Raw genomic sequence first — 115,343 nt, 5'->3', positions numbered from 1 at the left:
CTGCGGGGCCGGCCTCAAACCATGCTTCATTAATACTGGTAGGCAGGTATATTAAGTTATAACGCTGCGGCTCCAGCTCCACACGGCCAAAGCCCTGCACCTCTGCATAAACACTGCCTTCCAGCATATGCCGTAATGCAATGGTAGGCTCGTCTACAGCAAAGAACAGGTTCACCGGCTGGGTTATCATAAACCGGTAAATATAAATGCGGTAATGTTTGTGCAAAAAAGTTTGGGTAAGGATAGTGCCAAACTTATATTGCCGGTATTGCCTGGTGCCCCAGGGCACCAGGTAGGGGTGAAGATGATCTGGGATAACTATCTCTTGACCCGGATCTTTAATTTGATCAGGCGCAATCAAAACGTTCATTACGTGATGTGGTTGTTATAGATTAGGTTGACTAGAATAACTCACTAAGCAGGTTTATACTAACGTTAATGGGTCCGCTCATACATGGAATTAAATTTCCGATACGTTCGTTTAATGGACGCATTGTTAAAAGCAATATTAACTAAAAACTGTTGAATTAGGCCGCAGTACTATTAAATAGCTATAATGGACAAAGTAGTATATGCGTTACCGTAGTAAAACGGTTACGCCCTTCTTGAATACTTTTTCGCCGGTATCTTTGTTGGTGTAACTAAGCATCCAGACATAGGTGCCTATAGGTTGCGGCCTTCCGGATACAGTACCATCCCACTTATGACGCCAGTCGTTGGTTTCAAAAATAAGCTGGCCCAGGCGGTTGAAAATGGAGAATTTGAGGTTAATTGCTTTATAACCGTTTAGCGGATACAGGTAGTCATTTGTACCATCGCCATTCGGGGTAAAACCTGTGGGCACATCTATATAGCAGCTGGCCACGGCTTTAATGAGGTGATAAGCCGTATCAAAACAGTTCATGCTGCTTTGCGCAATAAGCATCACATTATAATCCCTGTCTTCTTTTAACTGCGGATAGCTTTGCGGTAATGGATTCGTTGCTGTGGTAACTATACCATTCCCAAACAGCCAGCGGTAGCCAATAATATTTTTGCCACTGCTTTTGTTGGTAAAAGTAGTAGCATCCTGCGGGCATAGTATGTCGGCAGATGCGGTGAAATCTGCATGCAGCTCATTGTCCAGCAGAATATTCTGTGTGCTGCTGTCGCTGCAAACATCATTAGATACGGTTAGCTGAATGGTATGCGGGCCAAAAACATCATAGGATTTAATGGGGTTTTGCGCATTGCTGAATGTATTGCCATCAGAGTTCCATACCCATTTATTTACGCCGTTGGCGCCATTGTGTGTTAATGCTAATGTATCATATTCACAATGCAGGCGCATGGTGTAGGTGAAATCCGCATTCACGGTATCGCTGGTATTAAAGGGAAGCGAGGTGCCTGCAGGTGTAGGCTTCCAGCATTCACTTAATAAGGTATTACCATCACTGCCGGTTTTTAAGGTTACCTGGTAGGCGCCGCCCCGGTAAATGGGGCTGGCCAGCTGCAGGATAACAGTATCTGTAAGCCCATTCTGGCAAATGCCTGCGGCGCTTTGTATGTTAACGGCGTTGCTGCCGCTGATAGTAAAATCACTGCCATTGGCTGCAATGGAGCTGCAGCGCACCGGATCGGATAATACCACCTTTACCTGCTGCGGTTTGCAGCTTACCGGTTCAATATGATCCAGGTAAGAGGGCATTTGTACATCTACCATAAAAGGAGTAACCGGTACGTTTGGACCGGTGGGGGCTGGATTGGAACAGTAATCCAGCAGCGAGTTACCATCTGTACCGTTCTTTAAGCTTATGCTGTAATTGCCGGGCGGTAAAGGCCCGCTAAGGGTTAATATAATGGAGTCCATATCAAACCCATTCACATCACAATTTACACCTGTAGCCCCGGTAATGGTTACCCCTGCGCCGGTTAGCGCAAAATCGCTGCCATTGGCGGCCAGGCTGTTGCATCGTACTTTTTTATTCAGCTTTACCCCAATACCCGGTACGCCGCAATGGTAACCTGCATGATCTATCTTCGTGATCCCGGGGTCTGTAATGCTGGCGGTGCCACCGTTAAAAGCAAGATCGTACCCGCTTTGTGAATCGGAAAAATGGCTGATGAGCAGCAGGTACTCATGTCCTCTTTGTATAACCGGCATGGAGCTCCATAAGGGCTGGCCAAAACCGCCACATACCTCATGTGCAGCGCCTGCGCTGGATGCGCCGGTAATGCCATACTCGCCGGACCAGCCGGAGGCTACGAACAGCTGTTTGTTGGTGAACACTTCCCGTAAATTGCGATTGGTAACATCAAACAGCTGCCAGTCATAATCTTCCTGCAAGGTATGCGGGGTAATGGTAAAACCCAGGGTGCCGGTGGTGAAACAGGTAAATTTATACCAGAAAGGATTTTTATCAGTGTATACATCCGGACAGTTAATGCCAGGAACAGTTCTGCCGCCACAGATAGGTACGGATGCCTGTGTGAAGGTTTTAGTACCGCACACCGGGAAAGCTGTTTCCGGAGTTTGCCCATTGGTTGTGCACAGTACTGTTTGCGCACATAAGGGCTTCGTAACAAACAATACCAGCAGCAGTGGCAGCAGAAAATATTTCATTTGTATGAAGGTCAGATAAGCATTATAGGTTTTAAAAATAAAAAAAAATTCCGGGAGAATCCGTGTTATTTGATAACGTTTGAGGGCGCACGTTAGTTACAAAAGAGAGGTGGAGATGTACAAATAAGTATATGTGCGGATGAAAGACATTCGTCTCAATTCATTTACACATTCACATATTTGCACATCTGCATATTTAATCGGTAATAGGTGTTAGCTCGCCGCGCAGGGATTGTTCTATCAGGCGTTTGGTGTCTTCCAGGGGCAGCTCCTGGCCCAGTACGAACATCAGTTTTGTGATGGCTGCTTCAAACGTCATATCATGGCCGCTTATAACACCTATCTCTTTGAGGTACTGGCTGGTCTCATATTTACCCAGCTCCACGGAGCCACCATCACACTGTGTGATATCTATTACAATGGCGCCTTTATCAATTACCTTTTTTAAGCTTTCAATAAACCAGGGCTGCGTGTTGGCGTTGCCGTTACCAAAGGTTTCCAGTATTACGCCTTTAAGCCCGGGCACACTAAGCGTAGCTTCCACACATTTACGGGTAATGCCGGGAAATACTTTCAGCACCGTTACATTATCATCCAGGTGCTTATGCACTTTCAGCGGCTGCTGCGGGTGGGGTAATACGGATTCCCTTTTATATTTGATATCAATGCCTGCTTCGGCCAGGGGCGGGTAGTTCATGGAATAAAAAGCCTCAAACTTTTCCGCGTTATATTTTTTGGAACGGTTGCCGCGGAACAGGGAAAAGTCGAAGTAAATACATACCTCCGGTACCATCACATGCCCGTTTTGCCGGGTAGCGGCAATTTCCATGGCAGTGATAATATTTTCCTTGGCATCCGTACGGATCTTACCAATAGGCAGCTGGGAGCCGGTGAGTATTACCGGTTTGGAAAGGTTTTCCAGCATAAAGCTGAGGGCTGATGCAGTAAAGGCCATGGTATCGGAACCATGCAGGATCACAAAACCATCATAGCGGTCATACCGGTCTTCTATAATGCTGGCCAGCTCCACCCATATTTCCGGGTGCATGTCGGATGAGTCAATGGGCGGGTTAAAGGTGTACACGTAAAAATCGATCCCCATCCGGTACAGTTCCGGTAAATTATTACGGATCTCATTAAAACCTATCGGGCGCAATGCTTTCGTCTTTTCGTCGAAGATCATGCCTACCGTGCCGCCCGTATAAATAATCAGGATTTTACTCATCTCGAAACACCTAAAATTGCCGCAAAGGTATCCACTTATATATTAAATGGATTTGAATAATTTATGGGCATTGCTGCTTGTTATAGCAGCCACTTCCTCAATTTTTAGATGTTTTACATCCGCTACCATCTGCCCAATAAGGGGAATGTAGGCGCTTTCATTCCGTTTGCCCCGGTAGGGTACCGGCGCCAGATAAGGGGCATCTGTTTCCATTACAATATGCTGCAGGTCAATTTGTTCTACTATTTTATCCAGGCCCGATTTCTTGAAGGTCACCACCCCGCCTATGCCCAGGTAAAAACCCAGGTCTATGACCTCCCGGGCCTCTTCCAGCGTGCCGGAAAAGCAGTGGAATACCCCGCTTAGGCCGCCATCCTGCAGGGCTTTTACATCATCAATACACTCGCGGGTGCTTTCCCGGCTGTGGATCACTACCGGCAGCCGGTAAGCTTTGGCCATTTCCAGCTGCTCCCGGAAGGCCTGGTGCTGCTGGGCTGTAAAGGTTTTATCCCAGTAAAAGTCCAGTCCTATCTCGCCTACGGCTATGAAAGGCCGTTTTTCCAGCCACTCCCGCACCCAGGCCATTTCGGCCTTTACATTTTCCGTTACATAACAGGGGTGCAGCCCCATCATGGCAAAACATTGCCCCGGGTACCGGGCTTCCAGGTCCAGCATGCCGGGAATGGAAGCTTCATCTATATTGGGTAACAGCATTTTATGCACACCGGCTTCCAGGGAGCGGGCTATCATGGCTTCCCGGTCCTGGGCAAATTCCTTACTGTATAAATGGGCGTGCGTATCTATCCACTGCATAACGTATAATTAACAAATGATATATTAATATTAAGTAGGAAATAATTAAATTTGTAATATTTTTAATATCTGATTAAACCTTCGGCACAAAGTTAAAGTCCTAAAAAAAACTATCCTATCATGAAAAATTTTTGTTTTAACCGCATCTTTGCCGCTGTATTGATACTGTTAGCTACTGCTACTATCTTCTTTGCGTGCAGTAAGAGCAACGAAGCAACACCTGATACCAATGCGAATGACAACAAAGCCCTGGCTGCAGCTTCTTATGAAGCCCAGGCAAGCACCCTTTACGACGACCTTTTTGATGTGACGTTATCCGTTGGTGATGACCAGGGCCTTAACACCAGTGGCCGTAAGGCAACTGGTACACCCGGCCAGTTTAAGCTGGGAGCTTGTTATAAATTTAACATAGATGACGTTACTATAGATAAATGGCCTAAAACCCTGACCCTGGACTTTGGTACCGGTTGTACAGGTACAGACGGCCGCGTACGTGCCGGTAAAGTGATCATCACTATCAGCAATTACATTATGAAGCCGGGTACCATCATTAATATTACCCTGGATGGCTATTCAGTGAACCAGGTACAGCTGAAAGGTACAAAGGTGATCACCAACCAAAGCAGCGGCACTACCTTTAAATACAGCACCAAAGTAACCGATGGCATTATTAAGCTGGATACCCTGACCTTTGGCTATAGCTGCGAAAAAGTTATTACCCAGGTAGAGGGCGGCAACACACCGTTTGTAACGGAAGACGATTCTTACAGCGGTACCGGTACTGCCAGCTTAACTTACCCTGGTGGTACTATTGTTACCTACACTACCAAAGAGCCGCTGATCAAAGCTTTGAAATGCGCCTGGATAGGAAAAGGTAAAGCAGATGTTACTTTTGACCAGGTAACTGCTACCATTGATTATGGCGCCGGCATCTGCGATGATTCCGCTACCGTAAGCATTGGCGATAAAGTGAAAGGTGTGATACTGCCGAGATAATAAATTCAATTACGAATTACGACCCCGCGATACGGGGCATGAGCACCATTGAAAATGATTATGAATGCGAATAATTACGAATGGAATGCAGCGGAGATTGGTGTAGTAATTGAATAAATTAAATAAAAAGCGGAAGGTTTGAAGTTAAAGGTGTAATACCTGCTTCAAACCTTTCGCTTTTATATTCTTAATACCACGAATTATGATTGATATATGAAGTATTTCCAATCATTCGTAATTGACAATTCGTAATTTTCTCTACTTCCCTACCGGAATCGCCTCCATTCCCCATTGCTGTTTTTTACAAAATTCCAGCACACGGGGAAGGGCATACGAAAGCCGGTCCCAGGCTTTGGTGCTGTCATGAAATACAATAATAGAACCTGGCTTTGCTTTAAACACTACATTTTGCACACAGGCCTCTCCGTCAATAGCTGTATCAAAATCCCCGCTTAACACATCCCACATGATCACCTGCGCCTGCGGGATCTTATTTTTCAATGCTTTTATCTGGAAAGGGGTAATGCGTCCATACGGCGGGCGGAACAAAGGTGAATCAATGTACTGCCGGGCTTCCAGGATGTTCTGGATGTACGTATCTGTGCCTGTTTTCCAGCCATTGAGGTGCTGGTGGGTATGGTTGCCCACGGTGTGCCCCTCCTCCAGCAGCTGCTGGTAAATTTGCGGATATTCCTTTACGTTCTTGCCTATACAAAAAAAGGTGCCTTTGGCATTGTACTTCTTCAGCTGTTCCAGCACAAAAGGAGTGGCCTGTGGGTGCGGGCCATCGTCAAAAGTAAGGTACACCGCTTGTTTGGCCGGTGAAAGGCTCCAGGTGCAGCTCCTGTACAGGGCTTTCAGGATGCCGGGTGTTTTGGTCAGGTAAAACATACAGTTGTAGTTTGCAGCCAGGGGCAAGTTAATAATTAGTTGGCAGTTGCCAGTGAGCAGTTGGCAGTCAGTATCAAGTTTGCAATTTGCGGGCGCTTAGCGGTTGGTTACTGGCGGTCGGGGTAACTTTTTAGGATGGCTACTACCGTTTTTACTATTTAATCCGTTATAACTATTGCCTATTGCAGATCTTGCCGCTCGCAACTGTCCACTGCCCGCTATTCCTCGTTTGCCCAAATTGTTATCTATTGCCGACCTTGTGCCCACAGCTGCCAGCTATTTCCATTTACAAACTTTGTCCCTTGCAGATCTTGCCGCTTACAACTGTTCACTGCCCGCTATTTCCGTTTGCCCAAATTGCTATTTATTGCCGACCTTGTGCCCACAGCCGCCAGCTATTTTCTAGTTACAAACTATTGTCTATTGCAGATTTTGCCGTTCACAACTGACCACTGTCAACTAAAGACTGCCAACTAATTATTAACTTGCGCCTATGGAACACCAAAAAGTAAGAGTACGTTTTGCCCCCAGCCCTACCGGTGGCCTGCACCTGGGTGGGGTGCGCACGGTTTTATTCAATTATTTGTTTGCCAGGAAGCATAAAGGCGACTTTGTGCTGCGTATAGAAGATACAGACCAGACCCGTTATGTAGAGGGTGCGGAAGAATATATTCTTGAATGCCTGCGCTGGTGCGGCTTAAATGCTGATGAAGGACCGCATGTGGGCGGCCCGTACGCGCCCTACCGGCAAAGCGAACGTAAAGAGCTGTACCGCCAGTATGCTGAGCAGCTGGTAAAAGATGGATATGCCTATTATGCATTTGACACACCCGAAGAGCTGGATGAAATGCGTACCCGCCTGAAAACGGAAGAGAATCCATCCCCGCAATATAATCACATTGTACGTGCACACATGCGCAATTCCCTGCGCCTGCTGCCGGAAGAAACCGCTGCTTTATTGGCAACCGGTACCCCGCATGTGATCCGCATTAAAATGCCCGCCAATGAAGAAATATCTTTTACAGATATGATCCGCGGCGATGTACAGTTTAATACCGGCACCGTAGATGATAAAGTGCTGCTGAAAGCAGACGGCATGCCTACCTATCACCTGGCGGTAGTGGTGGATGATTATTTAATGAAGATCAGCCATGCCTTCCGTGGGGAAGAATGGCTGCCCTCCGCCCCTGTGCATATTATGCTGTGGCGTTACCTGGGCTGGCAAAACCATATGCCGCAATGGGCACACCTGCCGCTGATCTTACGTCCGGATGGGAATGGTAAGCTCAGCAAACGGGATGGCGATCGTTTAGGCTTCCCCGTATATGCCATGAACTGGAAAGATCCCCGCACCGGCGATTTTACCAAGGGTTTCCGCGAAATGGGCTACCTGCCGGAAGCATTTGTAAATATGCTGGCCATGCTGGGCTGGAATGATGGCACGGAACAGGAATTGTTCACTATAGAAGAGCTGATAGAAAAGTTCTCTATGGAACGCGTACACCATGCCGGAGCCAAGTTCAATATTGAAAAGGCCAACTGGTTCAACCATCAATATATTGTAAAGGCCGATAACCAGCGCCTGGCGCAGCTGTTTATGCCTGTGCTGAAAGAGAAAGGTGTACAGGCTTCTGAAGAATATGTGGCTACCATTGTAGGAATGGTAAAAGAGCGCTGCAACCTGGTTAATGAAATATGGGATCATGGTTTCTTCTTTTTCCAGCAGCCGGAGAATTATGACCTTAGCCCCGTAAAACCGAAGTGGAATGCAGATAAACGCCAGTTCTTCCTGGACTGGGCTTCTGTGCTGGAAACGCTGTCTGATTTCTCTTTACACTCCGTAGAGGAAAGCTTTAAACAGCTGGCTACGTCTATGAATATTAAAGTAGGAGAGCTGCAGCTGCCTTTCCGCATTATGCTGTGCGGCGGTAAGTTTGGCCCGCCGGTATTTAATATTGCTGAAACATTGGGCAAGCATGAAACCATCGCAAGAATTATGAAGGCGCTGACATTACTGGATGCATAATCTTTATGTATCCCACACCTCAAAGGTGTGGCACACATATAAATAAAAACGCTCCGAAGGTATTACCTCCGGAGCGTTTCATTTATAAAACTATTCCTTAACCTTTTTTAGCTTCCTTGGCCCAGGTATCCTTTAAGGTTACCGTGCGGTTCAGCACCAGCTTTTCAGGCGTGGTATCAGGGTCTACGCAGAAGTAACCTTTGCGCAGGAACTGGAAACGGTCGCCGGGTTTGGCGCTGGCCAGCGCAGGCTCTATCAGCGCATTCTCCACGACCTGTAAAGAATCCGGGTTAATGTAAGATTTAAAATCACCTTCCTCGTTGTTCGGGTCATCTACTTTAAACAGGCGGTCGTACAGGCGCACTTCTGCTTTGGCGGCATGCGCTGCGCTTACCCAGTGAATGGTGCCTTTTACGGTAAGGCCGCTGCTATCGCCACCACTGCGGCTTTCCGGCAGGTAAGAGCAGTAGATGGTGGTAATGTTACCATCCGCATCCTTATCAAAGCTATCGCATTTGATGATGTAGGCATACTTCAGGCGTACCATATTGCCGGGGCCCAGGCGGAAAAATTTCTTGGGAGGGTTCTCCATAAAATCATCCCGCTCTATGTACAGCGTGTTGCTGAAGGGAAGGATGCGGGTGCCGGCACTTTCATCTTCCGGGTTGTTCTCTGCCTGCAGCTCTTCCACTTGTCCTTCCGGATAGTTGGTGATCACCAGCTTCACGGGATCAGTTACTACCATTACGCGGTTAGCAGTACGGTTCAGCTCTTCACGGATGAAGTATTCCAGCAGGCTTACCTCAATCAGGTTATCCCGCTTCTGTATCCCAATACGGTCACAGAAGGTGCGGATGCTGGCCGGTGTAAAGCCACGGCGGCGCAGGGCGCTGATGGTAGGCATGCGGGGATCGTCCCAGCCGCGAACAAAACCCTCTTCTACCAGCTGCTTCAGTTTTCGTTTGCTCATTACCGTGTAGTTCAGGTTCAGGCGGGCAAACTCATACTGGTGGGAAGGGAAGATCTCCAGCTTCTCAATAAACCAGTCGTACAGCGGGCGATGCGGTACAAACTCCAGCGTACATATGGAGTGGGTAATATGCTCTATGCTATCGCTTTGGCCGTGCGCAAAATCGTACATGGGATAAATGCACCATTTATCACCGGTACGGTGATGGTGTGCATGCTTAATGCGGTACATAATAGGATCGCGCATGTGCATGTTGGGCGATGCCATATCTACTTTGGCCCGCAGTACTTTGGCGCCATCCTTAAACTCACCGTTCTTCATTTTTTCAAACAGCTGTAGGTTCTCTTCCACGCCGCGGTTACGGTAAGGGCTATCTTTTCCCGGTTCAGTTGGCGTGCCTTTCAGGGCCGCTATTTCCTCCGCAGTAGAATCATCCACATAAGCCAGCCCTTTTTTAATGAGGGCTACTGCAAAATTGTATATCTGCTCAAAATAGTCGGATGCATACAGTTCGTTGGCCCACTCAAAGCCCAGCCATTTAATGTCGGCCTTAATGGAATCCACGTACTCCGTATCTTCTGTTACCGGGTTGGTATCGTCAAAACGCAGGTTGGTTTGCCCGTTGTATTTCTGGGCCAGCCCAAAGTTGAGACATATAGATTTGGCGTGCCCAATATGCAGGTAGCCATTGGGTTCCGGCGGGAAACGGGTATGCACCCGGCCGCCATTAGCGCCTTTTGCGAGATCTTCTTCTATGATCTGTTCTAAAAAGTTGAGAGATCTTTCTTCACTCATATTAAACCGGTTGTAATTTTACGGATGGCAAAGGTAAGGAAAATTGGTCCATGGTCGATGGTCCATAGTCCATGGCCTATTTCGGGAGCAAAGAAAGTACATGGTCAGGCTGATGCGTAGCGGATCCATACTGTATTTTGCTTGGAGGCCCCCCGGCTACCTGCTATACCCGCAGTACTCCTGGCGACGCAGCAGGCAATGGACTATGGACCATTGACCATGGACTCCACACAAAAATACCTACATTTACCCCTCAATATCTAACACATCAAATGGTCAACCCTTTGAAACGCCCGTTGCGGGTACTGGTAGCTAAAGTAGGCCTGGACGGCCATGACCGTGGGGCCAAGGTAATAGCCGCTGCCCTGCGCGATGCCGGTATGGAAGTTATTTACACCGGACTGCGCCAGACCCCGGAAATGGTGGTAAGCGCCGCCCTGCAGGAAGATGTGGACGCCATTGGCATCAGCATACTCTCCGGCGCTCATATGACCGTGTTTCCACGTATTATATCCCTCATGAAAGAAAAAGGTATGGATGATGTGCTGCTTACCGGCGGCGGTATTATTCCCGATACCGACATGCAGGCCCTGCAGCAGCTGGGTGTAGGCAAGCTGTTTCCCCCGGGCACGCATACACAGGAAATAGCGAACTATATTTCCGGCTGGGTAGCGGAGCACAGAAATTTTTAAAGCTTGCAACCTTTTTCACGGTCATTCGTCTTTTAAATAGCAGCTTGAAAAGTATAGGGAAACAGGCACAATAACTGCTCCTATATAACTAACCGCTTAAAAAATCCAACGAATGAAAATGAAACGTTACCTGATCCTTCTTGCAGCAGCCTGCCTGTTGCAGTGTAGTGTTTTTGCACAGGAAAAAACAGATTCCACCAAAGATTGGAAAAAGATGGCCTTCGGCGAGTATGCCGGTGGTAAAAAGAACAAGGTGTACACTTCCTGGGGTGGCGATGGGCCTTTGCTGTCTTTTGCTACCAGTGTAAAAGATAATGGCGTGCATGTGCGCAATATTCCCCGCTTTACCTTTTTTGTAAATATAGGCACCAACTTCAACTACGATTTTAATAAGAACTTCGGCATCTTCACCGGTTTGAATATCAAGAACATTGGACTGATCACCAAAGCCAACGACTCTGTAAAGCTGAAACGCCGTGTATATACGCTGGGAGTGCCTTTGGGCTTTAAGATCGGCGACCTGCGCCACGGCCGCCTCTTCTTTTTTGCCGGCGGCTCTTATGACCTGGCCTTTAATTATAAAGAGAAACAGTTTTTGAATGGTGATAAGAAACACAAATTTAATGAATGGTTCAGCGACCGTACGCCCCTGCTTATGCCTTCCGTGTTTGCCGGTTTCCGTTTCCAGCCGGGCTTTGGGCTGAAAGTGCAGTATTACCTGAATGATTTCTTTAACCACGATTTCCAGGAAACCGTGAACGGTGTGGCTACACAACCCTACAAAAACCTGGAAGCAAAAATGTTCTTTGTAACGCTGAGTTATGATTTTGGGCGCATAAACTATCACAAGGATAAGTATAAGCACAAGCACCACTATCACGCAGAAAGTAACTTTTAGTATCTGCCATACTAAACCCGATCAGAATGGTGTTACCTGGCCTGGCCGGGTAACACCATTTTATGTTGGCGCTAATTCAATAACTTAGTTGTGTAAAACCAAAACAAGTAACCATGTACGAAACCATCAGCACCACCCTGACAGATGATATTTTGATCATAGCCATTAACCGCCCGGATAAGATGAACGCCCTGAACCAGACCGTGATGAATGAGCTGGCGCTGGCTGTGGATGAGGTGTACAAGAAAAAGGAGATTAAAAGCGCCATTATTACCGGTACCGGTGAAAAGGCTTTTATTGCCGGGGCAGATATCTCAGAGTTCCTGGAACTGTCGCCGGAGCAGGGCGCTGCATTAGCTAAAAAAGGGCATACCATTTTCCAGCGTATAGAAGAATGTCCGAAGCCTATTATAGCAGCTGTGAACGGTTTTGCACTGGGCGGTGGCTGTGAGCTGGCCATGGCCTGCCATTTTCGTATAGCCAGCACCAATGCAAAATTCGGGCAGCCGGAGGTGAACCTGGGTCTGATACCCGGCTACGGAGGCACCCAGCGCCTTACGCAGCTGGTAGGCAAAGGCAGGGCCCTGGAGCTGATGATGACGGCCGATATGGTGAGCGCGGCAGATGCGCATGCCATGGGACTGGTGAACCATGTAGTGGAAAAGGAAGCGCTGCTGGACAAGGCCAAAGAAATACTGCAAAAGATACATGCCAAAGCGCCGCTAGCCATAGCCGGGGTGATCAAATGCGCCAACGCCGCCCTGGATGGGGATGTGGATGGTTTTGCCCTGGAGATTAACGAGTTTTCTTCCTGTTTCGCCACCCAGGACCTGCAGGAAGGGGCAGCAGCGTTTATACAGAAACGGAAAGCGAACTTTACCGGGGAATAGGATACAATTACGAATTATTCAATTACGAATTACGAATGGAAGCCTTTTTATTGAGGACCAGGTATTAGCCTGCCTGTAGCATATTGCAGCTTGCTGCATAGTGCGTACTATATCGATACTGTTTACCTAATTCGTAATTGACCAATTCGTAATTCGTAATTCTTTATGTAGGTTTGTGGCTCAAAATTCAAGCATATGGAATTCAGAATAGAGAAAGACACGATGGGCGAGGTACAGGTACCCGTAAATGCCTATTATGGCGCTCAAACCCAACGCTCCATTGACAATTTCAAGATAGCACAGGACATTAATAAAATGCCCAAAGAGATCATCCGCGCATTTGCCTATCTGAAAAAAGCGGCCGCGCTTACCAACCTGGATGCCGGTGTGCTGCCTAAAGAAAAGGCCGACCTCATTGGCCAGGTATGCGACGAGATCCTGGAAGGCAAGCTGGATGCTGAATTTCCCCTGGTAGTATGGCAAACCGGTTCCGGTACCCAGTCTAACATGAATGTGAATGAAGTGGTAGCTTACCGCGCCCATGTGATCAACGGTGGCCAGCTTACTGATAAGGATAAGGTGATACACCCCAATGACGATGTAAATAAATCTCAATCCTCCAACGATACGTTCCCTACCGCCATGCACATTGCTGCATACAAAATGCTGGTAGAGGTAACCATTCCCGGCATCCGGAAACTGCGGAATACCCTGGCGCAAAAGTCGCAGGACTTTATGCACGTGGTAAAAATAGGCCGTACCCACTTTATGGATGCTACGCCCCTTACCGTAGGCCAGGAGCTGAGCGGGTATGTATCCCAGCTGGATCATGGCCTGAAAGCCATTCACAATACCCTGGCGCACCTGAGCGAGCTGGCTTTGGGCGGTACTGCGGTAGGTACGGGCATTAATACCCCGAAGAACTATTCCGTAAATGTAGCCCGGCATATTGCCAACCTGACCGGCATTCCCTTTATTACTGCAGAAAATAAATTTGAGGCGCTGGCTGCGCACGACGCTATTGTGGAAGCACATGGCGCGCTGAAAACCGTAGCCGTAAGCCTCATGAAAATAGCCAATGATATCCGTATGCTGAGCTCCGGCCCACGTTCAGGTATCGGTGAGCTGTTCATCCCGGACAATGAGCCCGGTTCTTCCATTATGCCCGGTAAGGTAAACCCTACCCAGTGTGAGGCGCTTACCATGATAGCCGCACAGGTAATGGGGAACGATGTTGCCATTGGTATTGGCGGCGCCAACGGCCATTTTGAGCTGAATGTGTTTAAGCCGGTAATGATCTACAACTTCCTGCACAGCGCCCGCCTGATAGGTGATGGCTGTGTAAGCTTTAATGATAAATGTGCAGAAGGTTTAGCACCTATTGAAGCCAACATTAAAAAGCACGTTGATAATTCACTGATGCTGGTAACTTCCCTGAACACAAAGATCGGTTACTATAAGGCAGCAGAGATTGCGCAGAAAGCCCATAAAGAAGGCACTACCTTGAAAGAAATGGCGGTGAAGCTGGGATATGTTACACCGGAGCAGTTTGACGAGTGGGTAGACCCGGCCAACATGGTAGGGGAAATTAAGTAACTACACATGTGCAGATATACAAAAAGTGCAAATGGGATAACCATTTGCACTTTTTTATTTTAAGACGGTTTAGTAAATATTATTTGTAAATACTTAAGTAGATCGTGCGCAGGCTGAGGATGATCACCATAATACCCACCATGATCATGAGCGGTTTGCGTTTGATCTTACGTACCAGGATGGCTGCAAAGGGAGAAGCGATCACCCCGCCAATAATCAGCCCTACCACTACCTGCCAGCTACTGATGCCGGTGAAGATCAGGAAGGTAACAGCGCTGGAAGCAGAGATGAAAAATTCCGCAGCATTTACGGAGCCAATAGTATAATGTACAGTGCGGCCCTTGCTTAATAAGGTAGAGGTCACAATAGGTCCCCATCCGCCGCCGCCAACAGCATCCATAAAACCACCTATAAAAGCCAGTGGGCCCAGGCGTTTTACTTTGCTTTTCCGGCGCTGGCTTTGTAAACCTTTTCTGATGATGATAAAACCCAGTATCATAAGATAAGCGCTCATAAAGGGTTTGATCACATTGCCGTCAATCTTGTCAGATAACAGGTACGCACCTATGATAGCGCCTGCCATACCAGGTATAAGCAGGTATAAGAATAATTTTTTGTTTACGTTACCCAGCTTAAAGTGTGCAATGCCGGAAGCGCCGGTAGTGAACACTTCTGCTACGTGCACGCTGGCACTGGCAATGGCCGGGGGAATACCCAGGCCCAGTAACAGGGAGGAGGAAGTAGCTCCATAAGCCATGCCCAGGGCGCCATCTACCATTTGAGCGGCTAAGCCCACTCCTATATAAAATAATAGCTGTGAAGTAAAAAGGGATTGTATGAAGTGATATACCCGGGTTTGGGTAGCTGCCGGCACATTGTAATAATAGGTGACCCACAGGCCGGCTATGGTAACAATTGACAGCAGGGTAATAATTACCCACAGGCCACGCTTTTTCTTATTTTCTTCGTTTACCAGCGTTATAAGCATTTCCTGCCTTCTCAGCGTAGCCGGTTGTTGTTCCAGTTTGTCTATCACCTCGTTATGCGACATAATACTTAAACGTTATATAGTCTATATGAATTATAGACTAAAGGTAGCCGGAATAAACAGCAAATCCAAATAAAAGCAAAAAAAAGTCCCGGGTTTTTGCTCCCGGGACCTATCCTATAATGATTGGTTCTTTAATTAAGATCCTTTCTTTTTGAAAACCCCATCATACGTAATAGTTACATAATATAAGCCGCGCATGGTAGGCCCGCCCACATACTGGAAATAAGCGGTATTTAAGATATTGGAGCCGCCTACTTTAATAGTGGTGCTCAGCTTGGGCAGCTGGTAGCTAACCTGCGCATCAACCGTGTTGTAGGCCGGCACATCGCCATTGCCAAACAGGTTTTGCCAGTAAAAGGTATCCTGCCAGTGCCATACAATGTTAAATCCTACATTGGGTAACACCGCCCGGTTGCCAAAGCTTATGTTGGTGAACCACCGCGGCGTGTTGAAACCAGGGATCAGGGCGTCGTCTTTGGTTTTGTCCTGCGCCAGCTTGTTGTAGTTGACATTACCGCTGATGGTATAGGTTTTATAGAAGTTGTAAGACAGCGCTAATGCTGCTCCGTAGTTTTCCACGGTAGATTTACTGTTGGTCCATACCCGGTAGCGGTTTTGCTTGCTCTTATCCAGCATTTGCAGCAGCACATCGGAAGTAGGTGTGTTCACATCCCCGCTCTGCGGCACGGCTACTTCTACCTGGCCTATGAAATGTTTATAGGAGTTGTAATATCCATCTACATCCACAAACACTTTGTTATCAAATAAAACGCTTTTGTAACCGGCTTCAAATGCGTGGATCTGTTCCGGCACAATGGGGTCCAGGTTAGCTACTTTCAGTATAGAAGCATTCTGGGCCGCTGCATTTTCAGTGGTCATGCCCGGGTTGGCGTTAATGGTGCGGTTAGTAGCCGTACCAAAGGCTGTTACGGTAGAGGTAAGGAAGGAGTTCTTGAAATAACCCAGTCCATCCTCAATAAACGCCAGCCCGCCTACACGCCGTACCTGCCCGTTGTTTACGAAGGAATAGGCTTCAAACAGGGAGGGGAAGCGGAAACCGTTCTGCCAGGATACGCGGATATTGTGCTTCTGATCTTTGGTAGTATATACTGCGGCTATACGCGGGTTTATTTTACCGCCAAACTCCTGGTTCTTGTCGTACCGTAAGGAGCCGGTGAGTTTAATAGCCTCGTTAAAGAAGGTTTTGGAAACCTGTACAAAGCCGCCTACTTTGCCGTACCAGATATGTTTTCCGCCGGGCTGGTTGCGTTTGTCCAGCGAGCGGGTAAAGTCCACGAAGTTGTTTCCATCGGGGATGATCTCATAGGTACGGTAATCAGCGCCTATCAGTACATCGGCAAAATGAACGTACTGGCGCAGGTTCCAGGTACCTTCTGTATGGTAAAAGCGGCTCATTTGCAGTAAGGCTGCACCGCCGGATTTGTTGGTAGAGTCTTTGGATACCGGGTAAATATCCCAGTCGTTAATGCTTTTGATCTTGGCTAACTGCGCATCAAATGCAGCGGTGCCGGGTGTCCAGCGGCCATTATCTGCAGCAGCGCGTGCTGCGCGGTGGGCGCTTACCAGGTCGCCGGGAGTGGCGGTGAGGGCGTCATTAAGCGCTTTGGTATAATCCGCTTTCCACTGGTTATCTGATTTAAAGGATTTCTCCAGGTTATCGGCCAGCGGGTTCATATTGTAGGAGTCGCCGGTGTTTTCAATGGAGATGTAGGAGCGCAGGGTAAAATCATTATGCACCAGCTCCAGCTTGTGGTTCTGCACCAATACATTCTTTAAACCAATACGGTTACCACGCTGAAAGAAGCCATCCATCAGGCCTACACGGTATGCATAAGACAATTCCAGCTTAGGATTGATCTTATAATGCAGGGCTGCATCGGCTTTTACATTCTTTACACCATAATCGCCTACCAGGTCTTTTTCCCAGTAACCGGTGCGATGTACATTGTAGGCGCGGCCGTCTTTATCCTTAATAGCAATATCTGTCTGGTCTGCATATTTATTCCACGCATCATTGGCAATGTTATCTGCACCGCTTAGCTGCGGAAAGTCAGGATTGGCCTTGCTTTGCGGGTTAAAGTCATTATGGCTGTCGGCATACCAGTCGGTACCCTTCATGTAGCTGAAATTCACTTTAAATGCCCATTTATCATTGATCGCCTGCGCATAACGGATGGCAGTTTCCGTGATGGGCTTGGGTGAGCTGCCTTTACCATCAAAATGGTTAAAGGCCACCTTCTGCATTACGCTTACGCCCTGGTACTGAAAGGGATTTTTAGTGACAAGGTTAGACATGCCGTTAATGGCGTTCATGCCATACAGGGCAGAAGATGCGCCGGGCGTAACCTCCACGCTTAAGATATCAAGCTCTGTGGGCCCGATGGCGTTACCCAAAGGTACGCCCAGGGTAGCGGCCTGGTTATCCACCCCATCTACCAGCTGCATGAACCGGAAGTTATTGGGCACGTTAAAGCCGCGGGTGTTGAACACTTTAAAGGTAAGGCCGGCTGTGGTCATCTGCACGCCTTTGAGGTTGCCGATAGCGTCGTAAAAAGAGGCTGCGGGCGTGGATTTCAGCGCCCGTATGTCCAGCTTTTCAATGGCTACCGGTGATTTTAACAGCTTTTCCTGCTGGCGGCTGGCAGATACCACCACTTCATTCACCAGTAAGGATTGGGTATATAATTGTATCTGCAGGCGGCTGTTGCTGTTACGTACATCAAATTCCTGCGGTTGGTAGCCAATGAGGCGTACCACCAGCCGGTAGGGGAATTTGGTGTTGGTGGTCAGCTCAAAATGTCCGGTGCTGTCTGTTGTGGTGCCAAAAGAAGTGTTCTTTATCTGGATGGAGGCGCCGGGAAGGGCCTCTCCCTTATCATCTACGATCCGTCCGGCTATAATATAGCTGCCATTCAGCTGCGCCTGTGCCAGTACAGGTAGTAGCAGTAGTAACAGCCACAGGTAGGTAGACTTAATTCGTTGCATTGTAGTTTATTTGGTGGTAAAGTTTTTAATGTATGGTAGGTATAGATTAATAATGTATTGTGTATGCGCTGTTTACACAACATCGGTCAAAGGCATACTGTATATGAGCACTCCTAAAAATCATATAGTCTATAGAATTTGTGGACAAATGTATAAAAGGGAATTAACTTTTCAAAGCTGGGAGAAAAAAAGTCCGAAAATGAGGGGGAGAGGGGGAATGAGAAGATGTGCAAATGTGCTGATTTGCGATGTACAGATGGAGTAATGTGCTGGTATGCTAATGTGCTAATTTGTTGGTTGGGATGCTTTAAAGGGTTGATCTGATATGCTAATATGTAAGTTTGATTTGTGCCTAAATGTGTATGCTGATGACGGTTAATAGAATTATTTGAATGTGTTGATGCTTGTTGAGAGGTGTTTGGATAAAGCAAAAGACCTGTCAGATTCAAATACATCTTTCAGGTTCTTGTCCATCTGCTCATATATGGAGTGGGGATGATGTTTTGGCAAACGACAATGCATATACGTAAATGCCCCTACCCATGGAAAGCAAGGTAGCGTTCATATATAATGAATAACAGATTGTGAATGACCGGCGGAGAATGCTTTATTCTACTGCGCCATTTACCACGGCCTCATTACGCGTGCCGTTATCGCTCGTAGTTTCCACGCGTTTGCTGAAAAAGCGGCGCTGGAACACCAGGATGGTAATTACCCCGGTAGAAATGGCTGCATCTGCAATATTAAATACGGGACGGAAGAAAATAAAATAATCGCCGCCCTTGATAGGGATCCATTTAGGCAGGTAACCTTCATAAATAGGGAAGTACAGCATATCTACCACCCGGCCGTGTAAAAAGGCGCCGTAACCGCCTTCCTTTGGCATAAAACGGGCAATATCATAGCTGCTGTCACTGAAAATAAGCCCGTAGAACATACTGTCTATTAGGTTGCCCGCTGCACCGGCCAGTATCAGGGAGCCGCAAATGAGCAAGCCGGTATGGAATTTCTGGGCTACCAGCTTGCGCATGTACCAGAAACCAATTACCACGGCTACCAGGCGAAATAAGGTCAGCAATATTTTACCGAAGTCCCCTCCGAACTTTAGGCCATACGCCATTCCTTCATTTTCAATGAAATGAATGCGGAACCAGTTGGGGAGGATCACAAACTCCTGCTGCATATACAGGTGAGTTTTTATCCAAAACTTCAGCGCCTGGTCTATGATCAGGATCAATACTACGATAAATACGACGTGACGATATTTCATAATGGTTTAGTGCTGTTTATGTAAACCGCAAAACTGTACCGGTAACGGCTGTTCTGAAGGAACACAAATTTTACCAAAAATAATAGATTTATTTAAAGTGGAAAGCGGTATTACTCTTCAAAATAAATCCTTTTTACCCGCTGGGAGATCCCGGTCAGGATCTCATAGGGAATCGTGCCTGCCCAGGAGGCTATCTGCTGCACGGGCAGCTGCTGCCCGAAAACGATCACTTCATCACCTTCCGCTACTTCGGGAATATGGGTTACATCCAGCATCAGCATATCCATGGCCACTATACCAGCTACCGGGGCCAGCTGCCCGCGCACGAGCATCTTCCCTACCCCATTGCTCAGGGAGCGGGGATATCCATCGGCATAGCCTATACGAACCGTGGCAATTACAGCCGGGCCGGGGGCGGCCCATGTGGCGCCGTAGCCTACGGTTTCTCCTTCAGAGAGGTATTTAAGCTGGGCAATGGTGGTTTTAAGGGTGCTTACATTTTGCAGCTTTTCCTGCATTTCACCGTTGCCGCTGTCAATACCGTACATGCCAATGCCCAGGCGCACCATATCCAGCTGAAGGTCCGGGTGGCGCTGTATGGCGGCGCTGTTGGCTATATGACGTATGCCAATATATCCCAGCGCTTTTTGCAGCTCATGGCTCATTTCATAGAACAGGCGGCCCTGCCGGCGGGTGAATTCGTCCATGGCAGGGTCTTCGCTGGCAGCCAGGTGGCTGAAAATAGACTTCACTTTCAGCTGCCCGTTCTCCGTAAGAATGCGGGCCAGGGCAGGAATATCCTTTTTATCAAATCCCAGGCGGTGCATGCCGGTATCCAGCTTCACGTGAATGGGAAAATCTGTTTTACCGCTGGTACGCACCTCTTCCTCAAACTGCTGCAACAGCAGCAGGGAGTAAATTTCCGGCTCCAGGTTCCATTGCAGGATGGCGTCAAAAGAGCTGGGCTCCGGGTTCATGACCATAATGGGCATGGTGATACCGGCGCGGCGCAGCTCCACCCCTTCATCCGCATAGGCCACGGTCAGGTAATCAATGCCGTGGAACTGCAGCAGGTTGGCTATTTCAAAACTGCCGCTGCCATAGGAAAAAGCCTTTACCATGGCCATCACTTTAGTTTCCGGCTTCAGGAGCGCCTGGTATTGTTTTACATTATGGGCAATGGCGCTCAGGTTAATTTCCAGGATGGTCTGGTGCACTTTATGCTCCAGCAGCTTGCCAATACGCTCAAACTTGAACGCGCGGGCGCCTTTCAGCAAAATGGTCTCATGCTGAAAATCCTGCTGGCTGAACTGCTGGATAAACGCTTCCATAGTGGGAAAGAACTGGCTTTTTAAGCCCGGTATATCCTGGAAGGCGCGTGTTTCGCGGCTAATATTCTTGCCAATGCCAATCAGGCGGTGAATGCCTTTTTTCTTCAGCATGCCGGCTACTTCTTCATACAGGGAAGCATCGCTACGGCCGCTTTGCAAAATATCACTGAGTATAACCGTACGCGTAGGATGCTGTTGCTGCTGCTGTAAAAAATCCAGCGCAATGGCCAGCGATCCCAGGTCGGAGTTATAGCTGTCGTTAATGATAGAGCTGTTGTTAATGCCCTGTTTCAGCTCCAGGCGCATGGCGATATTACCCAGCAGGTCCATCCGCTGGCGGATCACCTGGTGGTCAATACCCATATACAGCATCAGCGCCCAGCAATGAATGGCGTTTTCCACGGAACCCTCATCCACAAAAGGAATGCTGATATAGATGGGTGCGTTCTGGTACAGCGCATCAATACGGGTGCAGGCGTGATCTTTATCTACACTGATAATGCGCAGGTCTGCATCTGTTTTGCGCGACCAGGCCAGCAGCTGTAAGCCCTGCTGGTTATCCCGCTTACCGATCTGCGAGTGAAATTGAAGCACACATTCATTCAGCTCCAGGTAATCTTTACTGTAAATAAGCACGTCGCTTTTGGCAAACAGCACCAGCTTTTCATTGATCTTCTGGCGCCGGTTCAGGAAGCCTTCATTATGCGCTTCGCCAATGTTGGTGAAAATACCGATGGTAGGGCGGATGATCTTTTCCAGGTGCTCCATTTCACCGGGCTGGGAAATACCGGCTTCAAAAATGGCCAACTGGTTGGCGGCTTCCATTTGCCATACGGATAAGGGCACGCCTGTTTGCGAGTTATAGCTTTTAGGGCTGCGTACAATATTGTAATCCTTTTCCAGCAGCTGGAACAGCCATTCCTTGACAATGGTTTTACCGTTACTGCCAGTAATGCCTATGACCGGAATGTGGAACTGCTGCCGGTGCCAGGCTACCAGCGTTTGCAGGGCCTGCAGGGTATCTTTTACCAGGATGATGTTAGCATCAGGGTACAGTTCCAGCGGCAGGTGCTCGCTCACCAGGAAGTTACGGACCCCTTTTTCATATAATTCGGGGATGTACTGGTGAGCATTGCGCCGTGTGCTGACGATTGGAATAAAAAGCGAGGTCTCCGGAAATATCAATTTCCTGCTGTCCAGCAAAATATGCGCTATCTCCGGTGCTCCTGCGTCCTGCAAAAGTTCTCCTTTCAGGATCTTACTGATACTTGCTGCGTTATACATAGTTTCTCTGTCTGTTGGCATCTGGCAGGCTGACTCTTTACCCGCCAATGCGCCTGAATTACTTTTCTGAAGTTACCTTTTCCGGTACTCTTTTCTTCTTATGATAGATGGAGTACAGGATAGCGCCGCCCAAACAACATACAATCACTATGAGCGACACATATACCGGCATATGAAAATGAAAAATTTCTGCCAGCATCTTTACACCTATAAATATCAGTACAATGGCAATACCCTGCTGCAGGTAATCAAACTGGTCCACCGCACCCCGTAACAGGAAGAACAGGGAGCGCAGGCCCAGCACAGCAAAGATATTGGAAGTATACACTACCAGCGGCTCTTGTGAAATGGCAAATACGGCGGGAATAGAATCCAGCGCAAACAGCACATCGGTTACCGCCAGCATCACCACTACTATACTGAGGCTGGTGAAATATACTTTATTATTTTTTTTAACAGTGAAGCGGCCGTGCGGCTCTTCATGTGTAATGCGCATGTATTTGCTCATAAACCGGTAGGCAATATTTTCCTCCGGTTTAAACTCCTCATCCTGGTCTACCACAAACATTTTAATACCGGTGTACACCAGGAAGGCGCCAAATACATACAGGATCCAGGTGAAGCGGGCTATCAGCGCTGCGCCGACCGTGATAAAAACAGCGCGTAACACAATGGCCATGAGGATACCGATGAGCAGCACACGCGCATAGCTGCTTTCTTTTATTTTAAAGAAGCCGAAGATGAGGATGAACACAAAAATATTATCAATAGAAAGCGACCACTCCATGAGGTAGGCGCTCAGATAGCTGATGGCTGTTTCATGCCCGTTCTCATACCACACAAATCCAAAGAAGACTAACGACAAACCTACCCAGAAAGAGGTTTGCAACAATGCTTTTTTAATAGAGACAGTAGTTGATTTTTTACTTAATAAACCCAGGTCAAAGATCAGCGCCAGGACGATAACGATGCCAAAAATTAGATACGTCCACTGTGTGGGTGTCATGCAGCCGTTTAATGTTTAGTGAATGGCAAAGATAATAGATTTAGTTTATGGTCTATAGTCCATAGTCGATGGTCCATTGCCTAGTTCGTATGGATGTAGTACAGGTAAAGTTGTAGTAAAACGTATTTAACGGACGCCGCAGTACCAAGTTATTGGAGTAGGCAATGGACTATGGACCATGGACCATGGACAGCGGCCCGCAGGGCCGCTACTCAAACTTACGCTGCCGTATAAACTGGAATACCATGGCAAATAAAAGTATCAGGCCTACGGGCACCAGGAAACAGATGACCTGCCATTTGGTGCGTTCCTGTTTTATTTTTTGCGCATCCAGCAGGCGCAGGGTCACTTCCTTATTGCGCGTTTCCATAATGCCGGAGGTGTTGGTGAGGTATTCCAGGCAGTTCAGGAAAAATTCTTTATTGGCAAATACAAAATCCGGGTTAAAGGAATTGATACCCATTTGAAGCGGCCCATCTTTACGGGATACAGCATTGGTAATAATATCACCGTCGCTGATCACGATCATTTTATTAATAGTATCTGCCTTGTCGCGGAAAGGCTCGCCGGAGACCACTTCCACGGCAGCCTGCTGTGCTTTATCCAGCCGGTGGCGGAACAGGGAGGTAAAACGGCCTTCCAGCAGCACGGCGGCGGGCAGGTAAGCCTGCCGGTAATCGCGCGGGTTGGGCTTGGTGCGCACACTTTCCCAGCTTATTTCTGCCGGGGTACGTATGCTGCGGCTGCTGCGGGAGGAGGTGAGCAGGATGGTTTTGGTAACATCTTCCCCTTTAATAGTATCAATGGAGCTGGTAAAATGGCTCAGCACCAGGTCCATATTTTTTACAATGGGATGGCTGCCGGTGGGCGACAGCAGCGGGAAGTACGGGAAGGGCACCGGCCGTATCTGCGGTTTGTTGCCCATATTGCCTACTACCAGCGGCACCAGGTCTGACTGCAGATCCTGGATCAGGTCCGGGTTAATGCGTACCCCGTAACGGAACAGCAGGTCTTCCAGGTTCAGGCCACGGTCAAATGCAATAAAGGAATTCTGCTGCTGCAGGCTGTCCATGCTGGCATTCAGCACATCCAGGCACCACAGCACTTTGCCGCCCTTCATCACATACTGGTCTATTTTCAGCTTATCATCATCCGTAAACTTTTGTGTAGGCCTTGCAAACAGCAACAGGTCAAAATCGCGGGGAATATGGCTGTTGCCCTGCAGGGAAAAAGTATCCAGCTGGTAATTGCTTTGCACAGTGGTAAGCGCGTCGTATACCTCTGCGCCTAAAGACTCCCCATTGCCCAGCATATAACCTACCAGTGGTTTGCGGGGTTGCTGCAGCTTGTAAATGGCATTAATGAACTGGTATTCCAGCAGCGCTTCTGAATTGCTCATAGCGGCTGTAGGATCCTGCCCACCCTGGCTTTTCAGCAGGTTTACGCCAATGCTTTTATCCTTGTAATGCACCAGGGCGCCGGGGAAAATAAGCTTTTCGGAAAAACCTTCATTGGCATCCTGCTGCACCTGAAGATTAAAAGGCATGATACCTTTGGCTACCAGCTCCTGCTGAAAGGCCGCCCGTGCGCTGTCTGCCATGCCCTGGCCGGGGCCCTGGAAAGAGAAGCGGATGTTTTTACCGCCATATTCCCGGAACTCGCTCAGCAGCTCTTCTGTGGCCTGCGCCAGCTGCTTAAAAGCTGCGGGATAATCGCCTTTCAGGAACACTTCTATGGTAACGGTGCTATCCAGCCCGCGTAATAATTGTTTGGTGGAGGGGGCCAGGGTATATCTTTTTTCGGCGGTAAGGTCGGCACGGCCATGTATATACGCTGCTGCCACATTTACGCCTATTAAAGCCACTACTATTACCAGCGCGCGCTGCAGGTACTTTTTCTGGTTGCCGGAGCTTTGCCATACCCGGCGCTGCAGGGATAGCTTGCTGAGGAACAGCATCAGCACAATTACGCTGGCAAAATAGATCACATCCCGGCTATCTATTACACCCCGGCTAATGGAGGTGTAATGGAATTTTATACCGGCCATTTGCAGGTAATAATCCGCCCCGCCGGAAAAGGCCGGGATCTTGCTCAACGCATCAAACCCATTATAAAAAAGGAAACAGGTGAAAACCGCTACCAGGAAGGCTACCACAGCATTCCCCGTAAGGGAGGATGCCCAGATGCCAATGGCGGTGAATACAATACCCAGCAACAACAGGCCCAGGTAAGAGCCGGCAATGCCGCCATTGTCCAGGTGCACAGTGGGGGCGCTAAGCTGCTGAATGGCTAAATAATATACCAGTGTGGGAATAAGCGATATCAATACAATTAATGCGCTGGCCCAGAACTTACCCTGCACTATCTGCCACCAGGTAAGGGGCTTGGTGCTGAGCAGCTCTATGGTGCCGGACCGGAACTCATCTGCAAAGCTGCGCATGGTAATGGCCGGGATCAGTAAAAGGTAAATGATGGGCGCCAGCTCAAAAAGCGGGTCCAGGTTGGCATAACCAAAGTCCAGCAGGCTGGTATCCGGGAATACAAAGAGCAGCAGCCCGTTTGCCAGTAAAAAAAGGATGATGGCCACATAGCCAGTGATACTGCTGAAGAACTGATGTATTTCCTTTCTGAAGATGGCTATCATAGCATTAATAAAAGTACAAATATATTAGAACGGTGGAAATCTGTACTTATTATTTTAAAAGGGGGGAACAAAGGTTGTAATTGTAAGTCAGTGGGTTACTATAGGAAAGTAGATGGGGGAGTGAAAGGTTTTGGCTACAGGTAGCTGGTGACTACCTGCTGCCTGCAGGGGCATGCAGTAATGGTTGGATTAGTGGAACGCGCTTTCGCTTTCTTCCTCTTCTTCTTCGTATTCTTCCTCCTCTTCTTCCAGCACCAGGGCTTCCAAGCCGTTCTTGTACCGGTAATTATTCACTGCGGCTTTGATGGCTTCTTCAGCCAGCACAGAGCAGTGCAGCTTTACGGGTGGCAGGTTCAGCTCTTCTACAATATCCATGTTATCGATCCGTAATGCCTCATGGATAGTTTTGCCTTTCAGCCATTCTGTTACCAGGGAGGATGCTGCGATAGCAGATCCGCAGCCAAAGGTCTTGAACCGGGCGTCAGTGATCACCTGCGTTACAGGATTTACTTCGATCTGTAAACGCATTATATCACTGTGTCCATGCTCCGGAGACCCTACCAGCGCGGTTCCTACCGCTTTACTGTTTTTGTCAAGCGAGCCTACGTTCTTCGGGTTGTTATAATGTTCCAGTACTTTTTCCGAGTAAGCCATACTGATATATATTTAAATAAACGATTTCAGATTATGCGGTGTTTCAGCTTAACTAATGTAAGCCGGTATTGAATGATACACAACCCCCTTTCATGCCATTTCGATCTACGATTTACGATTTTAGATTTACAATTTACCTGAAGCGATTGCTATGTTAGTTGTATTGTCCCTCTAAATCTAAGATCTAAAATCTTAATGGGCCCATTGTATAGTGTCAAGGTCTATGCCATCTTTAAACATTTCCCAGAGAGGGCTAATGGCTCGCAGCCGGTTCACCGCATCTGTAACGGCTTGTATGGTATAGTCTATCTGCTCCTCCGTAGTAAAACGGCCCAGTCCAAAACGCAGGGAGGAGTGGGCCAGATCATCGCCCAGGCCCAGTGCCTTCAGCACATAGCTGGGTTCCAGGGAGGCGCTGGTGCAGGCCGACCCGGAGGAAATGGCAATGCTTTTATTGAAGCCCATCAGCAGGCCTTCACCTTCCACATACTTAAATGAAATATTGCTTACATGGGGCAGGCGCTGGTTGGGGGCGCCATTCAGGTAAGATTCTTCCAGCTGCAGTAATGCTTTTTCAAGCTTGTCCCTTAATATTTGCAGGTGTTTGCCGTCTTCTTCCATTTCCTGCTGGCATATTTCACAGGCTTTTCCAAAACCCACTATGCCCGGTACATTCAGCGTGCCGGAGCGCATGCCTCTTTCATGCCCGCCGCCGTCCAGCTGGGCGGTTACCTTTACCCGGGGCGATTTGCGGCGTACATATAATGCGCCTACTCCTTTGGGCCCATACATTTTATGAGCGCTAAAGGCCATCAGGTCTATACCATCTTTGTTCACATCCACCGGTATCTTGCCTACGGCCTGTGTGGCATCCGTCATTAACAGCACGCCATGGCGGCGGGTAATGGCGCTAATGTCGCGCATAGGGTTTATAACACCTATCTCGTTATTGGCATATATCACGGCTACCATGATAGTGGCAGGCGTAATGGCGGCTTCCAGCTCCTTCAGGTCTATAAGACCTTCGCTGTTCACACCCAGATAGGTGACCCGCGCGCCCTGTTTTTCCAGGTGCCTGCAGGTATCCAATACGGCTTTATGTTCCGTGGCAGTGGTTATAATGTGATTGCCTTTGGCAGCATACATCTCAAACACGCCTTTAAGGGCCAGGTTATCGGATTCTGTGGCGCCGGAGGTGAAAATGATCTCCTTGGGATCGGCGCCTATCAGCCTGGCCACCTGTTCCCGGGCAAAGTCCACTGCCTCCTCTGCTGCCCAGCCAAAGGGATGGTTACGGCTGGCTGCATTGCCGAAAGTTTCGGTGAAATAAGGCAGCATAGCCTCCACCACACGGGGATCGCAGGGGGTGGTAGCGTTATTGTCCAGGTATATCGGTAGCTTTAACATGGCGGTTTGATCTTAATGTAATTCTAAACGATGTTACTCAAATTTACGACGAAACTTGCATTGATGCCCTTTTAGGCCCATCTATAAATACAATAGGCAAATAGAATGCCTCTATGGATTGGGATTTTTTTGGGAACTTGTCCCTGCTAAATAACACATGCATGTTAAAAGTAGAACATATTGGCATTGCCGTGGCTTCCCTTATGGATGCTATTCCCTTATTTGAAAAGCTGCTGAACAGCCCCTGTTATAAGCAGGAGGCGGTGGAGAGCGAGCAGGTGCAGACGGCTTTTTTCCGGCAGGGCGAGAGTAAGGTGGAGCTGCTGGAAGCCATGGGACCGGATAGCGTGATTGCCCGGTTTATTGCCAAAAAAGGCGCGGGCATCCACCATATTGCCTTTGAGGTAAGCAATATTGAGGAAGAAATGCAACGACTTGCTGCGGAAGGCTTTACCCTTTTACAAGATAAGCCCAGGCATGGGGCGGATAATAAGCTGGTGTGTTTCCTGCACCCGAAGGATACGAGCGGGGTGCTGGTAGAGCTATGCCAGGAGAAGAAATGAGGCTGTGCGGATATGCAAATGAGCGTATGCGCAGGTGAATGTTGGAGGATGGGATTGGGGATAAGTGCAGGTAAAGGGGATGGTTAAGTGAGTAATTTAACCTGTTTAACCAGGCCCTGACATGGACTTCACCAGGGATGCACCAGGGAAAAACATGGGATTTAGTAGGGAAAGACATGAGAAACTCATGAGAAAGACATGGAGTTGAAGAGGCAAGATGCAGATGTAAAAGTTGCACCCGGCCGGGAACTGGAGAAGGACACGTTTGTTGAAGAGACAAGATGCAGGATGTAAAAGTGGGATGTTTGAAATGGAAGATTTGAAAATAGTGGTAAAAATGATGTGGGGTTTTATGTAGGGGACCCTAGTTGCGCACGGGTTGCATACGGGTTACGGAGCCTTTTTAGGAGGGAAGCATACCAATATCACTGCAATAAAACCCTAAGAAAACAGCCTTTGATTATTACTATTTAAACTTTATAGGAATATTTCGTTGACCCATTTTAGCACGCCGGGCAAGTTATCGGTGCCGCCGTGCCTGTTTAGATAAGCTATTCTCCTGCCCGCAATTTCTACTAAAATTATTAGGTAAACTTTTTAACAGTGTTACATACTGATTACCAGATTTTTGTTATTGATAAAAAAAATTCCATTTTATTAAATCCAAACATGTTATTGTCAACGTAAGTAGTATAGTGCAGGGTTAATTGATGGAAAGATTTAGTTAATATAAACAAATGCGTTAATAAGGATTAAAGGCCATACGAGCTTTGTTTATACTTCAATTTGAACTTCGAGAGTGTTTTACAGATAACTAGGAAAGTGGGTATTATGCCCGCTTTTTTAAACGAACTCTAAAGTTGGCATAGGTTATGAACACCTGCGGGTTTTTTAGCTTGCAGGTCTTTTTTTTTATTATGCTGGAATCTATTGGTCTTAATTGTCGCGCTGCAGTTGATGTAGCGGTCAGGCAGGGGTTAACCTACTTAGAGGCTAAAAGCTATTGTTTTAATGTTTAAGATCGCTTTTTCATAGGGGCAAGGAATGCGAACAATTCCTCATCTTTTGTACTACCATTAGTTACCTATTGGGCTGAATGAACTATAGAGTATATTTCAACTTTTGTATCTTTAATCGGTTTAAGTGCTGGATGCATGTTCCAGATGATCTGCCGAATCCCAAATCCCAATGTTGCCTGTACCTTTATGACAAGATCCGTTTCCATATTTACCATTTTAACTTTAGCATTTTTTGCTTCATTTGGGCAAACCAAAAAAGACAGCCTGTATGTTTTTGTTGGAGAGAAAATAGAAGTATCGCAGTTTCATCCTAAGGTTGACAGTGATCATGTTTTAATGGACAGAGCCTTTAAGGCAAAATATAAAGTCATTCAAAATATTTACGGAAATTATAAAAGCGACACCATTCAATTTGACGCTTATGACCATTACGGGGAACCGGCTTTTTCAAAATACAAATATGTTTTGCTATTTGTTTCAGCCTATAGCGGCAAACTTTATCACGAGAAATATCAATTCTTTGATGTTTACAAGACAAAGAACGGACGTTGGGCAAGTAGTTACAAAGTGGGGGACTATGAACACAGCTACAATAAAAACACACCTGTTAAACCGGAATTGATAGGCTTTGAAAATGAGGTTTCATACAATATTAAAGGGCGAAGTAAGGAAGATATTGAATACCTGTTTCCTTCGCCTTATTTCAAAATCGCAGGCAACAAGGCAATAGTAGTTTTTGGTAATTATGCAGAGCAATTATTTGAGTTGAAGAAGACGGGCATATTAAAAGCAAGAGGCATTTTTGACTAGAGGCTTCAGGCCACACCGGGGGTTGTACAACCAGCACGTTGTATCATGAAACCTCTATTTCTGAATTACGCTTTGTTAACAGCGGATCTACCTGCTATAGGCTATGATATCACCTTCTCCATTCCCATGCTGCGGCTGCCTTTAACAAGAATATAAGTATCTGTGAACTGCTGCTGCTGCAGCCAGTTAGCCGCTTCTGCTGCATTCTCCAGGTACACATAGGGTTGTTTTATTTTACTGAAATCCCCTCCTACCAATACCACAGCATGCCAGTGTGTGCGCTGCAGCAGATCAGCCAGGGCCTGGTGTTCCTTTACACTATCTGGCCCCAGCTCCATCATAGCGCCTAACAGCAATACCTTTTTAGGAGCATTAATACCGGTAAAATTTTCAATAGCGGCCTTCATACTGGATGGATTAGCATTATAAGCATCCATGATAATAGTATTGGAGCCCTGCTGTATCACCTGGGAGCGGTTGTTGGAGGGCACATAACCTTCAATAGCTGCTTTGATATTAGCCGGCGGTACGTTGAAATACAGGCCCACGGCTACTGCAGCCATTACATTGGGAAAGTTATAGGCGCCGGTAAGCCTGGTTTGCAGCGTGCCTACTTCTTCATCGCTGGTTACCTGCACCCCTAAGAAGGCGCTTTCTGCCAGGGGGCGGCCGGTAAAGTCGGCATCTTTTTCACCGTAGGTGATCACTTCCATTATGCCCTTGCTCATGTCCAGCAGGTAAGGGTATTGGTTGCATAAAAACACGGTACCGTCATGCTCCCGCAAATAATCATACAGCTCGCCTTTGGCCTTGCGCACACCTTCTTCGCTGCCAAAGCCCTCCAGGTGGGCCTTGCCAATATTAGTAATAATACCGTGTGTGGGCAGGGCTATGCGGCAGTAGGCTTCAATTTCATGCTGGTGGTTAGCGCCCATTTCTATTACGGCTATTTGTGTACCGGCGGGTATGCTTAACAGCGTAAGCGGTACGCCAATATGATTATTAAGGTTACCTACGGTAGCCACTGTTTTGTAGGTGCTGGCCAGCACAGTGCTCACCAACTCTTTCGTAGTGGTTTTACCGTTAGTGCCGGTAATGGCCAGTATAGGTATGTTCAGCTGCCGGCGGTGCCACAATGCCAGCTCCTGCAGGGTGTGCAGGGCATCTTTTACCAGCATCATTTTTTCCGGCTGTGTGTAATACACTTCCTCATCTATTACCGCTAATGCAGCACCGGCCTGCAATGCCGCTTCAGCATAGGCGTTGCCGTTAAAGTTAGGTCCTTTAAGCGCAAAGAAAATATCGTTGGGTTTAAGCTTGCGTGTATCCGTCTGAACAGCAGGATGTTGCTGGTAAAAAGCATAGAGCTCGTCAATACTTGTCATATACAAATATATTTAAAATATAATTTATGTTGCCGTGCTGCGTTATTCTTCCCGATAGAGGCAACCGTTTTTAATTTGCTATCGTATTAAATACTGATTGCTTAGCCGGCGCACGGTCCATCGGCCAATGATCCAATAAAGATCGGGTTTTGTAAAAAAACATTGTTCACAATTTAAAAACAAATAATAACCAATTTTTTTTCATCAAACCATTTTGCCTAGTAATGAAGACATATCTTTTATTGATTAGCCTACTCGCTGTAGCAGTGTATAGCTGTACCAACAAAGAAGCCATAGCCCCTGATAGCGGGCCGCAAACCGGGGACTGTGATAGTAAGCAGATCCCAGCCGCGTACGTTTACGGAATTATCCAATCCAATTGTACCCGGTGTCACAGCGGAGCTACCGCACCTGCGGGAGCCGACTTTTCCACGCTGGAAAAGTTCAGGAATTTTGTAAGTGGTAATGAAGCAACCTTCCGGCTGCGCGTTATCAGCGCCCAGGCAGATATGCCGCCCCGTGGCGCATTGGGAGCGGGAATACGCGACTCCATTAACTGCTGGATATCGAAAGGAATGCCGGAATAAGAACAATGAACAATAGAACTGCCGGTCCGGTATTGCTACATTCTGTGGGGTCATTGATCCCGGATCAGGTAGTTCGCATAAGTCTTTAATTAAAAATTGTATCAAGGTGAAACGACTTCTTTTTGCTATTGTTGTTCTCTTAGGAACAGTGAATGTTTATGCGCAGGATATTTACTCCTGCCGCAATGCCAATCTATCTTTCTTTTCATCTGCTCCGATGGAAGACATTGAAGCCAAGACAGACAAAGGGGTATCTGCCATCAATGCCAAAACGGGCGCCGTGTATTTCAAGGTACCGGTAGGCTCTTTCAAGTTCAAGAAAAAACTGATGGAGGAGCACTTTAATGAGAACTACCTGGAAACAGAAAAATATCCCTATGCAGAGTACAAGGGGAAATTTTCCAGCCCGGTAGACATCACTAAGGACGGCACTTACGATGTAACGGTGGAGGGGGTTCTATCCCTGCACGGCGTGGATAAAACCTATAAGGAAAAAGCCACCATCACCGTACAGAATGGTAAGGTCACTACCCTGTCTAAATTCAATGTTCGCCTGGAAGATCATAAGATCAAGATACCTACACTGGTAATAAAGAACATTGCTGAAGTAGTAGAAGTAACGGTAAATGCAACCTATGCTGCATCCGGCAAATAGGCCCGCAACGGTTACCGGCTCAATGGCTATATGGTGCATAATTGCCGTATAGCCATCGGCCGTAAAAAAGTTTCCCTGGTATCTGAACAACCAATAATAACACCTAGTACAACCATCACAAATTATATTATGAGAATTTTACCGCTATTATTTGCCTGCTGTAGCTTAAGCATGGTATGCCGCGCACAGGACGACCTGAGCAAGATGTTCGAGGATTCTACTGGTCACCGGCCGGTGATCGGTACTTTTAAATCTACCCGTATTATTATGGGCCATTCCAATGAAACGCTGAAGAAACATGAGCTGGATTTCAGGGTGGCGCACCGTTTCGGCGATGCCGGCGGTGAATTTGGCGGCGGTAAAACTGCTTTTGGGCTGGATAACTCTACAGATATACGCATTGCGTTTGAATATGGTATTTCAGATGACCTGATGGTGGGCATCAGCCGTGCCAAAGGTTCCGGCGACCTGTCGCAGATCTTTGAAGGACTGGCTAAGTACCGTTTGCTGAAACAAACTACGGATAACCACATCCCGGTATCGGTGTCCCTGTTTGGTAATGTTACGGTAAGCACCATGACTTCCAACGATGCGCTGGCCTCTGCCAGCCATTTCGATGAATTTACCGACCGTATGACTTACGTAGGCCAGGTGATCATTGCCCGCAAATTTGCGGACCTGGTATCCCTGACCCTGTCGCCTACCTACATTCACCGCAACCGGGTGGGGTATATGGACATGAATAATATGTTTGCGCTGGGCGGCAGCGGCCGTATAAAGCTGTCTAAAAGACTGGCTTTCATTGCAGAATACTACTATCCCTTCCGCAACCAGGCCAGCAAGGATTACTACAAATCCCTGGGTGTGAAGTTCTATAACCCGCTGGGAGCGGGCCTGGAAATAGAAACCGGTGGTCACGTGTTTAGTGTTAACTTTACTAACTCAACGGCTATACTGGAAAACCAGTTCATTGGTGAAACCAAGTCGTCCTGGCTGCAGGGGCAGTTCCGTTGGGGGTTCAATATTTCACGGAGATTTTCGCTATTCGGTAAAAGGGATTGGAAAAAATAATTTGTCGTATTAAAGAACGTTCCTGGCTGGCCGGGCGTGCTGCCCGTAAAATGGACAGCGCCCGGCTGGCTATGGTACTGGGCCGTACCATTCACCTGCATGGGGTGAACCGGCAGGCTTTTCTGGCGGATGTGGCCTGGCTGCGGCATGAGGTGTGCCATGTGCGGCAATTCCGTAGTTATGGCTTCTGGCGCTTTCTGTGGCTGTACCTGCTGGAATACCGGCGCCGTGGTTATTACAATAACCGGTTCGAGGTGGAGGCCCGGCTGGCGGAAAAAGACGAGGAGATGTTAGCGGGGGTGGAGATTGAGTAGCTAGCTGTTAGCTGTTAGCCGTTAGCAGTTAGCGGTTGGTGGAGTTGCCAGTAAAGGGGCTATACGAAGTAAAACTGTGCTTTTTGCTACGGAATGTTGATGAGCTGCGGCTTGATTGTAACCAACCGGCATGAATAACAGGCGGTTACAAAAAGTAAGCTGGAAGCCACGCCGCAGGCTGCTAATCGTGCACAGCAGACTGTTAAAACGTGGTTAAAGTCTGTTTAAATAGCATATAAATTTATTTCCTGCTGGATTTATTTTCCTTATTTTTACGTTAAAGGAACGGTTCTTATGGTAAAAAAGGTAACAGAAGGTATCACGATCAGTGTGGAGACATTCTACCAACCTGATTATTCCAACCCGGTTGGAAGTGAATACATGTTTGCCTACCGGATCACCATTGAGAACAATAACACCTTCCCCATCAAGCTCCTGCGCCGTCACTGGTACATCATTGATTCCAACGGTACCCACCGCGAGGTAGAAGGAGAGGGCGTAGTAGGCGTGCAGCCTTTACTGGCCCCTTCAGAAAGCTACCAATATGTATCCGGCTCCAACCTTCGCACAGAGATCGGCAAAATGTATGGAACTTATCAAATGGAAAATCAGCTCAACAAGAAACTGTTTGAGGTAAAGATCCCTGAGTTCCAGATGGTAGTGCCGTTTAAGCTGAATTAATTTACGAACGCTTAATGCTGAGTGCCAAACGCTTAACGCTGATCGTGTTTTGCTCTAGGCATTATGTTTTATGCATTGAGCGTTCAGCGTTAGGCACTCAGCGTTAAGCATTACCTCTTCGGTCTGTACTTCGATTCACTAAACACTCCCATCAGGTCTTTATTTTCCATTAATTGCTGTAAGGTTACTTCAGGATGCCTTTCCATGTATTTACGAACGATCTGCCTTCCCACAAAATAGCCGATACGGCCAGGGGAGCCTTCCGGCATACCCTGCGTGGCGGGGCCATCGCCCATAAAGTGCATGGCTTCCTGCCAGTCGGTTTTATATAGCAGCTCGTTCTGGATAAAGTATTGCCAGATCATTTGCTCATTATCATTACACCAGTCCAGCTGTTGTTTCGTGTAGCCCATGCGTATAGTATCCGGTGTTTCGGGCAATACCTGTTCCAGGAAATACTGCTGTTTGCCGGCCGCTACCAATTGCTCTACCAGCTTGGCATTGGCGCCGGCTTGCGGGAACATGTTCTGCGCAATGGCCTGCATGCTGTTGGTGGTAATGTATTCTTTGGAAAAACGCCGCACCATGTACACCGGGTAATCAGGGAGGTTAGCATATATTGGGAAATCGCTGCCCATGTACATATCCAAACCCACGCCCAGCAAAGTGTCTACGGTTACGGCGCCATAGTTGCCAATGGCGGAAATAAAGGTAACTACCTTTGGTACCTTAAATTGCGGAAAGTAATATTTCATATACCGGAAGCCCTGGGCCAGGTCCTGCTCCAGCCAGTGCAGGTCCGGGAACTTGGTTTGCACGGCCTGCTGCAGGTAACGGAAATCTTTATTGGTGAGCAACAGGCGCATTTGCTGTGGAATATGGCGGCTGCTATCTGCAAAGGCGCCAAACTCCATAATATGCTGTACATAGGCAGGCAGGAACAGCGGGTAGCGGCTGTACAGCTGCTGCAGGCCGGGCGCCACCTGATTGGTGTCTATTTTTACCAGGTCCTCATCAAACCGGGCAATACTAACGGTTACCGGTATATGGCTTACATCCGGCGCCTTTTTGCGGGAGGAGCAGGCGGAGAACACTACCAGCAGCAACAGGGCCGGCCCGTATAAACACGAAGTTTTATTAATGTACCTTTGCATCGTTTCAATTTACGATTTACGATCTTAGATTTTAGATTTGACAGGAGCAACCCGCTAAACCTAAAATCAGTAAATATATTAAAGAAAAGAAGAAATTATATGAAGCACAGCGTTTGGATCGTGTTATTATTGGCATTAAGCCTCAACAGCCAGGCACAGCGCAGGTTTTCCATGGAAAGAGTACGGCTGGGTTTTAAGCTGGACCCGGTTATATCCGTCCTAAAACCGCAGGATGCGGGCGCCAACCGTACCAGCAGCCGCCTGGGACTGAGCTATGGCCTGATGGTGGATTTCTTACTGAATGATGAAGGAAATTATGCTTTTGCTACCGGCCTGCAGATCAGCATGGGCGGCAGCACCCTTAAATATGACGCTGGCAAGGGCCTGGAACGTTTTAGCGCCAACCCTGCGGAATACACGATGAAATTGCAGCACATTGAGATACCGGCTACCATTAAGCTGAAAACCACTGCTTACAACGGTATTGGTTTCTGGGCGCAGTTCGGTACTTACCTGGGTTTTCCCATCCGGGGCCGGGCCGATGTGATCAGCCTGGACCAGCGCTACGAAAAAGAAAATGTGCTGGGCTCCCTGACGCCCATTAATGCCGGCATGTTATTGGGAGCTGGTATTGAATACCCGCTGGGAGAGCGGCTGGCTGCCGTGGTAGGACTTACCTTCCAGAACGGGTTTGTAGATGTAACACGCAATAGCAAGTGGGATGATGGCAAAGTGAATATGAACAGCTTTGCATTGCGCTTAGGCATGTATTTTTAATTTTAGATGTTAGATTTACGATTTTAGATTTGGAAGAACAGGGTCTTATCCGCTTCAATCAAATCTAAAATCTAAAATCTAAGATCGTAAATCAAGTTTATGAAGATTGTACTGGCGCAGCAGAATTACCACATTGGTAATTTTGAGCTGAATACGGAAAAGATCATTAGCGGCATACAGGATGCCATTGCCCAGGAAGCAGACCTGGTGGTATTTTCAGAGTTATGTGTATGTGGTTATCCGCCGCGTGATTTTTTGGAGTTTGAAGATTTTATTAACAAGTGCTACGCTGCTATAGATACTATTAAAGCCTACACAGACCGTATAGCCGTTATAGTGGGCGCGCCCTGCCGTAATCCACAGCGGGATGGGAAGGACCTGTTTAATGCGGCCTGGTTCCTGCATGAACGGGAAGTAAAACAGGTGGTGCATAAAACGCTGCTGCCTACCTACGATGTGTTTGATGAATACCGCTATTTTGAGCCGGCCTATGAGTGGAATGTCATTCCCTTTAAAGGCAAAAAGCTGGCGGTTACCATTTGTGAAGATATCTGGAACCTGGGCGATAACCCGCTGTACCGCATTTGCCCCATGGACCAGCTCATACTGCAGCAGCCGGATGTAATGATCAATATTTCTGCAAGCCCTTTTGATTATGATCATGACCAGGACCGTAAAGAAATTATCCGCGCCAATGTGATGAAATATAAGCTGCCCATGCTGTATAGCTGTACTGTGGGATCGCAAACGGAGATCGTGTTTGACGGCGGCTCCCTGGTATTTGATGCGCAGGGTAATATTGTAAAAGAGCTGCCTTATTTCCAGGAAGCCAGCTACACGCTGGAGCTGGATGAGCTGCTGCAATCCGCCAAACCCGCGCCGGTGGTGGCACACACGCCTGTTAAGGAACTGGTTTTTGATTATAATATAGACCGTATTTACCAGGCGCTGGTGCTGGGCATCCGCGATTATTTTGGCAAGATGGGTTTTACCAAAGCCATCCTGGGATCATCCGGCGGTATAGACAGCGCCGTTACCCTGGCCATTGCCTGCGAAGCACTGGGCAAGGAGAATGTAAGGGCTATCCTGCTGCCATCGCCCTACTCTACAGAGCATTCGGTAGATGATGCGGTGGCGCTGTCAAAGAATTTAGATAATCCACATGATATCATCCGCATCAGTGATATTTACGAAAGCTTTTTAAGCACGCTGGAACCGCATTTTAAGGGATTGCCCTTTAGTTTGGCGGAAGAAAATCTGCAGTCGCGCATAAGGGGTAATTTGCTGATGGCCCTTTCTAACAAGTTCGGGTATATCTTATTGAACACCTCCAATAAAAGTGAGCTGAGCACCGGTTATGGTACCTTATACGGCGATATGGCCGGCGGCCTTTCTGTGCTGGGCGATGTATACAAAATGCAGGTGTATGCGTTGGCGCGGTATATAAATCGTGACACGGAAATTATACCGGCTAATATTATAGACAAAGCTCCGTCGGCAGAGCTGCGGCCCAACCAGAAGGACAGTGACAGCCTGCCGGATTACAGCATCCTGGACCGCATCCTGTACCAGTACATTGAGCGGCGGCAGGGGCCACGTGAAATTATTTCCCAGGGCTTTGATACTGCGCTGGTAGACCGTACGCTGAAGCTGGTGAACACCAATGAATACAAGCGCAACCAGTTCTGCCCTATTATCCGCGTATCGTCCAAGGCATTTGGCGTAGGCCGAAGAGTGCCGATTGTTGGGAAGTATCTTAGTTGAGTTGGCAGTTGGCAGTGGGCAGTTGGCAGTCTGTGGCCGGTACTGCAATTTGCTGCCATATGTTTTAACTATGGGTATTTTGAAAACTATTAGTAACACAGTAGTTCAATGACTGCCCACTTTAGACTGGCAACTGCCAACTGCCCACTGCAGACTGGCAACTATTTTTTTATCTTTGCGAAAATCTAAACAATGTTACAGGTTCCGTTCATTCGTCAAAACAAGGAATTAGTATTAGAGCGGCTGGCCCTCAAACAGTTTAAGGAACTGGGTTTGATAGAGGAGGTGCTGGCGCTGGATGATAAACGTAAACAGTTAACCCTGGCCTATGATGAAACACAGGCCAAGATCAAAATAGCTTCAGACGAGATCGGAAAACTGATGAAAGGCGGGCAGAAAGAAGAAGCGGAACAACGGAAAGCTACGGTGGCTGATCTGAAACAGCAGCAACAACCGCTTACAGAACAGCTGAACGAAACTGAAAAGCTGCTGCATGATACGCTGATCAAGCTGCCTAATTTACCGGCTGCCAGCGTACCTCCCGGCAGAACGCCGGAAGAAAATGTGGAAGTACGCGCGGGTGGCGCCAAACCGGCCCTGGCTGCAGAAGCTATGCCCCACTGGGACCTGGCAAAAAAATACGACCTCATAGATTTTGAGCTGGGCAACAAGATCACCGGCAGTGGTTTTCCTGTATATAAAAATAAAGGCGCCCGTTTGCAACGCGCGCTCATCCAATATTTCCTGGACTATAATATCAGCAAAGGATATATGGAATATATGCCCCCGCACCTGGTAAATGCCGATACCGCCTATGGTACCGGGCAGCTGCCGGATAAGGAAGGGCAAATGTATTTTGTAGGGGAAGACAAGTTGTACCTGATACCTACTGCTGAAGTACCGGTAACCAACATTTACCGCGATGAAATTTTAAAGGATAGCGACCTGCCTATAAAAATGACGGCCTATACTCCCTGTTTCCGCCGGGAAGCCGGTTCTTATGGTAAGGACGTACGGGGCCTGAACCGCGTGCACCAGTTTGATAAAGTGGAAGTAGTGCAGCTGGTACATCCTGAAAAGTCTTATGAGGTGCTGGAAGAAATGGTGGCGCATGTAGAGGGCCTTATACAGGCCTTGCAGCTGCCCTACCGGATCTTAAGGCTTTGTGGTGGCGATATGGGCTTTACTTCTGCCCTTACCTATGATTTTGAAGTGTACAGCGCTGCGCAGCAAAAGTGGCTGGAGGTAAGCTCTGTATCTAACTTTGAAGCTTACCAGGCTAACCGTATGAAAATACGTTTCAAAGACAGCGGCGGCAAACCGCAGCTGGTGCATACGCTCAACGGCAGCTCCCTGGCGCTTCCGCGTATACTGGCCTGTTTGCTGGAAAATAACCAGGCTGCAGACGGTATTCACATTCCGCCGGTATTACAGCAATACTTTGGCGCAGAAAAGATCAGCTAACGCATAAGGCTATACTAAGGAAGGCGGTGTGCCAAATGCTTTTTTAAAAGCAAAGGAAAAATGGGAGAGATCTTCAAACCCTACTTCCATATACACATCCGATGGTTTTTTACCTTTTTCTTTAATCAGGTAATAAGCTTCCTTTAACCGTTTCTGCTGCAGCCAGCGGTTGGGCGAGGTATGGAAGATCTTTTCAAAATCCCTTTTAAAAGTGGCCAGGCTTCTGCCCGTGAGGTAGGCAAAACGTTTCATTTCCACATTAAAGTTAAAGTGTTTGTTCATGTAAGCTTCCAGGTCTATTTTACCCGGCTCGCTGAAATCAAACAGCAGATTTTTTAACTGCGGGTTTATTCTGAGCAGGATGAGAAGGGCTTCTTTGGCTTTGAGAATGGTGAGCATTTCTGTATTAGCGGCATCCGTATTCAGGTAGGGCGCAATAGAGGCCATGTAGGTGCTGCTCAGCGCATCATGAGGCAGCTTAATAATGCCGGGGCCTTCATAGAGGCTATCGGCTGTTATGTTATATTCCACGCTGAAATTGCGTAACGTATCCTGGTCAAAGAAAATGCTGATGGACCTAAATTCCCCGCCACCGGCCGGCGGGCGTTTCATTACCTTGGTAAGCTGGTTCCTTTTAATAAGCAGGGTATCGCCTGCTTCGCATATCATGGGCGTGCCGGAGGTGCGGAAGGTCATGCTGCCGGCCAGGATATGCGTCATCACATGTTCTGCCACAAAGGATTCATTTTCGCGGGTATGATGTGCGTAACAGGAATACATGATACGGGTTGATGAGGCCATATTATTATAATTGTACCCAAAGGTAAATATTTCCTGTTTGTCGTGCTTTGTTGTACGGCTCAAATAACGTTTGTTGAAAAGCTCATTTTCTCTTCTCATCAGTACGCTTTTTTTTAATACTTTACAGGCATGCATCACTTTTTACCCAATGGGCAGGAGCTGTGGATACGGCCGGCCAAACCAGAAGATGCACCGGCGCTGCTGGACTGCTACCGTCAAACCACCAAGGAAACGGATTTCCTGTTGAACACACCTGCAGAAGCGCAGGCCATGAACCTGGCATCGGAACGGAGTTTTATTCAATCCTTCGGGGATAATAGCCGGCACCTGTTGCTGCTGGCGGAAGTGGGCGGGCAGATCGTAGGATCTGTAACCGTAAAACAATCGTCTTTCCACAAACAACGGCATTTGGGCGAATTTGGGATTGCAGTGCAGCATGCTTACTGGAACCTGGGCATAGGCCGGCGTTTAATGACTGCCATGATGCGCTGGGCCGTTCAGCATCCGGAGATCACCATTATCCATTTTAATGTACTGGCCAATAATGAAAAGGCCATACAGCTATACCGCAACTTTGATTTTACGGAATATGGGCGGCAGCCACAGGCCATCTGGCAGCCGGATGGTACGTTTGTGGATCTGATCATGATGTGTAAAACGGTGAAATAAATGCAAAGCTATACAGGGAAATATTATAATGCACAAACGGATAGCAGCGTGGATGCTGCTATTACATTAACGGCCAAACAAATTACCATTGAGATAAAAGATGCGCAGGGCGAGCTGCGGCAGATACACTGGTTCTGGGACCAGGTAAAACGCTCTGCTGCCAACACATTGGAGTACCCCGGCTATCCTTTGCAACGCATTACGGTATCGTCCCTCACCTTTGCCGATGCGGTGGCTTTTAACCTGCAAAACAAAAAAGGCCAGCGAATCTTTGCCAACCGCGGGCGTACCATTGTAGGCATTACTTTTTTAGTGGTAGTGGGATTGATAGCGCTGGTGTATTTCTGGCTCATTCCTTTTGTGGCGGTGCGTATTGCCAACAACATCCCGGTGAGCTATGAGGAAAAGCTGGGGCAAAGCAGCTATGATGCGCTGATGCAGCAATACCATGAGGATACGGCAGCTACCCGGCTGGTAAATGAGTTTTTTGATCAGCTGCATATACATTCCAATTATGCTGTGCAAATCACCGTGGTACAGCAAAAAGAAACCAATGCCTTTGCCCTGCCGGGCGGCCATATTATTGTGTATGACCAGCTGCTGAAACAAATGAAACACTATGAGGAGCTGGCAGCCCTGCTTTCACACGAATACTCGCATGTGGAGCTGAAACATACCACCAAAACCATTTTCCGCAGCATGGGCACTTATATGTTTATGTCGCTGATCTTTGGGGATATGAGCGGAGCCGGGGCTGTGGTAGTGGAAAATGCCAACAGCCTGAAAAGCCTGCAATATTCCCGCCGCCTGGAAAAAGAAGCAGACCTGCACGGGCTGGAGCTGTTACAGGCCCGGCATATTGATGCGCGCGGATTCCAGTGGCTGTTTAACACATTAAAACAGGAAAGCGGGCTGCAGCCATCGGAATGGCTAAGCAGCCACCCTGACCTTGACAACCGCGTGCGCTATATTAATGAACATGCCCTGCCGGAACATGCGGTTACGGATAGTAGTTTGTATCGTATCTTTATAACCTTAAAACAGTGAGATGCAACGATATGACCGCCAGCTAAGGCTGGAAGGCTTTGGCGCAGAGAAGCAACAGTTGTTGGGAAAGGCCAGTGTGCTGGTAGTAGGGGCCGGTGGTTTGGGCGTACCGGTACTGCAATACCTAACGGCCATGGGTATAGGAAAATTGGGTATTGTGGAGCAGGATAATGTGTCCATTACCAACCTGCAGCGGCAGGTGATATACACCACGCAGGATGAAGGTAAACCCAAGCTGGATGCCGCTGTTAAGCGTTTACAGCAGCTGAATCCTGAAGTAACATTTGTACAACATCCTTCCTTTTTAACACCGGAGAATGCGTTAGCCATCATAGCACCGTATGATGTGGTAGTGGATTGCACGGATAATTTCGGTACCCGCTACCTGGTGAATGATGCCTGTGTAATACTGCAAAAGCCGTTCATATACGGCGCCATTTACAAATATGAAGGGCAGGTGAGCGTGTTCAATTACAAAGGCAGCGCTACGTACCGCTGCCTGTTCCCCGAAGCGCCGCAGGCCGGCGAAATGCTGAACTGCAGCGAGATCGGTGTGCTGGGCGTGCTGCCCGGCATTATTGGCTGCTACCAGGCCAATGAAGCGGTGAAGGTGATCTGTGGTATTGGCGAGCCGCTTGCCAACCAGCTATTAACGATTGATACCTTGTATAATACCCATCATATTTTTGAAGTGAAACCCGTGCCGGGTAATCATAACATCAGCACCTTGCAGGATGATTATGAGCAGGGCGTATGCGCTACCGGTACGGTGCAAAGCATGCAGGTGCAGGAGCTGCAGCAGTGGCTGGATGCCGGTACTCCGCTGCAATTGCTGGATGTGCGGGAACCTGATGAATGGGAGATCTGCCATATTCCGCAGGCACAGCTTATTCCTATGCGCACCATATTAAGGGCATTACCGCAGCTGCAGCCGCAGGTGCCGGTAGCAGTGCTTTGCCATCATGGCATGCGCAGCTTAATGGTGGCCAAACAGCTGGTGGAAGCCGGTTTTCAAACGGTGTATAATGTGGAGGGCGGAATACATGCGTGGGCGCAGGAGATAGATGAGGAGATGATGGTTTATTGATGTGGGTAGAGGGAATTACGGCTGTATTGTATGCAGGGGTAAGGATGTTAATAAGGGGTTAACTCATTAATTCTTCCAGATAACATATTATAGCATTGATTTTTTAACCCTTTTAAGGGTTACCAATTTCTGGTAATTATTATTACCATTTTTTGGTAATTCTTGGTTTTTTGTTAACTTTATCTGGGTAATTACAATGGAAATTGTTTTTAAGAACCAGGAACTGGAAGATATTTTCAGGACCGGTAAAGAAACAGGCAAGCCCCGCTATGGACAAGTTATCGTAAAGGCATTTGTAAAAACGGTGATTATTTTAAAAAGAGCTCCTAACACCATGTTGCTGACAAAATTGAGAAGCCTTCATTTTGAAGCATTAAAGCATGATCTCAAAGGCTATCATTCAGTAAGGGTAAACGATCAATACCGGCTTGTTTTTAAAGTGGTGAAAAAGGGATTAAAAGTGCGCATTATGGTAGAAACGATAGAAATATATTCTTTGGAAGATTATCATTAACGACATGTATAATATGTATAATGAAAATATTGTGTTGGGGAAGAACGGACAGCCTATCCATTCCAGGATAGCTATTCATCCCGGTGAGGTATTAAGAGATGAAATTGAAGCCCGTGGCTTAATAAAGAAGGAGTTTGCTGCAAAAATCGAATTATTGCCACAGCATTTAAGCGAGCTGTTTGCCGGTAAGCGGCATTTTACAGCTGTACTGGCAATTAAACTGGAAGAGGTGCTGGATATTGATGCAGAGTTTTGGCTACAGCTACAAAATGAATATGATCTGACTATTGTACGAAATAAAAAAATAGCAAAGGGCAAACCAGCAGCCAAGCGTTCACGCTAAGAGCATTTAACCCCCAATCGTTGACATACTCGCCATCTTTTCATTGGCTTCTTCCGCTTCAAACCCATTTAAAAACCGGTGGTGAATAGCGTCCTGTATACGCTGCAGCAAAAAGTCGTCCGGTGCGCCGCCACGTATAAGATCCCGCACATTAAGATCATCTTTCCCATACAGGCAGGTTTTTAAGCCGCCGGTAGGGGTAACACGGATGCGGTTGCAGCTGCCGCAAAAAGTACGGCTGTAAGCAGGTATTACGCCAATATGGCCCTGGTGGCCGGTTATATGGTAATTAAGGGCAGTGGTATGCGGTGCATCCGGCAGTTTTTGTAAGGGATAAGCGGTACGTAAGGTATCCAGTATATGCTCAAAGTTCCATTTAATGCCGGAAAATGCTTTGCCATGGCCGTTGAAAGGCATTTCTTCAATAAAACGTACCGATACAGGATGGTCTTTGGTAAGCGCGGCAAAGTCCAGCAGCTCATCGGTATTTACCCCATCCATTACCACGGTGTTTATTTTTACGCTCATGTTGTGTGCCAGCAAGGCTTGCAGGGTATCCATCACGGCGTTGAACTCATCGCGGTAGGTAATGCGTTTAAACTTATCGCGCTGCAGGGTATCCAGGCTCAGGTTGATGTGGCGGATGCCTAAATCCAGCAGGGCGGGTATAAAAGAGCGGGTAAGCACGCCATTGGTGGTAATGGATACCCGGTCAATGCCGGGCATTTGCACCAGCTGTTCCAGCAGGTGCAGCAGGTCTTTCCGCAAAAAAGGCTCGCCGCCGGTAATGCGTACTTTGTTGATGCCCTGGGCAGACAGCAGCTGCATGAGGCGCAGGATCTCCTCATACGACAGCAGCTCCTTCCTTTGCAGGAACTGCATATGTTCCGGCATACAATAGCTGCAGCGCAGGTTGCAACGGTCGGTAACAGCCAGTCGAACGTAATTAATTACCCGGTTATGTGTATCTGTAAGCATGTTTAACAATTGTGTGCCGCCAGTGGATTATCAAAGGCCTGGCTATCATCCTCATCACGGGTGGTAAGGCATTTAAAATCCTTTTCCACCACTATTTTCAATATGGAGCCATCCGGATTGGCAATCTCCTGATCAATGCCCACCTGCTCCGTTTGGATCCATTGCTGCACCTGCGCCAATGGCAGGGAAAGGTGCACGGCCTGTGCTTCCAGCTTGATCCTGGCTTCCGGGCTGTCTTTTGCTTTTATACAAAAGTGCAGGGCCCCCGCGCCGATCCTGGTTTCCTCTTCTACCTTACCGGTTTGCTCCAGGGCGGCAATGTCCTGTTTGTCCAGCCGGTACCGGATGCTGTTGCCCCTGATCCTTATCTTCATAGCAATTCAATATTGGAACTATCCAAAATTAACACTTTATGCAGGGTATATTGTAGTTTTAAAGCAATAATTTGCAAGCAGGCCGGGATGCTGGTACTAAACAGGCGCCTGGCCATTGAAGTAAAGGCATGAAAATTTTATTATTTGGTATAGCAAAAGATATTGCAGGCGCGCCGGTTATACAAGTAGATGCGCCGGTGGCAAAGGTAGCGGCGCTTAAAGAGCACCTGTACCAGCAGTACCCGCGGCTGCGGGAGCTGAAATCCTGCATGATAGCGGTGAACAAGGTATATGCAACAGATGATGCAGCCCTGCAGCCCGATGATGAAATAGCGGTGATACCCCCTGTAAGCGGAGGATGAGGCTATTTACGATTTTAGATTTACGATTTACGATCTGATTGGAGCGGATTATATGGATGTTTGGATTGAAATAAAAGAGCATATCACAGTGCAGGAAGCCTTGGACTTTGTACAATCGCCGGATTCCGGCGGGGTGGCGGTGTTTGTGGGTAATGTACGCAATGAAACCAAAGGCAAACCGGTACGCCAGCTCTTTTTTGAATGTTATGCCCCGATGGCCCTGCTGGAGCTGGAAAAAATTGCGGAGCATACCCGTGCTGCAATGGGCATTAAAAAGATCGCCATTTTACATGTAAGCGGCAATAAGCTACCGGGCGATACCGTGGTGGTGATCGCGGCTGCGGCGCCTCATCGGGCAGCAGCTTTTGAAGCCTGCCAGTATGCTATTGATACTTTAAAGGAAACGGTGCCTATCTGGAAAAAAGAATATTTTGAAGATGGAGAGGTTTGGGTAGCGGCGCATCCTTAATGTGCTGATATGCTGGTTGGGCTAATAAAAGACGTTCCTTAACAAATGTCAGCACATTAGCACATCAACTAATCTTTTTCATCGCTTCCTCCATCTCCTCCGGGGTATTGGCATTAAACTGCTCTACAGCATAGGGATTTTCCAACACTTGTATATCTGTTTGCAACAACGCTTTGCGGGGACATTGTTTTCCATTGGCTACGCTTTGCTGTAAAACCTGCAGGCCGCGGGGCTCCCAGATGGCAATCACCGGTTCCGGTAAATGATTCACCGGGCTGTTAAAGGCCGTGGCTGCTTTTTGAGGATCGCGCATAGCGGCCAGGTGATCCAGGCTTTGCTGGCTGATAAGGGGCAGATCGCAGGCCAGCACCAGCCAGGCAGTATCCGGGAAAGCAGCATACGCGCTCAGCAAACCTGCTGCCGGGCCGCCTATGGTAACACTGTCTGTGATCAGCGGCGCAGCGCCTGCAAAGATCTCCTGCTGATCCGGGCGGCAGGAAATATATACTTCCGGCACCACCTTGCTTAATAAGCTGTGCAGGTATAGCCATTGCGGCATACCATGATAAGCGATCCGGCTTTTATCCTGCTGCATGCGGGTGCTGTACCCGCCGCATAATATCAATCCTTTTAAAGCAACTGCCATAACATTTTGTTTTACTCCACTACTACATCCTGTTTACCGCCTGTTTTACTGATCAACCTGGTTTGCCGGATAATCATCTCATGCGTAAAAGCCTTACACATATCATACACCGTGAGCGCCGCTACAGTGGCGCCGGTGAGCGCTTCCATCTCCACCCCCGTTTTGCCGGTGGTTTTAACGGTGCAGCGGATCACAGCTTCTTCGTTTACCAGCTGAATATCCACGCTGCAATTATCCAGCAGCAGGGTATGGCATAAAGGTATGAGCTCCGGCGTTTTTTTTGCACCCATGATACCCGCGATGATGGCGGTCTGGAACACAGCGCCCTTGCGGGTATTGATGTCGCCGCCATTAAATTCCTTACGGATAATTTCCGGTAAATACACCCGGCTCTCGGCAATGGCTACACGAATAGTACTGCTTTTGTCACTGATGTCTACCATGGCCGGCCTGTTTTGCTCATCCAGGTGCGAGAAGGAGGAAGTGCTTGATGTATTAGACATAAAAGAATAAATTTACAAAACGGCTAATTCTTCACCCAAAGTTACTACAATGCTGTTAGATGTATCTACTGCTTATGCAGCTGTTATGAATACAGTGCGCGATTTTGGTACAGAGCAGCTGTCTTTTACGGCAGCTACGGGCAGGGTATTGCGGGAGCCGGTGCTGGCCGACAGGCCGTTCCCACCCTTTGACCGGGCTACTATGGACGGTATTGCCATCAACTTTACAGAAAGTTATGGCAAAGGGCAAACTATTTTTGGGGTAGAGGATATTCAGCCTGCCGGTGTACCGCGTAAACAGCTGGGTAATATGGCCAACTGCCTGGAGGTAATGACCGGCGCAGTAATACCGGAGCTTACGGATACTGTAGTACCGTATGAGCACCTGCAGGCATCGGAGCATGAAGGTTTTAAACGTTTTACCATTACACAGCCGGTACAAAAGAACCAGAACATTCACTGGGAAGGCGCGGATGGCGCAGCCGGCAAAACCCTTATAACACCCGGCGCCCGCATTACACCTGCCGAAGCAGGCGTGCTGGCTACCGTAGGCAAATATGAAGTGAGTGTAGGCCGCCTGCCCCGCGTGGCAGTGATTGCTACGGGCGATGAGCTGGTGGAGGTAACGGCTACACCAGCCCCGCACCAGATCCGCATGTCTAACGTATACAGCCTGGCTGCTTCCCTGCAGGGGCTGGGCATTACAGCTACTATCCATCATGTAGTTGATCATAAACCTGCTATACAGCAATTATTTGAATCCCTGAAGAATGTGGATGTATGGATCTGCTCCGGCGCAGTATCTGCCGGTAAGTACGATCATTTGCCGGTAATACTGGAAGAAATGGGGATGCAGCGCATTTTTCATAAAGTGGAGCAGCGCCCTGGCAAACCATTCCTGTTCGGGCTTTTTAAGGATGGGCCGGTAGTGTTCGCATTACCCGGCAACCCGGTTTCAGGATTTATGTGTTTTTACAGGTACGTGCAACCCTGGCTGCTGGCTGGTATGGGGCACCAAATATCTCCTGTGCCTTATGCGGTATTGGGACAGGATGTGACGTTTAATAAACCGCTTACTTACTTTTTACCAGTACAGCTGCAACCGCAACCCACTGGCGAGTGGAAAGCCATCCCGCACAATTATAATAACTCCGGTGATCTGCCCGCTTTATTAACTGCAGATGCCTTTATGGAGCTGCCTGCTGCGCAGGATCATTTTAAGGCAGGGGAATGTTTTCCCGTTTGGCGGTTCAGGTAATTGCCTTGACTATTCATTTTCAGGATCGTATCTTGTTAAAGTATACCATTTCCATCAGCTCATACTAAAGACCTATAGCTACCGGTTTAAAGCTTAACATTAGACCCATTAAACCCTGTTTAGAATTTATTGTCTTACCTGGAAACCTATTTTGCGTATGCCCCCGGTATCCGAAAAATTACAGCTACAACACCTGGCCTGGCGCGCCGGCTTTGGAGAGCCGCTGCCCGTTATTACAAAGTGGACGGATAAACGCCGTAAGGAGATCGTGAATAAAATACTGATCGGTAAAAAAGATACGCTGGATGCCGTAGCTGTGATCAGCGGATCTGAGCTGCCGGATTACCAGAAAGTAAAGGACATGAACGAGGAGCAGCGTAAACAGATGCGGCAAATGAACCGACAGGGCGTAAAGGATCTTAACATTGCCTGGACGCATGCTATGATCAACAGCGAGCATCCCCTGCGCGAAAAAATGTCGTTGTTCTGGCATGGGCATTTTTCCTGCCGCACGCAGAACGTGCTGTATAACCAGCAGCTGTTACAGGTAATAAGAGAAAATGCACTGGGTAATTTTGGAGAGCTGTTAAGCGCAGTGTCCAAAACACCGGCCATGTTAAGCTTCCTGAATAACCAGCAGAACCGCAAACAACATCCCAACGAAAATTTTGCCCGTGAAGTAATGGAGCTTTTTACCATGGGCCGTGGTAATTATACGGAAAAAGATATTAAGGAAGCTGCCCGGGCCTTTACCGGATGGGGCTTTGATGGGAGCGGGCAGTTCGTATTCCGGGAACGTATACACGACGATGGTGAAAAAGAGGTGCTGGGCAAACGGGGCAACTTTAACGGCGATGATATGCTGAAGATACTGCTGGATAACAAACAAACCGCGCATTACATCACTGCAAAGATCTACCGCTTTTTTGTGAACGAAACAACGGTGGATGATGCCAAAGTGACTATGCTGGCCGATAAGTTCTACCATTCCGGTTACGACATTAAATCCCTGATGCGGGAAATATTTATGGCTGATTGGTTTTATAATGAGCAGCATATTGGCAACCGCATAAAATCGCCGGTGGAGCTGCTGGTAGGCTTGCGCCGCAGCATTCCCATGCAGTTTGAAAAAGAAGAGGTGATGCTGTTATTTCAGGGCATACTGGGGCAGCAATTATTTTACCCGCCTAATGTAGCAGGCTGGCCGGGAGGGCGTAGCTGGATAGACAGCTCCAGCCTGATGTTCCGGCTGCGTATGCCGCAGGTGATCCTGTACTCGCAGGAGTTAAGAACACAGCCAAAAGATATTACACCGGAAATGGGCGAAGGGCAGAACTACAAAATGACGCTGGAATTAAATGATTCTCTGCGCAAGCTGTATGCACGCCGCGTAAATGCAACTATTAACTGGGACGCCTATGTGCAGGATTATAAAGATATTCCACGGGAGCGGCTGGCGGATGAAATTGCCGGCGCCCTCCTGGTGAAGAACAGCGGCGCCAGCAAACCCTTGCTGGATAAATATGCCGATAGCAGCACACGCGAAAACTATATTAAAACCGTGACCATCGATGTGATGAGCACACCGGAATACCAGCTTTGCTGATATTAGATTTTAGATAGATAGCCCATCGGCTTCAATCAATCTAAAATCGTAAATCTAAAATCGTAAATCCTCATGTTACTATTAAACCGTCGTCGCTTTTTACAGGTAGGTTCACTGGCTTCGGCCGCTACATTGATGCCCAAATTCCTGAAAGCATTTGAAAAAGGACAGCTGGTGCCGCCTGGCAATAAGGTGCTGGTAGTGATACAGCTCTCCGGCGGTAATGATGGTTTGAATACGGTGATCCCTTACCGGAATGATATATACTATAAAATGCGGCCTGCCTTAGGTATTAAACGGGAAGCGGCATTGTCTTTAACGGACGACTGGGGCCTGCATCCTTCCTTTACCGGATTAAAATCCTTGTATGATGATGGTTCCATGGGTATCCTGAACAGCGTGGGCTATCCTAACCCGGACCGCAGCCATTTCCGCTCCATGGACATCTGGCATACCGGCAGTGAATCAAAGGATTTCTGGAATACCGGCTGGATAGGCCGCTACCTGGATGCGCAATGCAAAGGTTGTGATAAGCCCACACAGGCGCTGGAAATAGATGATACGCTTAGCCTGGCCATGAAAGGGGAAAGCGCCAAAGGCCTGGCTTTTGTGGACCCTAACCGTTTGTACAACACCAGCAACGGCAACTATTTCAAAGACCTGCTGAATGCGCATAAGGCTCATGATGAGGAGCATAACAATGTAGATTACCTGTACAAAACCATGGCGGAAACTATTTCCTCCGCCACCTACATACAACAGCAGTTTAAAACCTATAAGTCAAAGGAAACCTATCCTAACACCGCTTTGGGCCGTGATATGAAAGTGATCTCAGAGCTGATCATGTCTGATATTAATACCAAAGTATATTATGTATCGCATGGCAGCTTTGATACGCATGTAGGCCAGCAGAAGCAGCAGGAAAGATTATTCCAGCAGCTGGATGAAGCGGTATCTGTATTTGCGCAGGATCTGAAAAAGAACAACCGTTTCCAGGATGTAATGGTAATGACCTTCTCAGAATTTGGCCGCCGGGTAGGGCAAAATGCCAGTGGAGGTACGGATCATGGCACGGCTAACAATATGTTCCTGATAGGCGGCGGCCTGCAAAAGAAAGGCATGTTAAATGAAGGCGCTGACCTTACAGATCTGCAGGATGGCGACCTGAAATACAAAGTGGATTTTAAAAGCGTGTATGCTACCCTGTTAAACAAGTGGCTCTCTGCCGATGATAAGGCCATTCTGCAGCAGCAGTACGGCTACCTGGATTTTATATAAGCTGTTTATCGCGTTTATACTCACTGGGCGTTTGCCCGGTAATGGTCTTGAAGATGCGGGAAAAATAAGAAAGGGTTTCAAAACCTGTGGCAGCAGCTATTTCCGCCAATGATTGATTGGTGTTTGCCAGCAAAAAACGGGCACGCTCCACCCGCGTAAGCTGTATGTAGGTAAGCGGGCGCTCGCCGGTATTTTCATGGAACAATCTTGAAAAATAATCAGGGTTCTGATTGGCCCGCTTAGCCAAATGCGCTACTGTTAATGGTTTATGCAGGTTGGTTTGAATGTAGTTAATGGCATCGGAAATTTTTGAGTGGATGGCTTCTTCAGTAGCCTGGAAACAATCCGGCGTTAAAAAGCGCGACAGCAGCTGCAGTATAATACCCTGCGTTTCCACATACGCTGCAATAGGCACATAATTATTCAGCTCCCGGAAGCTTTGCAGCACGGGATATTTCTCATACACCTTTGGATCATTGGACCTTTTTAGCCCCCGGTCAGGATGCAGCTCCAGTATGCGTTTAAAATGCTGCAGGTCCGCAGCAGTAGCAGGCACCTTTAATATGCGCCGGTTGGAGGAGAACAGCGAAGTGCCGTCCGTAGAATCTTCCATAATAGAAAGATAGTACTGGCTTAAATACTCCGCGCAATAATAGTTGCAGGTAGTAAAGCTGGGCACCATGTATAAAAAGCCCTTTTCCAGCGGACATGTGCTGCCCGGGTTATACAGGATGCCGCTGCCGCCGTCGATCAGGTAAATACGGTAAAAAGTGCTGGTTACGTTCTTGTAATTCCAGTCTTTATTCAGTTGTACATAATCGACATTCAGCAGTGAAAAAGTTGCCTTTAGAACCGTCTTTTTCATAAGCTGGTGGTAGTTCCTGGCTGAAATTAGGCATAAAAGTCGGGTTTGTGCAAAAAGCTGTGGTATTTGTGTAAATATTTCACGGCCTGGACCGCTAACTTTAGCTTACTGAGTTAAACGTTATGACAGCACTACGGTTTCCACGTCTATTATCCATAATAATATTCATCTGTGGCTTTTACGCCTGCTCACCGGACCTGCCGGATGATGTAGCTGCGGTGTATAAAGAGCTGCCGGCAAAGCTGGATTACAACCGGGACGTAAAACCGGTGTTGTCTGATAAATGTTTTGCCTGCCACGGGCCGGACAAAGCCAAGCAGAAAGCAGGTTTGCGCCTGGATCTTGCAGAGGCGGCGTATGCCGAGCTGCCGGAGAACCCGGGCAAGGTGGCCATTGATCCGGGAAATTTAGAGAACAGCGAAATGTTCCACCGCATTATTTCCAATGATCCGGATTACATGATGCCCGAGCCTAACTCACACCTGAAGCTGAGCGCGCGGGACAAAGCCATTCTTATTAAGTGGATCAAAAATGGGGCGGTGTATAAACCGCACTGGGCTTTTGTAAAACCGGAAAAAGCGCCGGTACCTGAAATAAAGCATAAAGATTGGATAGCGCATAACCCGATTGATAATTTTATACAGGAACGGCTGCAACAGGAAAAGCTGCAGCCTTCCAGAGAAGCGGAAAAGGAAATGCTGCTGCGCCGTGTATCGCTGGACCTTACCGGCCTGCCGCCTACTTTGCAGGAGATAGATGATTTCTTAAAAGACAGCTCTCCCAACGCGTATGAAAAGCAGGTAGACCGTTTGCTGGCTTCTCCCCACTATGGTGAAAAGATGGCGGTGGACTGGCTGGATGTGGCCCGCTTTGCAGACTCGCATGGGTATACGGTGGACCGGTTAAGGGATATGTCGCCTTACCGGGACTGGGTGATCAGCGCATTTAACAAAAATCTGCACTACGATACTTTTATCCAATGGCAGCTGGCCGGCGACCTGATGCCGCATCCTACCAAAGAAATGCTGATCGCTACGGCCTTTAACCGCAACCATCCGCAGAATATGGAAGGCGGTATTATTGAGGAAGAGTTCCAGGCCGAATATGTAGTGGATCGTACCAATACCTTTGGACAGGCTTTCCTGGCGGTTTCTGTGGGTTGCGCCAAATGCCATGATCATAAATTTGACCCGGTATCACAGAAGAATTATTATGAGCTGTTCAGCTTTTTTAATAATGTGAAAGAGGCCGGGCAAATATCTTATGATGATGCATTGCCCACTCCCACACTGATGCTGCCCGGTAAAGAAAAGGAGCAGGTGTTACAATTCTTACAAAAGAACGTTGCCCAACAGGAGCAGCAATTAACACAGGAAAAAAATAATGCGCAGCCTGAATTTGAAAAATGGCTGGCAAAAGACGGCTATAAAAAGCTGGCGCATGAAAAGGTGCCACAGGCAGGCCTGCAGGCTGAATATACTTTGGATAATGCTTCCTTTAAAAACCTGGTGAATGCAAAGCAGGCCGGCGCCATGAAGCGGGAAACCGGCCAGGCGGGCGATGCGCCGGTATTTGAGCCACATGGCAATGGGAAAGCCGTTGTATTAAACGGCGATACTTACCTGGACCTGGGCCCCAATGGGGTGTTCCGCAGATCGGAGCCTTTTAGTATAGGCGTTTGGGTGAATATTCCCAAAGACCTGAAGGAAGGCGTTATTTTTCATAAGAGCATGGCGGAACGCCTGTTTAACTTTCGCGGGTATCATTTGTACCTGCGGGATAATAAGCTGGAAATAAACATGGCGCACACCGCGCCTTCCAATGCTATCACCAAGGTTTCTAAAGCCACTGTTCCAAAAGATCAATGGATCCAGCTTACGCTTACCTACGATGGATCTTCCAAGGCAAACGGTTTTAAACTATACCTGGATGGTAATGAAATGGCCATGGAAACTACCATGGATCAGCTGACCAAAGACATTTTATTTAAAGGGAATGGTAAGCAGCCGGGATTGCAGATCGGCGGCTGGTGGCGCGGTTTAGGATTTAAAAATGGTAAGGTGGATGAGGTGCTGGTGTATAACCGGGTGCTAACGCCTTATGAGATAAAAGTAGTAGCACAAAAAGCTGATTGGAAGGATGTGGCAGACAAACCTCATGCACAGCTGGCAGCCGCGCAGCTGGATGCGTTGAAGGCATATTACCTTTCCGCGGCATACCCCGCTACTATTAAAGCTACACAGGCGTTGCAGCAAATGCGTACTATGCTGGCCGATTCTACGGAAGATGTGCCGGAACTCATGGTAATGCAGGAGATGCCCAAACCTAAGCAGGCGCATATTTTATTAAGAGGCAACTACGATATGCCGGGCGATAAAGTATATCCCAACACGCCGGCCGCTATACTGCCCTTTGCAAAGCATTTGCCTAAGAACCGCTATGGGCTGGCGCAATGGCTTACTGATGCTAACAACCCGCTTACGGCAAGAGTAGCCGTGAACCGCTTATGGCAAAACTTTTTTGGCACCGGCATAGTGAAAACAACAGATGATTTTGGCAACCAGGGCGAGATGCCCAGCCACCCGGAATTGCTGGACTGGCTGGCCATTACCTTCCGTGACTCCGGTTGGGATATTAAAAAGCTGAATAAGCTCATTGTAATGTCGGCCACTTACCGGCAGGATTCCCGTGTGAGCAAAGAAGTGCGTGATAAAGATCAGGAGAACCGCTTGTTATCGCATGGCCCGGCCTGCCGTATGTCTGCAGAAATGATCCGCGACAATGCACTCTTAGCAAGTGGCTTGCTGAACACCGCCATAGGCGGCAAAAGCGTAAAACCTTACCAGCCGCCGGGTTTATGGGAAATTAATAATACTACCTATACCGCAGATACGGGAACAGCCGTATACCGCAGAAGCCTGTACGTAGTTGTAAAACGTTCCGTGCCTAATCCCACGCTGGCTACGTTTGATGCTACATCCCGCAGCTATTGCGTATCCAGGCGGCAGCCTACCAACACGCCGCTGCAGGCATTGGTAACGCTGAACGATCCTACATTTATTGAAGCCTCCACGGTATTAGGCGCGCAAATGTATACTGCCGGTAACGACCGTAAAGCAATTATTGATACCTACAGAAAGCTTACCGGACGCCAGCCGCAGCCGCAGGAGGTAGCGCTGCTAATCGCATTAAGAGCAACAGAACAGCAAAAATTCAGCACCCATCCTGAAAAGGCAAAAGGCTGGCTGCACAGCGGGCAATATGTACTAGATAAAAAGCTGGATACTGCCTGGGTGGCTGCCAATGCCGTAGTAGCCAACACTATTTTAAATTCGGATGCATCGCTTACAAAAAGATAAAATGTTATGTCACACCATCACGACGACGACATATTTAAACTGCACACACCGGACTTTGACCAGCTGAATAAAAAGCTGGACCGGCGTACTTTTTTAACCAAAACCACCCTGGGTCTGGGTGCATTGGCTATGGGATCATTACTGGGGAAAGAGCTGTTTGGCAGCACACCCAAAGCCGCTGCAGGCGCCGGCGGGCTGGAGGCCGACATACTAAAAGCCCTGCCGCATTTTGCCCCCAAAGCTAAACGCGTGGTGTACCTGTTTATGAGCGGCGGCCCTTCCCAGTTTGAAACATTTGATTACAAACCAGGCCTGGAAAAACTGATGGGGCAAAACCTGCCGGCCTCTGTTCGCCAGGGCCAGCGCCTGACGGGCATGAGCGCCAATCAGAGCGCTTTGCCGATAGCGCCTTCTATCTTTAAATTTAACCAGCACGGGGAAACCCGCACCTGGGTAAGCGAGCTGCTGCCGCATACTGCTGCCGTGGTAGATGACCTGTGTATTGTAAAATCACTTTATTCAGAAGCTATCAATCATGATCCGGCCATTACTTTTTTCCAGACCGGTAACCAGCTGCCAGGGCGGCCTTCCATTGGCTCCTGGGTAAGCTATGGATTAGGATCAGACAATAATAACCTGCCCACTTTTATTGTGCTGGTATCTAAGAACGGCCAAAAGGATCAGCCTTTGTATGCACGTTTGTGGGGCAATGGTTTTCTGCCATCCAAACACCAGGGCGTACAGTTCCGCGCCGGTAAGGACCCGGTGCTATATCTGAATGATCCTGACGGGTATGATGGTAAAGACCGTAAGGAAATGCTGGAATACCTTACTAAGCTGAACCAGCTGCAGAACAGCGCCTATGGCGATCCGGAAGTAGAGGCCCGCATATCGCAATACGAAATGGCCTACCGCATGCAAACTGCGGTGCCGGAAGTAATGGACATGAAAGATGAGCCGGATGAAATATTTGAAATGTATGGCCCTGATAGCCGCGATCCCGGTACCTATGCAGCCAACTGCATCTTAGCGCGCAAGCTGCTGGAAAAAGATGTGAAGTTTGTGCAGCTGTATCACCAGGGCTGGGACCAGCACGGCAACCTGCCGACTGCTATTACCACACAATGTAAAGCCACCGACCAGGCAACCGCCGCATTGATCAAAGACCTGAAAAGAAGGGGCCTGCTGGAAGATACGCTGGTGGTATGGGGCGGCGAGTTTGGCCGTACGGTATATTCACAGGGTAAGCTCACTGCAACAGATTATGGGCGCGATCACCACCCGCGCTGCTTTACCATGTGGATGGCCGGCGCAGGCGTGAAGGCCGGCCTGAGCTACGGAGAAACAGATGACTTCAGTTATAATATCGTTAAAGATCCGGTGCACGTACATGACTTCCAGGCAACTTTGTTGTACCTTATGGGGATTGATCATGAACGGCTGACCTACAAATTCCAGGGCAGGCGTTTCCGGCTAACGGATGTAGAGGGAAAGATAGTGAAAGGCATATTATCTTAGCAGGAAGAAAAACGTTAACAATATCGTCATCATAAAAAAAAGCTGCTAATTCCACATGACTTCAAGAAGAAATTTTATCCGCAACACAGCAATGGTATCAGCACTGGCCGCTACCAAACCGGTACATGGTTTTAACATCCTGCATAAGGACAAAGCGCCGGATGAAACTATTGTAGGCCACGGGCAATACACCTATAAGGTAGATAAGAACTGGGCCAAGATCAGCGTGAACAATACACCGCTGATGAACTGCCATGAAATGGTGCAGGACAGCAAAGGACGCCTGATTATGCTGGGCGATAGCACGCATAATAATGTGCTGATCTTCGATAAATCCGGCAAGCTGCTGGATTACTGGGGCCACGGATTTCCGGGCGGGCATGGCCTTACGCTTTCACAGGAAGGCGGCGAAGATTTTTTGCTGATCACAGATTGCGGCTGGTACCAGGACAGGGACGGCTCCAATAAAGGACAGGCCGGGCAGGTAGTAAAAACAGACCTGACCGGGCGCTTAATATTTTCCATTGGCCACCCGCGTACCATTGGTGTTTATAAGGATGATGAGATGTTTAAGCCCACTGAAACAGCAGTAGCGCCTAACGGTGATATTTATGTGGCAGATGGTTACGGCTCTGACTACATTATTCAATACAACAGCAAAGGCCAGTACATCCGGCACTTTGGTGGCCATCACAATGCCAACAAAGCGCATAACCTGGTAAATGCGCATGGCGTATCCGTGGACCTGCGTGATAAGAATAATCCAACACTTGTTTGTACCTCGCGAGAAGAGAATTGTTTTAAAATATTTACGCTGGATGGTAAGTTCATTAAACAGGTAGATATGCCGGGCATGTATGTGTGCCGTGCCGTGATGAATGAAAAGGAATTATATGCCGGCGTATGCTGGTCAAAAGATGCAAAAACAGGCGAGCGTTTTAATAACTCCGGCTTCCTGACCATACTGGATGCGGATAACAAGGTAGTATCTAACCCGGGTGGCACTGCGCCGGTATATAAGAACGGTGTGCTGCAGCAAACCTTCCAGGCGCCAACACCGGTTTTCAATCATGGCCATGATGTATGTGTGGATGATGAAAAGAACCTGTACCTGTGCCAGTGGAATGCCAACCACACGCCACCCGTTAAATTAACACGCGTTTAATGTTATTGAATATTTTCACTTTTGCGGGCAGGCTGCATCCGCTGATAGTGCACCTGCCCATTGGTTTTCTGCTGCTGGCAGTGCTGTTTGATCTATTGGGTTATACCAAAAAGTATGCGCACCTGCGCAGCGCCGTACCGCTTACGCTGCTGGCAGGTTTTGTAATGGCAGTGCTGGCCTGTGTGTTTGGTTATATGCTTTCTTTAAGCGGGGATTATGACCGCACTACTTTAAGCCATCATAAGCTGGCAGGCATTGGCCTTGCGTTGATTGCCGGCTTGCTTTTCTTACTCACTACCCGACGTTTCAAAGCTGTATATACGGTAACGCCTACACTCTTTTCAACACTGCTGGTAGGCTTGTTTGGCTTAATGGGATATGCCGGCCACCAGGGCGGTAACCTTACGCATGGCAGCGATTACCTGACCATGGCCGTATTAACCTACCGGGAAAGACCCAAACCCACCAGCGTGGAGCAGGCCATGATCTATGAAGATGTGGTACAGCCCATGCTGGTAAAGAAATGCGGACAATGCCACCAGCCCGGTAAATTAAAGGGCAACCTCTCAGTACAGAACTTAAAAAGCCTGCTGAAAGGAGGGAAGAACGGCCCTGCAGTAGTAGCGGGCAAACCGGATGAAAGTGAATTGTACAAACGTATCACCATGGACCCTGCCCATGAAAAATTTATGCCGGCAGATGGTAAGCCGCCGCTGGCAAAAAAAGAGGTGGAGATCATTCACTGGTGGATAGAAAAAGCCATGGCCGCAGAAGGTGCGCCCATAGCGGCATTAAAAGATAATGCTGCCATAAAACCGAAGGTAGCAGCCTGGTTAGGCTTAGGTGGCGCCACTGCACCGGAGGAAGAAAATGAGGCCGGTATTGAGCAGCACATTAATCCTGACATACCTGCTGCTGTAGATCCGGGACTGGTGGAAAACCTGCGCCGCAAAGGCCTGATGGTACGCATTATGTTGCAGCACCCCGCCATGCTGGATGTAACGTTGCCTGCGGGCTCCGGCAAAAGCATTGGTGATATAAAAGATGACCTGGCAAAAGTGGGAAAGAACATCATTTGGCTGAACCTGTCTGATAACAACTTTTCTGATACGGACCTGGCTTTCCTGGGCCAGCTTACGAACCTGGAAAAGTTGCGTCTGGAAAAGAACCCGATCGCAGATGGTATCAGCGATCATTTAGCTGCCTTAAAACACCTGGAAGCCGTGAACCTGAATGAAACCAGGATCAGCGCCGTGTGCGTGAACAAGCTGGAAAAAACGCAGGGCGTTAAAAGGGTGTATAGCTGGAAAACAGCAGCGCCGCAGGCTGCGGATTAAAGATACTAATAGTGCATTTTAAAGCCGGCCGGCCGTTTCAGCGCAAGTTGAGGCGGCCTTTTTCGTTTAAGTTGCGCAGCCTGCTGTCTTTCATAAATACAGATAACAGGAATTTTGTAGAAATTTGTTCAATAAAACAGATTGAATTGAATTTACCGGCACAGCAACAAAAGCTATTAGAGGATATAACCAGTGACCTGGAAAAGATCAATGGAGTGATTGCCGTTGTTTTAGGCGGGTCGTATGCGGCAGGTACTGCTTCTGACACATCCGACATAGACATTGGCATCTATTACGATGCAGCCCAGCCATTCCATATCGATGAAATAAGGGCGGTTGCGCTGAAATATGCAACAAGCGATCCTACCATCACCGGTTTCTACGAATGGGGGCCCTGGGTAAATGGTGGCGCCTGGATAACCACTCCGCATGGTAAGGTGGACTTCCTTTATCGTAACCTTGAGCAGGTAAGGAATACCATTGAAAAGGCAAAAAATGGAGAATGGGAAAACCACTTTGAACAACAACCGCCGTACGGGTTTTCGTCTGTTATTTACCTGGCTGAAACCGAGATCTGTATTCCACTGTACGATCCGCATAAAGCTATTGAAAAACTAAAACGTGAAGTGTTGGAATATCCGCCCAAGCTCCGGGAGGCTATTATAAAACAATCTTTGTGGTCAGCAGAATTTACGATCATGCACGCTGAAAGCTTTTGGGGAAAGAGGGATGTGTATAATTCAATAGGATGCTTAACAAGAGCAGTAAAAAACATAGTAGCGGCGCTGTTCGCGATCAATGAGTACTATCCTGTTGGCGATAAAAGAGCCATTGAAAGATTGGAAAAAGCAGCTAAAAAGCCGGCTAACCTAAAGGAAAAGATAGAAATAATTTTATGTGCAGATAAGGAAACCATATCAATGAACATTGAACACTTAAAAGTACTGCATCAGGAAGTAATAAAATTGGCAGACGGTATATATCAGCCATTGTATCAGCTCTAATAGTCAAGATCTCGTTGTTTCAGGCAGCCTATCCGCCGTGAGAAATATGGGAAGAAGGCCTCTTGCAAAAGGCAATAAAAAAAGCGGCTGCATCATCGCTGACACAGCCGCTTTATGTTGAATATATACGCGTGTAGGGAAAATCTATAGCTCTACTTTCTGCTGCTGTTTGGCAATGCGGTAAAGGATCCATCCCATAAAGGCAAAGAACGCAACTGCCAGCACATAGTAACCGCCCTGGCCCAAAGCATGGCTCATACCCTCTTCCAGGTTCAGGCTGGCCATTAATGGGCCGGTAGCATTCATGCCGGATAATACTGCGATCAATACACCTGCTACTGCACCACCTGCCACCAGGCCGGTAGCAAACAGGTTGCCCTTACCTAATTCCTCTTCTTCTGCAGACACCTGGATGTTCTTCTTTTTCTTCTGATGATCTACCACGCCGCGGATAGCGCTACCTAAAAAGATAGGGAGGGTAGTAGACAACGGCAGGTATGCACCAATAGCAAAAGATAAGGATTTAATACCGCACAACTCCATGGTAATAGCCAGGAATACGCCTACCACTACATATTGCCAATCCAGGCTGGAAGACTGGATCCCTTTGATCAGGGTAGCCATGAGCGTACTTTGCGGGGCCGGGAAGTAAAGGCTGCCAATAGCATGCGCATCAGGCGCCATGCCTTTAGCGATCATATCTGTTGTAGGCTTGTCCAGGAATTTTATAGTTAAACCAATAATGATAGAGGAAACAATAGCGCCAATAAACAATGCTATCTGCTGGTATTTAGGGGTAGCGCCTACAATGTAGCCGGATTTCAGATCCTGCGAAGTACCGCCGGCGTTAGCCGCCGCAATACAGATCATGCCGCCTACCACCAGCGCCATCGGCTCATACGCCTTACCGCTCCAGCCTATGGCAATAAACACCAGGCAGGTAGCCATCAGCGTAGCAATGGTCATACCGGAAATAGGATTGTTGGAAGTACCGATCAAACCCACAATACGGCTGGACACTGTTACGAAGAACGCGCCAAAGATCACCACCAGTAAGCCTATCAGTAATTTCTGACCAACGGAATCACCAGGTAGCTGCGGCAGGAAAGCCATGAGTAATACCAGCAGTATGCTGCCAATGGCTACTATTTTAATATTCAGATCTCTTTCTGTGCGCGGTACATCCCCTTTGTTTGCTTCCACTCCATCGCGGCTAAGAGAGCTGATGCTGCCTTTAAAAGAGGAAACGATGGTAGGAATGGTTTTAATAAGCGTAATGAAACCACCGGCAGCCACTGTGCCCGCAGCTATTTGCCGTACATAGGCATAATAAATAGCAGAGGAGTAGTTGGCAAAAGTATGGGTGGCAGGGTCCCAGCCTCCTTGTCCGCCCGGTGTAGTAAGGCTGGCCAGGTAGCCCAGCTTCACCAGCTGGGTAGCAATAGCATCTGCCGGTACCAGGGTAGCCAGTAACGGAATAATGGCCAGCCAGGCTAATACGCCGCCGCCTACCAGTACGCCGCCAATGCGCGGGCCAATGATATAGCCTATGCCCAGGTATTCCGGAGTTATATCTGCGCTTACGCGTGCAGAAGGCAGGAACCGGTTCACCTGTTTGGTCATGTAAAAAGGCGTTTCCGCAATAATATGCAGAATCTTTTGCAGGATGGCATATACGAAAGCAAAGCCTAACCCGTAAAAAGCCGTTTTAGCAAACTCTCCGCCTTTTTCACCGGCTATCAGCACATCGCCGCAGGCGGTACCTTCCGGGTAAGGCAGGGTGCCATGCTCTTTTACGATGAGAGAGCGCCGTAAGGGGATCATCATGAGCGTACCCAGGATACCTCCAAAAATGGCCAGGATGAAAATGGTGATGTAATCAAAGTAATTGGCGCTGCTGGGAAGCGACAGAAACAAAAATCCCGGCAGGGTAAAAGCCACGCCACCCGCAATGGTTTCACCGGCAGAACCCGTGGTTTGAATAATGTTATTTTCCAGGATGGTGGTCTTAAAAAATTTCCGGCCCAGGGTAATGGCAATTACCGCAATAGGGATGGATGCCGTAACGGTCAAACCTGCTTTGAGCGCAAGGTACACAGTAGCGGCGCCGAAAATAATACCAAAAATGCAGCCCAGTACAATGGACTTGACTGTAAGCTCCTTCATCTTTACGTCAGGAGCAACAAAGGGTTTAAAGTTAGTATCTGCCATGATTTATTGATGGTGTATGTTTAATGTGCTGATGTGCTTATCTCACCCCATTCATCCATTTCTTTAACAGGCCGGAGAGCAGGAATAGCAGAATGGCAGCTACACCGGGCAGTATGGCAAAGAGCATGAAGAACTCGTACAGGTTATGAATGGTAAAACCGGCAAATTGCGGGTAAGCTGATGGCAGCTTCAAGGTTAAAAGCTGTTCTTTTAACTGGCTGGTAACGGCAACAGTGCCGTTCAGAATGCCCTGCAGGTCAATATTGTTCTTAGCAGCTATTTCAAATTTTTCGCCGGTAGGTGGTAACAGGGTGCCCAAAGTGCCGGCCAGCGCATAACCGGAGGCATTGGATAAAAAGAATACGCCCATGAGCAGGGAGGTAAAACGGTGCGGCGCCAGCTTGGATACCAGGGAAAGCCCGATAGGTGATACACTTAGCTCACCCACGGTGTGGAAGGTATAAAGAACGATCAGCCAGATCACGCCCATTTTTTCATTACCCAGGTTTTTAACCTGCATGGCAATAACATAATATCCTACCGCCAGCAGGAAAAGGCCCATGGCCTGTTTTACGGGGGCAACGGGATCCATTTTAACCTTTTGCAGCTTCAGCCACAGCCAGCTGAAAGGCAGGGCCAGTATAATTAAGGTAAGGGATTGTGCATTTTGTATGAGGCTGGGCGGCATGTTCCAGCCAAAAAGGTGACGGTCTGTTTGCTGATCGGCCACAAAGGTGAGGGAGGAGCCGGCCTGTTCAAAACAAGCCCAGAAGAAGATCACGAAGAATGATACGATGTATATAACTATGATGCGCTGCCTCTCTACACCGTTAAGGGATTTATCGCTCAGTATTAATCCAGCCAGGGCTATACCGGTACTGTAAATAAAGGCATACAGCACGTTTACGCCCACCAGCCAGTGAAAAGCAGACACCAGTACCAGCAGCGCTATTACGGTAATAATAACGGCCTGGGTGCTGAACTGCGCCTGGGCAGCCTCGCCCTCCATTTCATGTTGCTTTTTGGGTTTGGTGCCCACAGGCTTGCCTTCGGGGCTTACTACATATTTATCTTTCAGAAAGTAGAACATAACAGTGCCCACCAGCATGGCTATGCTGGCAGCCAGGAATCCCCATTTAAAAGCAGTTACATCGCGGGTGCCGTCTGCATGTTTAATATCGCCCAGTATGGGACAAATGGTAATACCCAGCAAAGCGCCCAGGTTAATACCCATATAAAAAATGGTGAAGGCAGAGTCCAGGCGGTTATCGTTTTTAGGATACAGCTGGCCCACCATAGAGGAAATGTTGGGTTTAAAAAAACCATTACCCAGTATCAGTATTACCAGGCCGGCCCACATTATCATCCGGGCAGTAGGCAGATCGGTTGCATACAGGATCCCGCTGCCGAACATGAATAACTGTCCCAGCGACATAGTAAGGCCTCCAATAAGTATACAGGTACGGTTACCCAGGTAACGGTCCGCTATAAAACCGCCCAGGATAGCGGTTAACCAGCCCATGCCTAAAAAACCGCCATATATAATAGAGGAATCTTCTTGTGTAAAATTCAGCGCGCTTACCAGGAAAAGCGTGAGCAGGGCCCTGTTGCCATAGAAAGTAAACCTTTCCCACATTTCAGCGGAGAATAAAACTGCCAGCCCTTTCGGGTGTCCTTTTCTTGTAGTGGTAGTAGGAATAACAGGTTCTTGCATAACCGCAGGTTGACTCATAATGGTCAGGTTTTGGTTGTCTTGTTGTTTATGTAATAGAATTGTAAAGCGGCAAGATAAAGAAATTCAGGGTTCTGCATAAAAAAATGGTGTGTTTGGTTAATTTTTGACCTTTCTTTGCAAAAATTTTGGGAACTACAATTTCCCGGAAAATCTACAGGTCTGCAATCCAATATGAAGATATTACTACTAGGTAGCGGTGGCCGGGAACATGCCCTGGCCTGGAAAATAGCACAAAGCCCTTTATGCGGGCAATTGTTCATTGCACCGGGAAATGCCGGTACTGCTCAGTTTGGGCAGAATGTGAACATTGCCGTGAGCGCGCTGGATGAGCTGAAAGCCTTTTGCCTGCAGCAGCAGATAGATATGGTGATACCGGGTTCTGAAGAACCGCTGGTAAAAGGTATCTACGACCACTTTAAGGCAGATGCTGCTTTACAGCATATACCTGTAATAGGCCCTTCAAAGCTGGGCGCGCAGCTGGAAGGCAGCAAAGCTTTTGCCAAACAGTTCATGTTAAGGCATAACATACCCACCGCTGCTTACCGGGAGTTTACTGAAGATACCTATGCAGAAGGGGTCGCTTACCTGCAGCAGCATAGCCTGCCCATAGTAATAAAAGCCGATGGGCTGGCAGCCGGCAAAGGTGTGGTGATCGTAGATTCTGCAGAGGAGGCTATTGCCGAATTCACCCACATGATCAAAGCCGCCAAGTTTGGCGATGCCAGCAAACGCGTAGTGGTAGAGCAGTTCCTTACCGGTATTGAGTGTTCTGTATTTGTGATCACAGACGGGCATAGCTACCAGCTGCTGCCTACGGCCAAAGACTATAAGCGCATTGGTGAAGGCGATACCGGTTTAAACACCGGGGGCATGGGCGCTGTATCGCCCGTACCCTTTGCGGATAAGGCGTTTATGCAAAAGGTGGAAACCCTGATCATACAGCCTACAGTGGCCGGTTTGGCAGCAGAAGGTATTGTATACCATGGTTTCATTTTCTTTGGATTGATCAATGTAGGCGGCCATCCTTATGTGATAGAGTACAATTGCCGCATGGGTGATCCGGAAACGGAAGTAGTGATGCCCCGTTTGCAGAACGACCTGGTAGCGCTGTTCAAAGCCGTACCCGAAGGCACTTTGGCTGCACAGGCCATTCAGGAAGATGCCCGTGCTGCCGCTACGGTGATGTTAGTTTCAAAAGGCTACCCGGAAGATTATGAAAAAGGAAAAGTGATCACTAACTTGCCGGCGCAACAGCCCGGCCAGCTGGTATTCCACGCCGGTACCAAAGAAAGCAACGGGCAGCTATTAACGAACGGAGGACGGGTTTTAACGGTTACATCCTTAGCCAACAGCTTAGGTGAAGCACTGGCACAATCCAGGCAAACAGCCGGTACCATTCAGTTTGAAGGGAAGTATTATCGCCACGATATTGGATTTGAATTTCTGTAATAAGGCCACCAGACGTCATATGATGATTCGATAGCACGGATGTAGACAACTGATTTTTAATTACTCAGACAATTTTTAAAGGCTTACAACGTTATACCGGATCAGTCCTTGGAGCAACTGTTAGCAATGCACGCTCTACAATAAATAAGATTTTTTAATATTTAAGTGTATATTGCTCTAACATCCAATTTTTGCATCGTATATTCGTTGGAATTAATCATTTTTGCACTCTAATATTTGACCGTATCAAACAATGGGATTTTTTAACTTTTTAACGCAGGAAATAGCGATAGACCTTGGCACAGCGAACACGCTGATAATACACAATGACCAGGTAGTGGTGGATGAACCTTCCATTGTGGCAATAGAGAGAGCAAGCGGCAAAATTGTGGCTGTAGGTAAAAAGGCCATGATGATGCACGAGAAAACGCATGAGTACCTGCGTACCATACGTCCCCTTAGAGACGGTGTGATTGCGGACTTTAACGCGGCAGAAGGAATGCTCCGTGAAATGATAAAACTGGTTTATCCCAAAAAACCATTATTCTCCCCCAGCTGGCGCATGGTCATCTGTATCCCTTCCAGTATTACGGAAGTGGAAAAACGTGCTGTACGTGACTCTGCCGAACAGGCGGGCGCCAAAGAGGTATTCCTCATTCATGAACCCATGGCAGCTGCCCTGGGTATTGGCATTGATGTGGAAGAGCCGGTGGGTAACATGATCATTGACATAGGCGGTGGTACCACCGGTATATCTGTAATAGCCCTGGCCGGTATCGTTTGCGACCAGAGTATCCGTATTGCGGGTGATGAGTTCACTGCAGACATCATGGAAGCGCTACGCCGCTACCACAGTTTGCTGATCGGTGAAAGAACTGCTGAGCAGATCAAGATCCAGATAGGTTCTGCCCTGAAGGAGCTGGACAATCCGCCGGATGATGTGCCTGTGAATGGCCGTGACCTGGTAACCGGTATCCCTAAGCAGATCATGGTCTCTTACCAGGAGATTGCCGAAGCACTGGATAAATCCATTTTTAAAATTGAGGAAGCCATCCTGAAAGCGCTGGAAACAACGCCTCCGGAGCTGGCTGCAGATATTTACCGCAGAGGCTTGTACCTGACCGGTGGCGGCGCCCTGCTGCGCGGGTTAGATAAACGCCTGACCCAGAAGATCAAATTACCTGTGCATGTAGCAGACGATCCGCTGCGCGCCGTGGTAAGAGGTACCGGCATAGCGTTAAAGCATGTTGGTAAATATCCGTTCCTGATGCAATAGCTTTTTGTGAATATGGACAGGTGAAGAGTATATTTCGCACGCCCTTCACCTGCCCCGCTTCACGTTTCACATTATACCTTTCGCTCAAAAATGGACCGAATCTGGAAAACTTTATACGGTGCGTAATCTGATCATTTTCTTAAGGCGTTACTTCAACTTCTTTTTATTTCTGCTGCTGGAAGTGATTTGTATTGTGCTGGTATTCCGGAATAATAACTTTCAGAAAACCGCCTACCTCAACTCTGCCAACAATGTAAGCGGTAAGCTGTACGACCGCTACAATAACGTACAATACTACTTTCATTTAAAAGCCACCAACGATAGCCTGGTGTCGGAGAATGCACGCCTGCATAACCTGCTGCGCTCCAGCTTTGACAGCATGCTTACCAGCAACACCGTGGTAACGGATACCATTCGCCTTTACAGTGATGATACCCTGCACCGCGTAGTAGGTACACAATTGCGCCGGTATTTATACCGCGAGGCAAAGGTGATCAACAACTCCGTGAACCGGCCGGTGAACTACATTACCATTCACCGTGGCCGCCTGCAGGGCATACGGCCTAACATGGGCGTTATAAGCCCTACGGGTGTAGTAGGTATGGTGCGCAGCGTAAGTGATAACTATGCAGTGGTATTGTCTATGCTGGCTAAAAGCTCCGGCTCTGCCACCAGCAACTTTGGTGTAAGCGCCCGCCTTATTAAAGGCAAGGAAACCGGTACCGTGTACTGGGATGGCGCCAACCCCGGCTATGCCATTTTGCGGGATATACCCCGGAGCGTAAAGGTGCAAAAGGGCGATACAGTTATTACCAGCGGCTTCTCTTCCCTGTTCCCGGAAAATATACCTGTTGGTTATATTGATGAGATCTCCGTATCTGACAAGTCCAGCACCGCTTTTAGCATCCGTATTAAACTGGCCACCAACTTTTACAACCTGCAATACGTGTACGTGATCGATAACCTGTTGAAGGACGAGCAACAACAATTGGAAGATTCAATCTACAGCCTGACAAAATGAGTATCCTGTTACGAAATATCATCCGCTTTGTGCTGTTACTGTTGTTACAGGTATTTGTGCTGAACAAGATCCTGGTACACCAGCTGGTAAGCCTGGAAATGTACATGTTGTTTATTCTGCTGCTGCCCTTTAACATTCCCCGCCCGGCCGTTATGCTGCTGGGATTGCTCATGGGCCTTAGCCTGGACATGTTCATGAACACCATGGGCATACACGCTTTTGCCTGTGTGTTTATGGCATACCTGCGCCCGTTTATCATTAACATACTTTCTCCTCAGGGTGGCTTTGAAACCAATATGAAAACCCCCTCCATGATCAGTATGGGCGTATCGCAGTTCGTGACCTATATATCCATACTGGTGGTGCTGCATCACATGGCGCTGTTTACCCTGGAGGTGTTTGGCTTTGGCAACTTTGGATACCTGCTGATGAAGATCGTGTTTTCCAGTATCGCCAGCCTGATATTGATTGTCTTGTATGAATTGCTTTTCTTTTCTAAAAAATAATTACGGATTACGCAGTTGTTAAAAAGGAGATAAAATTTAAGATCACTTGTCCATCATTCGTAATTCGTAGTTAAATAATCCGTAATTTATTACCAATTTTGTTGTGTACTTCACGCTTTAGTTAGATGTCCGTTTATAATCAGCCCAGGAGAAGAGTTATACAGTTGATCATACTTGGAATGGTGCTGCTCATCGTTTCCAGGTTATTCTTTTTGCAGGTAGTGGAAAAGAAATATTCCAAGCTTGCGGATGCCAACGCAGTACTGCGCAAAGTGGTGTACCCCAGCAGGGGCATTATCTTTGACCGGCAAGGCCGCAGCGTACTGCGTAATGATGTAATGTATGACCTGGTGGTAACCCCTGCCAGCGTTAAAAAAATTGATACCGCCTACCTTTGCCAGATACTGCAGATAGATAATGCAGAATTCAAGAAACGTATTGTAAATGCGATCGTAAAGAACGGGCGCGTACGCCAGTCCGTATTTGCACCGTTATTGCCCCCGGAAATATTTGGCCGCCTGCAGGAAAGCATGTACCTGTTCCAGCCCGGCTTTGAGCTGGTGCAACGGCAGATCCGCTCTTACCCTTACGCTGCCGCGGCTAACATACTGGGCTATATTGGTGAAATTTCCCCGCAGCTGCTGGCCAAACAAGCCTACAGCGCTTACCAGATGGGCGACTACCTGGGTATGACCGGCCTGGAAAAAAATTATGAAAGTGTGCTGATGGGCCAGCGTGGCATTCAATACCTTGTAAAAGATAACCTGAACCGCCCGCAGGGTGCATATGAAAAAGGTGAGTTTGATACAGCGGCTATTGCCGGGAAAAACCTGCGCCTGTCGCTGGATATAGACCTGCAGGTATTAGGTGAAAGGCTGATGCGTAATAAAATAGGCAGCGTAGTGGCCATTGACCCGCAAACCGGCGGCATACTGGCCATGGTAAGCAGCCCTACTTTTGATCCGAACCTGCTTACCGGTTCTTACCGCGCCCGCAACTTCAGCAAACTTTTTGTAGATACTACCAAACCTTTATTTAACCGCGCCATACAGGGTACCTATCCTCCGGGATCGTCCATGAAACCTTTAACTGCGCTGGTAGCGCTGGATGAAGGTATCATTACCCCCAGCTTCGGTTATCCCTGCCACGGCGCCTACACAGCCTGCGGCCGTTCTATTGCCTGCGAGCACAGTGAGGCCGGCCATGCCGCCAACCTGCGCCTGGCTATTTCCCACTCCTGCAACTCGTACTTTGTGAACCTGTACCGCCTGGAGGTAGACAGCCGTAAATGGGGCAGCGTGAAAAAAGGCCACCAGCGCTGGTATGATTACATGACCTCTTTTGGTCTGGGCCACCGTCTGGGTATTGATATACCGGGTGAATACCCCGGTTATGCCATTGATACCATTGGTATGAACAAACGTTACAACGGCCAGTGGAACTCCTGCTCTGAGCTGTATGTGGGTATGGGACAGGGCGCAGTAGCCGTAACGCCCATGCAAATGGCCAATGCCATGTGTATTATTGCCAACCACGGGTATTACTACCTGCCCCACTTTGTGCAAAGCATAGATAATGATGATACTGATCTGCTGAAAAAATATAAAGAAAAACATACCGTGGCACGTGTAACCGACACGGTATACCGTTCTGTAATATTAGGTATGGAGGATGTAGTGGAAAGCGGCACCGGGCGCAACTCCCAGATAGAAGGAGTGATTGTTTGCGGTAAAACCGGTACAGCCCAGAACAATGCTATTGTGAACGGAGAGCTGAAGAAAATGAAGAACCACGCGTTCTTTGTGGCCTTTGCCCCCCGCGATAATCCTAAGATAGCCATTGCCGTTATAGTGGAGAACTCCGGTTACGGGGGCACTTACGCGGCGCCTATTGCCGGTATGATGATGGAAAAGTACCTGCATGATACCATTTCCATTAAGAAGAAGCCAATGATGAAAACCATGCTGGAGTATGTTACGATAGACCCGGTACTGAAAGCAAAGTCTAAACTGGATTCATTGAACGGCGCTACTGCTAACCTTACAAGCGATCAGATTCTTTCTAACTATTTCCGTAACTAGATCATATGCGCGACCGGCAGATAAAGCTTACACAAGGGATTGACTGGCCCATTATGGGATTGTACCTGGCGCTGGTAGTAATAGGACTGATGTCCATATTTGCTGCGGAATACCGGGAAGGGGATAATGTGTGGTATAACGTGATGCATCAAAGCACCAACTATGCACGCCAGCTGTTATGGTTTGGTGTTTCGCTGGTGCTGGCTACTGTTATATGGTTAACGGATAGTAAGTTCTTTACGGCCACGGCCAATATATTATATGCCTTTGGCCTGCTGCTGCTCTTACTGGTGCTGGCCATAGGTACCGATGTAAAGGGTTCGCACTCCTGGCTGGTGATCGGCGGTTTCCGCTTTCAGCCGGCAGAGTTTACGAAGCTGTGTACCAACCTGGCGCTGGCTAAATACCTTTCCTCACTGGAAACGGATTTTAATAAGCTGCGCTCCCGCCTGATAGCAGCTTCCTTTGCACTGATACCGGCTGTTATCATCATTTTCCAGGATGAAACAGGTTTGGCGCTGGTATATTTCTCGTTTTTCCTGGTAATGTACCGGGAAGGGCTGCCCGGCGCTTTGCTGGTGATCGCCTTCTCGGGGATCATATTGGTGCTGAGCGCCCTGCTGGTGGACAAGAATATCCTCTTTATTATTTTCTCCGTGCTTGCTGCACTGGTGATCTATTTTAACCGGCGTGAAATAAAACGCAGCCGTGGCCGGCTGGTGCTGATACTGGGCATCTGGGCTTTCTGCTCGTTATTTGTAATGTTTATAGTACCCTTTGCATTTACCAAGGTGCTGAAAGATTACCAGGTACGCCGTATTGAAGTAATGCTGGGTAAGGAAAATGATCCCAAGGCTACCTATAATACCCGCCAAAGTATGATTGCCATTGGCTCCGGCGGGTTCTTTGGCAAAGGTTACCTGAAAGGCACACAAACCCGTTTTGACTTTGTGCCGGAACAAAGTACCGACTTCATTTTCTGTACCATAGGGGAAGATTTTGGTTTCATGGGCAGCCTGATATTCCTGGGCATTTTTGTAGCCCTGCTGCTGCGGATCATTTTCATAGCAGAACGACAGCGATCGACCTTCAGCCGCGTATATGCGTATGGGGTAGCCAGCGTTATCTTCTTTCACCTGGCTATTAATATAGCCATGACCATTGGTTTGGCGCCGGTAATTGGTATTCCGCTACCACTGGTGAGCTACGGCGGCTCCTCGCTGATGACATTTACCATGATGATATTTATTATGCTGCGTTTGGATGCGGACCGGCAGATGGTGCTGCGGTAGGCACACCATGGCTTACTTCAAAAAAAATCGTAATTTAGGATAGAAATTTTGAGGTATATGAGTGCTGCATTAAATGAAACGCAATTAGAGATCCTGAAACTGTTCAGGTATAATCAAAGCGAGGAGGACCTTAAAGAAATTAAGTCCCTGTTACTGGCTTTTTTGGCTGATAAAGTAACCCGGGAAGCAGATAAGGCCTTTGAAGAAAAGGGATATGGCGTAGCGGTTTTTGAGAAATGGAAAACAGAGCATTTTAGAAAAAGCACACAGGGGTGAGGGCCGTACTGGACTGCAATATCCTGGTGATGTGCCTTACATCAAGATCACCTTATCACATAGTATATAAGGCTTTAATAGCGGGTAAGTTTGACCTCATCATAACAGAAGATATACTTTTTGAATACGCCGAGATCATTCAGCAAAAATACGGTTTGTCTACCGCTGCAGCTTTCCTCTCCTTATTGACAGAGCTTCCCAATGTACACTCCCAGTTTGTATATTATAAATGGAACCTCATAGAGGCTGACCCTGATGATAATAAATATGTAGATAGCGCCATTGCCGGCCAGGCGGAGTACCTGGTAACAGAAGACAAACATTTTGCCGCGCTGAAACAGATCACCTTTCCCCAGGTTAATACACTATCTATAAACGATTTTGTAAAAATGCTGCAGGAATTATAAGTAGGCAGTTGGCAGTTAGCAGTCATAAGGCAAGTTATAAAAGTAAAAGACCTGTTACATTCTTATGTGTGTAACAGGTCTTTTCTTTAAGTATTTCTCGCTGACTGCCAACTGCCCACTGGCAACTGCCAACTAAAATTTCCCATAGGGAAATTTCGTATCATGATAATACAGGAAGTTCCAGCCTTCGGCGGTGCCGCGTTCCAGGAACTGCTGGCGCAGCTCCATACTGCGTTTGCCATCATAATCGTACTTGGCAATAAAGCGGCTTTTCATTTGAGAGATCTGCGGCGCCACATCCCCGCCAAAGAATACTTTATCTTCCCCATCATCAATTAAAAATACCTGGTGATATGGGCAGTGCCCGCCGGTAAGCTCATAATGAATGTAATCATCTATGACGCCATTACCATCAATAAACACCACGTTATCCCGCTGCTGCAGCAGGGCTACATCTTCTGCGTGATAGCTTTTGCCATCCTGCTCAATGGCATAGGCCATTTCCTGCTTATTTACATAATAGGTAGCCTGCGGAAAGGTTAAGCTGCGTTGGTGTGTAACCGGGTCCAGGGTAGATACGCCGCCGGAATGGTCCTTATGTAAATGGCTCATGAGCACTTTAGTGACCTCCATTGGGTTTACGCCATGATCAATTAAGTGCTGGTGCAGCTGCAGCACCCCATCTGCATTGCGGAACCCAAGGCCGGTGTCCAGTAAAATATAGTCGCGGTCAGTAATTACGAGAAAAGGTTGGATCTCTACAAGCAGCGAGCCGTGATTACGTTGCTGCATAGTGTCTTTGCCTGCATCAAAGGGAATGAACTTTTTAGTAGCGTCTACCGTGAAAGAGCCTTCCGATAAAGGAATTATACGTGCCATCACGTAAAATTACAAAGTTATAAGGTAAGAATATGTACTGTAAATTCATTACGGGCTTCCTTATCAGCTGTAGTTATGTATAGAAATGAAAATGTGCAAATGAAATGCAATTATCCGCATTAATCATTTGCACATCTGCACATTTATAATTTGCACATTAATTACGGCCTTACCCTCCGCAAATTCCTGTCTGCTCCCCGCTCTTTTAACTGGCGGAACAGCTGCGTGCGGAACTCACGCTCTGCTTTGAACACAGAGCTGGCTTTGCGGGGCGGCAGCGCTTTCAGGAATTCCTGTTTATAGCGGGTACGCACATCCACCATGCGTTGTTCAATATCCATTTCCTTGTCCAGGGCCTGGAGGGCGGCATCGTCATTGGTGCGGTCCTGCTGCTTATTACGCCGGCGTTCGGCTATCAGCAATTCTACTTCGTGTGTATAATTGTTATAGATAGGCCAGAATTTTTCGGCTTCGGCCGGGGTAAGCTCCAGTTGTTTGGAAAGATAGCCGATCTCCGCCGCCCTGATCTTGTCTTTCAGGGAGGCGTTATCGCCGGGTTCCGGTTGCTGCGCGCTGGCCCGGATAACCAGGCAACACATCACAGCCATTAAAAATCCTAGTATGTTAAAATGTTTCATGAATTAATTCGCTAATGTTTGCACTTAGTTTTGCCAGCCGGAGCTCTCCAGGTACTTCTGAATGGCTTCAGAGGGCAGGCTACTAAGATCGGTTGACATGCTGGGCAGCTCATCGGCTACCTCCTCGGTGGATACGTTTGAAAATATGGCCTCCTTATCAAAAGCATCCGTATGTGTTTGCAGGTAATCCACTATTTCCTGGTCGGGAATGCCGGCCAGCTGGGCTTCCAGGCTGCTGGTATTGTGAGAGGTGCCTTTGAACATGAATAAAACACCCGTTAAAATGGCTGCAACAGAAGCCGCAGCTATCCAGGCCATATAGCGCCTGCGGGTATTGCGTATGGGCACCACTTTAGCCGGTACGGCCTGCTTTTCAGCAGCAATGGCAGCCATTACCCGCTCAGGCAGCTCCTCAAAGTAACCGGAAGGTACGTTTTGAGGCTTGGGCCGGGGCGCGGCAGCCAGCAGGGATGACAGGGCGGCCAGCTCTTCCTGCACCGGCTCCGGGTCTGCATTTGCCGCCCGTATGCGTTGCATGATCTGCTCCGGCAGGGCATTAAAATAACCTTCCGGCGCCGTAAAAGGCGCATCAGCAGGTAAGTTCAGACCGGGAACGATCTCCACCAGTTCATCCGCAATATCTTTTCCCTTTTTATTCATAATACTTGGTTAGACAATGAGCAAAGACAATAGTTTAATGGGTCCGTGCGTTATAATCTTTAATGTCTGGTTGATAAGGGCTTACGCCTGGTTATAGTGATCTTTATCCGTTCTTAATAAACTCCTCGATCTTTTTTACAGCATGATGATAAGAGGCCTTTAGCGCGCCTTCGGATGTTTCCAATACCCGGCTCATTTCTTCATAAGGCATTTCATCATAATACCGGAGGTTAAATACTACCCGTTGTTTTTCCGGCAGGCTTAATATAGCGCGTTGCAGCTTCCACTCCAGCTTATTAGCATCAAACTGACTGTCGGCACGCAGCTTATTACTCAGGCCAGTTTCTACGTCGGATAAAGATACCGAGGATTTTCTTTTCTGCTGTTCCAGGAAAGTAAGGCTTTCATTGGTGGCTATCTTATATAACCAGGTAAAAAGCTGCGCATCTTCCCGGAACCCTTCCAGGTTTTTCCAAACCTTAATGAACACGTTCTGCAATACATCATTAGCATCCTCATGATCTACTACCAACCGGCGGATGTGCCAGTACAACCGTTCCTGGTACTTACGGATAATATCCGTAAAACCTTTTTCCCGGGTTTCCGGCTGCCGGTATAACGCTAAAAGTGCTTTATCATCCTGTGTAACGGCCATGTTAGGTTAAATGGGAGGTGCTGATGCGTAAACCGGCGCATGCATGCATACACAGCACACCCCTACATTTACACATGATATTGCTCACGCTTGTTCTATAAAGTTTAGTAATGGAATGAAATTAAATAAAAAATCCATCTATGAGATGGATTTTTTATGCAAAAGTTTAATCTGATATGCAAATATGCAGCTGTGCGCGCAGGCACATTATTTCGTCTTCCGGCTAATGGCTTTTTCTGCAGCAGCCACAATGTGGTTAGCATCCAGGCCGTACTTTTTTAGCAGGTCCAGGGGCTTGCCGCTTTCGCCAAAGGTATCATTGGTGCCTACATATTCAATGGGCACGGGCAGGTGGCGGGCCGCTACCTGTGCAATGCTGTCGCCAAGGCCACCCAGCACGTTATGCTCTTCAGCAGTAACTGCGCAGCGGGTTTTGGTCAGGGAGCGCAGTACGGCTTCCTCATCCAGTGGCTTAATGGTATGTATATTAATGATCTCAACGCTATAGCCTTTTTCTTCCAGGATCTTACCGGCTTCCACGGCTATCCACACCAGGTGGCCGCAGGCAAACAGGGTAATATCATTGCCCTCGTTCAGCACCTGGGCTTTACCGATCTCAAATTTTTGATTTTCCGGTGTAAAGTTGGGCCATTTGGGGCGGCCAAAACGCAGGTATACCGGGCCTTCATAATCAGCAATAGCTATGGTGGCTGCTTTGGTCTGGTTAAAATCGCAGGGTACTATCACGGTCATACCGGGCAGCATGCGCATTAAGCCAATATCTTCCAGGATCTGGTGGGTAGCCCCATCTTCACCCAGGGTAAGACCAGCGTGGGATGCACAGATCTTTACGTTCTTGCCGGAATAGGCTACTGACTGGCGGATCTGGTCGTACACACGGCCGGTTGAAAAGTTAGCAAAGGTAGTGGTATACGGTATTTTACCGCCAATGGTCATGCCGGCGGCAATGCCTATCATGTTAGCTTCGGCAATACCACACTGTACGAAACGTTCAGGAAACTCCTTAATAAATGCATTCAGCTTCATGGAACCCAGCAGGTCGGCCGTAAGCGCTACCACATTGGGGTTCTTACGTGCTACTTCCAGGATGCCTTCTCCAAATCCGGCCCGGGTTTCTTTTTCATTTAAGGGTTGAATATCTTTTACCATATACCAGTTTTCAAAAGTTAGAACGTAAAAGTAATAATTATGTGCAAATATGCAGATGTACAAATGTGCAAATGCCCGGTTCCGGTTTTAAACCATCTCCACATCTGCATATCTATAAATTTTTAATTAGTTGCTGAGCACTTTATCCCGCAGGCTTACTTCCCACTGCCAGGCGGTACGCATCATGTCCTCGATCCCGATCTTGGGTTCCCAGCCCAGTCTGGACTTGGCCAGGCTATTGTTGGCATAAATGGCTATTACATCACCGGGGCGGCGGGGGCCCAGCTCATAGTTCAGCTTTACACCGGAGATCTTTTCAAAGGCATTAATAGCTTCCAGCACGGTTACGCCGTTGCCGGTACCCAGGTTAAAGGTTTCCAGGTTAGCCTTATTCTTTTTATCCAGCAGGTACTGCAGGGCGCGGGTATGTGCATTGGCAATATCCATTACATGAATGTAATCGCGGATGCAGGAACCATCGCGGGTATCGTAGTCATGGCCGAATACGATCATCTTGGGGCGTTTTCCTATAGCCGTTTGCGTGATCATTGGCACCAGGTTATCCGGTTTACCCAAAGGCAGCTCGCCTATCAGGGCAGAAGGATGCGCACCTACCGGGTTAAAGTACCGCAGTATAATGGATTGCGTATCATTTACCTTGTTATAGTCCTGGATGATCTGCTCACCTATTTGTTTGGTGCGGGCGTAGGGAGATTGCGCTTCACCCAGCGGGGTTTCCTCTACCACCGGCAGCGCAGTGGCGTTGCCATACACTGAGCAGGAGGAGGAGAATACAAAGTTGGGGATCTTAAATTCCTGGATGCATTTCAGGATGTTTACCAGGGAGGTAAGGTTATTATGAAAATACAGCAGCGGTTCTGCTACGGATTCCGGTACGGTTTTCAGCGCGGCAAAGTGGATCACGCCTACAATGTCCCGGTTCTCGTGAAAAACAGCATGGGTATCCTCCAGGTTGCAGAGGTCCACTTTGTAATTATGGATCTTTTTGCCGGTAATTTTTTCAATACCGTCCAGTAGTTGGGTAGTGCTGCGAATGTTACTGTCTACAGATACCACATCAAAGCCGTGATTGATCAGATCTACAATAGTGTGTGCACCAATGTAGCCACAACCACCGGTAACAAGAACCTTCATGATTTTAGATTTACGATTTTAGATTTACGATTTACAGGCCTATGATTTGATTGTCCCTATTTGTAATACCAAATTTAATAGTAACGCTATAATCGTAAACGTTATAATACTGCAACTTACGATTTATAGACCAATGATCCTGATTGCTGCTGCAAATCTAAGATCGCAGATCTGAAATTGTAAATGCCTGATCACACTTTCTGTTTCAATACATCTTCCAGGTACTGCCCGTAACCGCTTTTCAGCAGGGGCTTGGCCAGCTCCTGCAGCTGTTCCCGGGTAATAAAACCCTTGCGGTAGGCTATTTCCTCAATACAGGCTATTTTAATCCCCTGGCGCTGCTCAATCACCTGCACAAACTGGGAGGCCTGCATCAGGGAGTCAAAGGTGCCGGTATCCAGCCAGGCGGTGCCGCGTGGCAGTATGGATACTTTTAATTTGCCCCGGCGCAGGTATTCCCGGTTCACATCCGTGATCTCGTATTCACCGCGGGGGCTGGGTTCCAGGTCGCGGGCAATGTTCACCACCTCGTTATCATAAAAATATAAGCCCGGTACTGCGTAGCTGGATTTAGGCTGGGCGGGCTTTTCCTCAATAGACACTGCTTTCATCTGCGCATCAAACTCCACCACGCCGTAACGTTCCGGATCAGATACGTGGTAGGCGTATACAATACCGCCATCCGGGTCCACATTATTAGCCAGCTGGGTACCCAGGCCGGCGCCATAAAATATATTATCGCCCAGTACCAGGGCTACTTTATCATTGCCAATAAATTCCCGGCCAATTACAAAAGCCTGTGCCAGCCCGTTGGGAGTAGCCTGCTCCGCATACTGCAGGCGTAAGCCATACTGGCTGCCATCGCCAAACAGGCGTTTAAAGGCAGGCAGGTCATGCGGGGTAGAAATGATGAGGATATCCTGTATGCCGGCCAGCATGAGCGTGGATAGCGGGTAATAGATCATGGGCTTATCATAAATGGGCATGATCTGTTTGCTGATAGCATACGTGATAGGATGTAAGCGGGTACCCGAGCCACCGGCCAGAATAATACCTTTCATTTGCCTAAAGTTTTTAGATCAAAGTATGATGCCCTGTCTGCACATATACTGCACACGGGGTTTCATGCAATTGAACAGTTATTGGTTATGGGTAGCGTATAATCCGCTATTTCACAAAAATCTCACAAAAATAGGGGGTAGAAAGGAATTTTTAATAAGAAAAAGTTGGGGCCGTGGAGGGAAAGTACGCGTTTACCGCCTCAGGCGTACAAGATGCAGCCAATAAACCGGTAAACGCGTATGCTTCGCCGTTATTTAATGAAAAGATTTACTATAAAGTATACTACCGCTGCCACCAGGGCGCTGATAGGGATGGTCATGATCCAGGCCCACAGCAGGCTTACTGTTACCCCCCAACGTACTGCGGAAAGGCGTTTGGTGGCGCCCACCCCTATAATGGAGCCGGTAATGGTATGGGTGGTGCTCACCGGTATGCCCAGCGTTTCTGTGAGGTACAGGGTTATGGCGCCTGCTGTTTCTGCAGCTACGCCTTCCAGCGGGGTTACCTTGGTAATACGGGTACCCATGGTTTTAACGATCTTCCAGCCACCGCTCATGGTACCCAGGCCTATGGCTGTAAAACAGCACAGCGGCACCCAGTTGGGCACGTCCGTAATTTTATCAATGGAGCCGTGTGCCACCATGGCTGCGGCAATAATACCCATTACCTTCTGGGCATCGTTACCGCCGTGGCCTAAGCTCAGGGCCGCGGAGGACAGCAGCTGCAGGCGTTTGAACCAGTTCTCTGCCCGGAAAGGGTTGGCCCTTTTACAGATATTTACGATCAGGATGGTAATAAAAAAGGCCACCACCATACCAATAAAGGGCGCCAGCACTATAAAATAAATGGTGGGCATTACTTTGGCATAGTTGATCACGTCAAAAGAGCCGTGGGCATTGGCTACTGCAGCGCCAATAAATCCGCCTATAAGGGTATGGGAGGAGCTGGAAGGGATACCGTACCACCAGGTCATCAGGTTCCAGGCAATAGCGGCCAGCAGCCCGCAAAAGATCACTTTCAGGGTAATATATTGCTCAAAGATGGTTTTGGCGATGGTATTACCTACCCTGAACTCCCCGTAAATATATTTGGACATAAAAAAGGCGGCGAAGTTGAATACGGCCGCCCACAGTACTGCCTGGAAAGGCGTTAATACTTTGGTAGAAACTATAGTGGCAATAGAGTTGGCGGCATCATGAAAACCGTTAATGTAGTCAAACACGAACGCCAGTATAATGATAACGATCAGAAAGGTCATAGCTAAGAAATTACGTGAACATTCCCCCCGCCTGCGGATCAGGCGTACTTAATAATGATGGTTTCAATTACGTTGGCGCAATCTTCACATTTATCCGTAGCTATTTCCAGCGCCTGGTATATTTCACGCATTTTGATCAGCTCAGCCGCATTGGTCTCTGTATCAAACAGGTCGGCAATGGCCATGTCATAAATGTCATCTGCATGGTTTTCCAGGCTGTTGATCTTTACACAGGCATCGGTGATGTTCCGCATGTTCTTCATGTCGCGCAGCTCGTGAATAGCTTTGAACAGCTCTGCCACGCCCAGGCTTATCAGCTCTGCCAGCTTGCGGATGCTATCGTTCAGCTCATACACTTTGTACAGGTCAATCCTTTTAGCAGAACCGTGAATATAGTCTGCCACATCGTCCAGGGTGGCTGCCAGGTAGTGTATATCCTCCCGGTCAAAGGGGGTAATAAAATTCTGGCCCAGCTCAACAAATATCCGGTGGGTATAATCGTCATTTTTGTGTTCCAGCCGTTCGATCAGGTGCACTTTGTCCTTACGGATGCTCAGGTCGTTTGTGGTTACCAGCTCATTCAGCACTTCTCCCATTTCCACCAGGTTGGCTGCTACATCCTCGAACAATGAATAAAAAACCCGGTCTTTCGGCATAAAAAGTTTCACAAAAGAATTGAAGCCTCCCATATAGGTGATGTTTGAAATTTGCGGCAAAAATAGCTATCCGGTGCCAATACGTCCAAGAAAATGTTAGAATTAATGATTCCTTAATACTGGGTTAATATAAAAGTAATATAGCAAATTTTTCTTTGCACTAAGGAATTGACTTGATTTAAATGTCTGAAAAACGCCCATTAGATATAGTTGTGATCTCCGATGTACACCTCGGGATCTACGGCTGTCACGCAAAAGAGCTGGTACAATACCTGGATAGTATTGACCCGAAGATCCTGGTGCTGAACGGGGATATCATTGATATCTGGCAGTTCAGCAAGCGGTATTTTCCCAAGGCTCATACCAAGGTGATCCGCCGTATCCTCAAAATGATCGGTAAAGGTACGGATGTGTACTACCTGACCGGCAACCACGACGAAGCCCTGCGTAAATATGCTGGTTTTGAGCTGGGGAATTTTACCATAGACAACAAGCTGATCCTGGAAGTGGATGGAAAAGCCCACTGGTTCTTTCATGGCGACGTGTATGATGTAACCATGAAAAACTCTAAATGGCTGGCCAAATTAGGGGGGAAGGGGTATGATATCCTAATTATCCTGAACCGCCTGGTGAATAATGTGCTGGAACGCCTGGGCCGGGAAAAGCTGTCGTTCTCTAAAAAAGTGAAGCAAAGTGTGAAGCAGGCGGTGAGTTTTATCTCGGATTTTGAACAAATAGTGGCAGAGATCGCTATTGACAAAAAATTTGATGTGGTGTGCTGCGGGCACATCCACCAGCCTATTATAAAGGAAATGCAGCATAACGGTGGAACCGTTACCTACATGAACTCGGGCGACTGGGTAGAGAGCCTGACCTCACTGGAATACAGCAGCGGGGAATGGAAACTGTACCAGCACCCGGTTACTAAAACCAAGGTAGTGTTACCTGATGAAGATGATGACAGCCCGCTTCCCTGGGAAGTATCCAAAGTCATTAGCTTTAATCCCTGATACCTTATTTGCTATCCTTCCCATCTCCTACTGCACGCTTGAACACCCAATTGCATAAGTAATTGCTATCATGTTATTTACAATAACATAACAGCTGCTTAATATTTAATTAAAGGTAAGCCGTTAAGTTTGCCGGAATCACAATCCTATAGCCAGGATGCAGTAATACCATATTGAGATGAAAGTACTGAAGTTTCACCCTTTAATGACCATTTCCCTGCTGCAGTTGCAGTTCCAGCGGCTGCTAAGCTGTAATGTAACGGTGTATGTGCATAACTCCCTTGGCAATGCCTTTGATACCCTGAAGGAAGCCGGCTTTCCTGCCGACATGCTGGTGGAATACCCCATAGATGAAACCCTGAGTCTGCGTGAGTTTGAAGAGGAGCTGGAAGAAAAATTCAACTTCAGCCTGGAACTGTGCAATAAAAAAGATAACAAGCCCTTTACCAACAAAAGCCAGCACCTGTTCCAGATCATTGCGGCAGATGGGAGCCGGGAAGATGGCAACAGCGCCCTGGATATTTCGCTGGACCTGTGGCTGAATAACCGGCAGGCGCCCCCGGGTTTTTCCTGTTAATGAAACCTGTTCTATAAAATTCATGCATCCCCTATCCTTAATAATTTCTTAATAATTCTTTAACAACTTAACATTCTGGTAATACGGGCTTAACAATGCAGTAATAAGCCCGCAATAGTTTTGCGCTACATTCTATCAACACATAATGAAACGCGAACTAGTTCCAGCACAACTTTGGATATTCCTGTGCTTATTGGGTTTTGTACAAAATGTTTTTGCAGCAGATCCCGGTAAAATAGCAGGTAAAGTAACTGATAAGAAAACAGGTGAAGCCCTCATTGGGGTAACAGTAGTGATACAGGGCAGCGCAAAAGGCGCCGTTACAGATGTAGAAGGCCGTTATATAATAAGCGTGGATGCAGGTACCTACACGGTAGATTTCAAATACATGGGGTACCAGACCAAATCCATCAGCGAAGTAGCTGTAAAAGCCGGCGCACCCACTACTCTGGATGTAATTATGGACGAACCCTCCTCCAAAGCCTTACAGGAAGTAGTGGTAACCGCTTCTGCCCGCAAGGAATCTTTAAATGCATTATTAGCCTACCAGAAAAATACCAATACTGTAGCACAGGTAGTTTCTTCTGAAACCATCAAAAGATCGCCCGATAAAAATACCAGTGAAGTATTAAAAAGAGTATCCGGCGCATCTATACAGGAAGGAAAATTCCTGATCGTAAGAGGGCTGGCAGATCGGTACAACCAGGCTACGCTGAACGGCGCCCTGCTAAGCAGCACAGAGCCGGACCGCAAAACATTTTCCTTCGATATTTTCCCCTCCAATATAATAGACAACATTATTATTAATAAGGCAGCTATTCCCGAAATGCCCGGGGAGTTTGCCGGCGGCCTGGTACAGGTTAATACCAAAGATGTACCGGACGATAACTTTTTTACCGTAACCGTTGGCACTAACCTGAATAGCCAAACCACCGGGAAAGATTATTATAAATACAAAGGAGGCAACCTGGATTTCCTGGGTATTGATGACGGGGACCGGAAGCTGAACAGCAATTTCCCTCCCCTCGCTAATTACAACGGTTTAAGCCTGGATCAGAAGGGTGCCGCTGCCAAATTACTGTCTTCCAACTGGGGCGCTTCCAGCAGCAGCGCGCCTATAAACGGTAACCTGCAGGTAGCCGGCGGCTTTACTTCCAAAGGCAATACCAATAAAAAGCTGGGCGGCATTTTTGCCCTGAACTATAACAGAACCGGACGGTATGTAAAAGCAGAAAGAGCTTTATACCAGGTAGCAGACGGCCGTAAGTATTATGACTTTAACGATGATGTATATGTAGATAATGTTTTGGCAGGCGCACTGGCTAACCTTACTTTCCAAAGCGGCGTGAATAAGCTTAGCTGGAAAAACTCCTATAATATTACCAGCAGCGACCAGACCTTGCTGCGTACCGGCCAGCGCTTTGATGCAGATACTTTTGACGTACGCTCACAGGAATTATATTTTAAATCAAACCGGCTTTTAAATTCCCAGCTGATAGGTGATCACTTTTTCAAGCTTAGCAATATTAAAGTAAGGTGGAACGGGAACTTCTCGTACCTGGTACAAAATATACCTGACCTGAGAAGGCTGGTATACAATTCCACTGATGGGCCTAACGGTACTTATTTTGTAAAAGCAGGTGTAGGAGAAAACTCCGGCAGCCCCATTAATGCAGGCCGGTTTTATTCTAAACTGGATGAGAAGGTATACGGTGGCGGCCTGGATGTAGCCAAAAATTTTAAATGGTTAAACCAGCAGCAGCAAATTAAAGCAGGCGGCCTTTACCAGCGTAAGAACCGCACATTCACTTCCAGGGCAATTGCCTTAACTGCTTTGGAAAGCACTTATACCAATAACCCGGCATTATATCAATTGCCGGCAGATAAAATATTTGCACCGGAAAATTTAGGGGCTGACAAGTTCTTTTATTTTGATCCCACTGAACCAACGGATTCCTACACATCCTCTTCTAACCTGGGAGCAGGATACCTGCAGTTTGACAACCAGTTCGGTGAAAAATTGAGATTGGTTTGGGGCGTACGCGCAGAAATATTTTCACAGCAGCTGAAATCCGATAACAAAACCAGCTACGATCAAAGTAATACAGACATCTTACCATCTGTGAACATTACTTACCAGCTGAACCCAAAAACAAACCTGCGTTTAAGCGGCTCCCAAACTGTGGCCCGGCCTGAGTTCAGGGAAGTAGCCTCTTTCCGCTTCTTTGATAACGATAAAGTAGGGGTAGTATATGGTAACCCGGATCTTAAGCGCAGCAAGATCACGAATGCAGACTTGCGTTATGAATTGTACCCGGCTGCAGGTGAAGTGTTAACACTGGGTGTTTTCTATAAACACTTTGACCGGCCTATAGAATCTACATACACCGTTAACTCAGGTACGCCTACTTTCTCCTACGCCAATGCAAAAACTGCAAGAAGCCTGGGAGCGGAGCTGGAGTTCAGGAAAAAGCTGGATTTCTTTGGATCAGCGCTGTTAGAAAAGTTCACCCTGTTCTCCAACGTAGCGGTGATCAATAGTAAGGTACAGTATCCGAAAGATTATGTGGGTGAGCTGGAATCAAGACCCATGCAGGGACAATCGCCCTTTGTAATTAATGGCGGCCTGCAGTTTGAAAATGCAGCTTCCGGTACCAACGCCACCGTATTGTTTAATATGATCGGCCGCCGGGTGTACCAGGTAGGGAACGCAGATTTTCCCAGCATATGGGAAGCTCCCCGTCCTTTACTGGATTTCCAGGTGTCACAGCGCCTGTTCAAAAATGCAGAGATCAAATTCACTGTATCAGATATCATTAATAAGAAGGCCATCTTTTACCAGGACATGAACGAGAACAAGCATTACGATGAGGCGGGCGATTACAAAGCCTTCCAGTTCAGGTATGGCACCAACTACGGCTTATCATTTACCTATAGTTTTTAATCTAACACCAATTTTATAATTGCTTACACAAAAAAGAATGCACATGAAGAAATTTGCGTTACTTGCCTTTGCCGGCGCACTGGCTCTGGCATCCTGCAGCAGCGATGATGACAACAATCCTAACCCGCCCGCTGGTGGTGGCGACAACCCGGATACCTTAAAAACTTCCGTTACTACCAGCATTACTTTAAAAGCCGATAAAGTACACTACCTGAATGGTGTGGTATTTGTAAAGAACAATGCTACCCTTACCATTGAACCCGGTACTATTATCAAAGGTATTAAAGGTACCAAAGCTACCCTGATCGTTACCAAAGGCGCCAAATTAATGGCTGCCGGTACTACCGATAAGCCCATCGTATTTACTTCCAACCAGGCTGCCAACGCAAGAGCACATGGTGACTGGGGTGGTATTGTACTGGTAGGTAAAGCTAAAGTAAATACTACCTGGAATGGTGTAGCCGGCCGCCGCGTGGTGGAAGGTTTTAGCGCTGCCGACCGTGATTCTTATAAAGATGATATCATAGGTGGTGGCGATGATGACAGCGATAACTCAGGTACACTGAAATATGTTCGTATTGAATATGGTGGTATTCCGTTATCAACAGAAGCTAACTCAGAACTGAACGGTCTTACTTTTGTAGCTGTTGGTTCAGGTACTACTATAGATCATATACAGGTAAGCTATTCCGGTGATGACTCTTACGAGTGGTTTGGCGGTACTGTAAATGCCAAATACCTGGTAGCTTTCAGCGGTGTGGATGATGATTTTGATACAGACAATGGTTTCAGAGGTAAAGTACAGTTTGGCGTTAGTATCCGTAACAAAGACCTGTCTGACGTTACAAACGCTTCCGGTGCATCCAATGGTTTTGAGTCTGATAACGAAGAAAATCCGCCGGCAACTCCCAGCAGTCCTAATACTGCCCCGGTATTTTCCAATATGACCATCCTGGGTCCTGGTGTTATAGGTGATGGTACTTTACCTGCCGGCCATGTATTTAAAAGAGGTGCGCACATCCGCCGCGCCAGCCAGCTGTCATTGTACAACTCTGTGATCGCAGGTTTCCCTACCGGTTTACTGCTGGATGGCGATCAAACCATCAACGCCAGTGTTGCCGGTACACAGGCTGTTAAAAATACTTTCATCGGTATGGCATCTTCCAAGAAGCTGGACAGAGTTGTAACAACAGTTACCTTTGATGTAACTGCCTGGTTCACTACCGCTGCCTTTGCAAATGATATTAGCCTGAACACAGCTGCAGATCTGAAATTAACTAACCTGACCAGCTTAACAGCGATCGATCCCAAGCCCCAGGCCGGATCTCCGCTGCTGAACAAAGCTGCTTTTGCGGATGCTAAAGTAGCAGATGCATTCTTTACAAAAGTTACTTATGTAGGTGCTTTTGCAGAAGGCGATACCTGGTTAGCTACCTGGACAAACTTTAACCCGAACGCTACCGCATATTAATAGCGTTCCGGTAATAAATGAGTTTGTTTATTTAATTAAGCGTAAGCGTAGATTTTCATAAACTGTTCAAGTACCGTCCTGCTTTTTAGCGGGACGGTTTTTTTTATAGTGATAAGAAAGGTGGCGCCGTACAGGGGCCATCTTTTTTTACATCAACACTAAACTTAATATTCCCGTAACAATCCCATAACACTGCTTATTTACTTTCGGAGAATATGCGAACTGAACGGGGTTAACCTCCGCAGGGGATGCTCATTCCTTAACCTTAAACCTTGATAATATAAGATTCTATCAGCCTTAAACCCGTAAAAACAGTACATATCACATCATAATTGATCTGTAATGCTCTGGAGATCATAGTTGCGCCTGCGAGTTAACATTAATTTAATATTCCGTTAACATACGCATAATGTGGCAAGGGTACGTTTGCGTCAAAATTCAAAAGACGTGAACAGGATTCTCTACGCATTTTTATTACTGGCCGGTTTTACGCTTACCACTACCGGTTTGTACGCACAAGTCACCACTTCCCAGATCACAGGGAAGGTAACCAATGCCAAAGGTGAAAACCTGCCCGGTGTTACGGTTGTAGCCGTAAATACCAGCACCGGCGCTAAAGCCGGGGCACAGACCAATGCCGATGGCCGCTACATTTTACCTAACCTGAATCCCGGTGGGCCTTATACCATCAGCGTATCTTTTATAGGTTATAAAAAAGACGAACGGGGCGATATTAACCTGGGCCTTGGTGCCAGCAACTTTAACTTTAAGCTGGAAGAAGAGTCTACTGCTTTAACTGAAGTAGTGGTAGTAGGCAACACCGGCCCCAAAAGCGGCCGTATAGGACAGGAGCAACTGAAAACCTTGCCCAGTCTTAGCCGTAGCTTACAGGATTTTACCCGCGTTACACCGCAAAGCAATAACAACTCTTTCCTGGGTACCAATTTCCGTTATAACAACGTAACGCTGGATGGCGCTATCAATAATGATGCTATTGGTTTTAGCCCTTCCCTGGGCGGGCAAACCAACAGCTCCGGTCAGCCGGGCAGCAGCACCCGTACCAACCCGGTATCACTGGATGCTATCCAGGATATACAGGTATACCTGGCGCCGTATGATGTGAAGATCGGTAACTTCTTAGGCGGTAGTATTAACGCCGTTACCCGCAGCGGTACCAATGAGTTCCATGGCTCCGTGTACGGTTATGGCCGTGGCGCTTTTATGATCGGTAAGAACAATGCCGGTGATGGTTCCAAACTGCCGTCTGATTTTCACGATTACCAGACCGGTGTTCGTGTAGGCTTTCCCATTATAAAAGATAAGCTGTTCTTCTTCAGCAATGCGGAAATTACCCGCCGCCGCGATCCTGTGATCCTGGCTGCCGGCTCCGCAGACATGCCTCTGATAAGCGTAGCGCAGGCAGAACAGATCTCCCAGCACATGCAGTCGTTAGGTATTGATGCCGGTACATATGGTAATACCAGCATTTACTCCAACTCCAACAAGTTCTTTAACCGTTTAGACTGGCATATCAGCGACAAGCACCAGCTGTCTATCCGTAACAATACCATTACCTCACAGGCCACTAACCTGGAGCGCGATCAGCAGAACTTCCGTTTCGGTGGTATTGACTACAAACAGGTGAACAACCAGACTTCTACGGTAGCCGAGCTGAAAAGCCAGTTTTCCAATACCATCTCCAACAATTTAATTGTTGGCTATTCCAGCATTCATGATTACCGCGATCCGGTTTCTGATCCTGCTGTACCGCAGATCCAGATAAAATCAGGCGCCGGCACCATTTTCCTGGGTACAGACCGTGAGGCCAGCATCTTTAATATGAAGCAGAAAACCTTTGAGTTTACCGATAACGTAACCATCTTCAAAGGCAACCACAACATTACCCTTGGTACGCACAATGAGCTCTATAATATTACCTACGGTTTTGTGAACTCCTGGAATGGCCGTGTGGATTATAATTCCGTAGACGCTTTCCTGGCTGATGAGCCTTCCCGTGTACGCGGCAACTTTAATTATACCAACAATACCCGCGACTATATAATGGCTAACCCGCCGGCAGAATTTAAAGTACAGCTGTATAGCCTGTATGCACAGGATGAAATTCAGCTGGGCGACCATTTCAAATTAACGCCTGGTATCCGCCTGGATTATACCTACCTGCCCAACATGCAGCCACTGAGTGATAAAACCACCGGCTCACCGGTAGATCCTAATTTTGGCACTACTTATTCTTACACCTTACCCAAGGACATTAAGAATGATTACCTGAATAATGTACAGATCTCTCCGCGTTTAGGTTTCAACTATGATATTAAAGGCGACCAGAGTATTGTACTGCGCGGTGGTACCGGCTTATTCACCGGCCGTATTCCGTTTGCCTGGTTAGGTTATGCCTATTACAACAATGGTGTAACTTATGGTGCATATGATACCAAGTTTGGTTATACAAGTCCTACAGACCGTCCTGTAGCGGGTTCCAACCCTGTTTCTACTTCTCCTAACGGTATAGCGCAATTTGTAACTGCACAGGGTAAAGATGTGCATGATGCAAAAGGCGCCACCCAGGTGGATCTGATAGACAACAACTTTAAAATGCCGCAGATGTGGAGAAGCAGCCTGGCGCTGGATTACAACACTCCTGACCAATGGCGTTTCACCGTAGAAGGTATCTATACCAAAACCATTCATGACCTGCGTTTCCAGCAGGTGAACCTGGTAGATAATCCTATCTATTACGAAGCATATGATAAACAGCACCAGCAGCCTATTTTCAGTGGTAGTAAAATAAACCCGCTGTATACCAATGCCTACCAGCTGTCTAACACAGACCAGGGTTACCGTTACAGCATTACCGGCCAGGTGAACAAACGTTTTGGTTTTGGTTTGAATGTAATGGCAGCCTATACGTACGGCCAGTCTAAAGACATTACCAATGGTATCCGTAACTCCATGGAATCTAACTGGCAGCTGAACCAGGCGCTGAATCCCAACAACCCGCAGCTGGCCTATTCTAACTTTGATATCCGCCACCGCATAGTAGCTACGGCTAACTACCGCCTGGACTGGAATAAGAAAGGCAAGTTCATTTCCAGCTTTGCCCTGTTCTTCAATACCTCTTCCGGTGTACCGTTCTCTTATGGCTTCCTGAATACTACTATACAGGGCACACCGCAGCAGGTTAGCCTGGCATACATACCCAACAAGGGTGAAACGGCTAACTTCTTTGTTGATAAACCCGGTGGCGCTACTGCCGTACAACAGGCTGCAGCCTTTGATGCCTACATTGATGGCAATAAATACCTGAGCAGCCGCCGTGGCCAGTTCACTGAACGTAATGGCGGCCGCACTCCCTGGAACACGCAGGCCGACTTCCGCTTTACACAGGACTTTAACCTGAAAGCCGGTAACCGTACCCACACTATCACACTTACTTATGATATTGTGAACCTGACCAACCTGCTGAACAAAAACTGGGGTATCCAGTACTTTTCACCCAACACGTTTAACTCTACTGCCAGTGTAGGTTTAACATCAGTTGCCAAACCGGCCAATGCAGCTACCGATTATCCTAAATACACCTGGTCTGATCCGGGAGCGCCTTACTCCAAGGACTTCTTCGCATCACGCCACCAGATGCAGTTAGGCTTGAGATATAGTTTCTAAGTGCTTAATATATTGTTTTCTGAAAAGCGTTCCGGTATAAGCCGGAGCGCTTTTTTATTACGTGCAGACATAACAATTACTTAATGTTACCCATCACAATAAATAATGAATGATTACATATCTTAATGCAGGTTAGGATAACCTGTACTGTATGAGATCCTCAAATAACTATTTGTTACCCGCAGCCTTATTGGCTTTTTTGTTGGCCTGTTCAAAACCCGGAGATATTCCTGTGCCGCCGCTGCCTCCTGTTGATACCTTTAATAAAGGCATTTCTTTTGAAGAAAGTTTTGACCATATAGCAGACGATTGGCTGTATTATGCAACCGATACGGTTTGTACAACTGTAGTAAGGTTTACTGCATTGGATTCTCCTGTAACCCGCTATGAATGGCAAGTGGGTAGCGGTACTTATAGCAAAAAACAGTTTGAGCTTTCTTTCCCGGGCATGTTCCTGACTGACGGGGAAAATATACCGGTATCCCTTGCCATTACTTACCGCAGCGCAGCAGGGGTAGATACGACTAAAACCTTTCATAAGACCCTGCATTTTTTTAGCCCCTGTAATACTGCATGGAATGGTACTTTCAACGGTATTACAGATAACCGGGACAGCAGCATCTACATTATAAATACCTGTGCGGCAAATGCATACTATAATGGTCTGTATCTGTCTGATACCTACCGGCATTGCGCCCGGTATTTTGATACCTATTATACCGGCTATAAAAGACTTTTGTTCAGAAGCGGCGGTACTGCAGATTGCGGCGCGCCCAATGGGGAAATGTATTTTATAAAAGACACGCTTATCATTAACTATCAATCCTATGATGATGGCCTCTATCAGTCGCCTGTGGCCCATGTTTTTAAAGGACTGAGAAAATAACCCGACATACTATATCAATTCCTTCACCCAAATGAAACAATCCATGATGAGATCTCTATTTTGTATTACGATGCTAGCGCTTGCAGTGGCTTTAAGTACCTCGCCGCTCAAGGCCCAATCCCCCTGTCCTCTTAATGGCAGCAATGGCAATCCTATTTCTACCAAACCGGTGCCTTACACACCAGGATTAAGTTACAAAGTGAATACTTTTGACTGGAGGCAGCAGCTGCTGACTGTTAAAAATACAGGTTATGCGCAATACAGCCCTATCACCAACTTTTTTTACCGGCCTAACCTGCCTTATTCCCAGCACCTGGCTTTAGGTACGGCCAGCGATTTCCGTCCGGAAGATGGGTGGGAATTAGTAAAGCGTGATTTTGGTTACCTGGCAGACCAGAGTAACAATCCGGTGGCAGCGCCTGGCCCCTATATGGTGCTGTACAACAAGTATAGCGGCACCTTAAGAGTGGTGGCGGCTTTGCCGGGTTTAGGTGCCAACCAGGCCATTAATGTAAAGATCGGGTTTAAGGCGCCTGTGGCTAATAATCCCAACCAGGCAAACCTGAAGGTATCCGGTTTATTCCATAGCTACGATGCCATTGCAGCATCCACTATGGATATGAAGACCAAGTATACCAGCATAACAACGCCTGCGGTATACCCGGGTTTTGATTATGAATTTTTTTATGCAGATTTTCAAACCAACTATGATCCCTGTACCTGTGTATTTGAATCGGCCCTGCAGGTAGAGTTTAAAACCATTAACCAGCTGGATGTAGTGCTGTCCGGTAACCTGCTGGGCATCAGCGATCCCATCGCCCATTACTCCAATGGCACCGTAGTGCTGGATCAGAATGATGATTACCTGGCCTCTGTTTACCGCAATGATGCCGGCACCGCTACCACAGGTATGCTGATGTACAAAACGCTGGATGCCATGATAGCCGATTATCAGAAGGCGCTGGCCCGTGTTAATGAGAAGGATCCCACCATACTGGAAGACATGAATAAATTTTACAACAATGTCAAAACCGGTATGGATGCTACCAGCTTTCTTACTTCCCTTTCGCAAAGCAGCGGTAACTATTACATGACGGTTATAACGGTAGTGGCTAAACTTACCAGCTTTGTTTCTTCCCTGTTCAAGAAAAAAGACAGCCCTTCTATACCGCCTATGCCTTATGTTATTCATGCCCAAATGGCATTAAAGGGGCAGGTCACTGACCAGCGTGCATTGCCCGGCGCTGCGTTTAACTTTGCCACTCCTGGCAGCCTGAATGCCAGCACCAGGCCGGAGTATAATGATGGTGTGCCGCCACGCCCGGTGCCTCCTTCAGTTGACTATCCCATGTACAATGAAACTATGGGTGTTTTTTCCTTGCTGGAAGCGCCTAAGATCACCTACACGACCGGGGAGGACGCGCAGGGTTATGGTACTTATTATCCGCCCTGTGTTGAGAATACACCGGTATCGCCCTTTCAGCTTGCTTACAAGTACCGGATGTTATTTAAGCTTAAGGAGAATTTAAAATATGCTTTTAACCCTGCGTTTAATGTGGATGAAAGCAAAACGAAAATTTACGCTGCCTTTGCTTATAAGCATAACTGGCTGGGTATAGTAGTTCCCAACTGTAATTGTGAATGCCAGGGCTATAACCCCGTTAACATGCAAATGCTGGAAAAATTCCCGGTAACAGATAAGAACCATCCCCGCCCTACGGTTATTTCACCCTTTTTACCACTGGATTACTTTTCTAATTTTAAAGCAGGCATGTACCGGGTGAGAGGGATCGGCCATTATGATGATGGAGAGGTATCAGATATGGGAATACCCGTAATGGGCTTTGGAGATAGCTTATTTGTAAAACTACTGGTAGTAGCAGTTTCCAAAAACCTGGATGCCAATGGTCAGCCGGCCATAAACATGTTGTCTTATACTTACCTGGTGCCGCCGGCCAACATAGAAAAAATACCCGGCGACCTGGGCGCCACTAATTTTGTGGAAGGCGGTGATAACATTAGTATACCGAGCACTTTCTTTGATCACGATACTATCATCAGGTCTTACAGTAATATTTATATTACCGACCAGCTTATCACTACTCCGGGTAACTTTACGGTTACCTTGCAGGCGCAGGGTGATATTGTGATCACCAACCCCAATGTGACCTTAAACAGCCGGTTTATTCTAAAACGCTTTACACCGCTTATAACGCCCGGCCCTGCCTACGGCGCGCAAACGGCAACGGCGGTATCCAATTTCTGTCATAGCGGTACTTACCAGGCAGCTACTGCTGCGGCAAGATCATTCTATGAGCAGATAGATACTTTGAATATAGATTCTCTCTTGCGGTATAACCGTCCGCCCGGAGTAGATGAACAACAAACTTTTAAAGTAGAAGATCCTTATCCTAATCCGGTTGTGGCAGATGAGGTGAGCCTTAAGCTGGATATTTATGAACCCCAGCATCTGACCGTTCAACTGGTGGATATGAGTGGACATCTGGTAAAAACAGTTGCCCTGAATAAACAATTTGATAAAGGCACTCAGAAGTTAGTTCTTTCTACAAGCGATCTGAAGTCAGGAGTGTATTTAATTACAGTACAAGGCCAGCAGCAACAATATTCCAGGAAACTGGTAGTTGCTAAATAATACAGGTTAGGTGTTGAAAAGCGTTCCGGTGTAAGCCGGAGCGCTTTTTTATTAATGACCGGGTGCTATATTTTTAATTATAGTTTGTTTATATACCTGCATTGTAATTACACAAAGCAGCAGATCAATTAACAATTTGGTAACCTGTTGTTATAACTGCAATGCTGTTAAATAATTATCTTCAGTAGTACTATATTAATCCAGTTACCCTATTTGCAAACCCAAACCCAAAATCTAAATAAACAACCTATAGCATTTAACCCTCATTATCCATCACCCTTAAATTAAAACCCTTATGAAGACGCGACAATTGTTTCGCCTTAGCCTGGCCTTTGCCCTGGCCCTGTTGATTGCATCCTGTAAAAAAGATGCCACTGAAAAAAAAGAAGATCCCACCCCCACTACCCAGGTAAAAGATGAAAAGCTGTACGCTACCTTAAAAAGCGTTGGTTTCCGCGATGATCAGATCAAAGACCGTGGCGGGTTTTACGAAGTAAGCGGCGATCTGCTGTTCAAAAAGAATGCTACTGACCTGCAACAGGTGGAGCAATATTTTGCACGTAAGAAACCCCGTACCGGTAACGACAGCAATGGGAAGGAAAACCAGCTACAGTATCCCACCCTGATCTCTTCTTTTAACGTGGAGAACATTGCAGTGTATGTAGATCCTGTACTAAAGAACTTATTTTACGAAGTAGGCATACAGGAAGCCATAGGCCACTGGGCGCAGGACATTGACAGTAAGATCAACTTCACCTTTATTGACCTGGCCGTGAACAGCCCGTATGCAGATGTAACTTTTTTGCAGGATAATACCATCGACGCTTATGCCAAAGGCGAATTTCCTTCTTCCGGTGCGCCGGGCTGGCGTGTGCGGGTAAATACCAACCTATCTGCAGGCCTCAGCCTCAGCAAACAAACATTCCTGTTTGCACATGAGCTGGGACATGTACTGGGATTAATGCATACGGATGAAGGTATTGGTACGCCCATACCCGGCACCCCTTCAAGCGACCCTAGCTCCGTAATGAACTCCGGTCCGTATAACGGCGGTGTGGTATTAAATTGGAGCGGCTTTTCCAGCTACGATAAAATTGCCGCTGCCTACCTGTATCCCTGGGGTACCTATGATCATTGGATCACTTTCCCGGAAGGAAAATATACGCCGCTGTATGGTTACAGCATTTTTGGCGGCGACCATTTTTCACAGACCCATGCCAGCTTCAATGTTACCTGGAACAGCAGCCTGGTAAATACGCCTACGGTTACCCTGTACCTGTTTGAAAAAGGATCATTGAAAGGTACCTTAGCATCTCATGTACCTAATACCGGCTCTTATTATGTAGATCAAACGCCGCTGCTGCCTACCAGTGTAAGCCCCAGCTATGCGCCGTTGATCCAGATCAGGATCGTGTCAGATGCCAATACTTCCATCAGTGACTGGACCTCTACTTTTTATGTAGGGTTTAACGGAGATTGATACAAATGTATATATCATTAAAAAAGGCTGTGCTTCCTACGAAACACAGCCCTTTTGCTATAAGTGGTCAGCTGAATTATTTCAGATTTGCGGCATATTTCTCCGGGTTCTTATCAAACACGCCTTTGCAGGTAGGAGAGCAGAAGTGCACGGTATCGCCTTTGTACACGCTATATTCCACATAGCTGGTATCATAAGGCATTTCGCAGATGGGGTCGCCCATTCTGCCCAACGCAATGAGGGTCACTGCACTAACGGTGGAATCTTCCATGGCCGTTTCCTGCATGGGGGCTTGTTTGGCAGTACTGCCGCAGGACATTAAGCCGGCAGCAACAGCAAAAGCATATAATAATTTTTTCATGGCGGAAAATATTTACAGGTTCTCTTCTTTAGCAATGCGCAGCACCGTAATACGGTAATGCAGTTTCAGGCTTAAACCCAGCACCGTACCGCATAATGCAGCCAGCAAAAGCATGGTGCCGGTAAAGGTTTCCAGGAAATGAAAAGCCTGCGGAGCGTAAGGCAGCAGGGCTATGATCACAGCAAACAATAATATATTGCGCAGCTCTTTCCGGTATTGTTTCACTAACGTCAGCATAGTCTTGATCTTTTAAAACGCCACAAATATACGGTAAAAAGCCGTGGCCCGCACAGCTCTTGTTGTGCGGGCCACGGAGATTCATATTAGCGGGAATTACCAGATCACCACACGGGCAGTATCTGCCAGCACCATTTTGCCGCTGGTGCAGCCCCAGGCATCCTGGAACTCTTTCATATGCGGCAGCGGGCCGTTAATACGGAAACGGGCCGGGGAGTGCGGATCCGTCTGGATCTGGTTGCGCAGTGCAGCATCGGTTGTATTACCATGCCATACCTGTGCCCAGCCCAGGAAGAAACGCTGTTTCCAGGTGTAACCGTCTATGGGAGCGGGTTCTTTACCATTAAAGGATTGTTCCAGCGCATGGTAGGCCAGGGTTAAACCACCCAGGTCAGCCACGTTTTCACCAATGGTTAAAGCGCCATTGATCTTGAAACCCGGTTGGGCTTCGATGGTGCTGAAATAATCAACATAACGTTTGGTAAGCTTATCAAAGTTTGCACGGTCAGCGGCGCCCCACCAGTTTTTCAGGTTACCATCTGCATCAAACTGGGAGCCCTGGTCGTCAAAACCATGGGTAAACTCATGGCCGATCACCGCAATAATACCACCATAGTTAATAGCATCATCCGCGTTAGGGTTAAAGAAGGGCGGTTGCAGAATACCGGCCGGGAACACTACTTCATTATTCAGCGGGTTGTAGTAAGCATTCACGGTTTGCGGTGTCATTAACCATTCTTTCTTATCTACCGGCTTGCCTATTTTGGCTACTGCTTCATTGTTATCGTAGTAAGCAGCAGCAACCAGATTTTCAATGAGGGTGCCGGGGCCGATCTTGATGGAAGAATAATCTTTCCATTTATCAGGATAACCGATCTTATAGGTAAAGGAGGCCAGCTTTTTATGCGCCATTTTTTTAGTGGAGTCGCTCATCCAGGTCAGCTTGTCAATTCTTTCTCCATATACTTTACGTACATTTTCGATCATATCAGAAACTTTCTGCTTGGAGCTTTCCGGGAAATATTTCTTGGCAAATAATTTACCCAGGGGCATGCCTAAAGTACCGTCTGTAGAGCGGATGGCCCTTTCAGTACGTTTCTTCTGCTCTTTCTGACCGCTCATTACGGTAGCGTAGAAACGGAAGTTGGCGTCATCAAATTTCTTAGGCAGGAAGCTGGCGAAGTGGCTCAGCAGCTGCCAGCGGGTGTACATCTTCAGCGTTTCCAGCGGGGTGGCTTTCAGCAGCGCGCCGGCGTTCTTAACGTAAGGTTTATCTTCAACGATAACGGTATCACTTTTAATACCCTGCTCGCTGGCATAAGATTCCCAGTTGAATTGGGGGGCCAGTGTTTTCAGCTCGCTGAAAGCAACTTTATTGTAGGTTTTAACCGGGTCGCGGCGCTGTACGTTGGTGAGCTGCAGCTTTGCCAGTTTGGTTTCAAAATCCAGCAGGGTTTTTCCGGGGTTCTTATCGGGGAAACCAGCCATCTGGAACATAGTATCTACATGGGATACAAACTGTTTCCGCACATTTACGGTGTTGGAATCCGTACGGTCATAATAGCTTCTTTCGCGTAAGCTTAAGCCACCCTGTGAAGCGTATAATGCATTCATGGTGCTGTTGCGGGCATCAGCATCTATACCGAACATTTCAAAAGTGGGAATGCCCATCTTCTGTAATTCGCCGCTTACTTTAGACCAGTCATCCAGTGTTTTGATCCCATTGATCTTATCAAGATAGGGTTGCAAAGGTGTAATGCCCAGCTTTTCAATGGTAGCGGTGTCCAGGAATGATCTGTAATAATCAGCGATCTGTTGTTCTTCCGTACCTTTTTTAAGTTCTGTTTGCTGGGTGATCTCTGCTATAATGCCTTTTAACCTTACTTCCTTGTTCTCTTTATCCAGTACATTAAAGGCGCCCCAACGGCTTTCTGTGGAGGGGATGGGGTTGTTTTTTTTCCAGTTGCCGTTCGAAAAATTGTCAAAGTCGTCACAGGGTTTGTAGCTGGAGTCTATGGAGCTCAGATCATAGGCGGGCACTTTGGTTGAGTCGGTGGCCACCTGCTCTGATGTACTTTGTGAATTGCAGGCCGCCATAGATGAGGTTATGGCTGCCAGCAACAATAGCTTTACAGCATGCTTTTTGTTCATAAGTAAAACAGGTTTAGTTTTTAAATTTACACGAATTAAAGATTATTTAATGGATTTGGCGGTTACAGTCCGGAAAATTTGATAGCCGGTTCACTGTCAACTAATTTAGCTAGGTTTGTAAGTATAAAAAGAGTACAGATGTCTTCGAAGTTCGGATTATTCAGGTTTCTAAGTATTATCAGCTTACTGGTGGCAGGCTTTTTTGTGTTGATAATGTTGTTGGCTTTACTGGTTACACCGGCTTTATCAGCGGTGCTTATTTTTGTATTGTTAACCGGATCGGTAGTGATCCACAGCGTGTTAAGCCTTTCCCTGCAGCAAAGCCTGAAAGACCCTGCCAAACCCCTGAAATCCAATACACCAGGCGGCATCCGCATTATGGGGTTCATGGCTATTTTTTACGCCGTGATGCTGATCACTAATGGTATTTATGGCCTTATACACCTGGATGAAATGTTGCAGGAAGCCATGAAGCAGCTGCCTAAAAACCAGCCGGCGCCCAGCCTGCGGGCTATGCGCAGCTTAATGACCGGTTTAGTGATCGTGCTGGTGCTGCATGCTGCCGGTGTGCTGGTCAACTGTGCTTTATCTTTTGGCTACCTGAGACAGTGGCAGGAAAAAAATAAGTGAGCAGTCTTTAGCTGGCAGTGGGCAGGAGCTGGCAGGCTCTTTGTACTTTTAACATTTTAGCGTTGATATATTTTTGGTTGTCAGTTTAATATGCAGTGATTGGCCAGGGTAAAAAACTGCAAACTGCCAACTTACGACTAATAACTATTTATAATGGAGCCTTTAGCAGAACGTTTAAGACCGGCCACACTGGATGAGCTGGTGGGGCAGGAGCATTTGACCGGGGAAGGCAGTATTTTGCGTAAAGCGCTGCAGCAGGGCAAAATACCTTCCATGATCCTGTGGGGCCCGCCGGGCGTAGGCAAAACCACTATCGCCAATATTGTTGCCCATACACTGGAAGTTCCCTTTTATACATTGAGCGCCATTTCTGCCGGCGTAAAGGAAGTGCGGGAAGTGATAGAAATTGCCCGCAGGCAGGGCCATGCCGTATTGTTTATTGATGAGATACACCGCTTTAATAAATCCCAGCAGGATGCTTTACTGGGCGCCGTGGAAAAGGGTATCATTACCCTGATCGGCGCTACTACAGAAAACCCTTCGTTTGAGGTGAATGCGGCCCTGCTCTCACGCTGCCAGGTATATGTGCTGAAACCTTTAGGAGAGCCGGAATTGCGGCAACTGCTGCAGCAGGCCATGCAAAAAGATGAATGGCTGCGGGAAAAGAACATCAACATTAAAGACACCACTGCGCTGCTGAATATTTCAGGCGGCGATGCCCGTAAGCTGTTAAACCTGTTTGAGCTGGTAGTAGATACATTGCAGGAAGACCCGGTGGTGATCACCGATGAAAAGGTGATGGAAATTGCACAGCAGCGTATTGCTATTTATGATAAGGCGGGGGAACAGCACTATGATATTATTTCCGCCTTCATTAAATCCATCCGCGGCAGCGATCCTAACGGGGCCGTATACTGGCTGGCGCGCATGATAGCGGGTGGGGAGGATGTAAAATTCATTGCCCGCCGTATGGTGATACTGGCATCGGAAGATATTGGCAATGCTAACCCTAACGCGCTATTGCTGGCCACCAACTGTTTCCAGGCGGTGAACCTGATTGGCCACCCGGAGGCCAGGATCATTCTTTCCCAGTGCGCTACTTACCTGGCATCGTCGCCCAAGAGCAATGCCTCTTACATGGCTATTGGTGCTGCGCAGGCTATTGTATCCCAAACCGGCGACCTGCCGGTGCCGCTGCATATCCGTAACGCCCCTACGAAATTGATGAAGGATCAGGGGTATGGAAAGAACTACAAGTACTCCCATGATTTCGAAAACAATTTTGAAGCCCAGGAATATTTACCGGATGAAATAGCGGGTACCAAGCTCTATGATCCCGGGAAGAATGCACGGGAGGATGAGCTGCGGCGGTATCTGAAAGCAATGTGGAAAGAGAAGTACGGGTATTGATGTGCAGATGTGCAAATGAGTTTAATGTGCTGATGTGCCGGTGAAAAGATGCGCTGCACATTCGCATATTCTTATTTTTCCTTTGCCAGTATCTCAAACTCCGTTTTAACTTCCTCTCCATCCTCATCTACTAATGTAATAGTATGCTTACCGGGCGCAGGATGCAGCGCCATCTGGTGAAACTCTGTAGTGGCGCCTACATAGGTATTATCCAGGTGCCAGTAAATATGCGCATTGGCATCGCGGTGGGTAGCGGTGAAAATGGTTTGCCCCGGCTGACCGTCAATTTCAATGGGTACAAAAATGCGGGTATTGGGGCGGGGGTAAATAAGCTCCATGGGCGCTTTGTCCTGCGTTAGTGTGGCCAGGCATTCTGGCTTATAAGGGGGCAGGGGCTGGTAATTATTTTTGGAGCGATAGTAAAATTCCATAGAAGGCGGCAGTACAAACCAGGGCTTGTGCTGCATCTGGTCCGGCGCTTCACAGTTGGCCGTAACCCGCCACTGGCCGGTATGATCCAGGTGAATGAGCTGGTGATAAGGACATACACCTGTTCTTAACCCGGCCACGGGCACCCATAAAGAATCTTTATCCGGACAGGCATCACCGGCGCGGTAACCGCTCTGGCGGCATACTTCAATTTTACGCAGCTTATTATAGGGGGTGGCAAACCAGCCGCTGGTATGCAGCAGGCGGAATATGTCGAACATTACCGGTGCTGCGGTGGCCACGCCTATCAGCCCCGGGCGGCCTTCCCCATCTGCATTACCTACCCATACGCCTACCACATATTGCGGGGTAATGCCAAGCGCCCATCCATCCCGGAAACCAAAGCTGGTACCGGTTTTCCAGGCTACCCGCTGGGAGGAGGAGAATTGCTGCCATAATAATTCCTCACCCGGGCGCATTACTTCTTCCATAGCCTGAAAGGCGTACCAGATAGCGCCTGCATCTAACACACCCGTGTTGCTAAGCGTATGCTCAGAGGGGCGCTGTACACCTTTTACATAATTGGGGCCATGTATATCGTCCGGGTCATATTTGCCTTTGTATTGGTCCTGGTGCAGCAGGGTACGGGCCATGCTGGCATACATACCGCTCATTTCCCACAAAGTGGTTTCGCCGCCGCCTAATATCATTGACAGACCGTAATGATCTGCCGGGCGATTAAGTGTGGTAATGCCCATTTTTTTCAGCAGCGCATGAAAACGTTCATAACGGTATTGCTGTAGCATACGTACGGCCGGTATGTTCAGGGAACGGGAAAGCGCGCGTGATGCGGGTACTGCACCATCGTAACCCAGGTCAAAGTTCTGCGGGGTGTAGCCGGCAATTTGCGTGGGAATATCGGGTACTAAGGTATGCGGTAACAGCAAACCATCATTCAGCATGGCGGCATATAATACCGGCTTTAATGTGCTGCCGGGGCTACGGGGAGCCTGTATCACATCCACATGGCTTTCCAGCTCCGGATCAGCAGGGTTGTAAATGTTGCCAACATAAGCAAGGGTATTGCCGGTTTCCACATCCAGTACAATGGCTGCGGCATTGTTGATACCATTGGCTTTGTACTGGCGCTGGTAACGTTCTATAATGCCGGTTACATTGCGTTGCAGATCGGCTTCTACGGTGGTGCGGATGCGGGTGGTACCCTGCTGTTTTTGCTGCACTGCATCCTGCCGGAAATGATCCAGCAAATGCGGCGCCCATTGCGGCAAGGGCAAGGGTTGTTCCGGCAGGGGCTCCAGCTTGGCCAGGCGGCAGCTAAGGCTGTCGATACGATGCTGCAGGTATAATTTATCCAGCAGCTGGTTACGTTTATTCATTAACGTTTGTCGGTTACGGCCAGGGTGCACCAGCGCCGGGCTATTGGGCAGTACGGCCAGTGCGGCCATCTCGCCCCAGGAAAGCTGTTGTGCGCTACGGCCGTAATAACGCCAGGCAGCGGCTTCCAGCCCTACTACGTTACCGCCAAAAGGGGCGTTACCGGCATATAAGGCTAAGATCTTTTTCTTGGAAAAGGAAAATTCCAGGCGGGTGGCCAGTACAGCCTCTACCAGCTTTTGCCAGATGTTGCGCGGTTTATTACGCGCCAGCCGTATTACCTGCATGGTAATAGTGCTGCCGCCGCTTACTACTTTATGACGGCCCAGGTTTTGTTTAATGGCCCTGCCCAGCGCCAGCGGGTCTACTCCCCAGTGGTAATAAAAACGTTTATCCTCGTACGTGGTGATACATTGGGCAAATTTATCCGGAACAGTATTGGCAACGGGGAAACGCCATTGCCCGTCTGCCGCTATTGTAGCGCTTAACAGCTCGCCATTGGCATCTTCGATCACATAAGAGGTGGGAGTGGTAAATAGTTTGGAAGGTAACAGGAAATAATAAGCGATGAGCAACACTGCAGCACCCAGCAGCCACCATTTCTTACGAACCATCCATTGCCGCATAGTTAAATTTAATTACGAATTATCAATTACGAATTACGAATTTGATTGAAGCAATTTGTGTGTGTAGTTTGCCAGTATTACTACCGGGTTTAACCAGGCAAGTTTGGGCCATGGCAGCCCTGAAAATATATTATGAATGGGCTTGTTATACATCAAAAGAGCCAAATATTAATTATGAATAATCAATTACGAATTACGAATGAAAGCGTTTTCATGTGTTACTCATCCACTTGAACTACTCCATTCGTAATTCGTAATTGACCATTCGTAATGCTACTTCACGATCTCTATCCATTTCCCGGGTGCAAAGTCATGAATGGTATTATCATACATGGCTTCGCAGGAGGTGGCCGGTAAATAATAACGGCCTAAATACGCAGCATTCAGCAGCACATTATACGTGTAAGTTTTGTTTTCTTCAATGTTAAAGTAGGTGTATACCCGGTCGTCACGGATATCCATATACGTAAAGGGCGATTGCGAAAATGCGCTGTCGCTTTCCAGCAGGCGGGTATTCAGAATTTCCCAGCCGGAGGGGAAGATCTGGCTCAGCGCCATCTGCTCGTAATACCCGCGTTTGCCGGGGTTGCGGATGGTAACGGTAGCCATAAAGTCCGTGCCCTGTGATAAGGTGGCGGGGTCTATGGGTTTGCCGCTACGGGTGCTGTATTTCACCTGCATATCCAGCACATCCGGGTTATGCGCTGCCACCGGTTCCTGCCCGGCTTCCGGCTGGCCCTGCAGAATAAGGCGTGCATAAAGCACATTCTGCCCGTTGTTCTGCAGGCTTACATTACCTGCTGCACCGGTAAAGGTTACCGGTATCTGTGTAATATAAGAGTTACCGTTTACGCTGCCTTTGGCGTTATTCAGCTGGTAGGTAAAGTTCATTTTACTACCGCTGGCATTGCTGCCGCAGTATTTGGCAATAGCTATCAACGTATATGCAGTGGTTTGTGTGCTGTACCAGCTTTCCTGTGATAACAGGGCGGCTATTTGTTTTACCAGCTCACCGGCGCGGGCGCGCTGGCCCATGGCCGTGAGGGTTTCCAGTATCATGGCTTTATCGCGCAGGTCAGAACCAAAAGTGCCGCCCAGCTGCTGGTATGGTTTTACCTCGGTAGGTAAGTTCTTAATTAAGGCATTGGCTACTTCCGGTTGGCCGCTCAGGCGGTAAGTGGCTGCCAGCCGCCATTTAGCCGGTACGGATAAATATTTGAACTCTTTCAGCCGGTTCATGGCGCCCAGTTCCGGTACTTTGGCCAGTGCCAACAGGTACAGCCGGTATGATTGTATCAGATCGCCACCATAGAAGTTATAGGTGCTGGGCGCCCAGGTGGCTGCTTTGTTGCGCTGGTATTTTTTCCACTGGTCCAGCAGGCCGGGAGGCAATGCATAGCCTTTGGCCTGTGCTTCCAGCAGGAAGTGGCCTGCATAGTTAGTGCCCCACTCGTCAGAGGTACCTTCACCCGGCCAGTAACTAAAGCCGCCATCAGATGCCTGGAATCCTTTGAGGCGGTTAATGCCCGCTTTAATGTTATGATCTATTTCCGCCTGCTGGCTGGATTTCAGGTCAGTAAGCTGGTTCAGCATCAGCTGCGGGAATACGCTGGATGTAGTTTGCTCAATACAGCCGTGCGGATACTGGATCAGGTAATTGAGACGTTTGGCCAGGTTCAGCGGCGGAATGGTAGATACTTCCAGCGTACCGCTGTTAGTGCCGGCCATACCCACAGGGCTAAACGCAGTATTCCATACGCCGTGTGCTTCCAGGGTGTTTTCCAGCGTGCTGGTGATCACCGGATTAGGGTTGCGCACCTGCAGCTCAGTTGCTTCTTCTGCCCGCTCACTGCCGCTGCTAGCAATTACTTTCACTTTGGCTACGCCTACCTGCGCTTTCACACGTACATCAAAGTACACCATTTGTTCGCCCGGTTGGGAGAAGGTTACTGTTTTGGTATTTTCTCCCACTACTTCCAGCAGGTTGTTGGTGCTGAGGGTAACCGTGGCATTGCGGATATTATTTTCCAGCCCAAATACGGTAACGGGTAATTGAATGGTTTCTGTAGGACCCAGCACACGCGGTAAAGAGGTTAACAGCATGAGCGGTTTTTTCACTGCCGCCGTTTTTTCAGTCATACCATATGCGCCATCCTGTCCTGCTACTACCATGGCTTTTACGGAGCCAATGTAAGGCGGCAGCTTAAAGCTGTGCGTTTGCGACTGGCCTTTTTTCAGGTAAAATGGCCCCATAAATTTCACTACCGGTTTAAAGCGGTTGGCTTTGGCATTGCTGGCGCCGCGGTCCAGGCCTTCATCACCGCCTATGCTTAAAATACGGTCCATATCTGCGCCCCAGGCGCCGATCACATAATCAAACAGGTCCCAGGTTTTTACGCCCAATGCTTCCCGTGCATAGAAAGCGCTGTGCGGGTCCGGTGTTTTAAAACGGGTCAGGTCCAGCAGGCCTTCATCTACCAGGGCAATGGTGTACGTCATGGCTTTGCCTTTGGCCTCTGATACGGTAATGCTGGCTTCCTGCTCCGGCCGTAGTGTGGCCGGCAGCTTTATCTGTGGCGACAGTATCGTGTTCTGGTCTGATACCGCAATGGGAATGGTGCCGTACATACGGATGGGCAGATCGTTCACTGTTTGCGCATGCGGCTGCAGCAGGCTAACGTTCACGTATATATTAGGGGCCATATTCTTCTCTGCCTTAAAGCTAAAAGTGGTTTGCCCTTTTTGTGTGCTGATCCATTCTGTTTTCAATACCCGGCTGCCGGATTCAATACTTACCAGGCCCCGTCCGCCTTCGCTGCTAGGGATAGTGAGCGTGATATTATCGCCTACATTATACTGTGTTTTATCGGATGTAAATACCAGCATGGCTGCTTCTGCAGGATTTTCCTTTTGCATACGCTCCGCCCATCCCGGCCAGTCAATATACACTGTTTGGCCGCTGGTATGGCCGCTTTGCAGGTCTTTTACCCTTACCAGGTAACGGCCCCAGTCCGGGTAGCTGATCTGCAGATTCCAGTCGCCTTTACCATTGTGCAGGGTAACGGTTTCTTTTTGCAGCAGCTGGTTATAGCTGTCCTGTGTAAAGTTGCTAAGGTCTTCATTCTCACTTTCATCCCACCACCAGCGCCAGCGGATCTTGTACAGCTCTACCTGTACTTCATGGTCGCCAGGCAGCAGGTTGCCCTGCTCATCTACATTCACCAGGCTTACTGCGTGCGGTTTATCAGTAAGCAGCATGCCTGTTAAGCGGTCGCCCTGCGGCATGCGCAGGCCCGCATAAGAAGCAAAGGGATTGTAGGGCATGGAGAAGTGATCAATACTAAAATCGCCACCCGGCTCAAACACCTTCACTTCAAAATTGGCTTTCAGCTGGCCGGGCGCCAGCTTACCTAATGGCAGGTCAGCACTTACATTGGCGGCTCCATTATCGCCCAGGGGGCCTTCAAAAAGGGTTTTATCTTCTGTTTCAAAATGGGTAACCGGGTCATCAAACGCATAATCCGCAAACTTGGGAAAGCGGGTGGTTTGTGAGCTCAGCGACACATCTACCTTAGCCTTTAAATGCTGGGCCGTAGCGCCAAACAGCCAGGCGGCAGAAAGGGTACCGGCGGTAGCGGATTTTTTAGACAAAGCTGCTTTGCCAAAATCCAGCTTTATTTTTAAGCGGTTAGGCTTTACGGTTTCTATGCGCAGGTTCTTCTGGAATACTGCGCCGCCTACTTTTACTTTAGCGCTCCAGCTGCCGGTAGGGTCTTCTGCAGCAGTGGCAGTGGTGAAATTATAAAAGCCGTTCAGTGACTGGTGTTGTGTTAAACGTTTATACAGCTGCCCTTTAGGATTGTATAATTCTAAGGTAACCGGGTGATCTTCCGGCAGCTTTTTCTCCTTATCCTCTAAAATGAATGTAAGGAACAGGGAATCGCCGGGGCGCCATACGCCACGCTCTCCGTACAGGAAACCTTTAATACCGTTCTGTACTTCTTCTCCCTTCACATCAAAACGGCTCAGTGGCAGGGAGCTGCCATCATCCAGCTTCAGGTAACCGCGTTCATCGCCTTTCTTGGCAATCAGCAGCCAGGGCTTGCGTTTCAGGTCAAAGAAGGCCATGCCATCGCCGTCGCTCTTGGTTTTATAAATCACCTGCTGCTGGTAATCCAGCAGTTCCAGCTCTACGCCCATCAGTGATTTGGTATCACGTATATCCGTTACTGCTACTACCATACTGTTATCATTACCCCGTTTGGCCGTTAAGCCAATGTTGGAGGCAATGATGTTGCGCGATGCCCATTTGTCTTTGGCGTAGTAAGAGTTGGAGCAGGGCGATCCTCTTTCTTCCCAGTTATACCCGTAGGGATAATAACTATCATACCGCTGCCAGAAGGAATCGTCTTCGTCTATGGCATCGCCGTAATAACGTTGTTCTTCTTCGTCTTCTTCCTCACTGCCGGCATGGTCGCCGTCACCTTCTTCGCTCTTGCAGGTTTGCAGCGCATAGGCTTTGCGGAAGCCCAGCGTTACGCGGTAAATGGCCCCGGGCTCTGTACGCAGCAGTTTTTCCAGGTCCAGGAAAAAGCGGTTGCGTTTGTGCAGGTTCAGGGATTTATCCAGATCCAGGCGGATGGTTTTTTCTACTACGGGCTTGCCCACACGGCGCAGCTCCTGGTCGCCGTTCAGGCTATTGGTTTGCAGGTACTGCGGTATGTTCTGTTCATAAATTTTAATGATGGTTACATCTACGGCATTCAGGTTCACGGCTTCAAAAGGCAGGGCCAGCTTGCTGCTCTGGGGCAGTATAACCCCGTTACCGGGTATGCTTACTGCCGGTAAGGTGTTCTCAAAGTTCACATTGCCGGTCATGGTGGTGCCCAGGCGTTTATCCGTAATGTCCTGGATGCCTTCATTTACGGCAATGGTATAATTACCTTCCAGGCGCGCAGGTGCAAATACCTTTACCTCACTGCCTTCTATAGAATAACGCAGGTCGGCCTGCCCGCTGATGCCGATCAAGCCATCCAGGTTTTGCGCTACGCTGATGGGGTTAGAGAACTGCACCAGCAGGTGCTGCTCCGGTTCAGACACAGCACGTATATCCAGCACTTTGAACACGCCTACAGCAGGCACCGGGATACTTTTTTTGCCATCAATATCTACTGATAGTGGTTTACCATTCCAGGTCAGCTCCAGCCGGCGTTCTGTATTTCCCCTGCCGATGTTAGCAATGGTAAAGCGCGATGTTTTTTCTGCCGGGTTATGCTGCCAGGTAATGGGCAACGTTTGCCCGTTATAGTGATTGCTCACCAGCTTTTCTATCTGCTGCGGATCTTCTACATCAGCGGTATGTACCACGCCGGAAAAGGTCATTTTCTCGAACGTGGAATTATCGGATGCTTTCAGTCCATTATCTTCCAGTGAAAAGGAAGGTTTAATGACGCGGAACTCAAAATCGAATGATGAAAGATCATCCGGCACTTTCAGCACTTTTGACAGGCGGAAAGTGGCATTATATGTTTTACCGGGCTGCAGGTTTTCATCCGGCCTGAATTCAACGGTAGTAGCATCTACCCAATAGGCTTTCCCTTCAATATCCGGGCTGAATTTGAAAATACCACCTTCCAGGGGCTCATTCTGTGTATGCGTTACGTTTACATTGCCGGCCAATTGTACACGAATAGTACTCTGCTTGGATATTACACCTGCAGTATAGGCCTCAATATACCGGGCCAATGCGGGATTCATGACTTTTTTGGCTTGCTTACATGCCGGTAACAATAACAACGCCACCAGGAAGGTGGTAAGAGCGGTAACAGCCGCGTGCTTTGTTTTGGGATACATTCTCTCTACTGGGTTTAGGTACGCATAAAGATAATGTAAAATGTATAATCAGATCCGGCTTTTTATGATAGTGATGCAGCTGGTGCTGGCGGCGGATTATGGCCATTTTTGCAACGCTGCCAGGTTTGTTGCAATTGATCAAAGAGGATGAAGGTGATCTTTTCTTTTTCTGCATTGCTGATATGCGCGCCTTTTACTTTGCGGTAATAAGTAGGCAGGCTCCAGTTACACTCTGTACAAATACGGGTTTTAACGGCCAGGGGTAACTCTGTGAGCAGCTGGTGAATGTGCTGTAATGGATTCAATAACAGATTGGACTGTGGGCTCATGGCGGATAATTTTTTGGTTAACAATGTAATTATAAACTCACGTGGCTTCTTTTACATACGTTAATTTACTGCCCCACGGTTTCATAAAATGTTTACATTTCTCAAAAAAATACCAGAAAAATATTAGTGTTTATAACAGCACGGCATATACGAAAAAGCTCAGGAAGCCACTACCTTTCCTTTTTCCAGCTGTAATACCTTTGTTACAGAAGCAGGTATTTCTTCGGGGTAATGCGTTACAAAGATCAGGGTAAGCTCCATTACCGCGCACAGCGTATCTATTACCTGCTTAAAATGCTGTTTTTGCCGGCTGTCCAGCCCCTGGCAGGGCTCATCAAAAATAAGCAGGGGCGGGTCTTTTACCAGTGCGCGGGCCAGCAGGGCCAGCCTTTGTATGCTTTCAGGCACCTGTTTAAAGGATTGCGTACTATATTGTTCAATGCCCAGTATTTCCATCCAGCCCTGTGCATGGGTGGTTTGCTCCGGGGATGGTTTACGCGTAGGACCAATAATATCAAAGAAACCGGAACATACTACCTGCAGGCAGTTATTACCTGCAGGAAAATACTGGTGCAGCTCCGGTGATACAAACCCGATCTTACGTTTTATATCCCAGATGCTTTCCCCGCTGCCACGCTTACGGTCAAACAGGTACAGCTCATTCGCGTAAGCCTGCGGATTATCAGCATTGATAAGGCTAAGCAGGGTAGATTTGCCTGCGCCGTTAGGACCCAGCAAGGCCCATTTCTCATTGGGCTTTACCGTCCAGTTAATGTTGTCCAGTATTGTATTATCGCCGTACTGCACGTGCACATTTTCCATATGTACAATGGTATTAAATGCGCGGGGAGCAGGTTGTACCAGCGCCTGCAGCTTTTCTCCGTTAATAACCGGGCCATCATTTGCCGCAACGGTGGTGGCAACGGGCAGCTGCTGAAATTCCTGGCGTGTATACCTGCCTGTTATAATACCGTTATCCAGCGTAAGCACATGGGTAATATTATCCGGTATTTCTGTCGGGTTGGTAACCAGCAGCACATGAATGCCGCTGGCAATGATCTGGTTCACCATATCCATAAAATGCCGGCGGGTTTGTACATCCAGGCCTGTAAAAGGGTTATCCAGCATCAGCAGCACAGGTTTTTGCAGCAGGCCTTTGGCAATCATTACGCGGCGGGTTTCCCCGTTGGAGAGTTTAATAAGCTCCTTATCCAGCAGGGTATTGATGCGCAGGGGCGCCAGCAGGGGCTCTTCCCGCGGGGTAGCGGCTTCCCCATACAGGTATTGGCGCACGGTAGGGGCATCGCCCGCATCCATGCTGTTGAAGCGTTGCTGGTAATAAAAATCAGACGTATTGCTGCGGTTGCGGAAATTATGATGATGGGCTACCTGTGCCAGCAGGTTGCGATAGGTAAAATAAGGATCCGTGATCGTGTGCTGCTGCCGGTACTGGTCATAAAAGTGGTAATGGATACCGCCGTTGATCACGTTAAAGCGGCCTGCAATCGTATTTAACAAAGCCGTTTTGCCGGAGCCGCTGTTACCTGTAATGGCCCACTGCTGGCCCTCCAGCACTTCCCAGTTCAGGTGGGTGAATAATGTTTTATCCAGGTAACGTACGGTAATATGTTCCAGTGTCAGGAAAGCCCTGCCTTTTTCACTCATGATCAATTTGTTGACGGTTACACACTTATAAAGGGCGTAAATTTATGAAAGGTTTGGGCTAGTTTTGGAAAAAGTTGAGGGTCCATGGTCGACGGTCGATGGTCCATGGCGGTGAGCGGGGAGGCGGTGTGTGCGCCGGCAACAAGTATGCTGCAACAGGTAAATCCATTAAGAACTAATATCAATATGATCTGGATAGAAAAAACATTTGAATCATTAACCACAACAGAATTATATGAGCTGCTGCACCTGCGCAGTGAGGTCTTTGTAGTAGAACAAAATTGTCCTTACCAGGATATGGATTATGCTGACCAGCAGGCAGTGCATGTAATGGGTTATAATGACGATCACAAACTGGTAGCCTATACCCGCCTGTTTGGCCCCGGCATTAAATATGAAATGGCTTCTATCGGAAGGGTGATCACCGCAAAGGAAGTTAGGGGCACCGGTGCAGGAAGGGCATTGATGGAAAAGTCTATTGCTTTACTGGAAGCGCGTTTTGGCAAACAACCTATTAAGATAGGCGCGCAGCAATATTTACTAAATTTCTATAGCTCCTTAGGCTTCCGCCAGAGTAGTGATATGTACCTGGAGGATGGGATACCGCATGTTGAAATGATCAGAGAGTAATTGATGCTTTATCGTCGTTTCGGCGGTTCTGCCTTCCTGGGTACATGTACTTTGATATTCCCTAACGGTATACAATAAGATACGGTGTATTGCCAGTCGAACTGTGATCCTTTGGTACCGCTGCCAAAACCGGGTATAACAATGGGGGGAAACGCAAGATCTTTGCTAGGGCCGCTCACCTTGATCTTTTCCCGGATGCTCCATCCTAAAAAGAAGTTCTTTAATACCTCTGCTTTCAGCCCCAGTATCAGCTCTACCCAATGTGCATTCACGCTGGTTTTAGGGAAGCTGCCGGGGAGCTTATCGCCCCAGTAAGAATCGTAAATAGTATAGCTGGGCGCCTCATAATTCAGGTGGGCAAATCCATAACGGATACCGCCATAGATCATGTACCGTTCTTTATTGCTGATCTTTTGCAGGAAATTCCAATCCACCCCTACTGTTGTAAAAATGCCATTGCCTTTATAGGTGTAGTTGCTATCACTGTGTGAAGTGCTATGAAAGCCCAGTTCTGCGGCCAGGTACAGGTCTTTTTTAATACGCATATCACCGGCAAAGGAAACATCCGTTCTGTAAGGTTGAAATACTTTGAGGATAAAACGGCTGATATCAATACCAATCCTTATGCCGCCGGGTACTTCGTATATACTATCCGGTAAGGCCGGTACAGGCTTTTTCTTCTCCGCAACATTTTTACGCGCAGTAGTATCTGCAGCCCGTACGCTGCTGTCTATAGGCGTAAGCGCAGGTTTTTTCACCTGTGCACGCGCCGCTATGCAGCTGCTGCTAAATACCAAAATATAAAGTAATATGCGCTGTATCATTCGTGGTGGAAGTTATAGCCTTTTGATTGATCAATAATGATTGGATGGTATTATTAGTGCTGATCACCGTATCCAGGTTAAAAAAAGTGGCAAAGCCGCAACCCGGAGAAACAAAGTGTGGCGCTCTTTTGTACCGGAAGGTGATCGTATCTGGGTCGGAGATGGAATCTACCTTCAGGTAAAAACGGCTGCTGTCCGCCACCGGCGACAGGGACAGGAACACATCCGACACCGCCTGTTTGCGGTAAATGCTATCCATTTTCAGTGCATACAGGGTTACCTGGGCCATGGTAGTATCCCGTGTAAAACCGGCGCTGTCGCGTATAAAGCGCATGTGCAGATCCGTGTTCAGCGCCTGGTCACAGAACTTGGTCTCATCATCACAGGCCACCGCTGCTAACAGGAATAACAATATAAAGTACTTCACAAATAAGCGGTTAGTAATTAATGATTAATAATGAATAATTAATAATCAAGAGGGAAATGTTGCGTGTTACAATTATTGTTCATTATGAAGAATGAACCATCAATAATTAAGAGCACGATATTACGTGTAATATCCGTACCCATTATTATTAATTATTCATTCTTCATTATTAATTATACAGCTCTTTCTTCAGGAATTTCGCCGTGTGGCTATCCTTGCAGGTACTCACTTCCTCCGGGGTGCCGGTGCAAAGAATAGTACCGCCACCGCCGCCGCCTTCCGGCCCCAGGTCAATGATGTGGTCTGCCATTTTGATCACATCCAGGTTATGTTCAATTACCAGGATGGTATTGCCCCGGTCTACCAGCTTATTCAGCACGTTCAGGAGCAATTGTATATCCTGGAAGTGCAGGCCGGTAGTAGGTTCGTCCAGGATGTAAATGGTTTTACCGGTATCTTTCTTGGATAGCTCCGTGGCCAGCTTTACGCGCTGGGCCTCGCCACCGGAAAGGGTTACGGCCGACTGGCCCAGGGTAATATACCCCAGTCCCACATCCTGCAGGGTTTTAACCTTGCGGTAAATGTAATTCACGGGCTGGAAAAATTCCACGGCTTCATCCACCGTCATATCCAGCACATCGGAAATGGACTTGCCTTTGTAACGTATTTCCAGGGTTTCGCGGTTGTAGCGGCGCCCGTTGCATTTTTCACAATGCACATATACATCCGGCAAAAAGTTCATTTCTATTACGCGCATGCCGCCGCCTTCACACACATCACAACGGCCGCTTTTAACATTAAAGGAAAAACGGCCGGCATTATATCCCCTGATCTTGGCTTCCGGCACCTGTGAGAACAGCTGGCGGATATCGGTGAAGAAACCGCAGTAGGTAGCCGGGTTGCTGCGCGGGGTGCGGCCTATGGGCGATTGATCTATCTCAATCACCTTATCAATATTTTCCAGCCCCTTTATACTTTTATAAGCCAGTGGTACCAGCTTGGAATCATATGCATGTTTGGAGAGGATCGGGTACAGTGTTTCATTAATGAGCGTGGATTTACCGCTGCCGGAAACGCCTGTTACGCAAATGAAAGTGCCCAGGGGCAGCTTTACACTTACATTCTTGAGGTTATTACCGGTAGCGCCTTTCAGCTCCAGGAACTTGCCGTTGCCTTTCCTTCTTTCTCCCGGGATGGTGACGCCGTGTTTACCATTCAGGTAACCGGCTGTAGGCGTATTCAGCTTTATTACCTGCTGAGGGGTGCCCTGGGCAATGATCTGCCCACCGTGAATGCCGGCGCCGGGGCCTACATCCACCAGGTGATCGGCATGCAGCATAATATCTTTATCGTGCTCCACCACGATCACCGTATTGCCCATTTCCCGCAGGTGCTGCAGGGCTTCTATCAGCTGCATATTATCCCGCTGATGCAGGCCTATGCTGGGTTCATCCAGGATATAGGTGATGCCCATCAGCTGCGACCCTATCTGGGTGGCCAGGCGGATGCGCTGCGATTCCCCGCCGCTTAATGTACGGGTGGGGCGGTTCAGGGTCAGGTAGCTTAAACCTACGTTCAGCAGGAACTGCAGCCTTTCCCTTATTTCTTTAAGAATATCTTTGGCAATAACATTTTGTTTGCTGTCCAGCCGTTTTTCAATATTCCGGAACCAGTCCTGCAGCTTATCCAGGTCCATTTCCCCCAGTTCGGAAATATTCTTTTCATCTACCTTAAAATGCAGGCTTTCTTTTTTCAGGCGTGCGCCGTTACATTCCGGGCAGGTGCTCAGCTGCATAAAACCTTCTGCCCA

93 protein-coding genes (2 of these 93 only partly in view) are annotated in these 115,343 nt (G+C 47.8%); 50 read left to right on the top strand and 43 right to left on the bottom strand.

From position 1 onward, the window contains the following. The 4 genes from BMZ54_RS02250 to BMZ54_RS02235 form a co-directional block, all read right to left on the bottom strand. Positions 1-370 carry the beginning of a helix-turn-helix domain-containing protein gene (locus BMZ54_RS02250; protein ID WP_089906517.1) on the bottom strand. It extends 608 nt beyond the left edge of the window, so the window shows 370 of its 978 coding nt (coding positions 1-370); the start codon lies at positions 368-370; the stop codon falls past the left edge of the window. Between the two features lie 207 nt (positions 371-577). Continuing rightward, the gene (locus BMZ54_RS02245) at positions 578-2,602 is read right to left on the bottom strand and encodes a T9SS type B sorting domain-containing protein (RefSeq protein ID WP_089906516.1); all 2,025 of its coding nucleotides are present in this window, start codon (positions 2,600-2,602) and stop codon (positions 578-580) included. Between the two features lie 196 nt (positions 2,603-2,798). Beyond that, a complete protein-coding gene (locus BMZ54_RS02240) occupies positions 2,799-3,827 on the bottom strand; it encodes an asparaginase (protein ID WP_089906515.1) in 1,029 nt (342 codons plus the stop codon). A gap of 42 nt (positions 3,828-3,869) precedes the next feature. Next, entirely contained in the window at positions 3,870-4,640 is a 771-nt protein-coding gene (locus tag BMZ54_RS02235; protein ID WP_089906514.1) for a TatD family hydrolase, read from the bottom strand. A gap of 120 nt (positions 4,641-4,760) precedes the next feature. On the opposite strand from BMZ54_RS02235, the gene BMZ54_RS02230 reads away from it, so the two are divergent. After that, the gene (locus tag BMZ54_RS02230; RefSeq protein WP_089906513.1) at positions 4,761-5,636 is read left to right on the top strand and encodes a hypothetical protein; all 876 of its coding nucleotides are present in this window, start codon (positions 4,761-4,763) and stop codon (positions 5,634-5,636) included. A 258-nt stretch (positions 5,637-5,894) separates the two neighbouring features. Here the strand turns inward: BMZ54_RS02230 and BMZ54_RS02225 are convergent, their stop codons facing one another. Then, positions 5,895-6,527, bottom strand: coding sequence for a polysaccharide deacetylase family protein (locus tag BMZ54_RS02225; protein WP_089906512.1), 633 nt, complete (start codon positions 6,525-6,527; stop codon positions 5,895-5,897). Between the two features lie 493 nt (positions 6,528-7,020). On the opposite strand from BMZ54_RS02225, the gene gltX reads away from it, so the two are divergent. After that, complete coding sequence (gltX, locus tag BMZ54_RS02220; RefSeq protein ID WP_089906511.1) at positions 7,021-8,553, top strand: glutamate--tRNA ligase; 1,533 nt, start codon at positions 7,021-7,023, stop codon at positions 8,551-8,553. Between the two features lie 97 nt (positions 8,554-8,650). Here gltX and BMZ54_RS02215 read toward each other — a convergent pair whose 3' ends face one another. Continuing rightward, the gene (locus tag BMZ54_RS02215) at positions 8,651-10,318 is read right to left on the bottom strand and encodes a glutamine--tRNA ligase/YqeY domain fusion protein (protein WP_089906510.1); all 1,668 of its coding nucleotides are present in this window, start codon (positions 10,316-10,318) and stop codon (positions 8,651-8,653) included. A 272-nt stretch (positions 10,319-10,590) separates the two neighbouring features. On the opposite strand from BMZ54_RS02215, the gene BMZ54_RS02210 reads away from it, so the two are divergent. The 4 genes from BMZ54_RS02210 (at position 10,591) to fumC (ending at position 14,394) form a co-directional block, all read left to right on the top strand. Beyond that, the gene (locus tag BMZ54_RS02210) at positions 10,591-11,010 is read left to right on the top strand and encodes a cobalamin B12-binding domain-containing protein (RefSeq protein WP_089906509.1); all 420 of its coding nucleotides are present in this window, start codon (positions 10,591-10,593) and stop codon (positions 11,008-11,010) included. Between the two features lie 112 nt (positions 11,011-11,122). After that, a complete protein-coding gene (locus tag BMZ54_RS02205; protein WP_202909119.1) occupies positions 11,123-11,908 on the top strand; it encodes an outer membrane beta-barrel protein in 786 nt (261 codons plus the stop codon). Positions 11,909-12,021: 113 nt separating this feature from the next. Next, positions 12,022-12,798: an enoyl-CoA hydratase/isomerase family protein gene (locus BMZ54_RS02200; RefSeq protein ID WP_089906508.1), complete on the top strand. Its 777-nt coding sequence runs from the start codon at positions 12,022-12,024 to the stop codon at positions 12,796-12,798. Between the two features lie 195 nt (positions 12,799-12,993). Next, positions 12,994-14,394, top strand: a complete 1,401-nt coding sequence (gene fumC / locus BMZ54_RS02195) for a class II fumarate hydratase (protein ID WP_089906507.1) — start codon at positions 12,994-12,996, stop codon at positions 14,392-14,394. Between the two features lie 79 nt (positions 14,395-14,473). Here the strand turns inward: fumC and BMZ54_RS02190 are convergent, their stop codons facing one another. From BMZ54_RS02190 to BMZ54_RS02155, 8 genes are all read right to left on the bottom strand, one after another. Next, positions 14,474-15,445, bottom strand: coding sequence for a sulfite exporter TauE/SafE family protein (locus tag BMZ54_RS02190; protein WP_089906506.1), 972 nt, complete (start codon positions 15,443-15,445; stop codon positions 14,474-14,476). A 135-nt stretch (positions 15,446-15,580) separates the two neighbouring features. Continuing rightward, positions 15,581-18,451: a TonB-dependent receptor gene (locus tag BMZ54_RS02185; RefSeq protein WP_089906505.1), complete on the bottom strand. Its 2,871-nt coding sequence runs from the start codon at positions 18,449-18,451 to the stop codon at positions 15,581-15,583. A gap of 607 nt (positions 18,452-19,058) precedes the next feature. Then, positions 19,059-19,721, bottom strand: a complete 663-nt coding sequence (locus BMZ54_RS02180) for a lipoprotein signal peptidase (RefSeq protein WP_089906504.1) — start codon at positions 19,719-19,721, stop codon at positions 19,059-19,061. A gap of 110 nt (positions 19,722-19,831) precedes the next feature. Beyond that, positions 19,832-22,357 (bottom strand): bifunctional UDP-N-acetylmuramoyl-tripeptide:D-alanyl-D-alanine ligase/alanine racemase, encoded by a 2,526-nt coding sequence (locus BMZ54_RS02175; protein ID WP_238386462.1) that lies wholly within the window; start codon positions 22,355-22,357, stop codon positions 19,832-19,834. Positions 22,358-22,394: 37 nt separating this feature from the next. Continuing rightward, positions 22,395-23,342: a TerC/Alx family metal homeostasis membrane protein gene (locus tag BMZ54_RS02170; protein ID WP_089906502.1), complete on the bottom strand. Its 948-nt coding sequence runs from the start codon at positions 23,340-23,342 to the stop codon at positions 22,395-22,397. A gap of 208 nt (positions 23,343-23,550) precedes the next feature. Then, entirely contained in the window at positions 23,551-25,986 is a 2,436-nt protein-coding gene (gldG, locus tag BMZ54_RS02165; RefSeq protein WP_089906501.1) for a gliding motility-associated ABC transporter substrate-binding protein GldG, read from the bottom strand. A 189-nt stretch (positions 25,987-26,175) separates the two neighbouring features. Then, positions 26,176-26,640: an iron-sulfur cluster assembly scaffold protein gene (locus BMZ54_RS02160; protein WP_089906500.1), complete on the bottom strand. Its 465-nt coding sequence runs from the start codon at positions 26,638-26,640 to the stop codon at positions 26,176-26,178. 192 nt (positions 26,641-26,832) lie between these two features. Next, entirely contained in the window at positions 26,833-28,047 is a 1,215-nt protein-coding gene (locus BMZ54_RS02155) for an IscS subfamily cysteine desulfurase (RefSeq protein ID WP_089906499.1), read from the bottom strand. Between the two features lie 161 nt (positions 28,048-28,208). Between BMZ54_RS02155 and mce the strand changes: the two genes are divergently transcribed. Both mce and BMZ54_RS02145 read left to right on the top strand, forming a co-directional pair. Then, positions 28,209-28,610, top strand: a complete 402-nt coding sequence (mce, locus tag BMZ54_RS02150) for a methylmalonyl-CoA epimerase (RefSeq protein WP_089906498.1) — start codon at positions 28,209-28,211, stop codon at positions 28,608-28,610. A 1,154-nt stretch (positions 28,611-29,764) separates the two neighbouring features. Continuing rightward, on the top strand, positions 29,765-30,439 hold the full coding sequence (locus tag BMZ54_RS02145; protein WP_202909118.1) for a hypothetical protein: 675 nt from the start codon (positions 29,765-29,767) through the stop codon (positions 30,437-30,439). Between the two features lie 101 nt (positions 30,440-30,540). On the opposite strand, the gene BMZ54_RS02140 is transcribed toward BMZ54_RS02145, so the two are convergent. Then, positions 30,541-31,824: a UDP-N-acetylmuramoyl-tripeptide--D-alanyl-D-alanine ligase gene (locus BMZ54_RS02140; RefSeq protein ID WP_089906496.1), complete on the bottom strand. Its 1,284-nt coding sequence runs from the start codon at positions 31,822-31,824 to the stop codon at positions 30,541-30,543. A 224-nt stretch (positions 31,825-32,048) separates the two neighbouring features. Here BMZ54_RS02140 and BMZ54_RS02135 point away from each other — a divergent pair, with 224 nt between their 5' ends. From BMZ54_RS02135 to apaG, 5 genes are all read left to right on the top strand, one after another. Further along, positions 32,049-32,411 carry a hypothetical protein gene (locus BMZ54_RS02135; protein ID WP_143080881.1) on the top strand — a complete coding sequence of 121 codons (363 nt, stop codon included), beginning with the start codon at positions 32,049-32,051 and terminating at the stop codon, positions 32,409-32,411. Between the two features lie 106 nt (positions 32,412-32,517). Further along, positions 32,518-33,066, top strand: a complete 549-nt coding sequence (locus tag BMZ54_RS02130; protein WP_238386461.1) for a YceI family protein — start codon at positions 32,518-32,520, stop codon at positions 33,064-33,066. Positions 33,067-33,195: 129 nt separating this feature from the next. Further along, entirely contained in the window at positions 33,196-34,137 is a 942-nt protein-coding gene (locus tag BMZ54_RS02125; protein ID WP_202909117.1) for a DUF5777 family beta-barrel protein, read from the top strand. After that, complete coding sequence (locus BMZ54_RS02120; RefSeq protein WP_089906494.1) at positions 34,125-34,451, top strand: DUF4157 domain-containing protein; 327 nt, start codon at positions 34,125-34,127, stop codon at positions 34,449-34,451. Before BMZ54_RS02125 ends, BMZ54_RS02120 begins: the two co-directional genes overlap by 13 nt. Positions 34,452-34,745: 294 nt before the next feature. Continuing rightward, on the top strand, positions 34,746-35,132 hold the full coding sequence (gene apaG / locus BMZ54_RS02115) for a Co2+/Mg2+ efflux protein ApaG (protein ID WP_089906493.1): 387 nt from the start codon (positions 34,746-34,748) through the stop codon (positions 35,130-35,132). 110 nt (positions 35,133-35,242) lie between these two features. Here the strand turns inward: apaG and gldB are convergent, their stop codons facing one another. Further along, the gene (gldB, locus tag BMZ54_RS02110) at positions 35,243-36,286 is read right to left on the bottom strand and encodes a gliding motility lipoprotein GldB (RefSeq protein WP_089906492.1); all 1,044 of its coding nucleotides are present in this window, start codon (positions 36,284-36,286) and stop codon (positions 35,243-35,245) included. Positions 36,287-36,385: 99 nt separating this feature from the next. Here gldB and BMZ54_RS02105 point away from each other — a divergent pair, with 99 nt between their 5' ends. The 3 genes from BMZ54_RS02105 to serS all read left to right on the top strand — a co-directional run bounded on the left by BMZ54_RS02105 (position 36,386) and on the right by serS (position 40,291). Continuing rightward, positions 36,386-37,063: a porin family protein gene (locus BMZ54_RS02105; protein WP_089906491.1), complete on the top strand. Its 678-nt coding sequence runs from the start codon at positions 36,386-36,388 to the stop codon at positions 37,061-37,063. 99 nt (positions 37,064-37,162) lie between these two features. Beyond that, positions 37,163-38,827 (top strand): NAD+ synthase, encoded by a 1,665-nt coding sequence (locus BMZ54_RS02100; protein ID WP_089906490.1) that lies wholly within the window; start codon positions 37,163-37,165, stop codon positions 38,825-38,827. A gap of 192 nt (positions 38,828-39,019) precedes the next feature. After that, a complete protein-coding gene (gene serS / locus BMZ54_RS02095) occupies positions 39,020-40,291 on the top strand; it encodes a serine--tRNA ligase (RefSeq protein WP_089906489.1) in 1,272 nt (423 codons plus the stop codon). A gap of 9 nt (positions 40,292-40,300) precedes the next feature. Here serS and BMZ54_RS02090 read toward each other — a convergent pair whose 3' ends face one another. Then, complete coding sequence (locus BMZ54_RS02090) at positions 40,301-41,191, bottom strand: helix-turn-helix domain-containing protein (protein WP_238386460.1); 891 nt, start codon at positions 41,189-41,191, stop codon at positions 40,301-40,303. 30 nt (positions 41,192-41,221) lie between these two features. Between BMZ54_RS02090 and BMZ54_RS02085 the strand changes: the two genes are divergently transcribed. The 5 genes from BMZ54_RS02085 to BMZ54_RS02065 all read left to right on the top strand — a co-directional run bounded on the left by BMZ54_RS02085 (position 41,222) and on the right by BMZ54_RS02065 (position 44,752). After that, positions 41,222-41,761 (top strand): GNAT family N-acetyltransferase, encoded by a 540-nt coding sequence (locus tag BMZ54_RS02085; protein ID WP_089906488.1) that lies wholly within the window; start codon positions 41,222-41,224, stop codon positions 41,759-41,761. Further along, entirely contained in the window at positions 41,762-42,808 is a 1,047-nt protein-coding gene (locus BMZ54_RS02080) for a M48 family metallopeptidase (protein ID WP_089906487.1), read from the top strand. A 1-nt stretch (position 42,809) separates the two neighbouring features. Then, on the top strand, positions 42,810-43,895 hold the full coding sequence (locus tag BMZ54_RS02075; RefSeq protein ID WP_089906486.1) for a ThiF family adenylyltransferase: 1,086 nt from the start codon (positions 42,810-42,812) through the stop codon (positions 43,893-43,895). Positions 43,896-44,091: 196 nt separating this feature from the next. After that, positions 44,092-44,409 (top strand): type II toxin-antitoxin system RelE/ParE family toxin, encoded by a 318-nt coding sequence (locus tag BMZ54_RS02070; RefSeq protein WP_089906485.1) that lies wholly within the window; start codon positions 44,092-44,094, stop codon positions 44,407-44,409. A gap of 4 nt (positions 44,410-44,413) precedes the next feature. Beyond that, on the top strand, positions 44,414-44,752 hold the full coding sequence (locus BMZ54_RS02065) for a HigA family addiction module antitoxin (protein ID WP_089906484.1): 339 nt from the start codon (positions 44,414-44,416) through the stop codon (positions 44,750-44,752). 6 nt (positions 44,753-44,758) lie between these two features. Here the strand turns inward: BMZ54_RS02065 and moaA are convergent, their stop codons facing one another. Further along, positions 44,759-45,730 carry a GTP 3',8-cyclase MoaA gene (moaA, locus tag BMZ54_RS02060; RefSeq protein WP_089906483.1) on the bottom strand — a complete coding sequence of 324 codons (972 nt, stop codon included), beginning with the start codon at positions 45,728-45,730 and terminating at the stop codon, positions 44,759-44,761. Positions 45,731-45,732: 2 nt separating this feature from the next. After that, positions 45,733-46,104, bottom strand: a complete 372-nt coding sequence (locus BMZ54_RS02055; RefSeq protein WP_089906482.1) for a DUF7009 family protein — start codon at positions 46,102-46,104, stop codon at positions 45,733-45,735. A 128-nt stretch (positions 46,105-46,232) separates the two neighbouring features. On the opposite strand from BMZ54_RS02055, the gene moaD reads away from it, so the two are divergent. Both moaD and BMZ54_RS02045 read left to right on the top strand, forming a co-directional pair. Further along, a complete protein-coding gene (gene moaD / locus BMZ54_RS02050) occupies positions 46,233-46,466 on the top strand; it encodes a molybdopterin converting factor subunit 1 (RefSeq protein WP_089906481.1) in 234 nt (77 codons plus the stop codon). Positions 46,467-46,518: 52 nt separating this feature from the next. Beyond that, positions 46,519-46,935: a molybdenum cofactor biosynthesis protein MoaE gene (locus tag BMZ54_RS02045; RefSeq protein ID WP_089906480.1), complete on the top strand. Its 417-nt coding sequence runs from the start codon at positions 46,519-46,521 to the stop codon at positions 46,933-46,935. Positions 46,936-46,999: 64 nt separating this feature from the next. Here the strand turns inward: BMZ54_RS02045 and BMZ54_RS02040 are convergent, their stop codons facing one another. Together BMZ54_RS02040 and moaC are read right to left on the bottom strand one after the other, a co-directional pair. Then, entirely contained in the window at positions 47,000-47,581 is a 582-nt protein-coding gene (locus tag BMZ54_RS02040; protein ID WP_089906479.1) for an NTP transferase domain-containing protein, read from the bottom strand. A gap of 11 nt (positions 47,582-47,592) precedes the next feature. Continuing rightward, positions 47,593-48,084: a cyclic pyranopterin monophosphate synthase MoaC gene (gene moaC / locus BMZ54_RS02035; protein WP_089906478.1), complete on the bottom strand. Its 492-nt coding sequence runs from the start codon at positions 48,082-48,084 to the stop codon at positions 47,593-47,595. A 49-nt stretch (positions 48,085-48,133) separates the two neighbouring features. Between moaC and BMZ54_RS02030 the strand changes: the two genes are divergently transcribed. The 3 genes from BMZ54_RS02030 to BMZ54_RS02020 all read left to right on the top strand — a co-directional run bounded on the left by BMZ54_RS02030 (position 48,134) and on the right by BMZ54_RS02020 (position 52,226). Next, positions 48,134-49,342, top strand: a complete 1,209-nt coding sequence (locus tag BMZ54_RS02030) for a molybdopterin molybdotransferase MoeA (protein WP_089906477.1) — start codon at positions 48,134-48,136, stop codon at positions 49,340-49,342. 157 nt (positions 49,343-49,499) lie between these two features. Then, positions 49,500-50,948 (top strand): DUF1800 domain-containing protein, encoded by a 1,449-nt coding sequence (locus BMZ54_RS02025; RefSeq protein WP_089906476.1) that lies wholly within the window; start codon positions 49,500-49,502, stop codon positions 50,946-50,948. Positions 50,949-51,020: 72 nt separating this feature from the next. Continuing rightward, on the top strand, positions 51,021-52,226 hold the full coding sequence (locus BMZ54_RS02020; protein ID WP_089906475.1) for a DUF1501 domain-containing protein: 1,206 nt from the start codon (positions 51,021-51,023) through the stop codon (positions 52,224-52,226). On the opposite strand, the gene BMZ54_RS02015 is transcribed toward BMZ54_RS02020, so the two are convergent. Continuing rightward, positions 52,219-53,091: an AraC family transcriptional regulator gene (locus BMZ54_RS02015; RefSeq protein WP_089906474.1), complete on the bottom strand. Its 873-nt coding sequence runs from the start codon at positions 53,089-53,091 to the stop codon at positions 52,219-52,221. The genes BMZ54_RS02020 and BMZ54_RS02015 overlap by 8 nt on opposite strands. A 122-nt stretch (positions 53,092-53,213) precedes the next feature. Between BMZ54_RS02015 and BMZ54_RS02010 the strand changes: the two genes are divergently transcribed. The 5 genes from BMZ54_RS02010 (at position 53,214) to BMZ54_RS01990 (ending at position 61,474) form a co-directional block, all read left to right on the top strand. Beyond that, entirely contained in the window at positions 53,214-56,450 is a 3,237-nt protein-coding gene (locus tag BMZ54_RS02010; RefSeq protein WP_089906473.1) for a DUF1553 domain-containing protein, read from the top strand. A gap of 6 nt (positions 56,451-56,456) precedes the next feature. Beyond that, positions 56,457-57,968 (top strand): DUF1501 domain-containing protein, encoded by a 1,512-nt coding sequence (locus BMZ54_RS02005; protein ID WP_089906472.1) that lies wholly within the window; start codon positions 56,457-56,459, stop codon positions 57,966-57,968. A gap of 55 nt (positions 57,969-58,023) precedes the next feature. Then, complete coding sequence (locus BMZ54_RS02000) at positions 58,024-59,133, top strand: NHL repeat-containing protein (RefSeq protein WP_089906471.1); 1,110 nt, start codon at positions 58,024-58,026, stop codon at positions 59,131-59,133. Beyond that, the gene (locus tag BMZ54_RS01995; protein WP_089906470.1) at positions 59,133-60,470 is read left to right on the top strand and encodes a DUF2231 domain-containing protein; all 1,338 of its coding nucleotides are present in this window, start codon (positions 59,133-59,135) and stop codon (positions 60,468-60,470) included. Before BMZ54_RS02000 ends, BMZ54_RS01995 begins: the two co-directional genes overlap by 1 nt. A gap of 146 nt (positions 60,471-60,616) precedes the next feature. Next, positions 60,617-61,474, top strand: coding sequence for a nucleotidyltransferase domain-containing protein (locus BMZ54_RS01990; RefSeq protein WP_162277450.1), 858 nt, complete (start codon positions 60,617-60,619; stop codon positions 61,472-61,474). Positions 61,475-61,618: 144 nt separating this feature from the next. Here the strand turns inward: BMZ54_RS01990 and BMZ54_RS01985 are convergent, their stop codons facing one another. Both BMZ54_RS01985 and BMZ54_RS01980 read right to left on the bottom strand, forming a co-directional pair. Continuing rightward, positions 61,619-63,685 (bottom strand): OPT family oligopeptide transporter, encoded by a 2,067-nt coding sequence (locus BMZ54_RS01985; protein ID WP_089906468.1) that lies wholly within the window; start codon positions 63,683-63,685, stop codon positions 61,619-61,621. A gap of 37 nt (positions 63,686-63,722) precedes the next feature. Further along, positions 63,723-65,399, bottom strand: a complete 1,677-nt coding sequence (locus tag BMZ54_RS01980) for a peptide MFS transporter (RefSeq protein WP_202909116.1) — start codon at positions 65,397-65,399, stop codon at positions 63,723-63,725. Between the two features lie 192 nt (positions 65,400-65,591). Between BMZ54_RS01980 and purD the strand changes: the two genes are divergently transcribed. The 8 genes from purD (at position 65,592) to BMZ54_RS01940 (ending at position 73,728) form a co-directional block, all read left to right on the top strand. Then, positions 65,592-66,869, top strand: coding sequence for a phosphoribosylamine--glycine ligase (gene purD / locus BMZ54_RS01975; protein WP_089906466.1), 1,278 nt, complete (start codon positions 65,592-65,594; stop codon positions 66,867-66,869). A gap of 253 nt (positions 66,870-67,122) precedes the next feature. Next, positions 67,123-68,145, top strand: a complete 1,023-nt coding sequence (locus BMZ54_RS01970; RefSeq protein ID WP_089906465.1) for a rod shape-determining protein — start codon at positions 67,123-67,125, stop codon at positions 68,143-68,145. Positions 68,146-68,263: 118 nt separating this feature from the next. Next, positions 68,264-69,166: a rod shape-determining protein MreC gene (gene mreC, locus BMZ54_RS01965; protein ID WP_089906464.1), complete on the top strand. Its 903-nt coding sequence runs from the start codon at positions 68,264-68,266 to the stop codon at positions 69,164-69,166. Then, entirely contained in the window at positions 69,163-69,672 is a 510-nt protein-coding gene (locus tag BMZ54_RS01960) for a hypothetical protein (RefSeq protein ID WP_089906463.1), read from the top strand. The genes mreC and BMZ54_RS01960 overlap by 4 nt, the downstream gene beginning before the upstream one ends. Before the next feature lie 125 nt (positions 69,673-69,797). Continuing rightward, entirely contained in the window at positions 69,798-71,753 is a 1,956-nt protein-coding gene (mrdA, locus tag BMZ54_RS01955; RefSeq protein WP_089906462.1) for a penicillin-binding protein 2, read from the top strand. A gap of 5 nt (positions 71,754-71,758) precedes the next feature. Next, positions 71,759-73,045 (top strand): rod shape-determining protein RodA, encoded by a 1,287-nt coding sequence (gene rodA, locus BMZ54_RS01950; RefSeq protein WP_089906461.1) that lies wholly within the window; start codon positions 71,759-71,761, stop codon positions 73,043-73,045. Positions 73,046-73,102: 57 nt separating this feature from the next. Next, on the top strand, positions 73,103-73,321 hold the full coding sequence (locus BMZ54_RS01945) for a hypothetical protein (RefSeq protein WP_089906460.1): 219 nt from the start codon (positions 73,103-73,105) through the stop codon (positions 73,319-73,321). Next, positions 73,318-73,728 (top strand): putative toxin-antitoxin system toxin component, PIN family, encoded by a 411-nt coding sequence (locus BMZ54_RS01940; RefSeq protein WP_202909115.1) that lies wholly within the window; start codon positions 73,318-73,320, stop codon positions 73,726-73,728. Before BMZ54_RS01945 ends, BMZ54_RS01940 begins: the two co-directional genes overlap by 4 nt. A gap of 132 nt (positions 73,729-73,860) precedes the next feature. Here BMZ54_RS01940 and BMZ54_RS01935 read toward each other — a convergent pair whose 3' ends face one another. The 9 genes from BMZ54_RS01935 to BMZ54_RS01895 all read right to left on the bottom strand — a co-directional run bounded on the left by BMZ54_RS01935 (position 73,861) and on the right by BMZ54_RS01895 (position 81,894). Then, positions 73,861-74,607, bottom strand: a complete 747-nt coding sequence (locus BMZ54_RS01935; RefSeq protein WP_238386458.1) for an MBL fold metallo-hydrolase — start codon at positions 74,605-74,607, stop codon at positions 73,861-73,863. Positions 74,608-74,768: 161 nt separating this feature from the next. After that, positions 74,769-75,245 (bottom strand): hypothetical protein, encoded by a 477-nt coding sequence (locus BMZ54_RS01930; protein WP_162277449.1) that lies wholly within the window; start codon positions 75,243-75,245, stop codon positions 74,769-74,771. Between the two features lie 24 nt (positions 75,246-75,269). Then, positions 75,270-75,905 carry a hypothetical protein gene (locus BMZ54_RS01925; RefSeq protein ID WP_089906458.1) on the bottom strand — a complete coding sequence of 212 codons (636 nt, stop codon included), beginning with the start codon at positions 75,903-75,905 and terminating at the stop codon, positions 75,270-75,272. 103 nt (positions 75,906-76,008) lie between these two features. After that, positions 76,009-76,560 (bottom strand): RNA polymerase sigma factor, encoded by a 552-nt coding sequence (locus tag BMZ54_RS01920; protein ID WP_089906457.1) that lies wholly within the window; start codon positions 76,558-76,560, stop codon positions 76,009-76,011. 207 nt (positions 76,561-76,767) lie between these two features. Next, on the bottom strand, positions 76,768-77,730 hold the full coding sequence (locus BMZ54_RS01915; protein WP_089908228.1) for a transketolase family protein: 963 nt from the start codon (positions 77,728-77,730) through the stop codon (positions 76,768-76,770). Between the two features lie 126 nt (positions 77,731-77,856). Further along, positions 77,857-78,885, bottom strand: coding sequence for a UDP-glucose 4-epimerase GalE (gene galE, locus BMZ54_RS01910; protein WP_089906456.1), 1,029 nt, complete (start codon positions 78,883-78,885; stop codon positions 77,857-77,859). A gap of 191 nt (positions 78,886-79,076) precedes the next feature. After that, positions 79,077-79,946 (bottom strand): glucose-1-phosphate thymidylyltransferase RfbA, encoded by an 870-nt coding sequence (rfbA, locus tag BMZ54_RS01905; RefSeq protein WP_089906455.1) that lies wholly within the window; start codon positions 79,944-79,946, stop codon positions 79,077-79,079. 251 nt (positions 79,947-80,197) lie between these two features. Further along, entirely contained in the window at positions 80,198-81,205 is a 1,008-nt protein-coding gene (locus BMZ54_RS01900; protein WP_089906454.1) for an inorganic phosphate transporter, read from the bottom strand. Positions 81,206-81,243: 38 nt separating this feature from the next. Beyond that, positions 81,244-81,894 carry a DUF47 domain-containing protein gene (locus BMZ54_RS01895; RefSeq protein ID WP_089906453.1) on the bottom strand — a complete coding sequence of 217 codons (651 nt, stop codon included), beginning with the start codon at positions 81,892-81,894 and terminating at the stop codon, positions 81,244-81,246. 149 nt (positions 81,895-82,043) lie between these two features. Between BMZ54_RS01895 and BMZ54_RS01890 the strand changes: the two genes are divergently transcribed. The 8 genes from BMZ54_RS01890 (at position 82,044) to BMZ54_RS01855 (ending at position 96,566) form a co-directional block, all read left to right on the top strand. Further along, entirely contained in the window at positions 82,044-82,871 is an 828-nt protein-coding gene (locus BMZ54_RS01890) for a UDP-2,3-diacylglucosamine diphosphatase (protein WP_089906452.1), read from the top strand. 178 nt (positions 82,872-83,049) lie between these two features. Then, positions 83,050-83,448: a hypothetical protein gene (locus BMZ54_RS01885; RefSeq protein WP_089906451.1), complete on the top strand. Its 399-nt coding sequence runs from the start codon at positions 83,050-83,052 to the stop codon at positions 83,446-83,448. A 145-nt stretch (positions 83,449-83,593) separates the two neighbouring features. Beyond that, positions 83,594-86,392 (top strand): TonB-dependent receptor, encoded by a 2,799-nt coding sequence (locus BMZ54_RS01880; RefSeq protein WP_089906450.1) that lies wholly within the window; start codon positions 83,594-83,596, stop codon positions 86,390-86,392. Positions 86,393-86,435: 43 nt separating this feature from the next. Continuing rightward, positions 86,436-87,863 (top strand): hypothetical protein, encoded by a 1,428-nt coding sequence (locus BMZ54_RS01875; protein WP_202909114.1) that lies wholly within the window; start codon positions 86,436-86,438, stop codon positions 87,861-87,863. Between the two features lie 447 nt (positions 87,864-88,310). After that, positions 88,311-91,547, top strand: coding sequence for a TonB-dependent receptor (locus BMZ54_RS01870; protein WP_202909113.1), 3,237 nt, complete (start codon positions 88,311-88,313; stop codon positions 91,545-91,547). 151 nt (positions 91,548-91,698) lie between these two features. After that, positions 91,699-92,433 carry a hypothetical protein gene (locus BMZ54_RS01865; protein ID WP_143080880.1) on the top strand — a complete coding sequence of 245 codons (735 nt, stop codon included), beginning with the start codon at positions 91,699-91,701 and terminating at the stop codon, positions 92,431-92,433. Positions 92,434-92,503: 70 nt separating this feature from the next. Continuing rightward, entirely contained in the window at positions 92,504-95,086 is a 2,583-nt protein-coding gene (locus tag BMZ54_RS01860; RefSeq protein ID WP_162277448.1) for a T9SS type A sorting domain-containing protein, read from the top strand. 295 nt (positions 95,087-95,381) lie between these two features. Continuing rightward, positions 95,382-96,566 (top strand): M57 family metalloprotease, encoded by a 1,185-nt coding sequence (locus tag BMZ54_RS01855; protein WP_089906445.1) that lies wholly within the window; start codon positions 95,382-95,384, stop codon positions 96,564-96,566. Between the two features lie 76 nt (positions 96,567-96,642). On the opposite strand, the gene BMZ54_RS33105 is transcribed toward BMZ54_RS01855, so the two are convergent. From BMZ54_RS33105 to BMZ54_RS01840, 3 genes are all read right to left on the bottom strand, one after another. Next, positions 96,643-96,927, bottom strand: a complete 285-nt coding sequence (locus tag BMZ54_RS33105) for a YHS domain-containing protein (protein WP_202909112.1) — start codon at positions 96,925-96,927, stop codon at positions 96,643-96,645. A gap of 12 nt (positions 96,928-96,939) precedes the next feature. Continuing rightward, positions 96,940-97,164, bottom strand: coding sequence for a hypothetical protein (locus BMZ54_RS01845; protein WP_089906444.1), 225 nt, complete (start codon positions 97,162-97,164; stop codon positions 96,940-96,942). A gap of 96 nt (positions 97,165-97,260) precedes the next feature. Continuing rightward, positions 97,261-99,315 (bottom strand): M13 family metallopeptidase, encoded by a 2,055-nt coding sequence (locus tag BMZ54_RS01840; protein ID WP_089906443.1) that lies wholly within the window; start codon positions 99,313-99,315, stop codon positions 97,261-97,263. A gap of 138 nt (positions 99,316-99,453) precedes the next feature. On the opposite strand from BMZ54_RS01840, the gene BMZ54_RS01835 reads away from it, so the two are divergent. Then, positions 99,454-99,945: a hypothetical protein gene (locus tag BMZ54_RS01835; protein ID WP_089906442.1), complete on the top strand. Its 492-nt coding sequence runs from the start codon at positions 99,454-99,456 to the stop codon at positions 99,943-99,945. Between the two features lie 153 nt (positions 99,946-100,098). Then, positions 100,099-101,355: a replication-associated recombination protein A gene (locus BMZ54_RS01830; RefSeq protein WP_089906441.1), complete on the top strand. Its 1,257-nt coding sequence runs from the start codon at positions 100,099-100,101 to the stop codon at positions 101,353-101,355. A gap of 71 nt (positions 101,356-101,426) precedes the next feature. Here the strand turns inward: BMZ54_RS01830 and pbpC are convergent, their stop codons facing one another. The 4 genes from pbpC to BMZ54_RS01810 form a co-directional block, all read right to left on the bottom strand. Next, on the bottom strand, positions 101,427-103,805 hold the full coding sequence (pbpC, locus tag BMZ54_RS01825; protein ID WP_089906440.1) for a penicillin-binding protein 1C: 2,379 nt from the start codon (positions 103,803-103,805) through the stop codon (positions 101,427-101,429). Between the two features lie 273 nt (positions 103,806-104,078). Next, a complete protein-coding gene (locus BMZ54_RS01820; RefSeq protein WP_089906439.1) occupies positions 104,079-109,658 on the bottom strand; it encodes an alpha-2-macroglobulin family protein in 5,580 nt (1,859 codons plus the stop codon). Positions 109,659-109,720: 62 nt separating this feature from the next. Continuing rightward, positions 109,721-109,987: a hypothetical protein gene (locus BMZ54_RS01815; RefSeq protein WP_143080879.1), complete on the bottom strand. Its 267-nt coding sequence runs from the start codon at positions 109,985-109,987 to the stop codon at positions 109,721-109,723. A 159-nt stretch (positions 109,988-110,146) separates the two neighbouring features. After that, complete coding sequence (locus BMZ54_RS01810; protein WP_089906437.1) at positions 110,147-111,652, bottom strand: ATP-binding cassette domain-containing protein; 1,506 nt, start codon at positions 111,650-111,652, stop codon at positions 110,147-110,149. Positions 111,653-111,736: 84 nt separating this feature from the next. Here BMZ54_RS01810 and BMZ54_RS01805 point away from each other — a divergent pair, with 84 nt between their 5' ends. Continuing rightward, positions 111,737-112,282, top strand: a complete 546-nt coding sequence (locus BMZ54_RS01805) for a GNAT family N-acetyltransferase (RefSeq protein WP_238386457.1) — start codon at positions 111,737-111,739, stop codon at positions 112,280-112,282. A gap of 8 nt (positions 112,283-112,290) precedes the next feature. Here the strand turns inward: BMZ54_RS01805 and BMZ54_RS01800 are convergent, their stop codons facing one another. The 3 genes from BMZ54_RS01800 to uvrA all read right to left on the bottom strand — a co-directional run. Beyond that, positions 112,291-113,106, bottom strand: a complete 816-nt coding sequence (locus BMZ54_RS01800) for a DUF6048 family protein (RefSeq protein WP_089906436.1) — start codon at positions 113,104-113,106, stop codon at positions 112,291-112,293. Next, positions 113,069-113,533, bottom strand: coding sequence for a DUF6452 family protein (locus tag BMZ54_RS01795; protein ID WP_143080878.1), 465 nt, complete (start codon positions 113,531-113,533; stop codon positions 113,069-113,071). The genes BMZ54_RS01800 and BMZ54_RS01795 overlap by 38 nt, the downstream gene beginning before the upstream one ends. A gap of 169 nt (positions 113,534-113,702) precedes the next feature. Beyond that, a protein-coding gene (gene uvrA, locus BMZ54_RS01790) for an excinuclease ABC subunit UvrA (protein WP_089906434.1) crosses the window boundary here: on the bottom strand, positions 113,703-115,343 show its 3' portion. 1,230 nt of this gene lie beyond the right edge of the window; the window shows 1,641 of its 2,871 coding nt (coding positions 1,231-2,871); its start codon lies beyond the right edge, outside the window — the gene reads right to left on this strand; its stop codon occupies positions 113,703-113,705.

It is taken from the genome of Chitinophaga rupis (assembly GCF_900109685.1).
Taxonomy (GTDB): domain Bacteria; phylum Bacteroidota; class Bacteroidia; order Chitinophagales; family Chitinophagaceae; genus Chitinophaga; species Chitinophaga rupis.
This window is presented reverse-complemented; position numbering and strand designations above follow the sequence as displayed.

Coding starts and splice junctions, on each gene's coding strand:
- galE (WP_089906456.1), bottom strand. CDS start 78,885: ATGAAGGTTCTTGTTACCGGTGGTTGTGGCTACATTGGTGCACACACT.
- BMZ54_RS01805 (WP_238386457.1), top strand. CDS start 111,737: ATGGTCGACGGTCGATGGTCCATGGCGGTGAGCGGGGAGGCGGTGTGT.
- BMZ54_RS02205 (WP_202909119.1), top strand. CDS start 11,123: ATGAAAATGAAACGTTACCTGATCCTTCTTGCAGCAGCCTGCCTGTTG.
- pbpC (WP_089906440.1), bottom strand. CDS start 103,805: ATGCGGCAATGGATGGTTCGTAAGAAATGGTGGCTGCTGGGTGCTGCA.
- BMZ54_RS01960 (WP_089906463.1), top strand. CDS start 69,163: ATGAGTATCCTGTTACGAAATATCATCCGCTTTGTGCTGTTACTGTTG.
- BMZ54_RS01985 (WP_089906468.1), bottom strand. CDS start 63,685: ATGGCAGATACTAACTTTAAACCCTTTGTTGCTCCTGACGTAAAGATG.
- BMZ54_RS02020 (WP_089906475.1), top strand. CDS start 51,021: ATGTTACTATTAAACCGTCGTCGCTTTTTACAGGTAGGTTCACTGGCT.
- BMZ54_RS02010 (WP_089906473.1), top strand. CDS start 53,214: ATGACAGCACTACGGTTTCCACGTCTATTATCCATAATAATATTCATC.
- BMZ54_RS02185 (WP_089906505.1), bottom strand. CDS start 18,451: ATGCAACGAATTAAGTCTACCTACCTGTGGCTGTTACTACTGCTACTA.
- BMZ54_RS02030 (WP_089906477.1), top strand. CDS start 48,134: ATGCTGTTAGATGTATCTACTGCTTATGCAGCTGTTATGAATACAGTG.
- BMZ54_RS01945 (WP_089906460.1), top strand. CDS start 73,103: ATGAGTGCTGCATTAAATGAAACGCAATTAGAGATCCTGAAACTGTTC.
- BMZ54_RS01830 (WP_089906441.1), top strand. CDS start 100,099: ATGGAGCCTTTAGCAGAACGTTTAAGACCGGCCACACTGGATGAGCTG.
- moaD (WP_089906481.1), top strand. CDS start 46,233: ATGAAAATTTTATTATTTGGTATAGCAAAAGATATTGCAGGCGCGCCG.
- BMZ54_RS01925 (WP_089906458.1), bottom strand. CDS start 75,905: ATGAATAAAAAGGGAAAAGATATTGCGGATGAACTGGTGGAGATCGTT.
- BMZ54_RS01815 (WP_143080879.1), bottom strand. CDS start 109,987: ATGAGCCCACAGTCCAATCTGTTATTGAATCCATTACAGCACATTCAC.
- BMZ54_RS01875 (WP_202909114.1), top strand. CDS start 86,436: ATGAAGAAATTTGCGTTACTTGCCTTTGCCGGCGCACTGGCTCTGGCA.
- BMZ54_RS02015 (WP_089906474.1), bottom strand. CDS start 53,091: ATGAAAAAGACGGTTCTAAAGGCAACTTTTTCACTGCTGAATGTCGAT.
- BMZ54_RS02080 (WP_089906487.1), top strand. CDS start 41,762: ATGCAAAGCTATACAGGGAAATATTATAATGCACAAACGGATAGCAGC.
- BMZ54_RS02230 (WP_089906513.1), top strand. CDS start 4,761: ATGAAAAATTTTTGTTTTAACCGCATCTTTGCCGCTGTATTGATACTG.
- BMZ54_RS01930 (WP_162277449.1), bottom strand. CDS start 75,245: ATGAAACATTTTAACATACTAGGATTTTTAATGGCTGTGATGTGTTGC.
- rfbA (WP_089906455.1), bottom strand. CDS start 79,946: ATGAAAGGTATTATTCTGGCCGGTGGCTCGGGTACCCGCTTACATCCT.
- purD (WP_089906466.1), top strand. CDS start 65,592: ATGAAGATATTACTACTAGGTAGCGGTGGCCGGGAACATGCCCTGGCC.
- fumC (WP_089906507.1), top strand. CDS start 12,994: ATGGAATTCAGAATAGAGAAAGACACGATGGGCGAGGTACAGGTACCC.
- BMZ54_RS02125 (WP_202909117.1), top strand. CDS start 33,196: ATGAGAATTTTACCGCTATTATTTGCCTGCTGTAGCTTAAGCATGGTA.
- BMZ54_RS02245 (WP_089906516.1), bottom strand. CDS start 2,602: ATGAAATATTTTCTGCTGCCACTGCTGCTGGTATTGTTTGTTACGAAG.
- rodA (WP_089906461.1), top strand. CDS start 71,759: ATGCGCGACCGGCAGATAAAGCTTACACAAGGGATTGACTGGCCCATT.
- BMZ54_RS01820 (WP_089906439.1), bottom strand. CDS start 109,658: ATGTATCCCAAAACAAAGCACGCGGCTGTTACCGCTCTTACCACCTTC.
- gldB (WP_089906492.1), bottom strand. CDS start 36,286: ATGCAAAGGTACATTAATAAAACTTCGTGTTTATACGGGCCGGCCCTG.
- BMZ54_RS01980 (WP_202909116.1), bottom strand. CDS start 65,399: ATGCAAGAACCTGTTATTCCTACTACCACTACAAGAAAAGGACACCCG.
- BMZ54_RS01895 (WP_089906453.1), bottom strand. CDS start 81,894: ATGGGAGGCTTCAATTCTTTTGTGAAACTTTTTATGCCGAAAGACCGG.
- moaC (WP_089906478.1), bottom strand. CDS start 48,084: ATGTCTAATACATCAAGCACTTCCTCCTTCTCGCACCTGGATGAGCAA.
- BMZ54_RS02040 (WP_089906479.1), bottom strand. CDS start 47,581: ATGGCAGTTGCTTTAAAAGGATTGATATTATGCGGCGGGTACAGCACC.
- BMZ54_RS01970 (WP_089906465.1), top strand. CDS start 67,123: ATGGGATTTTTTAACTTTTTAACGCAGGAAATAGCGATAGACCTTGGC.
- BMZ54_RS02000 (WP_089906471.1), top strand. CDS start 58,024: ATGACTTCAAGAAGAAATTTTATCCGCAACACAGCAATGGTATCAGCA.
- gltX (WP_089906511.1), top strand. CDS start 7,021: ATGGAACACCAAAAAGTAAGAGTACGTTTTGCCCCCAGCCCTACCGGT.
- BMZ54_RS02175 (WP_238386462.1), bottom strand. CDS start 22,357: ATGCCAACAGACAGAGAAACTATGTATAACGCAGCAAGTATCAGTAAG.
- BMZ54_RS02240 (WP_089906515.1), bottom strand. CDS start 3,827: ATGAGTAAAATCCTGATTATTTATACGGGCGGCACGGTAGGCATGATC.
- mrdA (WP_089906462.1), top strand. CDS start 69,798: ATGTCCGTTTATAATCAGCCCAGGAGAAGAGTTATACAGTTGATCATA.
- BMZ54_RS02055 (WP_089906482.1), bottom strand. CDS start 46,104: ATGAAGATAAGGATCAGGGGCAACAGCATCCGGTACCGGCTGGACAAA.
- BMZ54_RS02105 (WP_089906491.1), top strand. CDS start 36,386: ATGAAGCACAGCGTTTGGATCGTGTTATTATTGGCATTAAGCCTCAAC.
- BMZ54_RS01840 (WP_089906443.1), bottom strand. CDS start 99,315: ATGAACAAAAAGCATGCTGTAAAGCTATTGTTGCTGGCAGCCATAACC.
- BMZ54_RS01935 (WP_238386458.1), bottom strand. CDS start 74,607: ATGGCACGTATAATTCCTTTATCGGAAGGCTCTTTCACGGTAGACGCT.
- BMZ54_RS01810 (WP_089906437.1), bottom strand. CDS start 111,652: ATGAGTGAAAAAGGCAGGGCTTTCCTGACACTGGAACATATTACCGTA.
- BMZ54_RS01865 (WP_143080880.1), top strand. CDS start 91,699: ATGAGATCCTCAAATAACTATTTGTTACCCGCAGCCTTATTGGCTTTT.
- BMZ54_RS02135 (WP_143080881.1), top strand. CDS start 32,049: ATGAAGACATATCTTTTATTGATTAGCCTACTCGCTGTAGCAGTGTAT.
- BMZ54_RS02145 (WP_202909118.1), top strand. CDS start 29,765: ATGTTCCAGATGATCTGCCGAATCCCAAATCCCAATGTTGCCTGTACC.
- BMZ54_RS02225 (WP_089906512.1), bottom strand. CDS start 6,527: ATGTTTTACCTGACCAAAACACCCGGCATCCTGAAAGCCCTGTACAGG.
- BMZ54_RS01800 (WP_089906436.1), bottom strand. CDS start 113,106: ATGATACAGCGCATATTACTTTATATTTTGGTATTTAGCAGCAGCTGC.
- BMZ54_RS02140 (WP_089906496.1), bottom strand. CDS start 31,824: ATGACAAGTATTGACGAGCTCTATGCTTTTTACCAGCAACATCCTGCT.
- BMZ54_RS01900 (WP_089906454.1), bottom strand. CDS start 81,205: ATGACCTTTCTGATCGTTATCATTATACTGGCGTTCGTGTTTGACTAC.
- serS (WP_089906489.1), top strand. CDS start 39,020: ATGTTACAGGTTCCGTTCATTCGTCAAAACAAGGAATTAGTATTAGAG.
- BMZ54_RS02200 (WP_089906508.1), top strand. CDS start 12,022: ATGTACGAAACCATCAGCACCACCCTGACAGATGATATTTTGATCATA.
- BMZ54_RS01835 (WP_089906442.1), top strand. CDS start 99,454: ATGTCTTCGAAGTTCGGATTATTCAGGTTTCTAAGTATTATCAGCTTA.
- BMZ54_RS02210 (WP_089906509.1), top strand. CDS start 10,591: ATGGTCAACCCTTTGAAACGCCCGTTGCGGGTACTGGTAGCTAAAGTA.
- BMZ54_RS01995 (WP_089906470.1), top strand. CDS start 59,133: ATGTTATTGAATATTTTCACTTTTGCGGGCAGGCTGCATCCGCTGATA.
- mce (WP_089906498.1), top strand. CDS start 28,209: ATGTTAAAAGTAGAACATATTGGCATTGCCGTGGCTTCCCTTATGGAT.
- BMZ54_RS01920 (WP_089906457.1), bottom strand. CDS start 76,560: ATGGCCGTTACACAGGATGATAAAGCACTTTTAGCGTTATACCGGCAG.
- moaA (WP_089906483.1), bottom strand. CDS start 45,730: ATGCTTACAGATACACATAACCGGGTAATTAATTACGTTCGACTGGCT.
- BMZ54_RS01845 (WP_089906444.1), bottom strand. CDS start 97,164: ATGCTGACGTTAGTGAAACAATACCGGAAAGAGCTGCGCAATATATTA.
- BMZ54_RS01880 (WP_089906450.1), top strand. CDS start 83,594: ATGAAACGCGAACTAGTTCCAGCACAACTTTGGATATTCCTGTGCTTA.
- BMZ54_RS01885 (WP_089906451.1), top strand. CDS start 83,050: ATGAAAGTACTGAAGTTTCACCCTTTAATGACCATTTCCCTGCTGCAG.
- BMZ54_RS02090 (WP_238386460.1), bottom strand. CDS start 41,191: ATGAGAAGAGAAAATGAGCTTTTCAACAAACGTTATTTGAGCCGTACA.
- BMZ54_RS01890 (WP_089906452.1), top strand. CDS start 82,044: ATGTCTGAAAAACGCCCATTAGATATAGTTGTGATCTCCGATGTACAC.
- BMZ54_RS02075 (WP_089906486.1), top strand. CDS start 42,810: ATGCAACGATATGACCGCCAGCTAAGGCTGGAAGGCTTTGGCGCAGAG.
- BMZ54_RS02180 (WP_089906504.1), bottom strand. CDS start 19,721: ATGAAATATCGTCACGTCGTATTTATCGTAGTATTGATCCTGATCATA.
- BMZ54_RS02155 (WP_089906499.1), bottom strand. CDS start 28,047: ATGTTAAAGCTACCGATATACCTGGACAATAACGCTACCACCCCCTGC.
- BMZ54_RS01915 (WP_089908228.1), bottom strand. CDS start 77,730: ATGGTAAAAGATATTCAACCCTTAAATGAAAAAGAAACCCGGGCCGGA.
- apaG (WP_089906493.1), top strand. CDS start 34,746: ATGGTAAAAAAGGTAACAGAAGGTATCACGATCAGTGTGGAGACATTC.
- BMZ54_RS02160 (WP_089906500.1), bottom strand. CDS start 26,640: ATGGCTTACTCGGAAAAAGTACTGGAACATTATAACAACCCGAAGAAC.
- BMZ54_RS02190 (WP_089906506.1), bottom strand. CDS start 15,445: ATGTCGCATAACGAGGTGATAGACAAACTGGAACAACAACCGGCTACG.
- BMZ54_RS02170 (WP_089906502.1), bottom strand. CDS start 23,342: ATGACACCCACACAGTGGACGTATCTAATTTTTGGCATCGTTATCGTC.
- BMZ54_RS01855 (WP_089906445.1), top strand. CDS start 95,382: ATGAAGACGCGACAATTGTTTCGCCTTAGCCTGGCCTTTGCCCTGGCC.
- BMZ54_RS02070 (WP_089906485.1), top strand. CDS start 44,092: ATGGAAATTGTTTTTAAGAACCAGGAACTGGAAGATATTTTCAGGACC.
- BMZ54_RS02065 (WP_089906484.1), top strand. CDS start 44,414: ATGTATAATATGTATAATGAAAATATTGTGTTGGGGAAGAACGGACAG.
- BMZ54_RS01860 (WP_162277448.1), top strand. CDS start 92,504: ATGCTAGCGCTTGCAGTGGCTTTAAGTACCTCGCCGCTCAAGGCCCAA.
- gldG (WP_089906501.1), bottom strand. CDS start 25,986: ATGATAGCCATCTTCAGAAAGGAAATACATCAGTTCTTCAGCAGTATC.
- BMZ54_RS02045 (WP_089906480.1), top strand. CDS start 46,519: ATGGATGTTTGGATTGAAATAAAAGAGCATATCACAGTGCAGGAAGCC.
- BMZ54_RS02215 (WP_089906510.1), bottom strand. CDS start 10,318: ATGAGTGAAGAAAGATCTCTCAACTTTTTAGAACAGATCATAGAAGAA.
- BMZ54_RS33105 (WP_202909112.1), bottom strand. CDS start 96,927: ATGAAAAAATTATTATATGCTTTTGCTGTTGCTGCCGGCTTAATGTCC.
- BMZ54_RS02100 (WP_089906490.1), top strand. CDS start 37,163: ATGAAGATTGTACTGGCGCAGCAGAATTACCACATTGGTAATTTTGAG.
- BMZ54_RS02025 (WP_089906476.1), top strand. CDS start 49,500: ATGCCCCCGGTATCCGAAAAATTACAGCTACAACACCTGGCCTGGCGC.
- BMZ54_RS02085 (WP_089906488.1), top strand. CDS start 41,222: ATGCATCACTTTTTACCCAATGGGCAGGAGCTGTGGATACGGCCGGCC.
- BMZ54_RS02235 (WP_089906514.1), bottom strand. CDS start 4,640: ATGCAGTGGATAGATACGCACGCCCATTTATACAGTAAGGAATTTGCC.
- BMZ54_RS02005 (WP_089906472.1), top strand. CDS start 56,457: ATGTCACACCATCACGACGACGACATATTTAAACTGCACACACCGGAC.